The organism is Legionella sp. PATHC039, from assembly GCF_026191275.1.
Taxonomy (GTDB): domain Bacteria; phylum Pseudomonadota; class Gammaproteobacteria; order Legionellales; family Legionellaceae; genus Legionella; species Legionella pneumophila.
On record NZ_JAPHOP010000001.1, the window covers coordinates 633,081 to 748,423 of the forward strand.

Consider the following 115,343-nt stretch of genomic DNA (forward strand, 5'->3'; position numbering starts at 1 on the left):
GGTCGCTCACTTTATTTTGGACAATAGCTTCTCTCACAACCTTGTTGAATTCTGATACTCTGTCCAGTCTAAGAGCTGCGGCAAAGGCTTGATCAATGTTATGGGGCAACACTTCTGGATTAATTAATTTTTGGAGTCGTTGTTGCGCATCAAAATAGAATTTTTTAAGAATGTGCATCCCCAAGCCTTTGTCATTTGCCAATTCTATCAGCACTTTGATTTTCGCTTCAGTTTGGGCAAGGCATTCTATTTTGTTATGGAAGCTTACCTGTTCATTATTCATAAGGACACGGTATTCTGCAATAGTATTTAAAATTTTGGTTCTATTACCTATACGATAAGCCATTTTTATAATACAGAGGTCTTTATCATCTAAATAATCAGTATTAAGAGATAATTCAGGGGAATGCTCAGGATGCAACATATTTTCTCTAAGGCCATCCAGATGGGCTTTGCTAATCGTTATCACTTTAGGAGAGCTAATAGTCAGAGAATCTCCGCCGCCATGGCGTTTGATAAAATCGACCATTTCTTCTGGAATATTGAATTTAAAACTAATTTGTATTTTTCCATTTTTTAAATCATTAATCGTTTGTACTGTATTCGCTTGTCGTGTCGTCCATGGGTTTTTATAAGGTCTTCCATCATCAGAGTAGAGAACCGGGTTGTGTAGTAATTTCTCTAGAATTAAACATTGCCGGATGACATCGGAGCCAACGGTCCCAGTCGTTTGAGGTAGCACTTCGGTTATTTTATTGATACGAATTAGAATTTGGCTTTTTATTTGCTCAGCGTCTTTTTCCAAAATTTCAACATCATTTAACTCTTCTGTTAATCGTGCGCGTTCGTCTTTTGCTAGTTCTTCTTGCAATTGTTTTTTAATGACTTGAGTACGATTATGATGCAGCCATGAAATATGATCACAGTATTGGGTAATAATGCGTTTTAACTCTTTAAGTCGCACGAGGCTTGCGTATTTGGTAACTAGGGAAGAATCCTCGATTAAGGTTCTGTTTCTCCCTTGCCCATGACGGGTATGTTTCATAATGAACTGATCGGGTTGAAGACTGATTCGTGAATCAAGGATAAATTTGTCTGTGTCCGTAATGACCTGATCAAAAATATACAGGCTAGTGTAGTTTCTTAATGCTTTGTTTTTACAATATCCACCTATAGCATCTGTATCACAACATAAATAAAGTAATGCCAGAGCATGACCAAAATCCTTGATATAAAGATCGGCCTGGATTCCTTCACCTAATGGTTTAATTGTGGAGTAATGGGTATAACTTTGCCCGCTTAACCCCATGCCTACTTTATAAATTTTACCTGAAGAAAATTCATTTAATAGATTGATGTTGTCAAAAGGAATAAACAAGGCGGGATGACCATTATAGCTTACTGTTGTTAAAGAAGTAGTGTCTAAACCCATTAATCTTGAGATGTTAAGGGCTATGGCTTCACGTTGTACTTCTTTTATGTCGCCATGCTTGGGTAATTTGAGTATACCTTCTATACCAAGTTTATAATATTGCTCTCTTGACTCACTATAACTATCCAAATCAAGCTCTTTTTGAGCGCAAAGATGTCTCAATTGCTCTTTCACTTTGGCAAGTGTTATTAAAGGTATTTTCTCAGTAACTCCTTCAATAGTCTCTGCTAGCGTACAATAACTCAAGTTAGAACCATTGTCCTGGGGAATATTGAGCCTCTCGAGTTGATTAATTTTGTTTAAATCTGTTAGTACGTTGAGTTTTTTTTGTAAAAGAGTTATTTGAGGATTATTATTCAGTTTTTCTTTAATCGAAGAGATTTGGTTGGTTACCTGGATAATATTTGCTGGATTAAAAGAACTGACTTCTGGAAAAGTTTGCGCTATCTTATATAATTTGGCTCTGCTTTCTGTAATCAGCTGATCAAATTCTTCATCTGCTTCTTCGGATAAGGTGACTGAACGAGTATAATGGTTGTCTCTTGGCAGTGCTTCAATCGTTCTCGTATTTAGCCAATATTGCAAACCAAATTGAGCTTTGCGTTCACTGGTATCGATTAAAGCAGGGGGAGAGCCTGGTGAGTAGGTTGCGGAATAGTTAAGTATATCCACATATTGTTTCCATTGCTTTTCATCAGATTCCAATGTTGTGAAGTCAAACAATCCATTGTTATGTAGAGAAATATAATCCAATAGCTTATCCAGCCTGGCATAGGCTGTTAGATCTTGATCATTGAGATTGACGTCCTCTGGCGTGACACTTTTTTCTTTTAAATAACGTTTTAAAATCCTTATCTTTTGGCTAACGTCCATTGCCTATTTCCTTATAGTATCAATCAGACTTATTTCCATGTTTATAAAAATGCTTTTCCTATTCAATGTTTTCCTTCAAATTTTTAGTTATTTTTACTTAACTTCCCAGTCAAAAATAAGTCATTATTTTGACTCTGATTTTTGTATATTCTTTTCTATAAATATAGACATAGTTTTATGCTGTTGTTAAAAACATATGCAATTATTTAACAAAAAGAGAAAATAAAGTTTCAAAACCCACCACCACATTTGTTAAGTTAGCCACCCTGTAAAATCAGGGTGGCTGCAGAAAATTCAAGAAGCAAGCCTCTGTTTGCTATTGTAGATTAGGTTTTGGCGGCTTCCAAGCTATTTCAGATAACCTGGGTCTTTGTTCTTTGATTTTCTGCCTATTGCTGCCATCTCCTCTGAAAAGGGTAGATCTGACGCTATCTATCCTGCAGACATTTTTTCTCTTCGCGGGAGGCGTTTCGTCAACAGCAGGAGAGGCATTTTCTTCCTCCTTGGATTTGGGTTTTTTAGCCTCATCAAAGAAGTGTACAGAACGCTTTGTTTTTGGCTTGGGGGCATCATCGGTTATCTTCTTTTTAGGATGCTCATCAAGCTCTGGAGTTGATACATTTCCTTCAGGACTATTGGCCTTAGTTGGATTATTTTGTTTTGCTCCATCCTGATCTTTTTTCTGCGGTTTCGCTTCGGTGGGATTTGGTTCGTTTGCAATTATAATTGTATCTACGTTACCCGCATTTAAATGGATTTCACTTTCGCTATCAGAGGGTTCGCTAGTACTATTTCTTTCTGATGAATTGCTGTTATTATGCGAGAGTATTTCTTGAAGATTGGCAAAGATAAAACACTCCAGATGTTCACCCTCTTTTTCACCAATGCTTTCAAAATCTTTGGAAGGTAAAAATTCAAGCTGCGGGAAGTGCATCTGAAATTCTTCTCCTTTTAAATCAACAGGAATTTGGACTGAAGGAGTTTCCGTTTCTCTTTTTTCTCTTTCCTTTTCGATATAACCTAGAAGAAATTCAGCTGTTTCGCTGTCTTTGGAGGTAAACATATTTTTGATTTCTTCAGAGGGTAAAAATAAGAGTTGCGAAAAATAAATCTGAAATTCTTTACCTTTTGTATGCTCTGGTATTTGCAAGGATGATATTTCCGTTACGTTATCGACTCTGAAGTATCCAAAGGTTAACCAATGCAGTGCCTTTCTATACCAGGGAGCTTGTTCCCAATCCTGGTTTAATAATTCTTCGTCAATCAATAAAGGCAGTTGACGTGTAAAATAGTTTTTTGACGATTCATCAAAACATTGAGTCGCTAATTGTTTTAAAAGCTCTGTTAATTGGGGTATTTCAGGCTGTCTTTCAAAGAGTTTCATAAAAATGGAGCTGGCTTTCTTTAAAAGCTCTTTTCTACTGGATGGAGGATTTAATAGCTGCCTGATTTCATCAACATCTTTTTCAATCGCTAATTCAATTAAACCAGACAGTTTCTGAAAATAAGGTTTTGACACGTCGTTAAAACATCGAATTGCCAATTTTTCGGCTAGACGGGTCAATCGGGTTTCTTTAGGATCATATTTCGATAGTTTAGTGAAAACAGGATTAGCTTGTTTCAGAAGCGCTTCACCTTTTAAATCGCTGTTCAATAATTTATTAAGAGCCTCAATATCTTCTGCAATCCCTAATTGGGAAGAGGGGAAAACTTCTTCCACTTTCTGGTAAAAGGCATCAGGCGGTAAATTTTTGAAGTTAAGCAAATTCTGGAATTGTTTAATAGTCATTCGTTTATCAGGATCACGGCGAGTCAATTCCTGAACCAGAAGAGAAAGATTAATGATTTGTCTGGATGGTGTTTTGAAATGAGATACGGCACTGTGATCGGGATTTCTAAAATTATCTGGCAACTCGTCCAATTGCGTTAAAATCAGGAATTGTTTTAAAGCCATTCCCAGTTGATAGGCCATGAATTGAGGCATGTTCATGCGTTTCCAAAGGGCGTTGCCATTATAGCCTACAGGGTCGCCTTCTTTGTTAAATAGTAGGCATTTTAAAAATTCATCTGGGGCAAATAAAGGACTGCTTAGAGTTTCACTGGCTAAAGGATTGTCACTCGTTGTGAACGTTTTTCTATCACTGACCAGTACTCTGTTATTGTGAACCAGAAAATTATTTAACTTAATGTCAGGGTGATAGTTATGAGTTTCTATTAACTTTAGACAAAAGTCAGTTAACTGGACAAAGTAATATCCAATTCGCGGAGCGATATTTTTGGGGCTACCATCTTTTAACTGTTTGGCGATTTCTTCCAGATTATTTTGATTGGCGAATTGGCTGAGGATAACTGGTTTGTAAATAGTAGAACCATCTTCCGCTTTAAATCGCATCATAAAAACAGAGTAATCTTCAATAAAGTACTTGGATAAACCATAGGAATGAAGCTCTTGTTCTTTTCCTAACTCATGTCTGTCTTCTACACGAAATACAAAAGGGGCATCCCATCCACTCATTGTGAATTTGAAGTTAAAATTATTCACATGATTGCCAAGTTCTTTGGTTTCATAAGCAGGTAAAACCGGCAAATTGTCTATGGATTCACCCTTAATTGCTTTTATTTTTGGGGCTACAAGCCTAAGGATTTCTGTTTGTCTTTCTACAATTTCTTTTGTTTTTTTATCATGTAGAGCTAATTCATTCAGGAGAAAATTAATTTCAATATAGCGAGCAGCGCATTTTTCAAACTCATGTTCCTTTAACAGTTTATCGCGTTCTTGCATGAGCTGGTATATGTTAGTCTCAGAACCGTTGATTTCAGGTTTATTTTTTATTTCTTCAGAAACAGCTTTGGCAAATTGCATTCCTTTTAGAAAAAAGGATGCGTTTGGATTGATTGAAAATTTAGCTAACTCCTTTAACCAACCCCCTTCTTCCGCATCGTTTATCCAATCAAACAACTCATCATCCAGCTGAGTTTTGTTCAGTAAGTAATTGATTTTTTGCAAATAAAATAACTTTTGAATCTTGTCATCTTCAGATGCATTATTGTAAGCGATCACTAAGGGCGTTATATCTTTAAACGATTTAGGCGGTAAATTCAAAGGCATGAAGTACTCCGAGGTATCTAAATTACATGGGCTGCGTATTAAACTATTGAACAAAGTAGATTTAAATTGAGCAAATTTAGCATCTTTTTATCGAGACTTCAAGCACATTTTATGATCAGCAAGAATGTATCTGATATCGTTGGTTTTGGATTTATGATTTCAGGTTAGTTCTATGTAACGTATGGGCTTCAAAGGATATAAAAATATCATGCTCCTCTATCATCAGGAGGGTATTTTATGCTTTAATATGAGTCATTTCTTAAAGATACATTTTTAAGGTTTGCTATGACTTTTGTAGTAACGGAAAGTTGTATACGATGCAAGTATACTGATTGTGTAGAAGTGTGCCCTGTGGATTGTTTTTATGAGGGGCCTAATTTTCTGGTGATTCACCCCGATGAATGCATTGATTGTGCCCTTTGTGAACCAGAATGTCCAGTTAATGCTATTGTTTCAGAAGATGATTTAACAGACGAACAACAACAATTCAAACAGTTAAATGCCGAGTTATCCAAAACCTGGCCTAATATTACTGCTAAAAAAGATGCTCCGTCTGATGCCAAGGATTGGGAAGAAGTCAAGGATAAACTTCAATATTTGCAAAAAGAGTGGAAGAAATAACCACCTTCGCTGAAGATTGTCGGCGAATTCTCATTGAGAAGGGAAGATTATCCACCGCAATTCCTGGCTTTGTGTCAAGGGCGCCACAAGCCGATTTGGCAGTGGCCATAGCCAATACCATTGTTGAGCAATCGATTTTGGTGGCAGAAGCAGGAACGGGAACAGGTAAGACCTTTGCTTATTTGTTACCATGCTTGTTAAGTGGTAAAAAAGCACTTATCTCCACAGCAACCAAAACGCTTCAGGATCAGCTTTTTCAAAAAGATTTGCCAACCTTGATTAGAGCTTTGGGCTTATCAGTACGGATCCAGAATTTAAAAGGTCGTTCCAATTATATTTGTCAATATCGAGTTGAGACGCATGCTGAGGAAGGGCAGTTTCAAAGCCCTCAATGCGCACATGAAATACTCCATGTCAGAGATAAATTGTCGCAAATGAAAGAGGGTGTTCGGTCCGAATTGCCTGAACTTAATGAAGATTCCCCAGTATGGCATTATGTCACATCCACTACCGACAACTGCCTTGGTGCAGAATGTCCCAATCATGAAACCTGTTTTTTGGTGAAAGCGCGTAAGCGAGCTATGGAGGCAGATATTGTCGTTATCAATCACCATCTTTTTTTTGCTGATTCTCAGTTAAAAAAAGAAGGCTTTAGTGAACTATTACCTGGTGTTGATGTCGTAGTGTTTGACGAGGCCCATCAGCTTGCAGACATCGCCTCGAATTTCAATGGGGAGCGCTTTGGAACACGTCAATTCAAAGACTTGGTCGATGACATGCTTAATGAATGGCCAATCCTGGATTTAGCCAATCAACCTCTAAAGTCTATAAGTCATAAAGCAGACAAACTGGTGGATCAACTGCTCAATGCTTTGCCGACTCGTGAGGAACGAATCAGTTGGGATTTGGTTAAACGAAATAAGGAGTTTATGGATGCGTGGAATACCTGGTTATCTTTAAAGGATGAGTTGATACAATGCATGGAATCAAAGGATACTGCTGATATTCCCGGGTTAAAAAGATGCAAAGAGCGCCTTTTGGATTTGGAAACTGTCTTGCTTTCCTTTACTGAGGAAAATAATCATAAAATTCGTTGGTTGGAGCGTTTTAAACACACTCTTGTTTTTCATGCCACCCCGTATGATGTTGCTGAATCATTTAGTCAATTATTAAGAGACCAATCATGTGCCTATATTTTTACATCAGCTACACTGACTATGGCATCGGCTTTTGATAGTTTTTGTAAACCTCTGGGATTGGATAAAGTACAAACTTTGTTATTATCCAGCCCATTTGATTATCAGCAACAGGCTCTGCTTTATTTACCTCGAGGAATACCCGATCCTAAAGATGCTCATTATTATGAAGCTTTGCTGGAAAAGGCTTTACCAGTTATAGAAGCTTGCGGCGGCCGTTGCTTTTTCCTTTTTACCAGTCATAAAGCAGTAAAATTGGTTGCTCAAATGCTGAGCAATACTTTAAAATATCCGCTTTTGATTCAAGGTGATGAAGCAAAACCTATTCTCCTGTCTCGATTCCGGCAATTGGGCAATGCTGTGCTTTTAGGTACTTCTACTTTTTGGGAAGGTGTTGATGTCAAAGGAGAGGCACTCTCTTGTGTTATTATAGATAAATTACCCTTTGCTAACCCCGTTGATCCTGTAATTCGTGGCAGAATGTCTTATTTAAAGAAAAAAGGGCTTTCCGGTTTTGATGAATTATCCTTGCCAAACGCCGTGATTGCATTAAAACAGGGAGTAGGGCGATTGATTCGTGACATCACCGATAAAGGTGTATTAATGATAGGAGATCCACGTTTGACTGGTAGAGAGTATGGTCGAACCATTTTGGCAAGTTTACCTGGACTTCCGAAAACCCGGGATGAAGAAAAAGTACTGCATTTTATTAAAGAGTTGGCTTTAAATGATGAAACTGTTAGCAATTGATACCTCAACTGAACTGGCCAGTGTTGCCATCCTTCTAGGTGACGAAATCATAAGCAGAGAGCAGGATAGTCAAAGAATCCATGCTCAATTGATTTTACCTATGATTGATGAATTGATAGCCCAAGCCGGATTGGGTCTTAATCAATTGGATGGAATAATTTTTGGATGTGGTCCTGGAAGTTTTACAGGATTGAGAATCGCGTGTAGCATTGCAAAAGGGTTGGCTTATGCCAATGATTTGCCCCTTGTTCCTGTGAGCAGTTTAGCCGCAATTGCCTGGACAGCTCGGGAAATAAAAGAGGATTTTAATCAGCCTGTATTGTCTGTTTTGGATGCCCGTATGCATGAAATGTATTGGAGTTGCTTTTTGGAGCAGCAATTCTTAGCTCAGGACAGAATTAATGCAGTAAAAGATATTCAGCTGCCAGCCAATCAATCCTATATTTTGGCCGGAGTTGGGATTGATTTGTACTGGATGGATTTTCCAGAAGAGATCAAATCACAAACTAGTGAAGTATTAACTGTTTTTCCGACAGCGTCTGCTATGATACGTTTGGCACAGAAAGCAAATATCAAGGCAGTTTCTGTGGCGCAGGCACAACCAGTGTATGTGCGCAATCAGGTTACTCAAGGAGATTCGCGTGGATAAAAAATTATTGGAAATATTGGTTTGTCCTTTATGTAAAGGAAAATTGCTGTTTAAAAAACAGGAACTGATCTGCAAATTTGATAGGCTGGCATTTCCTGTTCGTGATGATATTCCTGTCATGCTGGAACAAGAAGCGCGTTTGATTCCTCTGGAAGAGAAAGATAAATTATGAGTCGTAATTTTCATGTGATTATACCAGCCAGATATCACTCCAGTCGTTTTCCAGGTAAATTACTTCAAGAAATTAACGGCATTGCCGTGATTGAACGAGTTTACAGGCAAGCACTTCTGGCAGAACCAAAGTCGGTGATTATTGCCACTGATCATGATGAGATAGCTGATCGTGCAATCCAATTTGGAGCGGAGGTTGTAATCACTTCACATACGCACCAAACTGGAACCGATCGAATTGCAGAGGTTGTCGCCAAGGGTAGCTTTGCTCCTGATGACGTCATTGTCAATGTGCAAGGTGATGAGCCATTTATCCGACCCAAATTGATTCAACAAGTTGCTTCCTCTTTAACAAAGACAAAGGCGCCTGTGTCTACTTTATGCTGGCCTATTAGTAGTCTTGAAATATTAAATAACCCTAATGTGGTTAAAGTGGTATGCACTCGAGATAACCACGCTCTTTATTTTTCAAGAAGCGCGATACCTTTTCACAGAGATGATAAAAACGCTTATTCGAATACCTTCAGGCATATCGGTTTATATGCTTATCGCGCTGCCTTTTTACTAGAATTCGTTAGCTGGCCGCCCTGTACCTTGGAACAAATAGAGTGTTTGGAGCAATTGCGCATCCTATGGTCTGGTTTCTCTATCCGGGTTGATGAGGCCTGTGAAGAACCTTTACAGGATATTAATACAAAAGAAGATTTGATTTTGGCTCAGCAATATTTTCTTGATACTTTTAATGTATAACTCGTTGTAATTTATCGTTTTTTCTATGAGGGAATGATTTTATTCACTTCATATGGTCGCCACTCAATTTTCATCATAATGGAGTGACGATCTTGACTATTTTTCAGCGCATCGAAATGACATCTTTTTGTAATATTTTTGAAAAATTAATGATTATACTGTTCAAATATTGTAGTTTTGTGGTTAAATAATGAGCTTTTAACCAACTTAACAATAACTTTATGGTTATTTTAATGAGGAAAAGCGCATGAAAATATTTAAGTTTAGCAGTTGGCTTCTGCTGTTCGTATTCACCCTGGATGCGAATGCCTATTATACCAGTCAAGGCAGTATCTATGACAAAAGTGGGAATAGGGTGACCATCAATGGAGTATCCTGGTCAGGATTTCAGGACACCAATGTTTTTCAGGGATTGCAGAGCAATCCTTTCTATAATATCACCATGCCTCAATCCAAACCTCGGAATGGATTAATGGATTTATTGGTTCACCCCTGGTCTATGGCAGACTCTGGCGTAAACAGCAGCACAGCGGTAGAGTTCAAGACCGTACGTTTGCCTATACAGCCAGGTGTTCTTTATGATGACAGTGGGGAAGTCGATCTAAACAAATGGCTTTCTGACAAAACACAACCTGAGACCGGTAATGGTCTTTTTTGCAAAACCTGGCAATCCAATGGCCAATCGTGTGAAAAAGCGGTGAGTCCGAAGCGGGCTTTCTGGACGGTACTTGCTGAAATGAAAAAACATAATATCAATGTGATGATTGATTTTCACCACCGTTATGGTTATGGCGATGGAATGAGGGATGGCACTGTTTATAGCATGACTGAATATGAGAAGGATTTAGTTCTGCTAGCTCAGGAAATTAAACAGCGCGGGTTAGATAATGTCATAGGCATTGATATTTTTAATGAACCTTATCAATTGAGCTGGTTTAAAGCCAGAAATGGTCAGGTTTCATGGATTAAAGTGATAGGCACCGCTGCCAAGGCAGTGCATCAGGTCAATCCTGATTTGTTGCTTTTTGTTGAGGGACCTGGAGGCGGAAATGATGATATGGACAATCCTACAATTTGTGTGCCAAAAGCCAATATTAAAGAGGATTCTGGCTATGCACACTGGCGTGACCCAGGGCAGTGTGGTAATGATCAAGAGGTTGTAGCATTCAAAGGGAACTGGGGGGAAGATTTTAAACCCCTTCTGGATAAGAATTTGGCTAAACAAAACATAGCGCAATTTGATGTACAAAAATTTAGTAATGAATTGCAACTGGCTGTTCCGGGTATTGACACAGAAACACTCGGTTGGCTGTTGGGTGATGATAATATGGGAAATAATGGCCATCTGGTTTTCTCACCTCATGTTTACCCAAAAGAAGTGGCTGGTTGGGAAACAGCCCCTGGTGATGCAAGTAATCTGCGTTTCGATTGGAGTTGGGGTTTCCTGTACAAAGCTGGGTATCCTATTGTTTTAGGGGAAGCCTCCTGGAAATCTTTTGAAGGAAAAAACTTTTTTACCCAGGCATTGATGCCTTATCTTACCCAAAGCGGCATCGGGTCCAATAATTTATATTTCTGGGCGATAGGGTATTTAGGTGATACGGTTAGTGCTATCAATCCGAATACTGGCGAATTAAATCTCGATGTACAACAAACATTGAAGCCTTATTTTAATTAATACATCTCGTTTTAGGAGTGGCTCGTATTTATGGCCACTCCTGATAATATATACGGTTCCTAATTATTGTTAGGTTACAATCATCCTATCGGTCTATCGGTTACTTAAACAGGTGCATTAAGCGCTTTGGATTTGGTAATGTGGCGTTTACGCAAATAGATCAAGGCCGCAGGTAGCAGCATTAAGAGGATGCCTAATGAAAAGACCATACGGTAATGGGCTGTTCCTCCGATATTAATGCTTTCCGTTGGAGGAATAAAACCTACCCATAAAGTGACAGTACAGCCTATTAATCCTAACAGGCATGTCAGGTAATAACCGGGTTTGCCTCCTGGAATAGCAAAAGGTCTTTCCATGTCTGAGAATTTACTCTTCAAATGCCAGGCTGCAATAAACATCATCACATACATCATCATATACAACTCTGTACTAAGAGCAGTAAATAACCAATAAATAGCATTCACTGTAGGGAATAAGAGAAAGCCGCTACATAATACTGTCACCAGAATGGCTTGCAGTATCAAAATTTTTGCTGGCATGCCATGTTTATTCACATGACATAGCGAAGCAGGCAGAAAATCATGTTTGGCTGCCATCAGCAGGCCCTTGGCTGGAGAAATAATCCAGTTGATCATGCTGCCTAAGGTACCCAGCAATAACAAGAGTATTAATACAGGCATTAGCCAATTCAAATCATAAACTTGCAAGAAATTACTAAATGCTCTCATAACCCCATCTACCAAACTGATTTTGTCTTTAGGCAGAATGAACGCAATGGCCAGTGAGCCTAAAATCATGGTGAACAGGATGAGAATGACTGAAAAAAACATCGCTTTGGGAAAACTCTTCTGCGGGTTCTTGACATTACGCACGTGAACTGCAGCAAGCTCCATCCCTAGAAAAGAAGTCATAATCGCTGTTAGAGAAACCCAGGATTGTGTGTTTTTCCACTGCGGTAGCAAATTGGAGAGGCTCAGATCAATGGCAATAGGGTGGCCATGAATTAACCAAATAAAAGCTAGAAGGATGATAAATCCCATAGGCACTATCATTCCAACTATTGCGCAGAAGCCAGCAAAGGTGGCAGAAGCACGCAGTCCTGATAGGCCTATCAAAGTTAATGACCAGAAAATAATCAGAATAACGCTGATAAGATAGTATTTGTTTTGTGCAAGTTCTGGATTAATTAAATAAGAGATTGTGCCTGCTATAAAAGACAAAATAGTCGGATACCATACCAGAGTATTTATCCATTGCAGCCAAATGGCGAAAAAGGCGATGTTTTCACCAAAGGCATGCTTGACCCAACTGTAAATGCCACCTTCCTCGTCTGACCAGGTTGAGGAAAGTTCAGCAGCGACTAACGCAACCGGGATCAAAAAGATAATCGCTGAAAAAATAAAGAAAAAAATCAAAGTAGAACCAAAGAGCGCTGTACCTGGCAAATTTCTAATGCTGTCAATTGCTCCAGTAATGAGCAGCACTAAAGCAAGAACGGATATTTTTTCAGAGGACCATGATTTCATTGATTTTTCTATTTGATAAAAAGATAGACATTATAAAATAAATCAAGCTTGGAGGTGAACTTTTTTCATTAAAATTATTTGTTTTTATAGCCATCTCTGCAAGCAGGGGATTTGAGTACCGATTGCTTTTGAGTGGTCCATTCATCAGCAGTATATAAATGCATGCTTAATGCATGCAGCCCCAGAGTAAACTCTTCTTTAAGAAGCTGATTAACTAATTTATGACGATTAATGCGAGTCAGATCATTAAAATGATTTGAAACGGCGATTATTTTAAAATGTGTTTCAGCGCCTTGAGGAACGTGATGGTTCATGGACTCGTCTTCAACACTTAAAAAGAGGGGGGAAAATGCGGAGATTAGTTTTTCTTCCATGCGGAGTTTACGCGTCATGATTTGCTCGACTCTGTTTTTGCAAAATAAGGAGTATATACATTTGAAGCATAGTTGTCACATTAATTAAACACAATTGTCATAATGTGACAAAAATTGTCATTTTATTATTATATAATAATAAATAGTTTATTTTATGAAATATTATATCTATTCATTTCACTGAATTTTTAGCACAAAAAATGGTGTTTTTTACATGAAATGATTATTTAACATGTAAAATAATATAGGTTTAGAATATTGGCTGGTAGTTGGCATTATGCTTGCATTATACTAATGGATAGTTAACTATGGAGATGGTCATGAGACAAAAGGGTTTTACTTTAATTGAATTGATGATAGTCGTAGCGATTATCGGTATTTTGGCAGCAATCGCTATACCAGCCTATCAAGATTACACAATACGAGCTCGTGTTACTGAAGGTCTGACCTTGGCAGATTCTGCAAAACTTGCCGTGTCTGAAACGGCTATTACCAACAACGCGTTACCAGCTACTCAGGCTGCAACGGGCTATGTGTCTCCTGCTGCTACGCCCAATGTAGCATCAATTGCTATTGGTGCAAACGGTGTGATTACCATCACGTATACTGCTGCAGCAGGTGGAGGTACCATAGTTATGACCCCAACCTTACAAGCTAACGGTGATGTAACCTGGACTTGTACGGGTGGTACTTTGCTGTCTAAATATCGACCTGCCAGCTGCAGACCATAATAGGATAAAGCAACTATAAAAACCGCCTTTCAATGGCGGTTTTTTATTTGGCTAAGTTCTATAAGCTATTTGCCTGACAGGAATATTTTGAGAAGAAAGCTTGTCAAGCTATTTAGTCAGCAGAAGATTTTTAAATCATAAAGTTGGCATTGAATTTGCGTGATATCAGTTAGATGCAATGCCAGGTGACGTTATGAGAGCGAAAGGATTTACTTTAATCGAGCTGATGATCGTTGCCGCTATCCTTGGGATTCTGGTTGCCATCGCAATTCCAGCCTATCAGGACTATACCATCAGAGCACGGGTGGTCGAAGGATTGGAAATGGCTTCGGCCGCTAAATTAGCTGTTGTTGAAACAAGTTTAATTGATAACACTTTGCCAGCAAATCAGGCAGATACGGGTTATACCAGTCCTGCCCCAACAATTAATGTAGCCTCTATAGCCATTGGTAATCAAGGCATTATTACCATTACCTACACTGCAAACGCAGGTAATGGTACCATTACAATGGTTCCCACAATAGATGCCACTAACAGAGTACTCACTTGGGATTGCACTGGTGGTACCCTGATTAGTAAATATCGTCCAGCCTACTGCCGCCCTTAGTCTTGATTGATTTTTTTAGCCACTAACTGGTTTTTTAGTCGGACATAATCTGGCAATCCATTTTTGTAATTTGGATAAGCTTCACCTTGAATCAAAGGGGACAAGTAACGTTTGCATGCGTCCGTAATTCCCATGCCATCTTCAGCTATATACTCTGGTGGCATAGCTTTTTCCTGGTTAGCTACCTCAGCCAGAGGGACTTGACCTATAGACCATTGATAGGGTTCGTCTTGTTCACGAATGACAATAGGCATAATCGCATTATATCCTTTAACGGCATATTCCACAGCAGCTTTGCCTAGAGCGTAAGCTTGATCCAAATCAACTTGCGAGGCTATGTGCCGGGCTGCCCGTTGAAGATAATCTGCAACTGCCCAATGGTATTTAAAACCCAGTTCAGATTTAATTAATTGAGCGATGACAGGTGCAACACCACCTAATTGAGCATGTCCGAATGCATCACGTAATCCTGCTTCACTGAGAAATTTTCCTTCCTTATTGCGGATACCTTCTGAAACAACAATCACACAATAACCATATGAATTGACACAGTCTTTCACTTTTTTTAGAAAACGAGTTGGCTCAAAAGGAACCTCAGGTAACAGAATAATGTGTGGCGGTTCGCCTGGATTTTGCTCGGCCAGCCCACTAGCTGCAGCTATCCAGCCTGCATGCCTTCCCATCACTTCAAGAATAAACACTTTCGTGGATGAAGCCGCCATGGACGCGACATCAAAACCAGCTTCCTTCGTTGAAATGGCAATGTATTTCGCGACTGATCCAAACCCCGGGCAATTGTCTGTAAAAGGCAGATCGTTATCTACTGTTTTAGGGATACCTATGCAGGTAATAGGATAGCCCATGGTTTTACCTAACTGGGATACTTTAAGGGCAGTATCTTGTGAGTCCCCGCCGCCATTGTAAAAGAAATAGCCTATGTTGTGAGCCTTGAATACAGCGATTAAGCGTTGATACTCTTCCCCGTTGTTTTTTAATTTGTAGCGGCAGGAGCCAAAAGCTCCGGAAGGAGTTTGCATCAATTTGGCAATGTCTTCTTCACTTTCCAATGAAGTATCGATTAATTCCTCGTTTAAGGCACCGATAATGCCATTTTTTGCAGCATAAACTTTATCAATTTGCTCTGGAAATAGTTTGGCGGTTTGGATGACACCACAAGCTGATGCATTAATTACAGCGGTCACACCACCAGACTGGGCGTAAATTGCATTTTTAACTGACATTTTGTCTCCATAACTAGAATGATTTTATTAAGTTGATACAGATTTTTACTTTGGTTTTCATACAAGAGAGTTTTTATGGCCTTATTTCATTAAATATTATTGTGAATACTGATTTTCATATTCACTAATCACTGCATCAATACTTTGTATTAAATCGGTAAAGGCTTCGGTTAAATTATCAGCATTAGCTGTTCGTCTTGCAAGCTTCTCTAATTGAGCTACTCTCTTTTGTAAAATAGGTACACCACAAAAACAACAGGCGCCATGTAATTTATGAGCCAAATCAGCCAGGCCCTTGACGTTTTTTTGATGCATTAACTCAATAAACTCTTCACGATTCTTATATAATTCTTCTATGAATTTGGCGAGGAACTCTTCAGCAAGCGCTTGATTACCTGAAACTTTCTGAACGCATAATTGCCAATCGATGGCAGCATGTTTTGTTCTATCAACGATGCGAAGAATTTGGATTAACAATTGCTTTTCATCTATAGGTTTTTGAAAACAAAAATCAACTCCAGATTTTTTCATATCGATGGAGCTCAGATCACTGCTACTGGCGGTAATGAGAACGATAGGGGAGTGTTTATTCATTAGGGATTTTTGACGTATCATTTTGGCTGCTTCCAAACCATTAAGTTTTGGCATATGCAGATCAAGTAAAATCATGTCAAATTTTTTATCCTCACAAGCAGTAACGGCCATTTCGCCATCGTCAACCGTTGTTATATTGGCATTATTGTTTAATAGGGATGTTAATAGCATTTTATTGACAGGGTTGTCTTCTGCAATCAGTATCTCTGGATGAAGAAAACGAAGCTGTTCGCGTAAAGTATCCAGTTCCTGGTTCGTATTTTTCTCGGTTTGGTTTTCATTGGCTATCGATTCAATCAGATCCTGAAGTTTTTGTATACTAATAGGTTTGTAAAGAAAACCCCTGGCACCAAGTGCTGCAAAACCATTAATAGGCCATTTGGAAATTAACACGAAAGGGATTTGCTTATGTTTGGCAATGAGTTCAGCAGCGTGTCGCTCACATCCCTGATTGACGTTAATAAAGGCAATTTTGCAATCTTTATGTTTTGCCAATATTCGGGAAAGTTTATTAAATGAGTCAACGCGAATAGCTTCTATACCCCAAAATCCCAAGCCATTACCTATTGCTTCCAAATGGAGGGGATTGTCATCAAAGCAAATGATTTTTAAATGGGCGAAACGATGAGTTTGATTTTTTTCAATCTCATAAGCAACAAGTTTTTCAACTTTAATGCGTGCGCTAAAAGTAGAGCCTTTGTTGATTTCACTGGTTAGACTAATACGTCCTTGCATTTCTTCACATAGTTTTTTACATATAACCAAGCCTAATCCTGAGCCACCGTAACGGCGTGTGATGCTGGTGTCTGCCTGATTGAAGGCAGTAAACAGTTTCGTTTGATCCTCTGGTGAAATACCTATTCCCGTATCCGTAATGTCAAATAGCAAGGTATAATCTTTATCTGTTTCTTGCTCGATTTTAGTGCGTATAAGAACGTATCCATGATCTGTAAATTTTACCGCATTGGTCACCAGATTACTGATGATTTGTTTGATTCTTAAAGGGTCACCCAATACCATTTTGGGCACATTAATGTCTGTAATCGGGATTAAATCGATTCCTTTTTTGTGCGCATTGGGGCTTGCCAAGGATAAAACCTCATCAACGCAACCTCTTATGTCTAGCGGGATGCAATCAAGATTTAATTTGCCCGCATCAATTTTAGAAAAATCCAGAATATCATTGATGATACTTAACAAATCCTGCGCTGATGATTTGATCGTTTTAACGTAGTCCAGTTGTAAAGGGTCCAGCTTGCTTTCCAATAAAACGTTTGTAAAACCAATCACGCCATTCATTGGGGTGCGAATTTCATGACTCATGTTGGCAATAAATTCTGATTTTTGTCGACTTTTTTCTTCAGTTTTTTTCTTTTCCAGTGATAGCTCAATGTTTTTTTCTTCCAGAAGTTCTAGACTTTGTTGCAGATCTGCTGTGGCGATTTCAATGTGGTGATTCAAATCACGAACTGTATTTAAATATTGTCGTTGTAAATGAGCGCAACCTTTTTCAATTATTCCTAATTCTCCTGGACTTGAAACACGAATTTCAGTTTCAAATTCATTACTTAAAATTTGTTTCATACTTCGACGCAATCGAGCAATAGGTATGTAAATTCGTTTAGACAAGAAGTAATGAATTGTTAAACCCATCAGTAAACCGAATAGGGTAATAAAAATGGTAACGATGAGCATTTGATAGCGTTTTATAAGTAGTGATTGTGTGTCAATGTCAATGGATAACCAGCCTAATATATCGTCAGCCTGGAATATTTTAGGCGTAGAAAGCTCTTTGAACTCTGTGCTGGAGTACAAATTGAACTTTGGGATAGTAATCGGTGCTATAAAATTAATGGTGAATGGATTAATTTGCTTACTTTCAATGTAGTCACCTGTATAGTCAGGTGGATTGAATGGTTTATGAATAGAATGCTTGCCACCACGATAAGCAATTAATCGACCATCAGCATTATAAAATGCCAAAGCTTTTACCTCCGGGTTAATGGTTGAGGCATTGATTAAACCCTGCAATGTACGGTAATCATTGCGAAGCATGGCATACTGGGCTGCTGGAAGTAATTGCCTAATATAGGCTTCACCCAGTCTGGACATATGCTGCTTTAGATCTTTACCAAATAGGCCATTATAAAAAAAAGCAAAAAGCAAGGCGACTAAAAAGGCAGGAATAAGGGTAGTGATTCTTAGCTGATATTTAATACCAATACTTTTCAACATAGCTCCTTTTAGTCTTAATTCAGCAGTTGAATCTTTGCGTTCATGGTAAACTCGGCTATTATAACTTGATTATTTTATTCCTTACAATGGAAGATATTATGACTGTTAGAACCCGATTTGCCCCAAGCCCTACAGGTTTTTTACACGTTGGTGGGGTACGGACTGCATTATTTTCATGGCTATATGCAAAACATCACAACGGGCAATTTATACTGCGTATAGAAGATACGGATAGAGAGCGTTCAACTCAAGAATCTGTACAGGCTATTTTAGACGGAATGGCCTGGTTAGGGCTTAACTTCGATGAAGGTCCCTATTATCAGACTGAGCGATATGCTCGTTATCAACAAGTAGCGCAGCAACTTTTGAAAGAAGGAAAAGCTTATCGCTGTCAATGCAGTAAGGAGAGACTGGAAGCTTTAAGAGAGGCTCAATTAGCCGCCAAGGAAAAGCCACGCTATGACGGGCATTGCAGAAACCAAACTCTTCCTGATAGTGGAGTTCCTTATGTTATTCGCTTTAGAAATCCTGATGCGGGTATAGTGTCTTTCCACGATGAGGTTTATGGTGACATTCATGTCGATAATAGCGAACTGGATGATTTGATTTTGGTTCGCTCTGATGGGCACCCCACCTATAATTTTGCTGTAGTTATTGATGATTGGGATATGAAAATAACCCATGTTATTCGGGGGGATGATCATATCAACAATACTCCGAGACAAATTAATTTATTCAAGGCATTGGATGCGCCGGTACCTGTTTTTGCCCATTTGCCCATGATTTTGGGTGAAGATGGCAAGCGGCTGTCAAAGCGACATGGTGCAGTAAGTGTCTTGCAGTTCAAGGAGCTGGGTGTATTGCCTCATGCTTTATTGAATTATTTAGTTCGTTTAGGATGGTCTCATGGCGATCAGGAAATTTTTAGTGTACAAGAAATGATAACCAGCTTTGACTTGAAAAATGTCAGTCGAGGCGTCTCAAGTTTCAATTATGATAAGTTGTATTGGTTGAATCAGCATTATCAAAAAAGTGACTCTCCAGAGTCAGTTGCCAATGCGTTGCAATGGCATTTTGAGCAGGCCGGAATTGATTTGAATCAAGGTCCCAATTTGAAGGATTTGGTCGCAGTCCAGGCAGAGAGATGTAAGTCATTAGCAGAAATGTGTCAAATTAGTCAGTATTTTTATACAGATACCATTGAATATAATGAAGATGCTGTTAAAAAACACTTGCGACCAGTTGTTCTGGAGCCTTTAATGGTATTGCATGAGCGCCTAAAAGCGCTTGACGAATGGAAAAATGATAAAATTCAAGAATGCATTAATGATGTCAGCCTGCAATTTGATTTGAATTTAGGCAAAATCGCTCAACCGTTGCGTGTCGCCGTAACCGGATCCGGAACATCTCCTTCCATTGACATGACATTAGCTTTGTTAGGTAAAAACAAATCAATCAAACGTCTTGAAGACGCTTTGGAGAAAATACGAGCCAGAGCCAGTGCTGTTTAGAATCTAAATATTTATTAATTTTAAGCTGAATGCAAAAAGATCTGTATTTGGAGAAGTATTCCTATTTCAAGTGGGCAATGAAAACTACAATTTCGCTGGATTTCATTGCTCCTGGCCGAAGAGAATGTGAATAGGCGTGTCCGTATATTCAACAGAACATCTCCTGTTTTTTTATTTTATGGATCTATTTGAGTCTATCAGGTTAAAATGGCCAATTTTCTACTTAACTTGATGTATTTTTCGCCATGAAAATAAATAACTTAGTTGGTTTTCTGCTTGCCTTCTGCCTGGCTTCTTTATCTTATAATATCAGCGCAGCTGAATCTCCTGTTGTATCTCATCATAAAATTCAAAAGGAAATGAGCAAGTACTTCAAGGTTTATCATAACAAAGAAAAATTTACTGCCACTGCTGTCTCAGTGTTTATTCCTCAAGAGAAAAATAAGGATGTATTGGATGTTGCCACTTTTGTCAAAGGAACTATGGGATATCCTCCACTGTCTCAGGAAATTACCCCATTGAATTTGTTTGATATTGGAAGCATTACCAAATCATTCACTTCATTGATTTTGCTTCAATTGCAGACTGAGGGCAAATTGTCACTGGATGATCCTTTGGGTAAATGGCTGCCTCAATACAAAGAGTGGAAAGATGTAAAATTAAGAGAATTATTGAATATGACCAGTGGCATCCCCAATTATTCCGAAGATCCTGAATTTGCAAAAAAGATGGAGGATAATTTTGCGGCAATCTGGGGTGATGAGGAGTTGTTAGGTTATGCTCATCCAGAAAATCCAATAGAAACCGACAGAGCAAACAGGTATGAGTATTCCAATTCTAATTATATTCTTGCTGGAATGGTTATTGAAAAAGTGACTCAAGATACTTTCGAAAATCAGTTAAAGCAAAGGATTATTAATACAAACAATGGATTAAACAATTCATTTTATCCTGCAGGACCACATGGTCCAGAAGTCGAAAAATCAATCCGGGATAGACGAGTCCATGGTTATTTTTACGATGAGGACAACAAAAAGCTAATTGATACTATAAGCAATGATTTATCCTGGGCTGGCGCAGCAGGTGCTGTCATCGCAAATACTGAAGACGTCGGCCGTTGGGTGCAGCTGCTATACCATGGGTTACTGATTGAACCTGCTTTTAGAGACGAGGCTTTATCCGAATTGGAGTCAGTGGTTTCAATAAAAACAGGGTTACCTATCCCTTCAGTAACAGAAGATGAGCCCTACGGTTTTGGATTGGGAGTTGGTTTTTATTATGATAAAAATTCCAGGCAGCGCTTTTGGACTTACCAGGGCAGTACTTTAGGTTACAGGGTGATGTATTTGTGGAATCCTTGTAATAATGTAACGGTTGTTGTGGCTTTGAATGGGAAAGGTGGCTCAGGCAATGAGAAATCAAAAATGGGTAACCACATCCATGAGCTTTGTTTGAATATACATAAAGTTATCGTTAAAAACCATCCACACTTACAATGTGCAAGCTAATTTATTATTTATCATTATTGGTTGTTAAGGACTGAATCACATGGCAATCTGTATTAATAAAGAAACAGATCACTTTTTTATTTCGATAGGTAAAATCAATCAGCACTCATTTATTATGCTAGGTGTGTATGATGACTTCCAGGTATCTCATCTACTGTGCAGAGTAGGGAAAATCTTTGATCTGCCTAATCAAACCAAGGGTATTAAAAGGTGTCTTAGCATTTATAGTGCTTTAGGTGGGGCAATTTTTGCGAGTAGCAAAGCAAAGATAGAGGATGAAGGAATTACAAGAAAACGAAAAGGATCTGTACCTATTTCTTATCAAGCCTATGATATTAGTTATGAGCAGTATTGTGAATTTGTTCATTATCTTGAGTCTATTCAAACTGAGAGCAATCAATTTGAATGTTTTAAACCGCTTGTTCAAAATGGAAATGCAGTCTATTTTTCGCAAACCAGTTCTCGTGTTTTCGCAACTGGTTCCCATTGGAAGGAGCTTAATGAGGAAATTCATGAAATCAATACATGCAATACTTGTCGACATTCAGCAATAAAATTAATTGAGGCGGCTACAAAAACATCTGTCCCCTCATCGATATCCTCTTGTTTCTTTATAAACCTGCCGTATAAAACTCAATTGGACTATGGCAAACCGAGTCAAAATATTCCCTTTTATGTTTTACCCCCACCTCCACCTTCTATCCATCCAGGATTTAATAAAGAAAAATGCTTAATAGCCAAAAAACTCTATCATAGAATAGAGCAGTTGCCTGTGCTCGAGCCTAATTCACCAATGACAAAACGAAAATTTAATAGCTTAAAAAATTTATATTTGCAAATCATTGGTTCACAGAAAAACCAATCTATTGATGAGTTGCTGTTTGGTATACAGCAATGGAAGGAAAAAAATCGATTTGATTTGCAAACATTAAGAAGAACTTATTTTTGGGATTCTTTTATTGTCAGGGAATCAGCTACTATGAAATTAATCAATGAAATTGAGAAAGATCTCAAATGCGCCAAGTGCCCATATTAAATATTGTTATGATAATATCAGGGTTAGAGCATATCGAATCTTTGCTTCTTGATAGAGCCTGATTAAAAGTGGTCTGATTACATAAACTGCATGCAAGATTATCCTTTTTTCACTGTATGGTTTTTTACATTTCAAGTTTTTTGCTGCATTTTATGCTAACTTAGCTATTATTATTTAAACATCATCAAAGGAGTGAACATGAAATTATATTATTGCAGAGGGGCTTGTTCATTAGTAGTTCGTATTATACTCAATGAGTTAGGGTTAAACTTCCAGGATGAAGAGGTCGATTTAAAAGTCAAAAAAACAGCAGGTGGCGATGATTTCTTTAAAATTAATCCTAAAGGAGCGGTCCCAACCCTGGTTCTTGATAACGGCGATGTCCTGACTGAAAATCAGGTTATTCTACAGTATCTGGCAGATACTACTCCAGGACAAAAATTGTTGGCTGCTGTTGGAGAGAGTAAAAGATACCATACTCTGGAATGGTTAAATTATATTTCTACAGAGCTTCATAAGTCGCTTGGTATGTTTTTTAATCCTACTGTTTCAGAGGAAATAAAATCCAAAATTTTGACACCTTTGGTCATGACCCGTTTTGCTTATACCAATACTCGTTTGGCAAAAGGATCTTATTTGATGGGAAATGAATTTAGTTTACCTGATGCCTATCTGTTTGTTATGGTAAGCTGGGCAAAATATTTCAAACTGGATTTGTCTCAGTTTGAGCATTTGACAAAATTTATCGATCTTATGCTGGCTCGCCCTTTAGTTGCCAAGTCACTACAGCAAGAAAAATTATAGCGCGGGCTGCGTTATTAATTCATTGCAACCCAATTTGCTTCTTCTATATAGTACTTTTTAAAAGGGGGAGTAAGATTCATTATATCCAATGCCTTGAAGTATGGGGGTTTAACTTTCTTGTTAGACAGCCCATCTTTTTGGGCAAAATAAACCCTTTAGGTTTAAGTTATTAGCAATAATCTTTGTTATTGTGCTAAAATTCCAACTTTTGATTGATAGTAATATACAGTTACTTGGTTTTTAAATGAATCGCTTAGCAGTCTGCGAGCCAGTGATTGTAACTGTCTTGTATAAACAAGCTACTTAGAGGTTTTTTATGGTTAGGGAGTGTACAAGTTTTAAAGGTGGTTTGAATTTAAATTTTATTGAGAATGCTGAGTTCGAATCTAGAAAAAACATACCTCCTGAAGAGCAAAGGGCCGTTCTTATTCGTAATACTTTGCGATTGTTAATGATGGGTTGGAATACCTCATGGACAGAACTCTTTTCCTGGGAAACTGTTAAGGCTATTTACCTTCAAAGAGATCCTCTGTTGCTGAAGGAATTTCGATTAGCCTTTCAGAAGGGTTTCGATGCGCTATTTACCCAATTAAGTGGCAGGCAATTTAATTCGCAACAAAATGAACAAATACAACTTTACCTTAGTAACTGTCTTGGTTATTTGCCTTTATTTGATTTAAATCCTTACGAGTCGATTAAAGTTCCCCAGAGAATTAATGATCAATGGGTTATGGTTGACTATTACATCAAGCCCATAGAACTTACAAATCATCGTGGAAAAAATGATCTGATTTTGCGAGATGATGATAGGGTTTTTGCTTATGGACTTGAGCCAATAGATAATCCAAATGCCCAGCCTCATTTAATTTTTATGGGAACCACTTATCCTGCAGGTCAAGGCTTTATTTCCCAATTAAATACTGATTTGAAAGGATTTGAAACGGTTGGCTATTCTTTATATAAAAATGGAAGAGATAGAATTAAAGACTGGATTTTAAAACAAAACAGTAAAATTCATGTGTGTGGTATAAGCCTTGGAGGTTCTTTAAGTCTGCTTTTGGCTATTGATATGGGAAAATACCTTTCCAGAGTGGATGCCTTAAACCCTGCAGGACTTCATGATACTGATAATAAAGTGAAGTACGATAAATGGGATAAAATCAAAAAGAAACCTTTGATTGTTGTCCAACAGCAAGGTAATGATCCGGTATCTTTTTTTGGAGTTTGGAAAAAAGAGTGGAACATTTTACATGTCAAGCCTCCAAAAGATAAACAAGGCCCCAATCTTTTTTGTGATCATTTTCTGAATTATGCCGGATTTGCTGAAACAGAATTTACTTATGTTTCCGCTGAGCAACAAAATGCCAAAAGGAAAGCAAGGAATTTCTGGCTTTACTCTTTAGGGAGAGGGATTCTTTATTATTTTGGCCTGGCTCCCTATACCTACTTAATCAGACCAGTAATACACTATATTGCAGAGCAATGGCCGTTAATCGTATTCGGTATTATTCCTTTACTGACTATTGGTACTCTTATAGGGTTAAGTACCGCAGGAATTATTCCCGCTATTGCTTCAATAGGTACTCTTGCTGCTTTTGCAATATCCAGTGGAATTTTTTATTTGTCTTTTGGCTTAAGTAGTAATGAAGAAGACAAAAACACTTGGGCAGGGATGTTTGATTTCATTTTAAAAGGTAACGAAAAGGTACCGGATGAGAATGAGATAAAACCGGCCAAACTTCATCATCCATCTACACCCAGAAATCCTGAAATGGACATCTATAAGAACGAAACTGCGATCGATTTAACTTATAAGCAAATTAATACCTATTATCAGGTAACTCGTTGTCTTCTGAAACAAAAAGAGTTTCTTCCTCTTAAGGATAAACCCGAGAAATGTTTTGGAGGGCTATCTAAAAAAGAAGCCTTACTAGCAAGCATGAATCCTGCCTCGCATGACGAAGTCATTTCTCTTCAGATACCCAAGGCAAAGGCTGTGCATATCAAGCATTCTTTAACTTTGGCAGCTAAAATAGGTATGGAAAATGAAATAGAATTAAAATCTGCTTTGAAAAAAGAGTATAATCAGTATCAGATAGGTAAGCATCAAAGGTTTTGCTAGGTAACGATTCGTGCATCACGTAGAAGATCTAATTAGTATTTTTAATTATTGCTTTGAGAATGACTACAATACCCGTCTGGTTAGAGGGGGAGATGAGCCTATTTATCTTCCTGCAGATGACCAGAGGCCTTATCATGAGCTATTTTTCGCACATGGATTTTTTAGCAGTGCTTTGCATGAATGTGCTCATTGGCTTATTGCTGGAGAAGAAAGAAGAAAACTGGTCGATTTTGGCTATTGGTATGCTCCTGATGGACGCAATGAGGAACAACAAACTCTGTTTCAGAGGGTGGAAGTGAAGCCACAGGCTTTAGAGTGGATTCTTTCTATGGCCGCGGGACATAAATTTAGGATAAGTATTGATAATTTAAATGGGGCTGAAGTAGACACGGAGGCCTTTAAACAGTCAATCTATAAGCAGGTTTTTCATTATTGTACCCAGGGGTTACCACAGCGTGCACTACATTTTCGTAATGCTTTATGTGCTTTTTACCGTCAACCTTCTCCCCTGAGAATTGATGATTTTTCAATCGATGAATTGTAATGCTTCAAGCGCGGTGAAGCACGACTCCAATTGTCCAATCGAGATTTTGTTCTGGCGGAATATAATGGATGGTTTGATTGGGGTTAATGCCATAACCATCAACCATTAATGCGTAGTAATAAGAGGACAAAAGACAATATTGGTAGAGGTACTCATCGTCAGGATACTGGCCATTAAGTATATCCCATTGCTGATGGCAAATTTGGTTGTCCCCTTGTTGCAGCAAACTTTGATTAGTAAGTTCGCTGTTTTCAAAATGAAATAATTGGCTGCTGGCAAGATTGGAAATACCACCAATACTGTACCATTCATTCACGGGATTTAAAGCAAGCAAAGGTTGTATTTGTTGATTTACCTTATGGACACTATTCATTAATGAGGTTACTTCTTCCTTGCATGATGGAGCATTGCCCTGTCCTGACTCCCCATCCGGCAAAGGATAGTCGTTTGCAAAGCAAGAGGGGGAGTTAAGGAATTGATGTGACATTTCTGTTTGGCCTAACCCCAGGAAACTGTGAACATACAGATTGATATTCTGCCCATAGATATTGAGTTCTACCTGGTTATGTTTGCTAATCTCCGCATTTTTAGGCATTGGAAAGACAATTTGAACGGAAGCGCCGCCCATATCCATGACGCCAACTGATTTATTTTGGACTGATTTTAATGTATCAAGTTTATAATTTACAGCAAGCCAGTCAAACAATGCTTCGTCGTTCCCAGTGATGGTTTTTGCCTCGACCAACTGCCATTGCGATTGTTGTCTAAACCAGTACTCCAATTCATCATAGTATTTTTTTTGTTGTGATTGGGGGAGTAGTCGCATACCAGCTGTTGCGTAAAAGTAAACAGGTATATTATGAATTGGTGCATCAGCCAATAGCATTGTCAGGTAGGCCTCAATTGTTACAGAATTAGGCTGTATGTTTGCGAATCCAGGTTTGATTTTTTTATTCCAAATTTCCTCAATATGAATTGGAGTATTGGTGTCATCCATATCATAGGAGTAGATATGTAGCCTGGAACCAGTACTTCCGGCATCAATGACAGCTATACAAGAGTGTTTTTCACAGGGATTAGTGTCAGCAATAGCGTTTGGCGTCAAAATTACTAGGCAAGAAAGAAAAATCAAAACTCGAAACATTAGTTGATATAGAGCCAAAATTGAAGTTTTCGAATGGTACATTGTGTATATTTTGTTGTCAATAGACTGTGTTTAAATAAACTGTACAAAACATTGTGGGATATCAGTTTGTCGAGTGATGAATAGTCGCTATTTTATGGATTAGAAATTAACAATTTGATTTAAATTTAAATTATTGATTTTCAAAATAGAATAAAAGTAGTAAAATAATACTTTTTATTTGTTATATCATACCTCTTATTTCGAGTAACTCAATCATGAACTCCCAAGAACAACGTGGATCCTTTTATGCTATTTTATCCGGATTTCTTTATGGATTTATTGGTTATTTTGGGATTAGTGCTATCCATGGTGATTTATCAGCAAGCAATATGTTGTTTTGGCGATTTTTTATTTCCAGTATTTTTATTTTGATTGTTTTGATTCCTCAATTAAAAAATATCAATGATACCTATAAATCCATGTTTACCGCTTTTTTAAGTGGTGTCCTCTATTATGGTTTATCGACATTACTGTACTTTTATGCTTCCCTCTATATAGGCTCTGGATTATCGATGGTGATATTTTTTACTTATCCAGTGATTATTATGGTGTTCAATTATTTTTTCTATAGCCAAACAATACCAAAGATATACTATTTGGCCATATCTGTTATCCTGATAGGAATGGCGTTGTTAATTGATGTAAATGAAATCGCATTTGATTTATGGGGTATATTTCTGGGCTTAGCTTCAGCTTTTTTTTATGCATGTTATATTGTTTCAAGTAAAAACAATGAAATTTCTCCAAATGTCTCAACCCTGATGGTATGTTTGGGCTGTATGACAACCAGTTTGATTGTAGCTTGCCTCGACCAGACCTTTAAAGTCCCAACATCATTCCCTGTTTGGCTGAATTTATTTGGCATAGGCCTTGTTGCAACGGTTATACCGATTTTGTTAATGCTGCACAGCTTGAAGTTCATCAGTTCGGAAAAGGCATCTATCTTATCCGTTTTAGAACCTGTTTTTGTGGTGATCTTTGGCGTTGTGCTGCTCGGTGAGGAACTCAAGCCTTGGCATGCGTTGGGTGTCGTCTTGGTTTTGGCAGGCGCTTTGATTACCTTGTTTAGTCATAGAATTAATTTAAATCAATGGCTAAGCGCAATATACAAGTCCTGATAATAAAGATGCGGCATTTCTTTTGTGGTTTATTGATGAGTGGCAAGCCAATCTTCAATTCTTTGGTGAACACTCAGATTCAATAGAGCTGGTGCGTGTCCTGCATTTTCTACTTCATAAACTTCAGTTAAAGCATGAGTTTTTTTCATTTGTGTGATTATCTCCGAAGTCAATATATCAGAATTCACACCATGAATAACTAAAACTGGACACTTAATCTGTTTCCAAATTGACCACAGATTAATGTCATAAAAAATTCCTTCCAGTGCTTTATGGGGATGACGAAAAAAATCTGAAATGATTTGTAAAATTGATTTTGATTTTTTTATTGCCGGATCCATTTTGGTGACATAAAGATTAGGGCCTCGTTGTTCTACACTGTTTTTAGTGAAAATGTCCCACTGCTTCTCATTTGTAATTCCAAAATCAGCATAGCTGGCTTTGAAATGTTGCTTGGCTTCCTCCAGGCTTTTAAAATCAGGGTCTTTACCTGCATATTTAGCGATTCTTCTCAACCCATGAATAGGTATTTGAGGCCCTATATCATTGAGAACAAGTTTATTAATTGGGGAGTTGGCCATTGCTGCTAAAATCATGCCAATGATGCCGCCCATTGATGTCCCAATCCAATCTATTTGATGAGCATTTGTTCTTGCCATAAGTACTGTCATATCTTTTACATACTGGGTAAAATTATAATGGCGGGGATTTTTAAACCAGGAACTATCACCACGACCTGCAATATCCGGGCAGAATACATGACGTCCCTTGGAGCTAAGATAATTGGCTAATTCATCGAAATCCCTGGAATTGCGAGTATACCCATGCACACAAATAACTGTAGGTAACTCAGGTTCAAAGATACCCCATTCAGTATAAGCAATATGGTGAAACCCTTCTTCCGAGAGGGCAAGCAAGCTGTTTTTTTTCATATTTCAGACTATTGGCTTTTATAATTGTAAATCAATACCAAATACCAGAATAATTTTGTACACCACAACATCCAGTATTATAGCTGCAACATGAATTGCTGGCACCGCAGCATCCACTTCCACAGCCACTCAATAATACAGCAGCAGAAATAACAACTACGGCCAATATTATTTTTTTCATTGCCTATCCTTGTTTGGTCCATGTATATTAAATATACTATATGAATTTAAAATTATCCAATTGATTGTATTGATTGTGTTTTTTGGTATTTTTGGTTGCTAAATGTCTGGTTTAAGAGAGAAGTCTGTACTGCTTTAACTGGGATAAACTGTTAATTACAGATTTGAGTTTCTACGAGTTGACTTCAATTATTTTGAGCGGAATATTGTTGGATAGGCACTACTGTCTTTTCAAAATTAATATCTACAGTCCTGCAATAGCCAATTAACCTAAAACGCTGATGCATTGCCTATTATTATTTACCAAAGTCACCTTACTGTCTTGATTTAAGGTCATAGAACCACAAGAGATATCTTTTCCAAAAATGGAATCTTTCTTATATCCAAATTGATACTCCTTATTTTTAGGTCCATGTCCAGAATAGGAGCTGCCCAAACCTCCATATTGGTTTCCATTGACTGAGTAACCTATAGCAATGGCATTTTTTTCCTTGGTATTCACTGTAATCTTAATAGTGTCAGAGGCAAAAATGTTGAAACAAATTAGAGATAACAATACAGTACTTAAACATATTCTGGAAAAGCGCGCCATTTTTTATCCTATATATCCATATAATAATGATCTAATAAACTAATTAGAAAACTTTATTTTGTCTACCTATTGAGGGTGAATTTTATTCAAGTTATTTATAAATCAAATCATTGATCATGAGAAATTTGTAACCATTGTAATTTCCACAATTCATAGAGGAAGAGTTGATTAGTCTTATGGCTTAAATAAGGTTTTAACTCTTTTAGAGACAGAAATCGATTATTAGCAACAAGACTGAGTAAGTTTGTTGAAACCCCACGGCTGTTCCATTCTTTCCCATTGACATAAAAATGGCACTGGGATTCTTGGTCAGACATGATATAAGCAAAACGACATGAGGCATCCCTAACTATTTCCTGATAATTAGCTAATTCTTTAATAAATTCGTCCAAACCGAGTAATTCATCTTCTTCTAAAGGAGGGGGTAAATATTGTTCTGCTGATTGATCAAGGCTTGTAGCAAAACAACCGAACCAGGATTGCATAAGGTGATCATTTTCCAGGACTTGCCTTAGCAATTGTCTTGCATTGTCCCATGCATTGGGCGTTATTTCTGATGTATTTTTAAGAGTGGACCAATCCGGATCCTGATAGAGGGATTTGAACAAACCATGTTCAGACAAATGATCACCCAGACTATCCCATAACTCTTGTCCTTGGTAACTTCTATAACCAAAAGAGTAAGTCATGCATTCTTTAGATTGAGCGATGCCATAATGTCCTATATGGGGGGGTAAATAGAGCATGTCGCCTTCTTCCAGGATAAATTGCTCTTCTACCTCAAATTCTTTCATGATTCGTAGTTCAAGACCTTTTATAAAATTGTTGGTGTGGCATTTTTTTGAGGTTAATGACCATAGTCTCCGACCTTTAGCCTGATACAAGAAAACATCATAATTATCGTAATGTGGGCCCACACTTCCATGTAGAGTGGCATAGCTAATCATCACGTCATCAACTCGCCATTGAGGGATAAAATTGAAATGCTCAAGTAACTCATAGACATCAGGAACAATACGGTCTACTCCTTGTACTAATAGAGTCCAGTGAGTTTTAGGCAAGCCTATCAAATCAGATTCCTTAAACGGGCCTCTTTTTAAATTCCACTGCGGGGAATGATTGGGCGTTTCATAGACCAGACGACTTTCTATTTCTTCCTCAAGGGCAAGTCCTGCCAACTCATCTGGTGTGAGTGGATTAGTAAAATCAGGTAAAGCCTGACGAATTATCAATGGTTTTTTTTGCCAATAGTCTTTTAAAAAAGTTTGGACAGTCATTTTTTGAAAGTGAACCATTATTAAAAATCATAGTTTGATAAATGTTATCTATTTAATCACTTTGAGACTCAAGAATGCAACCGATAAATCCCGTCAAATTTAGATTTTTACCTGTTTTAATATTCGTCGCAGCTTTTTAAACAACAAAAGCGTTTGTTTTTTATTTTCTTTAGTTTTGGTAATGCGATGTCGCAAACGCAGTTTTTCATAGTGAGAAAGAAAGGTAGTGATGGTTTCTTCCAGATTGGGAATTTTATTGATTAGTATTTTACACTGTTTATTCAGCGTGGTGGGTGGTTGAGTTGCAATATCGAAGCGACAAAACTCTTTTTGTAAAAGATGGTATTCACGCAATAAGGGGTCTAATGTCCTTTTTTGCCGCCATTGATAACAGGCGCCCAAGAGAATGATAAATAAAACCAGAGACAATATGGCAATTTGCAATAGCGTGGAGGCATTCCAATGCTTTAATCCGATTTGTTCTAATAACTCATACTGAGTATCCTGATTGTAAAATAACAGCCAACGCTCGATAAAAAAACGGGTTGACTCCATATATAATTTGATTTTCTTAATCCAGTTTAAGTTTGATGGATCAATTATTAATTGTTGATTGGTGCGCGCCGCTCGCATGGCAAGAACAGAAGGATCGATACGCGAGGTGGAAATAAATGCAGTGGGATCCAGTTGCTTCCAGCCGAAATCTTTTTGCCAATACTCTACCCAGGCATGTGCATCATATTGTTTTATAGTTAAATATTTTGCCAGTGGATTCCATTCACCTCCTTGATAGCCAACAATAACCCGGGCAGGAATACCAACAGCGCGTAATACAACAGTGACTGCGCTTGCATAATGCTCACAAAATCCTTTTCTGGAATCAAACCAGAAATAATCCATTTGGTCATTTTCATTATCCAGTTTTGGAGGAGTTAGGGTATACCAGAAGGATTCCCTTTTTATGTAATTCTGGATGAATTGAATAAAGGCTTGGGGGGCATAATTTACTTCGGCAAATTGTTTTTTTGCCCAGAACGTAATTCTGGGATTTGAATATTTAGGTAATTGAGTATTAAGTTTCCAATCTTTCTGCGTCAATGAGGAGTGAGGGGAAGAGCTAATTCGCAAAGCATAAGCAAAACGTTGGGCAATTATATCTTTATTATGACTAACCAAACCAAAATTCGGAGAAAATAAGAGTTGAGGGTAAGCCGCATTGGGGTAACCAAGATAAAACAACCACTTTTTTTGGTGGGGCTCCATAATGACCTCATAATCCCCGTCATCATAAGTAGTTAATTCCTTTAATGGAGAGAAGGTTGATGAGTCATGCCAGGCAGGATTCCAGCTTATCCCATTGTATCTACTTAAAGTTAATCCTCGCCAATAGCCATTTAGAATGGCTTTTCTTTTAAATATAATTCGTAAAGCAGTCCTGTCATCATTTAGAAGATTTGCGACCGACCCTGGTTTCATCCATTCGCTAAATCCAGTGTGACTTATCCCAAGGGAAGGTACTTGCCAAAGGGGATTGGCTATGCGGGGGAAAAAGTAGAAAAGAAAGACAGTTAATGGTGTTGCAATCAGTAATAATTTCATACTACGGCCGCTAATTTGTCTTAGTGAGGCTTGAGGAGCAGTTAATTTTAACATCAGAGTGAAATTAGTCAGAATTGCTATTAATAAATAAGGTATGATCCATAGTTCTTGCACCACAATTAATGAGGCAAAGATAAGATAAAAATTGCACAGTATTAGTATTCTTATATCTCTATCATTATGAATTTCAATAGTTTTTAATCCAATAAATGCCAGTAAAAAACCGATAAAAAAACCACTGGAGATAATGCTGCCATATTGAATTTTTAATAGAAAAAGACAGATGATAACCACAATAAAGCGTATCTTGCTGTCAATAAGTGGATAGGCAAAGTAATCGGATATTAACTTGTAACATAGCGTTGTCAAGATGAAGACAGTAAGCCACAAAGGGCATGTTAAAAAATGAGGAAAGTAGCATATCAACATGACCAAAAGAGAGTATCGGGTTGTTATCAGAAAAATATTTTGTTTGGGAAAAAAGTCCATCAATACACCGCCAATTGACGTAAGCAATATCGAAGATATTCTTCCCCATGGGAAAATTTATCTGGATCGTTTCCCAACTCGAGTTTGTAAAACTGGCCTTGTGATTCGGCAGTAACCAACCAATAGCTTAAGTGTTTTAATTTTTCTTCGAGTGCTTCAATAGGTAAATCATTTAATCTAAAAAGCCAATACATTTCTTCAGCGCGGTCCAGCGTTTTCAAGTACCAACCTTGTCCTTTTGCTGCAATTTTCCATGCAATAAGATTAGGTTGAATCCAGGGATTGTCTACCTGCTTTAAGTCATAGTATTCATTATCTCCATGAGAGTCTGTTTTCCTTTTATTCTGATGATAGAAGGGTATGGGCCAAAAGCCAGGATTGGCGGGTTGAGGATAGACATAATAATTGCTATCAAAATTGGCATATCCCCATACCTGAAACAAGCCAAAAGGAAAAAAACTGGAAATGGTGATTTTGGGCAGGGTATAACATCCTCTTCGAGTTGTTGCCAGAGGTAAAATAAATCGCAAACCTTGCGGAGGAATTTTTTCTAATCGAGTGACTGATTGATTATTAAGGCGAAAATCTAGTCCAAAACGCATTCTATTATTTGATTGAATCAATAAGCTAACTTGGGCTGGCGTTCCTTCATAGGTATCCTCAACCGATACCAATTTAATAGATAATCCTTTAAGATTGGCATGAGCTTCCCAAGCACTTATAAAACCTACAATTGCTAAAATGAAACTCATTAAAAAAACAGTGCTAACTTGGTAGTTGATTGCTCCAGAAAACAGGGACAGTACAACCACACTATAGGCCCATCCAAATCCAGAGGGCATAATATAAATATTTTGTGAACCAAGAATTTGGGGATTGGTTTTAGAGATTCGTTTGGCAATCCATTCTTCCCAATAAGCCATAACTTTTATTTTGATTTGCCTTATCACACGGGAACCTCAATTTCACTCATTAATAATTCGGCGGCAGAGAGTTGAGTTTGCGATTTTTTTATGATTAAGCGGTGATTCACAACAGCTGGGATGACTGCCTGAATATCATCAGGTCGAACAAAATCTCTATCATCAGTTCTGGCAAAGGCTTGAGCGGCGTGCACTAATCCCATTCCTGCTCTTGGGCTTAATCCATGATTAAACCATCCCTGGTTTCTACTGGCGTCCAGTAGAGATTGAACATAATCAAGAACCAATTCAGAGACTAGAACTTTTTGACTCTCTCTTTGTAAAATTTGTAATTGCTGTGGATTAATAATAGGGCTTAGCTCCTTTAATTGAGCATTCAAGTTTGATGATTTTAAAAGCATACGTTCCGCATCTGGCGGTGGGTAGCCAATGACCAGGCGCATCAGAAATCGATCCAATTGCGATTCAGGCAAAGGATAAGTTCCAGTATGGCAAGACGGATTTTGAGTAGCAATAACAAAAAATGGTTGGGGGAGAGCTTCTGTGCCTATATCAGTAGTGACTTGCCTCTCTTCCATTGCCTCTAATAAGGCGCTTTGAGTCTTAGGTGTGGCTCTGTTTATTTCGTCAGCGAGAATGAATTGAGAGAATATAGGACCCTTATGAAATTGAAAGACATTGCGTTGATGATCATAAATAGATACTCCCAAAAGATCACTGGGCAAAAGGTCACTGGTAAATTGTATTCGCCTATATTGCATACCAGTCAGTTGAGCCAACGCATGGCTAAATGTTGTTTTCCCCATACCTGGGTTGTCTTCAAGAAGCAGGTGCCCATTGGCTAATAAACAGGTAATACCCAATCTGATGACTTCTTCTTTTCCTAAAAGAACATCACTTAATGCCTGTTGTAATTGTTTTATCATAATGAAAGCCATTTCAAGATGATTATATGCAAGTATAGACCTTTATGATTTGATTATGGATTATTATTTTGCAGAATACGTTCTAATTCTCCTTTTGCCTGACGTGAGAAATTGATGAGACTGGCTTCTTCCTCAAAAAAATCAAAAGATTTAATTAATGTTTCTTCATCATGTTTTTGGAAAGCATTGGCTTTTTTCTCAATTTCTTCAGGTTTATAACCAAGAAATTTCAAAATTTCCTTGGTCATGGTTAACGAAGAATCAAATAATTCTCTTTTGAAATAATGAACTCCTGCTTTATGTAACTCATAGGCATGTCGTCTATTTCTTGCTCGGGCAAAAATTTTCAATTGAGGAAATTCTTCTTTAGCTAATTTCACAATTTCCAAATTGGTGTCGGGATTCCCGACTGTGACTATGAGCAACTGAGCATGGGCTGCTCCAGCGCTTTTTAGCAGGTCCAGACGATTCGCATCACCAAAATATCCGGTGTAGCCAAATTTTCTTAATAATTCGACTTGCTCCGGATTTTTTTCCAAAACGGTTACCTTGATGTTTTCACCACTAAGAAATCGACCAATTATCTGACCAAATCGACCGTAACCAGCGATAATAATATTATTTTTTTCATGAATAGAGTCGTATTCACGTTCTGGTAATTTGCTTATTAATTTCGGCATCATAAAACGATGGTACAAAAGCATTAAAAAGGGTGTAGCTAACATGGACAGAGCGACTACTAGAGTGAAAAAACCGCTTATTTCCGGGCTGATTACTTTTAATGTGCTGGAGTATTGAAAAAGAACGAAGGCAAATTCCCCACCTTGCGATAAACCAAGGGCGAATCCGAGCGCCTGTATTTTAGTGAGTTGAAATATCTTGCCGAGTGTAAAGAGAATCAATGCTTTAATGGTAATCAAACCGAGTACAATAGGGATGATTACAGCCATTTGACTGAAGAGTAGATTGAAGTTGATACCCATTCCGACTGAGATGAAAAATAATCCAAGAAGCAGTCCTTTGAAAGGTTGAATATCAGCTTCTACAGTCCGTTTATATTGAGAGTTAGCTAAAACCATACCTGCGATAAAGGCTCCCAAAGCCGGAGACACCCCAATTGTTTCCATTAACAAGGTAATTCCAACGACCAGGGATAAGGAGAATGCTGTAAATACTTCACGGATATTGGTTTTTGCAATGACTAGGAACAAGTATCTGGACAAGTAGTGTCCCGCCAAAACAATGCTACCGATAATGCCGGCAACGACAATAGCGTGAAGCCACTTGGGTAATTGAGCAATAGAGGCAGCCGTATGAGGGTTAATAGCCACATTAATTCCATGATGATTACCCAATAAAGGCAAAATCACCAAGATTGGTATGACCGCAATATCCTGGAATAAGAGAACAGCAAAAGAAGTTTCACCCTCCGCGGTTTTCAAAAGATTTTTCTCCTGGAGCATTTGCAAGACTAAAGCGGTTGAAGATAGGGCAAGTGCCATACTGACCGCTACACTGGCTCGCAAATTGTATCCCATCATAACAGCTGCTGAAGACAGAGCGACTGTTGTTAACAACACTTGCAAGCCACCTAAGCCAACTATTAATTTTCTCAGCTTCCAAAGCATGATTGGTTCTAATTCCAAACCAATCAAGAATAACATCATGACTACTCCAAATTCTGCAAAATGCATAATTTGTTCGGCATTGCCTATTAGCTTAAGTCCAAAAGGTCCGATGAGCATCCCCACGGTAAGATAACCAATGACAGAACCAAGTCTAAATCGGCTTGCCAGTGGAACCATGATGCTTGCAGCAGCAAGGAAAATGAAAACATTGAGGAGTAAGTGACCGTTCATCTGCTACCTTGAGTTTAATTCATTTATCATGACAGTTTTTAAATTTTTTACCGCTTCCACAGGGGCATGGGCTATTGCGGCCTATCTTTTGCTTATCTTGTTTATTTTGTAACTGTTTAGCTTCCCCATCCACATAAAACCAAACGGAATTATCCTTTTGAAACTCACTTAATTCATGAATATTTTTCAACTGATTTCCAACAAGAAAGGTTGCTATAAATTCAACAAATCCTTTATCCGGCCTCTCCATGTAGCTTTTAATGATTTTCAAACCCAGCCAGGAGACATTTTGAGCCCACTGCTTTGCTTCTGATTCGTTGAAAGCAAGTAGTGGTTTGCCTTTCATGGTCTGTTTAATATAATCGATCTTTGCAAGAGAATATGCAGTGTATCTCGAACGCATTAATTGTTCTGGTGTTTCAGGAGCTTTCTTGCTTTCCAGATAAATCCCGCAACATTGCTCATATTTATTTTGTGAACCACAGGGGCAAAGAGTCATTTAGTTACCTGTAAAAACTGGTTTATGGGTAAATTTACAATCCATTATATTAACTAATCCTGGATTATATTCTATATGGCATTCCATTATTTCTAAACAGTTTTATTGCATTGGATTTTTTTTATAAAAACAGAGACAAAGTGTGATTCATTATTAATCCACACAGCGATTTTAAAATGGGTAATAAAAAAATGACCAAGTGCTATCGGAGTAAATTAGGTTATAAGTGATTGGTTGTGTTTCATTTAACAATGAACCTGAATCTTATTGAAAAGGATTGCCTCGGCTCTCATATTCTTGCAGTTTATAGTTTCCCGGTATTCTATCCACCAGAGTTTGGCTTGCCTTATCTAAGGTATCGTAGATAACTCCCTGGATAATTTCCTTTACAGGCACTGATTTGCATTTTTCCAATTCTGAAATCTGTATAGTCAATTTTTCGATTTCTCTTTCGCCAAATAGAGAATGAATTGGAGTATTTTTTCTTATCTTAAACAGGCGTTGAATTTCGTGCTCAATTTTATCTAATTCCTCTTTATAAGCATCATACATTGCTTTTTCCATGCAATTGATGATTGATTCTATTGGTTCTGAATAATGAGTGACCAGGGCAACAAAAATTTTTGATAAGGACTCAATTTCTTCATAATAGGGTGTGTGATTCCCTCGTTTCAGAAGATTCATTGCATTGATGCTGTACCCAGGTAATAAAGCGAAACACTCTTCTCTGGAAATAAGTGGTATTTTTCGAGTAAATTTCTTAGGCATAGTGAACATCCTTTTCATCAGGTCTACATTGTAAGTATAGCACCCAGATGATTTGTTTTGATCAATATGCCCATACATTTGCCATATTCTGGCTAATTACAAACAATCATACTTTATATTTAATATAATAGTTCTTGGTTAACTGGCACATACCTATAGAGCCGGAAACAGCAAGCATGATAGGGATAAGAAAGATAAAATTAATCCGGGTGAATTCGAAAATTAAGATAATGGCAGTTAAAGGCATTTTTTGTGCCGCAGCAAGAAAAGCCGTGGCACCAATAAGCGCGAAGGCATGGATGGGAGCGGGTGGTAAATACAAATTCCAAATTCCACCAAGAATAGCTCCTAATAAGGCGCCGTTAGCCAGTGAGGGTGTTAGCAAGCCCCCTTGAGCTCCTACACGCAAGCTTGACCATACGAATACATTCCTCAACATAAATAATATAATACTTAAACCTATTCCTACTGATTGATCAAACTCCATTTCTGCCGGACTTTTGCCGTTACCTAGTAAAGAAGGAAAATAAATTGCGAATAAGCCAATGATTAAAAAATTAATTAAACAAGCCAATATCATTTGCCAGTTATGCATTGCTTTGCTGCGTTGTATTGTAGCAATTTGAATAAACCAAAAAGCAAAAAAGCCTAACACCGGGCTGGCAAGAATTGACCAAATAATTAAAGGCGCACTTAATGAAAATTCAGGGAGTTGATAAATCGATTCATTTCCCAAACCCCACCAAGACACCAGAACTGCTATAGCAGAAGAAGATAATGCTGGAAGCAAGACAGTCCAGTTGGAAGTGCATAACAACACTTCCAAAACAAAAACAGCACCGCCTAAAGGCACATTATAAACTGCAGCAAGCCCCGCGCCTGCTCCACATGCCAACATGATCTTGCTTTCCTCAGGAGTTAATCCTGCTTTGCTAGATAGCCAGTAAGCAAAGACAGAGCTTACCTCACGAGGAGCCACCTCTCGTCCCAGAGGTGAACCCAATGCAATTGTTATGATTTGTAAAAAAGCATGAATGAATGTACTGAGAGCTGGCATGGGTTTACCCGATTTTATTGCCGACGCAATACTGACTAATGGTTTACCAAAGCGATAAAGTGCCCACCATCCCATGCCTGCAATTAAGCCACAAAGGAATAGTATGCTTATTCTCCGCTCAGATGAAGAGGCTCTAACTCCCTCCAGAAAAGTTTCATTACTGATGATGTGAAGGGGGCTGTAACCATAGGCAATATGTTGAAGATAATGCAATAACATAGCCAGGCACATGCCTAGAAAACCTGAACCGATTCCCACCAGAACAGTAACCAGAGCAAGACTTACTTTGGAACTTTTAAATAGTTGGTTCTCGGTTGTAGTTAACTCCATTCCCTGGATTCCTTTAAGGTAACTTCTCATCAATTTGCTTATAGGGGTAAGAATTTTATTATTTGTGTATGTAGATTTTTTTGCAAGTGAAACAGATTAATAAATGTAGCCGTAATAACAAAATTTAAAAAAATATCCATTGTCTGTTTGCGATCTTGACAGCACATTGCCTAAAAAGTTAACATTAAACATTCTTTTAATTTCCAGTTTTTTATGAATATAAGACGACAATTAATAAGCAGAAAGTCTTGTTCCCAAAGCTGTAACAGACAGCCTGTTAGATTGTTGCCTATTATTTTAAACTCTCTCATCTCAATTGTCGTCGTGGTGGTGGTCAGCTTTACCCTTTCTTCTGCTCTGAGACGGCTTCTCTCCTGACTTATCTGCCCCGCCTCAGGGCGATAACAGCAGCAGATAAGACCTGGCGGTTTTTGAAATTTTATCTCTAACCTGAAGCAAATAAGTTAGGAGTTATTGTGAACATATTGTCATTCAAGCATCCATTGCTGGCTAAAACTTATCTTTGGATTATATGGACCATCGCGGCATGTTTTTTCTTTTATAAATATTTGATTCAGGTTTCTCCCAGTGTTATGACAGCTGACTTGATGAAGGCATTTCAGGTTAATGCGGCTGGTCTTGGGAATTTGTCAGCTTTTTATTTTTATTCCTATTTATTTATGCAGATTCCTGTGGGCCTTATGTTAGACAGGTACAGTCCAAGACTGCTGACAACTCTTGCTATTTTTGTCTGCAGTATCAGTACTTATATTTTTTCTCAAACCAATACTCTATGGTTAGCTTGCTTAAGTCGAGCATTGATGGGGGCGGGAGCTGCTTTTGCTGCTGTGTCTTGTTTTAAGTTAGCCGCTGTCTGGTTTTCTCCAAAACGATTTGCTTTAGTATCAGGTATGTTTATGACAGCAGCTATGCTGGGTGCTGTGGGAGGACAGATGCCTTTGGCATTCTTGGTCCAACATGAAGGTTGGCGCAAAGCGCTTGAATTAGTTAGTGTGATGGGAATTATCCTGGGGGTTGTGTATTTTCTCGTTTTAAGAGATAAGCCTGCACAAACGCAGCCCACGAAAAATAGCAAGGAACCTGTTGTTCAATTGTTAAGACGTATTATCGTTAATAAGCAGGCCTGGGCTTTGTCTTTATATAGCGGATTAGCATTTGCTCCTGTTTCGGTTTTTGGTGGATTGTGGGGAGTTCCTTTTTTGGAAAAGGCCTATCTCTTATCTCGTACTGATGCAGCCCTTGCGATTTCATTTATTTTTGTCGGTTTTGCGGCAGGCGCACCATTTTGGGGATGGTTTTCTGATTTTATCAGAAGGAGAAAGCCTGTTTTGTTTACAGGAACGTGTTCTGCTCTATTGTGTTTATTGGTAGTTATTTATAGCTCAAACCAAAATTTGCTTACTTTAATTATTCTTTTATTTCTCTTTGGTTTTGGAGCGAGTGGATTTTTTACCAGCTTTGCAATGATCAGGGAATTATTTCCTTTGGTACTTGTGGCCACAGTACTTGGTATTATGAATACGTTTAATTCGGTGTTTGAGGCTTTGTTTGAGCCACTGGTTGGTGCTTTGCTGGATTGGACATGGGAGGGGACCATGGTGGATGGTATTCATCAATTTACTATACACGGGTACTATTTTTCTCTTTTATTGTTGCCTCTGTCTTTAATTTTAGCCTTATTGACCTTGTTATTGATTGATGAAACATATTGCCGAACAAAGGAGGAGGTAGAGTAAACCTCCTCGTTATTGATTGCAGGTTATTTTTTGAGGGAGGAAACCATATGGGCCTTTTGCGTTTTGATTAAAAATCACAGTACATCCTTTTGTTTTTTGAGACAATTGTTGTGTCAGTTCAATTCCTGTTTGATTGTAATGACACACAATGTAAATGGTATCATGAGAAGAAAACTTCCATTCGGCTTTTTTCTTATTGATGCGGTTTGGTTTTAAGCTGGCTTGACCTTTGGGGTGGCCGGAATAAAAGGAAACATTACCCAGATAATTGTTTTTAATCCCGCTCAGGGTTTCCCATCCATCCGGAGATGTCTGTATACGTTCAAGCGTATTGATTTCTTTAGGGCATTGAGGGATATAGGTTTTTGCTTGTAAAAAAGCAGAAAATCCCATTAATGCCAAGCCAATTATCCTGTTCCAATTGCACAAGGAAGACCCCTTATTGAGTAAACAGGTATCATATCATTAAATGATGAAAATGATTATCTGGTTGCCTTCAAATTAATCCTTGCAAGTATTGTGAACTCTGGATCATTTTTTAATAACTCAAATATTCTGTATAAATTTAAAGGCAATAAAACCGAATGCAAAATAAATATAGGATGTAAATGATAACCCAAACCGTAAGTAATGAACGCAACATTACTACAAACGGCTATGAGTCTTAATGTCAGAATTTTTTTGACATAAAATGTTGCAAAGACTAAAGAAGAAGCTACATATCCAACCAAATCAATCATTGATTCCATTTTAACCTCCACTTCCAAATCCCTTTCATTCAACATAACACTGACCAGAGGAGATTAGCAAGTTTTTTAATCAATTCTTATGGTTTTCTTAAGCGTTGAAATGTATAATCTATGATCTTTGAGTTAAATATATTACCAAACAGGAATTTTTTGTTTATATTTGGAGACAATATGCCTCTTACTTCGTTAAAAAAATTTTTAAAAGATATTAGAAAGGAAAATATAAAACAGCATCAGGTAAAACTTGTTTTAAAGACATCTCAGGATATTCAATTATTTTTAAATGCTTTGCGAGATTCGAGAAACCACGGAATCTCGTCCTTATCTGAACTTGATCTAAGTGATACTCGCTTTACTAATCAAGAGTTGAGTGATTTAGTCACTGCTCTTAATAATATACCTGGAATTAAATCTTTACGCTTGGATTCTTGTGGTCTTAAGGATAGTAACACAGTGGGGCTTTCCAAATTAGCTCACATCAAAAAATTATCATTGAAAAGTAATTACTTAAAGAACCGCCCTATGTTTAATTCTATGCTTGAAGCATTGTATTTGGATTATAATACAGAACTTAGCGCAAGTTATGTGTTATTTAGTTTAAGTCGTAATGCTGCTGCTTTAAAAAAACTATCCTTGCGTAATTGTGGTGTTACTGATGGTAATTTAGAGTATTTGACTCGGCCTGAGTCCAGGTTAAAAAGTCTGACACACTTTAATTTGCGAAGAAATAATATCACTTACCAAGGAGTGGATAGCATTGCTCATCTTCAATCGTTGACTACTATTGATTTAAGTCAAAATACTGGAATTGGTGATGAAGGTGTATCCAGGCTTGTGCTTTTAAAGCAGCTAAGAACCCTGTATTTGGATAATTGTGGAATAGGGGCAGAGGGAATTAAGGCAATTGCCAAAATGAATTTGCAGACTGTTGATTTGAGTTTCAATCCCGGGTTAAAAAAAGAATGGGGATTGGATGACATTCGACCTAATCATACCATTCGAACATTATTGTTAACATTTTGCAGCTTAAATGATAATCATGCCAAGCTTATTGTTTCGAAGTTTCCAGCGGCTACCGATTTAAATGTTGCGAATAACAATATGACCAGGGTAGGGGTAAAGGCTTTATTGAGTAACCCGATTATAGAAAATTTGGATGTCAGTACCCAATCGCTTTATGCAAAATCAACAGGAGCTTCTGGCACTGGTATGATCTCTCCCCGAATAATGATGAAGAAAAAGGAAATAAAACAACAGGAAAAAGAAAAAGCGCAGGATTTGCTAGATACTATTTGTAATACAATCACATTAAAGAGTATTAATCTGGAACATACAGGCATAACCTCCAGGATGTTATTAAGTTTAATTCCAGATGAAACAGATCACAAACGGTATCTTAAGAAAATTAATGGTGTATCCTGTAAAGAACTTAAGCCAAAATTAGAACAACAAATTGCCTTGAGAAAAGCTGAAAAACAAAGTTCTCCTCCTGTAATCATTGCAGTGGAAGATTCCAAACCAAGTAATTTAATGATTAAATCTGGCAGTAGTTCCAAGACTGAGTCGCAAACCAGGGAAGATGGATTGATAGCCAGTCCTGATGAAAAAATAAAAGCTCTGGAGCTAGAGAATCAAAAATTAAAAGATGAATTGGCAACAGCTCGTAAAAGAATTTTTGAATTGGAAAATCAGTCTTTATCTGGATCCAAAACAAGAAAAAAAATCTCAATACCACCATTGACAATCCCGGTGATGTTTCAGGATTTTGCAAAACCAGGAAAAAATGAAACAGATGACAACACCAGCAACGCAATAACGGCAATCCCCAAATAGCACAATTATTGTAAATGTATTCAGCATGACTAACATCCACTTGGATGTTAGTCATGTATTGCTTTACTTTTTCTTGCCAAAAATGTGAGTTAAGTGATCAATAATGGTTTCAACGGCATTTCGGCATGCCGGTGTTTCAGAGAGATCATTGAGCATCAGGAAATCATGGATTGTGCCCAGATGACGAACAGCAGTCACTGTCACACCCGCTGCGTTGAGTTTATGGGCATAGGCTTCGCCCTCATCACGCAAAACATCACACTCTCCAGTGATGACCAATGCTGGTGGTAGGCCTTTAAGTTGTTCAAGAGAGGCTTGCAGCGGACTTGCTGTAATTTCCTTTCTTTTTTCTTTATTGGGCAAATACTTATCCCAAAACCACTCCATCGCCTTTTTGGTTAGCCAGGGACCTTCAGCAAATTCTTTATAGGAAGCGTTATCAAAATTGGCATCAGTTACTGGATAAATAAGTACTTGATAATCAATTTTGGGGCCACCACGTTCTTTAGCAAGAAGAGTCATGACGCTGGTCATATTACCACCAACACTGTCGCCTGCAACGACAAATCGTGAAGTATCCAGATTAAATTGCTTGCCATGTTCTACTATATATTTCATGGCAGCGTAAGATTCTTCTATTTGTGTCGGGTACTGAGCTTCCGGAGCTAAAGTGTATTTAACAAACACGACTGCGGCATGAGTACCCACTGCTATTTCTCGTACGAGACGACCATGAGTTTGATAGTCGCCAAAAACCCAGCCAGCACCATGAAAAAACATAATGACAGGTAAGGCTTCTTTTGCACCTTTAGGGCGAACAATGCGAATGTCAACCTTACCGCCAGGCCCTACTGGCAAAGTTTTATCCTCAACATCGACATCAGGTTTCTCATTAGGCAAGGCTTGTAGTTGATCAAATATTGCCCTACCTTCTGCAACCGGTATGTCATAAATCGGTTTTCCACCCGCATTTTGTATTTTTTCAACAAATGACCAAGTTTTTGGTTCTATTCTTTTGCTTAAATCCATTTTGATTTTCCTTAATTTATAAATAGGGAAGACTTCTTATGTATAGTATATTGAATTGAAAAATCAAGGAAATTTGAGTTTGTTTGTAGATAACAATAACTGGTGGATGGTGTGTGATTGGGTATACAATGAATTAAATTTTGTTTTGAATCGCTCAAATTAATTTGCAAAAATATTAAATCAATTCAATGATATAAATTAGGTAATAAATTAATTTATGAGTGAATCATGCTCCAATTTTTTGAGAAAGGTTTGCAATATTCAGGAGAAAATATTTCCGCCGATTCTTATTTAATGAGAAAAATAATTGAAGCAGCAATTCCCTCTGCTGATAAGGGAACTGTTTCTGCTGAAAAAATGCTTGGCATGGTGAATCCAAATCAGATAGAAATAGTATCGGGTAGTGAGAACGCATATCGTTTAATAGTTCATAAAATTAAAGAGGCTAAAAAGCAAATACTTATTCAGGCTTTTGTATGGGAACCAGGAACTCAGGTTGTCAAAGATATCCGAAATGCGCTTTGTGACATCAAACATGAAGTCGATGTATTTCTTCTGGTCGATCAGTGGGATCGTTGGGCACAAGTTTTTTATCATGGCGAAATACTTCCTAAAAAACCAAAACATGATCCAGCCTGTTTGGGTTTAGATAATTTACCTCAGAATATTAACTTGCATATAGGTACTCATGTTCATAATTCCATCGCGTCCGATCATAATAAAGCCATCTGGATTGATGGGGATGTCATTTTGACAGGGGCCAATTTTCAGCAGGAAAATTATGGTCCTAATGGGTTTCATGATGCCGCCATGTTTATTCGTGGCGGATTTTATTAATAATAGAAATGGTCATGTCTATCTATTGATGGGAAAGGGATTCAATGATTTTAGCGAGAGATTCTATGGCGGTACAAATCAGAGTTCGATAGATTATTTTAGTTCACTACTTGATGAGGACAGGCAAAATAACTTGCAAGTTCGTCGGTTTCATCGTGTGAATGACAATGAAATTTCTATCAAAAAAGAGGTTATTCATATGAAATTTATGTCAATTGATGGGCAGGTGGTTATTTATGGTTCATCGAATCTTGATTTGTTAAGCTTACATAATAGCCATGAAACAAATATTGTAATTGATAATGCTGATTTTGCACAAAGAGCAATAGAACAATTATATCTACCCGTCTTTGAAACGAGTATACCAGTATTGATATCGCCTAAAAGAACCTGTTTTGTTTGTTCTAGATTTTAAGTTGTTTTGATCAAGCCAATATTAATTATAATCCTGATACATGAGTTCGACATAAAAAATAATTCCATTTTTATACAAACTCATGCAAATTACCATCAATGTCTTTATGTTTTAGATGAATAAGCATTGTCAATGCTCAAGTCCACACAGAAGAAGTTATATAAATTCAAACAACCTATTGGTTAGCTTTTTGTAATGCTTGCTGCTGTACTTGTTTAATCTGCTCCTGTAGGGTTGCTTGTATTTGTTTAATCTGATCTTGCGTTTGAGAATTGACTGTTTGAATTTGTTCTTGTAATTGAGATTGAACTTGTTTAATTTGATTTTGTAATTGGGAATTTAAAGCATCCAGTTGTTGCTGTTGTTTTGTTTGTATTTCCTGTAATTGAGATTGAATCTGGGCGTTTAATTGCTGAATCTGTTCAGCTGGTGTGCCGGTCAATTGAGCAGGGGTTTCATCAGCATAGGCTGGGGAAAACAAGATTGCCAACATCAAAGATGGAAGTGCATACAATATCACTTTTTTCATTTTTTATCTCCATTATTGAAAAAGTCCAAATTATCTAATTTATTTTGCTTTAATAATAATGCTAATTTAACTATAGCAGAATCAGAGTGAAAACAGGTTATACAATGTCTAATGCAATGAAGTAACTGACATTTTTACGATAGGTGGAAAAGAATCATGACCAAGGAATTATGTATGCGTTGTTATATTTCAGGAAGAGTTCAAGGGGTATGGTTTAGGGCTTTTGCTAAAAAATTGGCTGAACAATTGATGATAAGTGGATGGGCTCGGAATTTAGAAGATGGTCGTGTTGAGGTTTTTGCATGTGGAAAAGAAGATAAGCTAGAAGAATTTTATACCTGGTTGCAAAAAGGACCTCTTAATGCAAGAGTTGATGAATGTACACGAGAGAATTTACCTTGGGAAGATTATATAAGTTTTGATGTGTTATAAAAAATTAACGCGCTCTATTATGGGGTAAATTTTGTAGTTTGTTCAAAAAGTTGAGCATTCCAATTGCTGAAAATCAACATTTCAGTGAAAATGAGAGACAAAATTGTGAAAAATATCGTGAATCGATATTTTGGTTGCTCTTGGGACATCATTTGCGATTATTCAATAATGTATGATTTTTGACGCATTTGGATTAATGTTTGTGTTCTAATTTTCTATGATTTGTCTGTTAAGTATCTGGCTATACTCTTATCTCTCAACACCATGCTGAAAAAATAAATTAGTTTAATCGAACTACTTTCAAGTTTTATGTCAATTTATACCAGCCCTGCTTCCAATGGATACAAGCTATACTTAATAAAGAAGGTGCAGTTTATGAAATTAAAAAGACAGTGTATTAATGGGGTAGCATGTGTTTTTTTATCTTTATTAGCGGCGTTAACCTACCCACTCTTTGCAGAAGATAACCGGCAGTTTGTTACAGGTCAATCCCAGTTATCAGCTGCACAAGATCCGGCAGACAGTAGTTGGCTTCCTGATATTATTGGCTTGCCCAATGAAGAGCAAGTTGAAAATCTTACCAGACATGTTGCTGAGGTAATGACAGAAGAGGAAGATAAGAATTGTACTGCAATAGACTATAATCTCAGGATGCTTGTTTTTCAAAATTTTGTAATTTATCAGCATATGGCGAATGCACAGCACTACTATTTTAAAGAAAAAATGGCACTGAAATACGCTCATGCTCTTGCCATGATTCTAAAAGAAAGTAGCGGTGATCCAACTAATGTAACAGACATGAATGGCCGATCAATGTCTACAAGCAAACCTGGCACTAATTTGCAGCGCTGGAGCAATTTATTAAAACTAACAATGCAAAATGGAATTAAATTTAATTATCAAACCAATTTTGGACTGACTCAACTGTCTGCAGACAGGTTATTTCTTGCTTTTAAATTGGCTAATGGAGCGAGTCATAGCAAAGATTTTCTGGAAGGGAAGAATGGAGATGAAACTCCTAACAGAGTAGACATGGATTCGGCTATTGCCATTCGCAGATTGATTTGGTTTTATCAGGATATTGCTCAAGGGCGATTAAAGCAAAAAGATGAATGTATTAATGAGGAGGATATCTATAAACCTGAATTTAATGAAAGATACCAAGCTGGCTTAAGAATGGCTCTTTTATATTGTGGTACAAAATTTTTGTTTTGGATTGATAATGAACCTGTTCGGGTAAATTAAAATTCGACCTTTGAAAAGGCAATGGCTTCTATTGCCTATTGCAAACTGGGCAATTCAAAAACAGGGTATGGTACCGATGAAATGGATGAGCAGTGTTTTGCTGAATGGGTAACCTTATGTCCAGCTTTGAATGTGAATATAGCACTGCTTACTCCGCTTAGTTATTTTCAAACCAGAAAAACAAACCAATTTGTACTAATACATTTAATCGTTTGCTGAATAAAGAACCAAAAAATTGATGGCCTTTGTCTTATCACTTTGAATATTTAAAATCCTATCGTTACTTGCTGGTTACCTATTAATCAAATTAACAGTTTTGATGATTAGAGAACCTAAGTGGAGGGAAATTTGTTCTCAATCCTGTAAAAAAGATAATGCGCATTGATATGCTACATTTTCCACTACTAATCACAGTTTTGGCTTTGAATGCAATTTCCCTCTGAATCACATTGCTGGACTGTCTGGCAGTTATACCCCGTATTGCTTATTATATATGTTGGCGTAGCATACACTGGAGCAACCCAGCCATAACCTGGGTGATAATTACCCGCGCCTATAACATCATGATTGTAATAATCTGGATGATACCATCCCACATAACCTGCATTTGTATGAATTCCACCAACGAAATGAGCTGCAGCACAAATCATAGAAGCAAATAATGCAATGACACAGATAACTGTGCGAGAAATGGATAAATTCCATTTGGGTATGCTCATAGCTCTCTCCTTTTCAAAGAATCATTTCACTGATGACAGTGAATATTCTAAAAGTATAGTTCTTTTATTATTCTCTGTGGGTTTGTGTTTATAAAGTAAAAAAATTAACTGATTTAATATAAATTGATTATGGGCAATAGATCTAAAGTAGCTCATTAATAGAGCAATTATGCTGTCTTCGAATTGCTTTAGTTTGAACCTATTTATGCTCAGTATATAATTGGTGATCTGTTTTAAAATAAATTTCATTGAACTGATTAGTTTTTGGATAACCGCACGTGATAAGCAATCGATGTGCCATAGCACATCGATTTAAAAATATCTAACCTGTGAGAGTTTGAGTTGGGATTGTATTTTCTTCTGACGAAACGGGCGTTGGAGACTCTTTTTCCTCAGTAGCCATAATACCTAATTTACCAAGTACTTTTGCATTACTATACGGCGTAGGCTTGCGGGAAAGTTGGAGTTGTTCCAAACGTTTAACTACTTCTTCTTGACGTTCCAATAGTTCCTGATAACGTTTGTTACTAAAGTTTAATTCTTCTTTAACAAGACATAGCTCATGTTCGGCTTCACATATACGTTGAGCAACATCATTGAAACTTTGTTCTTTATTAGAGAGAAAATCATTCAATTTATTTTGAAACGATTCCCTATGATTATGATCTGTAATAGCAGTTTGAGACAGTTTTTCTACAGTATTTTTTAATACTTGAGTAACAGTTTCGGCTTTTTCAATTTCTACTGACATTTCTTTCTTAACTTGATCCAGCTCAGAAATTTTTTCAGATAATTCAATTTCATTTTTTGCAATTTCTTCCCTGATTCTGCATAATTCTTCCTGATTTATCTTTAGTAATTCGGTTTGAACTTGTACTTTTTCATCCAGAGTTTCTGATGTTTTTTCCAATTCCTCTCTAACTTTACGCAAAGTTTGTTCGGTTTTTTGTAATTGCTCAGCTTGTTTTATTAATCGCATAATATGATCACTCAGTTGAGTAACGTTGAGGTTTAATCTATCATTTTCTTTATGAAAATACTCAATTTGTTCAGCAATTTGCTTGCGGAGAGGCTCAAAAGACTCGATAACTTTTCCCAGGTTATCTGCCAAACCTATCATTTCTTCTTTTAAACGATCAGTAATATGCTCTTCTTTTTGAACATGATTTTCAAGAAGCAGGGCACTACCAACATAAGTCACCAGAGTCAGGACACTAGCTACAATAAGAGAGGCCACTTGAATTGCAATTCCAAGTGTCAAGGTGGGAACAACCAATACTATTCCAAGAGTAATTTTCAACCATAACTGCATTTCTCCCCAGTAGGCAGCCACACGACCAAAAAAACTGCGATTTTTTGCCAAGGAATCTATAACCGCAGCAATATGTTTTTTGATTTGATCAAAATTTTCTTGGGTGGTTTCCAATACTTTCAGCTTTTTTACCAATATTTCCGTGTTTTCTTCAGGGAGGGGCTGGTCTTTGGGGGTATCCTCTTTAATTTCATCAACGCATAGATTAGCTTTTGGAGTATCTGTCATGATTCATATTCCTTTATTTCCATTTTGACTACATTCAACCCGAAAGAGCTTGCAATCTACTTCTTTCTGGTTCAATCCCATGAGTTCCCTGAATAGGTCAAACTTTCCTGATTCTATCGAATAATTTTAAGCCAGTCATTATTTTTTTAGAGCGAGACTCTGTACATAACAGGTTTTTGTCATGTGCAGAGTGAGTGAAATCAGAGAAAGAGGCTATTTAATTTTCAGATTTTTAAATCAATCAGGGTGTTGGAGGTTTTTCCTGACGGGCTGATCCATCAACCGATTGGTTAATGCAATGGCCAGGGCTGAAACAATTAAAGTTAAATGAATCACAACCTGCCACATAATAGAATAATTGCTAAGTTTTGCAGGGTCTATAAAAGTTCTTAACAGATGAATCGAGGAGATACCTATCAGTGAAAGAGCCAATTTGATTTTCATGGCTCCTGCATCAAAATGGTCAAGCCATTCAGGTTGATCAGGGTGAGAATCCAATTGCAAATGGGATACAAAGGTTTCATAGCCGCCCATAACTACCATAATCAGAAGATTCGCAATCATGACGACGTCAATAAGATCCAATACTCCAAGCATGATATGGGTATCATCCAGGCCTTTAAGATGAAAAATGAGTTCAAATAATTCAATGATGAAGCGATAAACATATCCGGCCAGTATTAAGATCAAACCAAGATACAAGGGAAGTTGAAGCCATCTTCCCATAAAAATAAGATTACTGATGCCTAATTTGATTCGATTCATTTTGTCGATTCACTACAAAATATAACTTATTGAATGACCTTATGATAAGCTTTCCTGAAGGTTTTGTTAATACTTATTATACTCATACTATGCATAATATGATCATATTTAAATCATTCTTAAATGTTATACTCTTCAGAGAATTAACAAAAGAGAATTAACAAAAGAGAATTAACAAAGCCTATTTGCTACCGCATGATGGTTATTTAAACTAAGTTTCTGATTAATAAAAAATAATTTTCTATAGTTAAGGATAATAGATGAAATATTTACATACCATGGTTAGAGTTTCGAATTTAGAACAATCACTCGATTTTTATTGTAATAAATTGGGTTTGATAGAAGTAAAACGAACTGAAAATGCCAAAGGCCGTTTTACCTTGGTATTTTTAGCTGCTCCTGCTGATATAGAGCAAGTTCAAACTTCTTATGGACCAATGCTAGAGTTGACTTATAACTGGGATCCGGAGGATTACACTGAGGGAAGAAATTTTGGCCATTTGGCATATCATGTGGATGATATCTATAAAATCTGCCAACATTTACAGGAATGTGGTGTCGTAATTAATAGGCCACCCAGAGATGGCCACATGGCTTTTATTCGTTCTCCTGATAATATTTCTATCGAATTATTGCAAAAGGGTGAGCCTTTGCCAAAGCAGGAACCTTGGTTATCTGCACCCAATATTGGACATTGGTAACCGGACAATTGCATTCTGGTAGTGAATAGTGGAAATAATTTAATCATACTAAAATAGTATTTCGGGCCAAATGGCAATGTTGAATCAATCGATGCAAATTTTAAAATCACTATCAGAGGGTATGGGAACAGCAGGGGGGGTGGCATGGACTACCTTTGGACTGCTATTTGGTTCTTTTGGACTAACTGTTGGCAATTCGGCACTGACTATTTCATTGGGCGTCATTTCTGCCAGTTTATTCCTATTAGTCGCAATACCTGTTACTTATTGGTCTTATTGTAATTCGCATAAAGAAAATGATGAATTACGACATGCTATTGAAGAACAGGAAAATCAAATCTTTCATTATTTGACGGAATATTTATTGGCAATCAGGCAAGAATGTTTGCTTAAAAATCCTCAAAAATATCGTAATCATTATGATAAGTCTGTGCTGGCCGAAGATCTTGAAAATCGATTATTAAAAACCAGATCAAAACGGCCTGTTTCGTTTACGACAGCACAATTTCTAGACTGTCTATTAGATGACAATCATAAAAATTCTATTTTGGGTATGTTAACAGATGCCTGCACGATGGATAAGTTGGTATTGAAAAAGAAACTATTGGCTATTTATCGTGATAGCGTTTTTCTTCAGCTTGAAGAACTTTCCCTATTTGCCAAATTAAAAACTGGATTTATTGCGTTTTGTGCCGGATTTGGGTCGCTAGCTGGTTGTTCCAGTGGTTCATTGGGTTTGTTTGCAGCCCTAGGTATTTTCCCCGGTTTTGCAGCAGTTCCTTTGGTTGGGTTAGCAATTATGGGTATCGCTTGTGTTTTTGGTTTCTTTCTGTCTGGAATGAGTATTGATATCGCGATCCAAAGGAGTAAAGAAAAACAGTTATTTGTCCAAAGTGAAGCAATCCATCATGATTTAAAAAACTTGGCCACGTTGAAAACTGAATCTGTTAAGGCCGAATTAAAAGCACAAACCAAATATCAAATTAGAGCTAAAGAGAGATTGACAGGGAAATTAGCAAGGCCGAAGCTGCTGAAGCGATCTTCTTCATTTGATAGTTATTTTTATAGAAACCATCCCTTATGGAATATTTCTCATAACCCTCCAGAGGCTTCGAAATGCAGCTTCGAAACCACGGGTTCTCCTTTTTCACTTTGAATAACCTGTCTCTTTCATTATATTGCTGTGTTGTAAACTTTTTCTGGTACTCAGCCTTAAAACAAAAAACCAGGTTATGTAAAGATTTATTACAACCTTTGTTTTCGTGCTGGTCAAATATTTTTTGGATTAGACTCTTACGGTCATAAATTTTTGCTGCAATGATGCTTTTACTCATGTCCATTTCTATTGATATAATTAACGCTGCGATTTGGATTTATTTATGATTTTGATGTAAAAAAAGGTTGTCTTATAAAAGACTTGCATTAAAATAGAAAAACCACTTGACAGTATTAATGCGTCTAATTAAACTGCACACCTTATTTTGGGGTTATAGCTCAGCTGGGAGAGCGCTTGCATGGCATGCAAGAGGTCGGCGGTTCGATCCCGCCTAGCTCCACCATCAACATCGTTGTATGTTGATGGTAAAAAAAGTACTAGGTCCCCATCGTCTAGAGGCCTAGGACATCGCCCTTTCACGGCGGTAACGGGGGTTCGAATCCCCCTGGGGACGCCATTATTTGGCATTTAAGCAGTGTAGTAGTGTGTTAATGTAATCTTAATAAGATCCAGGTCCCCATCGTCTAGAGGCCTAGGACATCGCCCTTTCACGGCGGTAACGGGGGTTCGAATCCCCCTGGGGACGCCATTATTTTGAATGGCGACTATTTTTAGGTCTTTCTTGCTATCTAAAGCCTTTCAAAAATTGTTCTTGTATTGAATCCGAATAATCTCTCATGCATTCGATAAGCATACTCGTCAGTCATGTTTGCTAAATAATCACAAACGACTCTATAAGCAGCGACCTCATCTGGAGCTTGCGAAAATAACACTCGATTTTTATTATCAAGCAAGCTGGCTGGATTGGAGCTGATGGCATCAAATAGGCGGAGTACTACCGTTTGACCTCCATACTCAAAGGTACGAGCTTCTTGGGAGTCAATAACATTATTATAGATACATTGCATTAAATAGCAGAGGAGGGCATGGGCTTCTGGGATAAGTGCAATATTATGTTTTAATAAACTGTTTTCAAATTCTTCATTGGTTACAATGATTTGAGTTGAGGTAATAAAATAATTGACCATTTCTCCGATAGCTTGTTTTCTTAAACAAATTTCTGGAGAAAATAGAGAATTAAGCAAACGCTCCTGATGTGGCGAGAGGGTTGTTTCACTGATTAATTGCCTGAACTCAGGAATATCAAGATGTGAACGGTTAATTAATCTTAAGTGAATTGCATCTTCCAGGTCATGGACTCCATAGGCAATATCGTCCGCTGTGTCCATAATAGAGCAATCAAAATTATGATAGGCTGCTTTACCTGTTTGGGTACCATTAGGCTTTACGGAGAGAGACTGAAATAATTCTCTGTCATTATCTGATAAAGGCGATAATAACCAATCGACTTCTGGCTGCTCGCAATCAAAATAAGCTTTAGGAGGCAGCCAGTCATTGATTTTGATTGTTTTATGAATCGATTCATGAATAGGGGGTTGTTTGGGAGCTACCACCTTAGCTCGTTTTACCGGGTATTTTAAAATACCTAGCAGCGCACGACGAGTTAGATCCAGGCCAAAACCACCGTAACTATTTTCAACTTTTGTCAGTAAGCGAAGAGTTTGTCCATTGCCTTCAAATCCTCCATAATGTCGCATCATATAATTCAATGCGACTTCTCCTCCATGTCCGAAGGGCGGATGGCCAATGTCATGAAGCAAACAAATCACGCTGATGAGATCATCATTTGGCAAAAGGCTGGACAATAACAGCTGGTGTTCCTGATTGGTCATCAAGTTGCGAACGATACTTCTACCTATAGAATCTACTTCCAGGGAATGGGTTAGACGGGTTCTATGAAAATCGCCCTCATCTGTTCCGAGAATTTGTGTTTTTCTTTGTAGTCTTCTAAATGCTGGACAGTGAATTACTCTTGTCCTATCTCGCTCATAGGGATCTCTATGATCTTGAGAGCCTCTTTGATTGGTTTGACCAGAACGTCTATGAGTCCACATATCTTTTGCCCTTATTCCACAAACTAATTACTTTATTCTATACCATGTTGGGAAACAATAGATTCTTTGCATAGTCTCTGGAAAATGACGATTGTTTATAATGGTTTTATTTTTTGATGCACGCAGAATAACGGAAATTTTTTTCGGACGATGGCTTGAATAGAAGTCCAATAACGCTGAATCAACTCATAAAATATTTTCCTAAAGTTTTCCTTATTTTTGTAGATAACAACAAATAAGAGTAAAAGTAAGAGTTAAAATCAGGGGGGTGTTATGATGGGTATTAGCATCAGGTACATCATTCTAGGTATCGGCGTAATGAATATTTCTTCTTGCATGGTTTATGAGGATACATACACTACCCGCTATCAAATTTATACCTATGATTATGGTCAGTTATATCCTCAAGCAGATTATCATGCTCGTGATTACAATTATGGTAATCAATCTGGTCAAAGTGTTGTGGTTCCTGATTCATATCATGTTGGAGAGTATCATTCTCCTGTATCCTTTAAGGACAGAGATAGAAATTGGGTAAACAGTCAAAATCCCCAAGGCTATACGATTCAGATTGCTGATGACGAAAAGGCTTCTTATGTGGCCCAAAAACTCTACAAAGCACCTAAAAATGATAGAATGGCTCAAGTGAAATATTATCAAAATGGCAAAACCCATTATAAGGGTTTATATGGTACTTATGATAGTCAAGAAGCAGCTCAAAAAGCATTGGAATCATTACCTCCTGAAATTAAACAGGGTGCTGGAATTAAAGATTGGGGGAGTGTTCAAGGAAATTTGAATGAATAGGTTATCTTGAGAAACTATATGTATTTTAAAAAATACTTTGATATTCTGTACCTTATTATTCTAAGGTCAGTGCTTATAGTCTTGAATAATACATAATAGCAATTCTAACTTGTAGAGAGTATGATCATCAGTCGGGTTACTCCCGTTGTTGAGGTTTTCTCCACATCAAATTGTTTTATATTGATAGAATAGACTTCGTTGATTTTTGCAAGCCATTGTATAAAGTTTTGAAAAGGGACTGCGTCAAAGGTTAATTGAACATCCCCCGAGCCTGTTTGTTGTAATTGATAGGGGAATTTGAGTGTTTTATTATTTTTAAGTTGGGAAGCAAGAATAGTTAACAATTGGCTGTTATCTACAGATTCCTTTCTTTTGGCAGAGCGTTTTTGCATTCTTACTTGCTTCATCCATTCCAATGTTTCAGTTTTTTCAATTAATTGAGTGGATTTTTGATTTACCTGGTTGCTCAGAGGGGCGTAAAGTAATAAATAGTAGCCATAAATAAAAAGTGATACTCCAGCCACTATAACCATCCACTTTTCTCGATCATTCAGCGTGTTTAAATAGGTTTTCACGTTAACTCCAGAGTTGCAACCACTTGTTGATCTTTCGTTGAGGCTTGAGTTTGTTTCACTTTGAGTTGTGATTGTTTTAGTTTATTTTCAATTTTTTGTAAGCTTTCAAAATCAGAACTTACCAATGTGATTGATATTGTTTTGTTTTGATACCTTAATTGCTCTACTGTGATACCACTATCTTTTATGGCTCTAGATAATTGATTTAATATAAACCAAAATCGAGTTTGATTTTCTGCAGTACTCCCCCCAAGAAGCTGACTTATTCGAAACTTAGGACTGATGACCTGTTTGGCATCAGGAAAAAACTCACGATAAATAACCGCAGTTTGCCGGTCAATTTCATCTATTTGTCTATTGAGCCAATGTAAAGAAAGCCAATTAACAAAAAGAATAGAAATTAACCAGAAGCCGCATAATCCGCCAACCAATAGGTATCCTTTTTTAACCCAATCGGTTGTTTTTCCATGTTGTATTTCACCTTGACAAAGATTGAGTGGTTTTGATTTTATCAATCTTTTACTAATCCAGGTGTATGAGTGTTCTTCATTTTGGCTTGCTGGAGAGGCGACAGGTATTTTGCTGTCTTGAAACAGATGAGCGGGAGTGTGTGGATGATTTTTCAGGTAAGTTTGAGCCAAATCACCTGAGAGGACACCTTTAAAATCTTCGTTATTGATCAATAGCTCGGATTCACTAATGATCAATTCTTGAGATGCTAGCGCAAACCAGTCAAGAGTTACTGCATCAAACTCTATCCCATGCTCATCAAAAACTTGAATTAACTTTCTCATTCGTTGTTTATCAATCACAACAACGAGATATTGGTTATTCTGATAATAAAATTTATCAAAGGCAAAATGAAGTTCTTCGACTGGTTGAGTTACTTTATCCTCAAGTGCATAGGGAATTGCAATTCTGGCTTTTCTTTCAGGTAGCCATGGAAGTGCAAGACCAAGAAGTATTGCTCTGGTACAGGTTTCTACAATAATTGTACTGGATTCTTTTTGTAAATCTTTTATTTGCGAGAAATTACGAAACTCAGGGGGAGCAATGAGCTCACCCAAGTCAGATATTTTCAGGCATACACAACCATTATCATCGAGATGTTTGCTAAAAATAAAACACTTATCCATGAGTCAAACTCTGTATTGTTATGGCTGTCAATTTTTCAGTATATACCAGTAATTATTATTATTTCCAGCTGGCATTAAGCATAAGCCCTGCGCCTTTTAGTGGCACTAGTATACCAATGTTGCTTCAATTGCTGGGATAATAAATAAACCGCCAGAGCATATTGAGGGCTAGAATTATAGCGGGTAATTACAAAAAAATTGGGATAGGCAATCCAGTATTCTTTACCCTTTCTTGTAACTAACTCAATGACTCCTGCACGAGGAGGATGATTTTGTGACGCTGTAATTGGTTTTACTCCATAGCTTATAAGTTGTGAGTATCGGTAATTTGCTGTTTTAGGGTTTATACGAAGTTGTTTGTATCGCCATCCGGAGATTTTGGCCGGTTGAGCGATGCCTTGATTTAAGTTCCAACCATGCTTATGCAAATAATTGGCGATGCTGGCAATAGAGTCACCATTGTCATTGACTAAGTCTCTTCGACCATTGTTATTAAAGTCCACTGCATAATATCGATAACTGCTTGGCATAAATTGAGGTTTTCCTATGGCACCTGCGTAAGACCCTTTGTATTGAGTTGGGGATACGTGCTGTTCTCGGCACAGGAGGAAAAACTCCTTTAATTCTTTAGTAAAGAATGCAGAACGTTTGGGGTAGTTGAAAGCCAGTGTAGCCAGAGTATCCAAGACTCTGTATTCACCCTGACGCTCACCATACATTGTCTCTACTCCTAAAATAGCTATAATGATCTCCGGAGACACCCCATACCTTCTCTGAATTTTTTCCAATGTTTTTTGATTTTCAGCCCAAAATTGCAATCCGCTTTTTAATCTTTTCTGAGTAAGAAATAGTTCTCGGTAGACATCCCAGTTTTTCTTTTCATAGGGCTTCTCCATAGATTCGATGACTTGAGGTTGAAGTTTAACTTGGTTCATTACTGTAGTTAACTGGTTACGATTAAAGTGATAATTCGTTACCATCATGTTAATAAACGATTGTACGTCTTTACGTTTTGTAAATGTTGTGTCGGAATAGGTAGTGAAAGATAAAAGGAAGAGTGAAATGAAACCTAGCCAGATGATTTGTCGCATCATGTACCCTGTATCGTTGCAAAGCACGAATTTTAGTAAAAATAAAGGCTCATAGCAAATTTTTGACCTTTGTTTATCTTAAATACAGTGCATGAAATTGGTAAATGAATAGTCAATTTTCTTACTCTTAAGAATATAAAAACGACTGAATTTGCTTTGCCTACTTTCTGCATGCGAACATTTAAGATAGACTTATGCTATTTGCAAGAAGGTTAGAACAGTTGAAAGATTTAAACCGAATTCGAAATTTTTCAATAATTGCCCATATTGATCATGGCAAATCTACGTTGGCTGATCGATTTATCCAAATTTGCGGCGGATTGACTGAGCGTGAAATGAGCTCGCAAGTTCTTGATTCTATGGATATTGAACGTGAGCGAGGTATTACCATCAAAGCGCAATGTGTTTCTTTAAATTATACAGCTAAAGATGGAAAGACCTATTTATTGAATTTTATCGATACGCCAGGGCATGTTGATTTTAGTTACGAGGTATCTCGTTCTCTTGCCGCTTGTGAAGGTGCTATTCTGGTTGTTGATGCAGCACAGGGAGTTGAAGCGCAAACTTTAGCGGTTTGTTATACAGCAATTGATCAGTCTCTTACCGTATTGCCAGTACTGAATAAAATTGATTTGCCGCAGGCAGAACCTGAGCGAGTTATTTCCGAGATCGAAGATATTATTGGTCTCGATGCTCAAGATGCGATTAGAGTGAGTGCTAAAAGTGGCTTGGGTGTTAATGATGTTTTAGAGGCATTAGTTGCGAATATTCCCCCTCCGAAAGGCGATGTTCATGCCCCATTACAAGCACTTATTATTGACTCCTGGTTTGATAGTTATTTAGGAGTTGTGTCACTGGTTCGTATTGTTAATGGCGCCATACGAAAAGGGGATAAAATGCGAGTGATGTCCACAGGCAGGGCTTATGAAGTGGATCAAGTTGGTATTTTTACCCCCAAACGGACTAAACTGGATGCTTTATATGCTGGTGAAGTGGGTTATGTTGTTGCTGGTATAAAGGAAATTCAGGGCGCTCCAGTTGGTGATACTTTAACTCTGGATAGAAATCCAGCTGATAAAGTTCTTCCAGGGTTTCAACGCGTTAAGCCCCAAGTTTATGCTGGTTTGTTTCCAGTCAGCTCGGATGATTTTGAGGCATTTAGAGAGGCTTTGGCTAAATTGAGTTTAAATGATGCTTCTTTATTTTATGAGCCGGAATCTTCAGAGGCTTTGGGATTTGGTTTTCGTTGCGGATTTTTAGGCATGCTGCATATGGAAATCATTCAGGAGAGATTGGAAAGAGAATATAACCTTGATTTGATTTCTACGGCACCCACTGTTGTTTATCAGATTGTAACTCAGAAAGGGGAAACTTTATTAATTGACAATCCTTCGCATTTGCCCCCAACCCCGCAAATAAAAGAGATGTATGAGCCAATTGTCAGAGCAAATATTCTAGTGCCACAAGATTATTTGGGGCCTATCATTACCTTATGTGTTGAAAGACGTGGTGTTCAAGTCAGTATGACCTATAGTGGTCGTCATGTTTCTGTTGTTTATGATATTCCCATGAGCGAAGTAGTCTCTGATTTCTTTGATAGATTAAAATCAGTTAGTAGAGGTTATGCCTCTTTGGATTATAACTTCCAAAGATTCCAGATTGCTGATTTGGTCAAGATGGATATATTAATAAATAGCGAACGTGTTGATGCTCTTGCTCTGATTGTTCATAGAGATTCCGCTCATAGCCGCGGAAAATTAATTGCGGAGAAGATGCAACAGCTTATTCCAAGACAGATGTTTGATGTGGCTATTCAGGCTGCTATAGGGAGCCATATTATCGCTAGGCAAACAGTGAAAGCATTGCGCAAAAACGTTACAGCAAAGTGTTATGGTGGTGATGTGACGCGTAAGCGGAAATTGCTGGAAAAACAAAAAGCTGGCAAGAAAAGAATGAAACAGGTGGGGCATGTAGAAATACCTCAAGAAGCATTTATGGCCGTGTTTCAAACAGATAAAAAAAAGTAGAGCCGCTCATTTAATAATAAGGATGTGTTGACCTTTTCGTCAGCATCTGGACATAAGTCAAATCATGATTAAATTGTCTTTTGCTTAAAATTGAGGATATTGAATTTATGAATTTTGCTTTAATATTGGTCATATTATCCGCTGTAACAGGATTGATTGCTTTATTGGATTGGTTGATTTGGTCTAAAAAACGTTTGCCTGAACAAAAGCCAGGTCGAATCATTGAGTATTCACGTTCTTTTTTTCCTGTATTTTTTATTGTTCTGCTATTGCGCTCTTTTTTAGTTGAACCTTTTCGTATTCCATCAGGCTCACTCGAGCCTACTTTGTTGGTTGGTGATTTTGTAGCAGTTAATAAATTTTCTTATGGACTGAGACTTCCAGTATGGGAGAAAAAAATAGTGCCAATTGCTAATCCCAAAACGGGAGAAATTGCAGTATTTCGCTGGCCACCTGAACCATCTTATGACTATATTAAAAGAGTTATTGGAGTGCCTGGGGATAAAATTTCATATCATGATAAAAAACTAACTATTAACGGCAAAGAGGTGAAACAGACCTTTGTTGAGTATACTACCGATGAAAGCTCTGGCAAGGCTGTGACAAAGTATAAAGAAGATTTAAACGGTGTGGTGCACGACATATTTGTCAGACCTGATGCGCCATCCGTAGATTTTGATATAGTTGTTCCTGAGGGGAATTACTTTATGATGGGAGATAATAGGGATGATAGCGCCGATAGTCGTTTCTGGGGATTTGTACCTGATAGCTATTTAAGAGGAAAAGCATTTCTGGTCTGGATGAGTTGGAATGGCAAAACAGATAATGTACGCTGGTCAAGGATAGGCAGATTAATTCATTGAGGGAATAGGGCATGAGAAAACAACAGGGAATGACATTGATTGCTATGCTGTTTACGGCTGTTGTGGTGATAATGGCTGGTATACTTGTTATGCGGGCAGCGCCAGTTTATATTCAACATTATTCGATTTTGCATTCAATCAAAGCATTAAATTCAACACCTGTTTCTTCTTTGTCGGGGGATCCCTTGACCGATGTTACAACTTTAAGGGAAAGTGTGACTAAACGATTAGATATCAATGGGGTAGAGGACTTAAAACCAGGAGAGCTGGTTATTACTCCTTCAGGCCCCAATAAATTTAAAATTAAGTTAAAATATCAAGTCATCAAACCTCTAATTTATAATATGAGCTTATTATTTAATTTTGAAGATAATTTTGAGGTAATAACAGGTAGTGAAAATTAATTTAGAAAGATTGTGCAGACGTTTAAACTATCATTTTAATAACATAGCCTATTTGAAGCAGGCTTTGACGCATTGCAGTGCTGGTAGCGATAATTATGAACGCTTTGAGTTTCTTGGAGACTCGATATTAAGTTTTGTTATTGCCAATGAGCTATTCAATCGTTTTCCACTTCACAGCGAAGGGCAATTAAGTCGATTGCGCTCTTTTCTTGTTAAAGGTGAAATGTTAGCAGAAATAGCCAGAGAAATAGGTTTGGGTGATTATCTATTTCTTGGGCAAGGTGAGTTAAGGAGCGGTGGATTTCGCCGCACATCTATATTAGCAGATGCCCTTGAGGCTATATTGGCAGCTATTTATTTGGATGGAGGAATGACTGCTGCAAAACAGATTATATTAATGCTTTATAGTTCACGATTGGATGATCAGGATTTAAATCATTGTTTAAAGGATGCAAAAACACAATTACAGGAGTTTTTGCAAGCATCAAAATTCGCTTTACCTGAATATGTCCTAACCAAGATTGAGGGGGATGAGCACGCTCAAATCTTCCATGTAACATGCACAATTGAGGGAGTAAGTCAGGTAGCTTATGGCACAGGGCCTAATAGAAGAAAAGCTGAGCAGTTGGCAGCAAAAGCCATGTTGGAACAGTTACAAGGTTGAATGGTATTGATCAGCAGAACCTATTACTTACTCCAGGTTTTCCAGGGCATTACATATTTCTAACCACTCTTCTTCTGTCTTCGTTAAAGCGGAATGAGCGATATCTCGTTCTATCAATAGATTATCCAATTTACTTTTCTGCTTTGTGTCTTCATACAGAGAAACGTCCGCTAACTGCTTATCAAGAAGGCGCAATTGATTATGATAGTGCTCAATGAGTTGCTCCAGCTTTTTTAATTTGTTTTGATAGCTTTTTCTTTCTTTATATTCATTTGGGGAAGTAGCTAATTTGGATTCCTTTTCTGAATTTCTGGTTTGTAGCCAGAGATAGTAATCATCAAGATCCCCTTCAAATGGTTGTACTTTTCCTTGATAGATAAGATAAAAATTGTCCACACTTGATTTTAACAAATGGCGGTCATGCGAAATCAAAATTAAGGCGCCCTCATAAGTTTGCAGCGCTAATTCAATTGCTGAGCGCATTCCAAGATCCAAATGGTTTGTTGGCTCATCCAGCAAAAGAAGGTTGGGTTTTAGCCAAACCAGTCTTGCTAATGCCAGGCGGGCTTTTTCACCACCTGAAAAGTGCTGAATGGATTGTACCGCCATATCCCCTCTGAAATTAAATCCACCTAAAAAATCCCGTATGGTTTGTTCTCTTACCTCTGGCGAGAGAGTTTGCAGTGTTTCTACCGGGCTTAATTTACAGTCTAATTGCTCAAGTTGATGCTGAGCATAGTAGCCTATTTGTAAATGCGGGGAACGATGGATATCTCCACTTAATACGGACAAATCTGCCGTAAGCGTTTTAATCAAGGTTGATTTTCCTTCACCGTTAGGTCCTAGTAGCGCAATTCTATCGCCGGGATTAAGAGAGAGTTTGATTTTTTTCAAAATCGGGGGATGATTGATATATCCTGCATCAACTTGATTGCATTGAATTAAAGGATTTCCTGCCCGAGGACAAGGGAAAAAATCAAAAGAAAAAGGGGAGTCAGCTTGGGCTGCTGCGATTATTTCCATCTTTTCTATAGCTTTCATTCGACTTTGCGCTTGTTTGGCCTTGGTTGCTTTCGCTTTAAAACGAGTTACAAAAGTCATCATATGCTTGATTTTGGTTTGTTGCTTTTCATGCATTGCTTGTTGTAGAGCCAATTGTTGTGCATGAATTTTTTCAAAGCTGCTGTAGTTTCCTGAATAAAGTGTCAGATTACGATTTTCTATATTTAATATATGAGTAACAAAGGCATCAAGAAATTCTCTATCGTGTGAAATAAGGATAATAGTACTTGAGCTTTGTTTTAAATAGCGTTCCAGCCAGAAGATGGCTTCCATGTCTAAATGGTTTGTGGGTTCATCAAGCAGGAGTAAATCGGCGGGTTTCATTAAGCACCGAGCAAGATTTAAGCGCATTCTCCAGCCACCAGAAAAGCTATTAACGGGCTCTTGCTGTTGATTTTCACTAAATCCTAAGCCAGACATAATAACCGCTGCTTGCGCGGGCTTACTGTAACCACCAGTATGGGAGAGTTCCTCGTGACATTGCAAAACTTCTGCATCATCGCCGGTTTTTTCAGCTTCTGAAAGGCGTTTTAGCAATTTAATATATTTTTGATCTCCGGCAAGAACAAACTCCAAGGCTTTTTCATTGCTATCAGGTATGTGTTGAGACAAATGACTGATGCTGAGTTGTGGATTAATTAGATATTCTCCAGTATCAGGAGATAATTGACCTAAAAGAAAATCAAATAATGTTGATTTTCCACATCCATTATGACCGATAAGGCCAATTTTTTGTTTTTCATAAAGACTGACATTGACCTTATCGAGTAAAATTTTATCTCCTCTGGATAAAGTAATTTGACGCAATGTAAGCATGTTAGACCGTAAGCTTGAACTAATCAGACATTTTATCATAAATTAGCTTAAGCTTCCTATTGATCATGTAAGCGAGTTGGATATTTGCATAAGTTCAAAACCGGATTTTCTTTAAAAATAAATTATTCGCTGGGCTGAATTATTTTCTTTCGTGCCGATTGATAACGTGCTTGCTTTTCTATATCAATATACCTGTCCGTTGTAGCGCTTGAACTGTGCCCGGCATCATCTCTCACATGCTCTCTTGGCCTGATTTTTACATCTTCTGATATACCAGTATGCCGCAGCCAATGCACCGTGGCAGCGGATAGATTATCCGCTTCCTCTGATAAACCATTAAGTCGCAGTTGTTCTTCTGCCAAGTCAAAACAGTGCTGAACAATTCTCCTTATAGGAGCAGTGTTACTCATTGGACCATGACCACGCAGCTTAGGTAGTAAAGGCGAATTATCAGCTGGTGATGGAAGTGGGGTAAGTCCAAGAAATAATCGCCAGCGGGTAAGGCTTTCCAGCATAGCGTCGCTTACCGCAATTTGTCGTTCCTTATTTCCTTTGCCTACGGTGGTAAACCACCAGTGGGCATTACTGTCCTTGGCAAAATCATTCATACTGGGTACCCATCTCTCACTGGCAGCAAGTTCTGATATACGAAGATACATGCCAAATAACAGACTTAAAATAAAACGAGTGCGTTCATGTTTTTCAGGGGAATCTTCAGCCAAACTTTCAGCTGCACTCAGGACTGCCTCCCATTGAACCAGACTTAATCGTCTAACAGGCGCGTTATGCTGTCTTTTGCGAATAAATTTGCTTTTTTGCCTAATAAGGGCAACTGGATTGGATATCAGATATTCTTCAGCAATTAGAAAGTTGAATAGAGTACTTAAGATGGCGAATATTTCTTGCACGGCTCCCTGAGATAACTTGAATTGATCTATTGATGCAAGATGCCCATTTTTCCTGGAAACCTTACTTAGTGTCACTACAAAAGGTCGCCACTCTTCATTAGGTATCCGTTTACCATTTTTTTCTATAAATCGTGGAACTTTTTTTAGACTAATCCATGTTTTAGGCGGGTTTTGACAGAAATGGATGTATTGTTCAATATCGTCACGCCTTAAAGAATCAATAGTTGAGTTTTTGACAAGCCATGACCACTGTAACAAACGTTCTGTTTCTCTTCTGTAACTGTTGAATGTGCCTTCGCTTCCTATATAGCTTTTTAAAAAACTTAAGCAATAAATGAAATCATTCTGAAATCGCGCATCAGGTAATATCACATTTTCATGATTTTTATGGATGTGATTGAGATTATCAAACAAGGGTAATAGTTTTGTTTTCATGATCATAATTTATCTGCTGATATGTCATTATGCTAACCTAATTGCTGATTTAAGTCATGGGGTTGATAGTGCATTAGCATATGGGCCATGCGTTATTGTAAATAATAGTGTTGATGCAGCTATGTAAGTGCATGTAAAGGGCAATAAATTGACTAAAAGTACGGAAGAAATTCAGATTAGAATTCAGACTATATAATAAATAAAAATTATATGCTAAAGGATATTGACCTTCGTGATAGCACCTAGTATTATCTGCGCTCTGTCCTTGGGACGGGTATCGGGGTGTAGCGCAGTCTGGTAGCGCGCCTGCTTTGGGAGCAGGATGTCGGGGGTTCAAATCCCTCCTCCCCGACCATTTAAGCGCCCGTAGCTCATCTGGATAGAGCATCGGCCTTCTAAGCCGAGGGTAGCAGGTTCGAATCCTGCCGGGCGCGCCAGCCGCCTTGCTTTTGCAGTATTATTGCTGGAACAGGGCTTACAAAACCCTCCATAGTTGCATAATTTTTAATAAAAACCTATTTTGTGCAAGTAGCTATATTGAAAATTTATGAACGTATAATTTGGGAAGTTTCGTAAGCACTGTTAAGAGTAATTTTGGTGAGCGTAGCTCAGTTGGTAGAGCCCCGGGTTGTGATCCCGGTTGTCGTGGGTTCGAGTCCCATCGTTCACCCCATTTGTAACAGATATAATTTTAAGTCTACCGCTAAAGATTCCAGCTGAGTCTTTACAAGACTGAATTACTGATTGATAATCCAACCTGATTGCGAAAGTGGCGGAATTGGTAGACGCACTGGATTTAGGTTCCAGCGGGGCGACCCGTGAGAGTTCGAGTCTCTCCTTTCGCACCATTTCATGATAACTTCCGAGAGGTGAATTAATGCAAGTTTCTGTTGAGACCCTAGAAGGTTTGGAGCGTAAGGTTACAGTTTCTGTACCTACAGAAAAAGTTGAGGAAGAGGTGAGCTCGCGTCTCAGAAATCTTGCTCGCAAAGTGAAAATAGATGGTTTTCGTCCAGGCAAAGTCCCTTTTAATGTTGTAAAAAGCCGTTTCTCTGATAGTGTGCGTGAAGAAGTTGCCCGGGAAATGGTCCAATCTACCTTATATGAAGCCTTACAAAAAAATGAATTGGTTCCAGCAGGTTATCCTCAAGTTGAGCCTTTGGAAATCGAACCAGGTAAGGATTTTAAATACACTGCTGTATTTGAAGTTATGCCCGTTTTTGAAATTGTCGAACTCAATCAAGCTCCAGTGGAATTAATTCGATCTGAAGTCACTGATAAAGATGTTGACAACATGATTGAAAAATTACGAGAACAAAATAAAGAGTGGCATGAAGTAACTCATGCGGTCAAAAAAGGTGATAAAGTTGTTATTGATTTTCAGGGATTTTTGGATGATAAACCATTCCAGGGCGGCAGTGCTGAAGGATATGAGCTAGTAATTGGTTCTGGTTCGATGATTCCCGGATTTGAAGATGGGATTATTGGTGGGAAAATTGATAAACCGTTCGATATAAAAGTGAGTTTCCCGGAAGATTATGGCCATAAAGATTTGGCTGGTAAGGAAGCAACGTTCAAAATCACTATCAATAAGATTATGGAAGGCAAGTTGCCTGCTTTGGATGAGGCATTTGCGGAGAAATTTAATATAAAAGAAGGTGGTATAGAGTCTCTTAAAAAGGATATTAGAGAAAATATGGCGCGTGAATTGGAACGTCGCGTCAACATGATGAACAGAGAGAAATTATTTGATTCATTAATGTCTGTGAATCATGTTGAGTTGCCAATAGCTTTGATAGATAAAGAAATTGAGCATTTAAAGCATGATATGTATCATAGATTGTTTGGCCACGAACATAAAGACGATGAAAAAATTCCTGATTTCCCAAGGGAGCTATTTGAAGAACAAGCCAAGCGACGTGTACACCTGGGCTTACTTTTTGCTGAGTATGTAAAAAAACACGAAATTGTTGCAGACAACGATAAAGTTAATGCTATGATTGATAAATTTGCCAGTGCTTACGAAAGTCCTGATGAGCTTCGCGCGTGGTATCAAAGCAGCAAAGAACATATGGCTGAAGTTGAAGCATTAGTTATGGAAGATATGGTTGCTGATAAAATAGCAGAAGATGCCAAACTTAAATATAAAAATATGGATTATGATTCAGTGATGAATCCCAAAAAGGGCACTGAGAAAAAAGGAGAGTAACCATGCCAGGCTATTCAGATAATATTATCCGTAATGCAAGCGGATTAATACCAATGGTAATTGAGCAAACCTCGCGAGGTGAGCGTTCCTATGATATTTACTCAAGATTATTAAAAGAAAGAATTATTTTTCTCTTGGGTGAAGTAGAAGATCATATGGCTAACTTGGTTGTGGCTCAGTTATTATTTCTGGAGTCTGAAAATCCAGAGAAAGATATATCTCTGTATATTAATTCTCCCGGTGGAGTTGTTACTGCAGGTCTTGCTATTTACGACACCATGCAATTTATTAAGCCAGATGTAAGCACATTATGCATAGGCCAGGCAGCAAGTGCAGCTGCCTTGCTACTTTGTGCCGGTGCTGAAGGCAAACGATTCTGCTTACCTAACTCAAGAGTTATGATACATCAGCCATTGGGTGGCTATAGAGGCCAAGCAACAGACATAGAAATTCATGCTCGAGAGACCTTGGCAGTTAGGGAGCGTTTGAATAATATTATGGCTAAACACACTAAAAAAACACCTGATCAAATCATGCGCGATACAGAAAGAGATAACTTTATGAGCGCTACTCAGGCTATGGAGTATGGTCTAATTGATAAAGTTCTCTATGACAGACAAGTTGCTGGACATTCTACAGACTTATAACTTTGCTAGATACTCTTAGCTTATCTTAGTATAATATAAGTTGGTTTGATAGTAATGTGGTGGCGCAATATTATCTGATTGTCTAAAATTTTACATGTAATTACTATTAATTAGTAATAGCTGTAAGAAGGGGTTTGGTTATGAGTAAATCCGGTAACGGAAATGGAGATAAGGTCTTATATTGCTCTTTTTGTGGCAAGAGTCAACATGAGGTAAAAAAATTAATTGCTGGACCTTCTGTGTTTGTTTGTGATGAATGTGTAGAGCTATGCAATGATATTATTCGAGAAGAAACACATGAAACCCATGAAGAAACTGAGGCACGTCTACCGACACCAAAAGAAATTTCTAACTTTCTTGATGAATATGTAATAGGGCAACAACATGCCAAAAAGGTTTTATCAGTAGCAGTATACAATCACTATAAGAGATTACAACATAAAAGCGAGGATGGTGTTGAACTCGGCAAAAGTAATATACTACTTATAGGACCTACTGGCAGTGGTAAGACTCTTTTAGCTCAAACCCTGGCGCGGATTCTTAATGTTCCTTTTGCCATGGCAGATGCCACAACCCTTACTGAAGCTGGATATGTTGGTGAAGACGTTGAAAATATCATCCAGAAGTTATTACAGAAGTGTGACTATGACGTAGATAAGGCACAGCAAGGCATTGTCTATATCGACGAAATCGATAAGATTTCCCGCAAATCAGACAATCCATCTATCACCAGAGATGTTTCAGGAGAAGGTGTTCAACAAGCTTTACTGAAATTAATTGAAGGTACTGTTGCATCTGTTCCACCGCAAGGTGGGCGAAAGCATCCACAGCAGGAATTTTTGCAAGTAGATACATCAAATATTTTATTTATCTGTGGTGGAGCTTTTGCAGGTTTGGACAAAGTAATACGTGAGCGCAGCGATAAATCAAGCATAGGTTTTTCTGCTCAATTAAAAAGCAAAAAAAACAGTAATGACGAAGTTTCAAAAGTTTTAGGGCAATTGGAATCAGATGATTTAATTAAATATGGGTTGATTCCCGAGTTTGTTGGACGCTTGCCTGTTATAACCACTTTGCAGGAACTTGATGAAGCGGCATTGATTGATATATTAACGAGACCGAAGAATGCTTTAACAAAGCAATTTCAATCACTTTTCAAAATGGAAGGCTCTGAACTTGAGTTTAGAGACGAAGCTTTGATTGCTATCGCTAAAAAGGCGCTCGAAAGAAAAATGGGCGCAAGAGGTTTACGATCAATACTTGAAAATATTCTTTTAGACACCATGTATGACTTACCTTCCTTGGAAGGCGTGAATATGGTTGTTATTGATGAGAGTGTTGTAAATGGACTATCTAAACCGATTCTTATTTATGAACAGGATGAGAAGAAAAGTGCGTCTGGCAGTAAAGATTAAGTAAGATGCTGATTTCTGCAATAATTTAAATTGTTGCAGAAGTCATTTCATCTTTTATTCACAAAATAGATTTAAAACTGACTTTGTAGTTTAAAATAACAAATTTAGTCATCTAAATAGCAATAGATTAACTCTCACATTACGAATTGTTCACCAGCACCAATATCTGTATACTCGTAAGTAATAGTATAAGAAACTATAACCAAGAAATTTTCCTTTGAATAAGGGTCATTATGTCTAGTGAAAATGAAATAATATCAAATGGGACTGTGAAATCTTCTGCTTTGCCTGTATTACCATTGAGGGACGTTGTCGTCTATCCGCATATGGTGATACCTCTCTTTGTTGGGCGTGGCAAGTCAATTAAGGCTCTTGAAGCAGCGATGATTGATAATAAACAAATTTTTTTAGTCGCGCAGCGTAAATCGGCGCATGATGATCCCGGCCCAGAAGATATCTATGAAGTGGGAACTGTATCCAGTGTTTTGCAATTGTTAAAGTTACCTGACGGAACTGTAAAAGTTCTTGTTGAAGGTGAGCAGCGTGCACGTGTCAAGGAGTATACTCAGGATAAAGGTTACCTCGAAGCGACACTTGAATACATTGAGGAAGTTGGCTCAACAATTCAAGAGCAAGAAATTGGAATTCTAATGCGGTCCTTGATGTCGCAATTTGAACAATATATAAAGCTTAATAAGAAAATTCCACCAGAGGTCTTGTCACCATTGGCAGGAATAGAAGAGCCAGGTCGCTTGGCCGATACCATTGCCGCACATTTAACGCTTAAAGTAGATGATAAGCAAGAGTTGCTTGAAACTATGGATGTAGGAACTCGACTTGAGAAATTAATGGCGGCGATAGAAAATGAAATTGATCTGTTACATGTGGAAAAACGTGTAAGAGGTCGAGTCAAACGTCAAATGGAAAAAAGCCAGAGAGAATACTACCTAAACGAACAAATCAAAGCTATTCAGAAAGAATTAGGGGAAATGGGTGAGGAAGGCAATGAGATTGAACAATTGGAAAATTCAATCAAAAAGGCCGGAATGCCGAAAGAAGCTAAAGAGAAATCATTAGCAGAGTTACATAAATTAAAAATGATGTCTCCGATGTCTGCTGAAGCAACTGTTATTCGTAATTATCTTGATTGGATGCTGATGGTCCCATGGAAGAAGCGAACCAAAATTCAGTTTGATTTACTAAAAGCAGAAAAGCTGCTCGATAAGGAGCATCATGGGCTGGAGCAGGTTAAAGAGCGTATCATCGAATATCTTGCTGTACAACAACGAGTAAAAAGATTGAAAGGACCGATATTGTGTCTAGTAGGTCCTCCGGGAGTAGGTAAAACTTCTCTTGGACAATCTATCGCCAATGCTACTGGAAGAACTTTCATACGAATCGCTCTGGGTGGGGTAAGAGATGAAGCAGAAATTCGTGGTCATCGAAGAACATATATAGGTTCCATGCCAGGTAAAATTATCCAAAAATTATGCAAGGCAGGAGTTAAAAATCCTCTTATCATGCTGGATGAAGTAGATAAGATGGCAATGGATTTTCGCGGTGATCCAGCATCGGCTTTACTGGAAGTATTGGATCCTGAACAGAACCATACATTTAGTGATCATTACTTGGAAGTTGACTATGACTTGAGTGATGTTATGTTTATTGCAACTGCCAATTCGCTAGAAATTCCAGCCCCGTTATTGGATAGAATGGAAGTTATTCGCTTGCCTGGATATACTGAGGACGAAAAAGTCAGTATTGCTGAAAAATATTTGGTCCCCAAACAAATACTGTTAAATGGTTTAACCAATGAAGAAATCCATATTAGCGAAGGGGCTATTCGAGATATTATCCGTTATTATACGCGAGAGGCTGGAGTACGTAATCTTGAAAGGGATATAGCGAGTATATGCAGAAAAGTTGTTAAAGAAATACTCTCAAGCAAAAAGGGAAAAAAAGGAAAAACAATCAGTATAACTGTTAGCAACATTACTAAGTATTTGGGCGTTAAAAAATATCGTTATGGATTAGCTGAACAATACGATCAGATCGGTCAAGTCACTGGCTTAGCCTGGACAAGTGTTGGAGGAGAACTTCTGACTATTGAAGCATCCATTATGCCAGGTAAGGGTAAAGTTACTCATACCGGTCAACTTGGTGAGGTAATGCAAGAATCTATCCATGCAGCTATGACGGTAGTAAGAAGCCGTGCTAAAGCTTTTGGTTTGCCAGATGATTTTTATGAGAAACATGATTTTCATGTTCATGTACCAGAAGGTGCAACACCCAAAGATGGCCCAAGTGCTGGTATAGGAATGTGCACGGTGCTAGTCTCCATAGTAACACAAATCCCAGTTAAGGCAGATGTCGCCATGACAGGTGAAATTACTCTGCGTGGGCAAGTTTTACCAATTGGAGGATTAAAAGAAAAATTGCTGGCTGCACATCGTGGTGGAATCAAGCATGTTATTATCCCCGAGGAGAATGTAAAAGACCTTGAGGAAATCCCTGATAATGTGCTACGCAAGCTGACAATTCACCCCGTTAACACCATTGAACAGGTTTTGGAACTGGCTTTGCAACGCAATCCATGGGTGGAAGAGCCAACAAATATACAACCTGGCACTATATTGAATAAAAGATCAAAAAAAATTAAAAATAATGATTTACACGCACATTAATACAGAGTATATTTCTCTTCGTGGCCCGCTACTGGCGGGCTCTGCAAGGATGTACGAACTTGACTGGAGCAGTTGAATCTGTTTAAATCAGCTCCGGAATATGGATGATTAACTGTAAAGGGGAAAAGATGAATAAGAGTGAATTAGTTGATGCTATAGCAAGCGGTTCAGGTTTGACCAAAGCTGACGCAAGCAGAGTTCTTGAAACTTTTATGGCTACTGTAACTGATGTCTTAAAGAAAGGCGATCAAGTTGTAATACCTGGTTTTGGTTCTTTTTCAACAGGTAATCGTTCAGCACGTACTGGCAGAAACCCACAGACTGGAAAAACAATCCAAATTAAAGCGTCACGGGTTGCCAAATTTAAAGCAGGTAAAAACCTGAAAGAAGCGGTACAACAAGCTTAAGTTTTCAGGGTGCTTAGCTCAGCTGGGAGAGCATCGCCCTTACAAGGCGAGGGTCGTAGGTTCGATCCCTACAGCACCCACCAAGAAATGGAGTGGTAGTTCAGTTGGTCAGAATACCGGCCTGTCACGCCGGGGGTCGCGGGTTCGAGCCCCGTCCACTCCGCCAGATAAACGCGCTGAAAGGCGCGTTTTTTTTATCAGCTTATGGTAAAATCGTTTTCATCAAGCATTGTTAATATAAAAATGGATCTCGGGACATGTTGCAGAAGTTAAATGAACACATTCAGGGTGTAGTAGCGTGGTTAGTTATTATATTAATTGCTATTACCTTTACACTTTTTGGTGTTGATTATTATTTTCAATCTCGACAAATATCCGATGCAAAGGTAATAGTTAATGATAAACCAATTACCATGCAAGCGTTTGAAACGAACTACAGACGTACTCGTGCTCAGCAAGATTTACCACAGATGACTGCCGCTGATGAAAAAAATCTGCAAAATCAAGTATTAAATCAAATGATAACGAATGAGGTGAGTATTCAAGCTGCCAGGAAATATGGATTTGAGGTTAGTCCAGATCAAGCCAATGCGGCCATAGTGCAAATTCCTCAATTCCAGGAGGATGGGCATTTTTCTGCACAACGATATCAACAAGCTTTGAGTGGAGCTTTATTTACTCCAGAGACTTTCCAGAATGAAGTAAGGCAAGGCATGTTGCTTAATCAACAACGTTTTGCGTTTATGGGAACATCATTTGCTTTATCAGATGAAATAAAGCGTTTTGTCAGATTGTACATGCAGACCAGGGATTATGATTATTTGACGGTACCTTCTGATCGCTTTGAACAACAGGCGAAGATTTCAGAAGATGATATCAAGAGTTATTATAACCAACATCATAAAAAATTTATGACTTCAGAGCAAGTTACATTGGATTATGTGCTTTTGTCTATGCATGATATCAAGTCGCAAATAAAGATATCACCCGACGAAATTAAAAGCTATTATGAAGAAAACAAAAGTAACTACCTAACTCCTGCTCAATGGCGAGTTGCACATATTTTATTTGCAGTTCCAGAAAATGCCACCAAAGAAGAACAAGATTCAATTAAGCAAAAAGCCGATGAGGTTTATAGCGATTTAAAAAAGCATCCACAGCAATTTGATAAATATGTTGCTTCCAAATCTGATGACAAGTTATCTATAGCCAATAAGGGTATTCTTCCCTGGATTACTGGCGGGCAAAATGAATATGACAGAGTACTTTCCAATTTAACTAAACCAGGGCAAATTTCTATGCCAGTACAAACAAAATATGGTTATGAAATTTTTAAGCTGATTGCTTACAAGCCAGTTACAACTAAATCTTTGCAAGAAGTTGAAAACATTATAAAGGATCAACTAACCACTGATATGGCCCAGGCAAAATATGCTCAAGTTTTAGAGCAATTAACAGATTTAAGTTATCAAACACCTGATTCACTTGATCCGGTTTTGGATTCATTACAGCTGAAAATTCAACATACAGAGCCTTTTTCTCGTGATGGTGGCAAGCAAGCTATTACCAAAAATAAGCAGGTTATCCATGCGGCATTCAGCACTGATGTTTTAGAACTAGGGAACAATAGCGAGCCTATACAGATTGATAATGACTCTGTAATAGTTTTACGAGTGAAAAAACATATACCTTCAAGAGAACAAACCTTGGATGAAGTGCGAGATCAGATTAAAAAAATACTTGCAAAACAATATGGGGATGCTAAAGCAAAAAAAATTGGTAGTAGTTTGCTTAACCCCGTTGAAGATAAGCAACAGCAGGAATTAATCGCTAACAATCAATTCGAATGGCATTCTGTAGAGAATGCTTCCAGGGATAGTGATAAAGCAAATTCTTTAATTAATGATTTAGCATTTAATTTATTACGTCCAGAAAGCCGAGACGGAGTAATTTTAGACAACGGCGACTATGTTGTTGTTAAATTAAAACGAATTAATGATGGAAAATTAAGCTCTCTGGATCAAGAGCAAAGAGATAGCTTGATACAGCAAATAGAAGCTAGCTATGGAATGATGGATTATGATTTATATGTTAATAACTTGTTTCATCATGCGAAAATAGAAAGGAAATAGAACAAAAATATTTTTTCTGTTCTAACAATCAGGACTTACGAAATTTTATAATATTCTAGTTTAAAATTTTTTTAATTTGTAACTTTCGTATATTTAAACCATGTCATTAAGAACATTTTTTTCCATGACTTTGGTTTTTTCGCAAACATTTTAGGTATAACATCCCCTGCATCAAAAAATAACTTCAACTTTAAAATCAATGGCTTGCATTGAGGCTATTTTCCAGGCATTCTAATTAAAAGATAGCTTCAGACTATTGTCTTTTCTCTAGATTTTTTGGAACTTAATTCACTTTCTTGAGACTAAATTTTTAAGATTATTTTGAATCTAGCATGACTTACATTTGTCCAGGATTTCCTACTTTAGTGTAATGAGTTATTTCAATTTGATAATATTAGACTTTTTTGTGTAACTTGTAGACCTTACTTTAACATAAGGTGCGAAGAGACTTGAAATAGCTTCAGCTTACATGGAGTCAATGAGTACCGGATAAACCTTCAGTGATGAAGCAATAAAGTAAAAGATCAAGTCATACAATCTATTTCTATGAAAATTGCTTTCGAAGAATTAAGCCGAAGGCAGTCTAGATAAACTGATCATGCTTAGGAGAGCCTTTAATCTTGATGCTAATCGTCAAGATGTTATGAGTACGTATCTAACAAATAATCAAATTTCAATATTTTATTTGCTGTGGATATGAGTAAATACTGAATTTTATGTATAATATAAGTACTATAAGATTTTTAATTGGGCTAAAATGACTAAGAGAATATCTAAAAGTGTTTTTGGTGGTCAATATGTTTACTATTACGATTTTCCAACTGAAGTTGAGTTAGATTTCAGCCCACTTGCTCCAGAAGACAGGCTACCTATTCTTATCGCAGAGGATGACAGTTATACCATTGAAACTAATCGTTTCTTAGATTACGTAAAAAAAATCAAAGTTGAATGCGACGATAAAATGGCATGGGTGATCGGTGCAGTTCGTGATGAATTTGGAACATTAGAAGATGTTATTTCTACAAGGCAATTATGCGAGTATTGTAATACCAGTGATTATTGGAAAAAGGGTGGTGAATGGCCTCAAGAGGTAAATGATGAGCAATTAAGTTCTTTTAACATGCAGGTTTTTAGAAATTGGCTTTTCCAGAAAACGGTTCGTTATTTTTATTCACATAATCCAGATGCTCTTCCCGGTATCACTGAATATAAACGACAACTACAGATTAATCTTAAGCAATTCAAGCAAGAAATATTCGCATTAAATGCACTTCAATTAATCGAATCAGAACCTGAGACATACATCGCTACTCTTTGGGAGAGCGTTACCTCGAATAAGATCCCCGATCGATTCAATGTCATTAATATTTCCTCTATCAAAGAAATAATTAAGGAATACGAGTTAATTCCAGATGGTATGCCACTTTGTATTCATCCTGATGATTTTGAATATTGGCAACAAATCCATCGAAAAGCAATTGATGAATTAACCATCATAATAAATGGTTCTATTATGGATGGGTTAAAGAAAAAAAGTGCGGAGCTTTGTTCTGATATCTCCTTTGAACAGTTATACGCAACTTACTGGCCTAATACCAAACGTTTTGATGATAATACCTTACCGCTACGCTCTGTCGCTGAAATAAATGAATTTATGGAAAAAATATCACTTCTAGGACAGCAAAGAAGCATAATGATTGAGCAAAAAAGAAAAGAATGGAAAGGCTCACCAACAGGTTTTGATGTTGCATTAGAGCGAGCTCAGTCTGCATTGGGTTCACAAAAGGTAAATAGTCAAGAATTTATTCAACTTCTTGCGGAGGAATTAAAAAAAGTTGCAGAAGAAGATGACGCTCTGGAATCACTTTCATTGGTGAATACAAACCCTACTCAAGTAGTAGCACAGATACTTAATCAAGAAGGTGTTGACAATGTAGTCCAATTAGCGCCAGTAATAGTTAGAGATATTCAACATGTTATTGAGCATATGGGAGACAAGCTAACATTAGCTGATCACTCGAAGAATGCTGAGACGTTGGATCAGTTTGTAGTGAATGTTCGTTCAGCATGTAATCGTGAAGCTCTTATAGATCTTTATGAGCGTTTGGAGAAGAGCACTAGTAAAGAAATGGCTGAAAAAATAATCAGTAACTGGGATATAATTGGAACTGATATTCGCGATAGTGTTCGAATGATGACGGAATCTGATAAAAATCGGATTATTGCCTATGCCGAAGGGAAAATGACAAAAGAAAGATATCAGCAGGAAATGGCCAAATTAAATGTAAAACTTAATCAAGGTGAGATAACAGCCCAAGAAGAAGTAGTAATTAAAATGTTTCCTAAGCTCAAGCAAGCGTTGATGAGGTTGCCTAAAGAGTATTTTGAAGACTTCTCTCTTGTTTTAAAGCGTGCCTTTGTTCATCAGCAAATTACTCACCCTGAAAAATTCTTACAAAACCCTCATGAAGTGGCTGTCTTCTCAGCTTTTGGTTTGGACCCTAGTAAAGTTAAGGCAAATAAAGAGCTTGTCCAGCAAAAAATTAAACATGTGATTCAAAATGCTGTTCTTAATGGTCAAGCAGAAAATGAGATTCCTACATTGAAAGAGCTGCAGCATCAGATTGAACTTATGGCTTTGAAGGAAAAGATTATTGCTGCAGGTGGTGAATCCTCTTTAGCCCCCGTGATTTATACACTAACCAAAGCAAGACAGGAAATAATTAAATTAGCCACTAATTTATTAGAACAAGAATATGAAAAATGTAAAAAGAAACTCATTGAATCCAATGAAAATATTCCTCAACATATTGATAGATCTTTAAGAAACTCAAAAAATAAAGTATTGAGCTCGCTTTATCGTTTCATCGATAAAAAAATTAAAGAAAACAAAGATAGGCTCCTCTTATCAGCTAATGAATTTGATAAAGTAAAAGACATGATTTCTCCACTCGATGAGAAAGCTTCCAGTAAAATGAAAAAAATCATGTTAGATAGTGTTCAAAAAGATATTGAGTTTTTTAAGCTGTGGGGTAATCCAATTCAATATGAAAATATTCAGGGATTTATTGGTGGAGAGGGCGAGGTATTAGGAAATGGAGTTTGCCAAGCGAATACCTATCGAATAATTACTCGAGAAATGACTAGCTTAGCTAGAAATCAACCACTCTCCAATTCACAATGGGGAACGGAAGTCAAAATTTCACTCCAGGATCGCTTCAACCAGGCTTTATACCAAGTAGATACAATGGAAAAAAATAATAACAATGGTTTGCCACAAGCCGTATTAAAACGACTTCATCTTAAAAAAATTCAGCCCCTGCATAACATTTGGCGCTTTGCGGATGAATCTGCATTTGCTTCTAATGATATCTATCAGGCGCTTGAGAAAGCGGTTGGTTTGCAACATAAATCTAAATTAAAAAATTACGGAATTATAAAACTATCTATTGGGCATCACCCAATTAAAAAAGATAAAACCCAAGATACAGCTCACGAACCATGGGGACACGCTATCTATTTCCGTTATGATCCAGAAAGAAAAATTGCCTATTTTTATGATCCTAATCATGGGCGTAGTATTAATTTTTATAATTGGAAAAAATTAGAGGCTGATAGTGATTTTAAAAAGATGAGGAAGCATGAGCAGGATGAGGCAGTTCTAAATTACATGCTTTTGTGTTTTTCTCAAATGATCGCTAATGATTTTGATGATATCAACGATATCAGTTGTTATGAAATGGAAATGAATTTTAATGCTCTTGATAAACTGGTTTCTGCTGGTAATAAAATCATCGGAGGGTTAAATAATTTCTTCAAAAAACCAAAAGAAAAAGAGGCAGATATTAAGATAGAGCCTATGAGAGAGGAGATTAAGAGGCCTCTAAAATGAAAAAGATAGGCTACTAAGAATAGTCTATGTTCTTAGATTTACTGTATATAAATTGAATTAGTTACGGCGTAAGGAAGAGATAGTTTCTTCTTAGGGAAACCAATCTCAGTCAACTACAGTGTTTACTAATAGAAAAATTTTTTGGAAAATCTTATTTGGCAGAATGCCGCCTTGGTGAAGGCGGCGTACTTTTTTTATCTTGGAGAAATTTTTATATTATTCTCTTGGGCATCTTGGATAGACATTGGTTCAGTAAATCCATTACCCTCTTTTTTCATTTTAGCTAGAGTTATTTCATTTTCTAAAGTAACTTGTCCAAGATGAGGTGTTTCCATAGTCATATCGTATTCATTCTTTTTTGTTTGTTGTTCTATATAACGTTGGGCATCCTCTTTTTTGCTAAAAAATGTAGTTTTTGAGTTGAATGACTTCTTAATATCATTATCAGATACTTTTACTACTTTGCCGTAAAAGACATCTGCACCATTAAAAATAAGAGATTTAGCCGGCTTTCGATGCACTACATCATCGCCAACAGCAAACAAATTACTTCCCTTGGGAAGGGCTAAAACACCCAATTCCTTTGCATTGGGATTATTGCCGAGGAATTGATTGACCAGGCTATGCAATTCTGTCGAGCTGAGTCGCAAATTCAAGAGTGACTTTAAATCAAGAAATGGCAATAATTCTTTTTGAAAAATGTCTGGGCTAATGTTTGATGTTAACTCACCGTTATTAGATTTACTTACTGGAATTACTTGTTTACTTTTTTTACTGTCTACGGTTTTACCGTTTTCTACTTTGCTAATTGACTTAAGAAGATTTAACATACCTCACCCTTTTGATTTAATAAAGATAATTATGGAAAATTATTATACAAAAAAAATATAAATAATGCAATATGTAAAATAATAAATTAAAAAATTGCTACAATATACCTATGATAAATAATTATATGTACGAGAGTTTATGCCGTGACTACAGAAGAGAAATCCTCAATAGAGCTGTCAAAATAATTATTGCGTGTTATGAAAGAAAAGCAATGTTTACAGGACAACCAGGGTCGGAGCTTGTTACTTTAATCAGTAAATAAGATGAAAAGAATCTGGCTTATTGGCTCTATTTTAACTCATTTATAAAGTATCTAAATTAAAAAAAACCTGAAGCTTAATATGAGCTCCCTAGAGCATATGATAACTGATTATTAAGAAAAATATAGAATATTTCATTCCTGTAGAATAAATCATGTTAGTTAACTCATAAGTAAATTCTACATCAAAAAGATTTTGTTTAATACAATTTGATCATTAATAGATGATATGCTATCTTTTCAATTATATTCATATTGGCCATAAATCTTGGTTGGTTCATTAACTTAGGAGTTCGAAATGCAAACCAATTTCGAATTAAATGGAGAAAAAGCTCAATTATTATCAATGGTCTTGGCAAAGCTCGTTTTATCCAGTTATAACGGGAAATTAAATTTTAAATTTCCCCATTCAAAGAATTTAGAGACTGAGGAGGAGAATCTAGCTTACTGGCTTAATTATAAGTCCTTCTTAAAATACAAAATACAACAACTTGCGAGCAAGTACCAAATTACTGATGCAGATAATTTTCCGGAAAACCTAAAAACTGAAGTTAGACAACTTTTAGATAAATATTTTGAATTAAAAGAGATGAAAAAAGAACTTCCAAAGTTAATTCTCGACGACTATGAAGTCACTAACTACTTAGAGTTAAGAAGTAAAAAAGAAAAAACAATGTCTTTTACAGTCACACCTGAATTGACCAGAGCCTTACTGAAAGGCCTCAATCGGATAAGAAAAGCAATAGGCAACCGTATTGTTCTGGAGGAAATTACCACAAAAGAGTATGCACCCCAGGGCACCGTTTATAAATTAGCGCGAAGGATAAAAGACCTAAAGCCTGGCGAAAGAAAACAATTTGTATACTATCATACAAATAAACAGCATGCAGTGGCATTCGATGTTGAAAATCGAGGGGGAACTCTAAAAATATTTTGTTTTGACTCTTCGAAAGATGAGACTCAGCTGGAAGCAATTGATTTACTCATTGATAAATTGCAAAAGGATAAGGTCAAGTTTGAGATTAAAGCCTGCCAAGCAGGTATTCAGAAGGATGAAACAAATTGTTCGATTTTTAGTATTCTTGCTTTAAAAGAATTTGCTAAATACGACCATGTATTCGACTATTTACCAGAAAAATGTGAGGAAGATGAACATCTTAAAAAGCAAAGTAAGGCAACTGTGAGTACAGGGTTATCTAAAGACCGAGAGGTCACGCTTCATAATATGTATAAAGTTGGATGGATAAAGATTAAGGATATGCCTACGCGAATCATCTCGATGGATCAATCATACACGGAAATGGAGAGCATTCTAAGAGTATCAAACCAGTTTGATCTTGATGCGAAAAAATTTTCTCAGGCTCACAAAGATTACATGGATATATCAGAAGACTCTGAAAATAATAAAAAACTTGTTAATGTTAAAAGAAAATTATTGGATCAACGTTCTAAATCAGTATTATCCGAAGCTGAAACAAAGCTATTTGAGAAGCATTTGGAAAGTATACCTGCACTTTCTTTTATGAAAGAAAAACAAGATTTAAATATCAAGGAAATATTGCAAAATGAAAAGACTATCGAGGAAAAATTAGAGCTTATCAGAACAGTATTTTTAGCAATCGTTGATATTTATAAAATTGCTCCTTATAACAATTTGACTAACCATTCTATGCCAGATCATGTTGCAAGGGCGCTTCTAAATTTAAGAAATGAATTTTTGATTCTGGTTTGTAGGTCAGATGAAGAGGTTAAACAGAAATACCTGTTTACTCGCCCAAAAAAACCACCTTTAAATTTTAAGGCTGACTCCATTTTAGACAAACCAGGATTTGAGCGGGGTAATATTCACAAAGCGTTTGATATTCTGCTGAGTAATCTTAACGATAAAATGGAAAGAAGAAAATTCTTTAAAAGGTTTGCTTCTGACGAATTAGAAATGCCATCCTTGGTTTTGGGTGATTCAATTGAGGAGTCAAAAGTTCGTGAGCAGATAGAGAGATTAGAAAATGAATTCGGATATGACAAAAATGCAAAAGACGATGCGTTTGATCAGGCTGAATTTATGTTAAAAAAAATATCAGGATATAGCTCTAGGAATTGTTTTGAGCTAATAAATTATAAAACTCCTATGACCCCAATATTTATTGCTAAAGAGGCAGAAGTACAAGTTCGCTCGAATTCAAATAATTCAAATATGATACAGAAACTGGAAAAAGAGAAAAATCTTCCCGCCTATGTATATACCGAAGAGGGAAATTTATATTATCTTGATCGATGGAATAGTCAGGATTTTCTATCAAAGATACCAATCAACGGATCGCAACAAAAAACAATTATAGAGTTATTAGGGAATGACGTTTCGGCTAATAATAAACTAGGAAAACCAAAATATATTCAAAATACTCAAGCCATAAAGTTATTGAATCATGACTCATATACCGTAGCGGGTTCAAGAAAAGAAGCGCTCAAAACGCTAGCGTTTATGCTCAATTTTGAGCTGGAATATCTGGGTATTATGTATGAAAAAGATAAAGATAAGGCTATTACTCATTTTGACAATTATTATTATAGCCTTTTTAAAATTATCCCACGTAAAACTTTGGAAGAAAGCGTATTGAGTCAATTGAGTGACACAAAACAACAACTTTTTTTTACACTTATTAAACATCGCGAAGATGTAATGAATAGGCTGAGTGAATCATATTCAAGTTCTGGCCCTAGAGAGCCTAGCCCAAGTAAACCTTCTTTAATAAGCACGTTTCTTTCTTTTTTTTCTATATCAAGTAATGATCTCAATGAAAGCCATACCACAAACAATGGTCTCAAGGAGGGAGATGACAACAGCATTGTAGACTACTATAAAAATGCCAAAACCGACTCAGAATGTGGGCGCAAATCATTTATGAATTTTTCAATGTCCACGTTCGATAATAATTGGGTAGCTTATACAAAATCGAATCTTGGTGGGGTTGATATAAACAAACCTGATTGGAAAATAAATTTATCTATTCACCAGGATGACATAGTCAAAGCATTGCCTATTATTGCAAAAATTGCTTTAGATAATGATCTGGGCTCATTTAAAGTAATGACTAAAAAGTACGCAGAGCAATGCCAAAATAAGAAGACCATGAAAGGCCGAGAATTTGTCATTTTTAACAGTGCGAACCCAGATTTCGATGCGCAAAAATTTATTCAAATTTTATCTAAAATAGAAGAATCTCTTAAAAAAGCACAAGTAAGGAACTCGACTGATAACCCACCGCGCTCAAATAGAAAATTGGGCTATTATTCGAGCTACACCCACGATGCATGGACAAACGAAGGGGGTAGAATGAATCAGAATATAGCTAATTTCATATAAATTGAATATAATCAATTATTTATGACTTATTCCTTAGATTTTAGGCGCCATATATTAAAGATAAAAGCAGAAGAACAGTTAAGTTATGATGAAACCTCATTACGATTTAAAATAAGCAAATCCAGTTTAGTTCGCTGGAATAAGGGACTAGAGCCAAAAAGGACACGTAATAAGCCTGCAACAAAGATCGATATGGATGCCTTAAAAGCGGATGTAAGCATCTACCCTGATAGTTATTATCATGAACGAGCCAAGCGACTTGGAGCCAGTAAGACAGGAATATATTGGGCATTGAAACGTCTAGGTGTCACCTATAAAAAAAACATTGTCCCATCCAAAAGCAGACGCCGAAAAGCGATTATTGTTCCAGAATAAGATTCAAAGATACCAGTTAACTTCCCGTCCACTGGTTTATCTGGATGAAAGTGGATTTGCGCATGATATGCCCAGAACACATGGATACTCTTTCAAAGGAGAGCGTTGTCATGGTACTCAAGATTGGGGAGCTCGTGGACGCACTAATGCTATAGGTGCATTACTTGATAATTCGCTACTCAGTGTGAGTCTTTTTGATGGGACAATAAATAGTGATGTATTTGAAGGATGGGTTGAGCAAGATTTATTACCTAAGCTTCCTCCGCACAGTGTTATCATTATGGATAATGCAGCTTTTCATAAAAAAGCATCAACAAAGCAACTAATCGACAATGCAGGACATACTCTGGAGTTTCTTCCTCCCTATTCTCCAGATCTCAATCCCATAGAGCATAAGTGGGCCCAGGCTAAAGCAATTAGAAGACAGCACCAGTGTTCTATAAATGAACTTTTTCAGAAATATTGTACATGAGCATTTTATATGGAATTAGCTATATATCTTTTGAAGAAGCATTAGAGGAAACTGGTCTTATAGACTATGATCCTTTTGTGGGCTATTGTTACGATAACGACACTAAATCAATTACCAGTATGGGATCAAATCAGCAGATTGCACCGGGAGTATAATTTTAATCGTCGACTCACGTTGTAAAAGGGGTTTCATTTTTTGATAAATTGCAGCTCTATCTTAGACAAGCTGAATTTTATAAATATATTCTATATCGCAAAAAACATGATCATATGACACATTTTTAATGTGTTTTATTTAACCTTAGAGGATGCTGTGGCATGTTCGGATACTATTTGAGATTCATTGACTACTCGCAACAACGAATAGGCATGTAAGCGTTGCCCAATGTTTTACCAGATGGACTTTTATTTTAAATGCAGAATAGAGTCAACAAATAATCATTCGAAGCAGCCCTAGATCATCAATGTCATTTTATGGAAAAAATTTTGGCATATGCTCGTATTGTGGTTCTGATTTCTTGTCCAGAACCATCTCACTTAGTGTTTCTTGCAGATTATAAGAAGTTAGTGCTTTTTAGGTATTTTATCAGATTCAATAAAAAATTCATCTTTGCTAATACCAATTGACCTGTTGCAATACAGCAATAAAGTAGATTAGCTTCTTAAAGCTGATTAATATTTATCTATCCCAATTCACTCATTGCGGAAACTGCATGATATCCTGCATCAACATGTAGCACTTCACCAGTAATCCCGGATGCCAGATCAGAGCATAAGAAGGCAGCAGTATTGCCTACTTCATCAGCAGTAACATTTCTTTGTAATGGAGTAATGTTTGCATAAGCAGCATGAATTTTACGAAAATCTTTAATTCCAGCAGCGGCAAGAGTTTTAATTGGTCCAGCTGATATGGCATTAATTCTTAATCCTCTGGATCCTAAGCTGGCTGCCAGATAGCGCACAGAGGCTTCCAAGCTTGCCTTCGCAACACCCATAACGTTATAGTTTGGTACGGCTTTTTCTGCTCCATAATAACTTAAGGTTAAAATTGAACCCTGAGTATCAAGCATCATAGGCAATGCGGCTTGAGACAAACCTATGAGGCTATAGGCACTAATATCATGAGCTATTCTAAATCCTTCTCTATTTGCGCATTCCACAAAATCACCACTGATCTGATCAGCAGGAGCATAAGCTACAGAGTGGACCAGGATATCTAATTTATCCCAGTGATTGCGTAAATTATCAAACACGGCTTTTATTTCTTCATCACTTGCAACATCACAAGGAAAAACTAGAGTTGAATTAAATTCCGATGCCATTGTTTCAACACGCGACTGTAATTTTTCGTTTTGGTAAGTAAAAGCCAACTCAGCGCCTTGATTATGGAATGCTTTAGCAATGCCATATGCAATCGATCTGTTGCTTGCTAATCCAACAATAAGTGCTTTTTTTCCAGTTAAAAATCCCACAATAGTATCTCCTCCCATTATTCTTGATTTAGCAGGGCGAAGTGAGTGTTACTTCGATCCTGGACTAAAACCACAATATCAATTAGGTTGCTCTTAAACAGACTAATAAAACATCAACTGCCTCGAGTATGTGAAGCTAATAATTCCCGCATTTTGGCTTGAATCATCTCTATAGCGATTCTGTTTTCACCACCGCGAGGTACTATTATATCAGCGTATCGGCTTGAAGGCTCAATAAATTGCATGTACATAGGGCGAACTGTAGTCTCATATTGATGAATAACCGATTCAAATGATCGATGCCTTTCTACTACATCTCTTTTTAAGCGCCGTGTTAAACAGACGTCAAGAGGAGTCGACATGAATATGCGTATATCCATAATTTCGCGTAGAGCTTTATCACTGAAAAGCAGTATTCCTTCGAGTACAATAATGGCATGTTGACCCACTGCTCTGGTTTCAGGTAAACGCAGATGTTTGGAATGAGAATAAATAGGAATTTGTACTGTATTTCCAACTCGTAGCTGACGAAGATGCTCATAAAGTAGAGCATGATCAAAGGAGTCAGGATGATCGTAATTTATTTTTTCTCTCTCTGCAAAGGGTAGATGCCCATTATCTTTATAGTAGGCATCTTCAGAGATAACGACAACCTGCTCGGATCCTAATTCATTGACTATAGTATTTGCTAATAAACTTTTTCCAGATGCTGATGGGCCGGAAATCCCAATAATAATTGCTTGCTTTGTCATAATGTTTTCATTAAAAATTTTGTACGAATAGTAAAGTTTTTTCGGTTGGAATTCAATCATTCTCTCCAGTCTTATGAAAAGCATTGACTACTTCAACCAAAGGCTGTCCCACTGCTGCGGCAGGGGGTTTAATCAATAATAAGGAAGATAATGTTGGTGCAATATCCGTTGTGTGTACTTGCCTGAATATACGTTTTGGTTTGAAGTCAGGGTGTACAAACAGTAGCGGCACATAAGTATCATATTGCCAGGGACTGCCATGAGCAACTCGATCTTCACTTTTTGCACCGTGGCTTTGATATGGCGGTTGAACAATGTAAACATCGCCTGCACGGTAAGCGTAAGACATGCGGTCAACTTTTGCGCTTAACCAATCTTTTTCAATATCACGAATAGGTAAGGGGTAGGCTTTGAATATCCCTGGAAGATGACTGATTTCTTCTGCCAGGTAAAAACTGACCTCTGCAATATCCAAATTTTTCTCTTTTATAATTTGGTGATCAAGGTATATAAAAGGAGGATTAATTGACATCAAAGCTTGCGCAGGCAGGTTGAAACGTTTCAATAATAAATTCTCGATGTGTTTTCCTGTTGCTTCTATATTAACAGGTTTAATTTCAGGTATTTTATGTGCTTTAAGGTAAGAAGGACCATCGCTGACACCATGATCTGCGGTGAGTATAATTAAGGTATTATTAAGACCAACCTCTTTATCAATGGTTTTAAAAAGTTGGCTTAGGGTGTCATCAAGGGTGATCAAATTATCTTCTGCTTCCAGACTATTAGGCCCAAATTGGTGACCAATAGCATCTACAGCAGAAAAACTGATTGCAAGATAATCTGTTTGGCCTGTTGTTTTTCCCAATTTTTCATTAACCAGTAGTTGTTTGGCAAAATCAGCTGTTAATTCATCTGCCTTTGGTGTTCTGGAAAGCGATTTGAAATATTCTTCAGATGGAGGATTGGTTACATGATGGGGAAATGTTTGACCAAAGCTGCCATAGTTATGACGAAATGGAAGAGTATTTGCATTCTGATAGAATGATTTAGGATGAGAAAGATTCCAGTCGTAGGCTTTGGGTTGATAGTGTTTATTCCAGTTTTCTACCCATAATGGATAACTGGAATAGTAGTAATTGCTTGTAATAAATCCACCATTCGTTTTGTCAAACCAAAACGCTTTTCCTGCGTGACCAGCTAAAGTGATAGCTGCCCTGTCTTTTAATGATACACCAAAGGCTTTCCCTTTATTTGCTAAAATAATTTCATCGCTTAATGTGGATGGTTTTAGGTTTCGCGGTGAGCGTCCTGAAATTTCGATATGGGTGTGTACAGTGGGTAAAATTTTGACTTGTAAATCCTCCATACAGTACTTTAGTTTTCTTGTTTTTCTATCATACCAATCATTATCAACTATGCCGTGTAAAGAGGGGTAGCTTCCTGTTGCAATAGTGCTATGACCTGCACAGGTCGTTGTATTGGCATGTGGATGATGTGCGTTATGATAATCCAAACCATGAGCAAGTAAATAATTGAAACCAGAAGGTCCAAACTGTTTATGATGACGGTAAATCAGATCTCCGCGTAATTGGTCAACAACTATTTGTAAAATTAATTTAGGTTGACCTGAATCGGCATGGGCAATTAAGGAGTTGATCAAAAGAAGAATACTGCAGCTTATTTTTTTCATTTTTATGACCATCATATATTGCAAATTGACGCGTAAATTAAATCAAATGTTTTATAAAAACAATAAATAGCTTATTTAAATTTCTTCTAATTTTTATTGTGTCTGACTGATTGAGCAAAAAATATCTTGATTTAATTGATCTGAGCTGACTCTTAAAGCGACGATATCAAGGCTTAAAAATACTCTCCAGAAGTCTATTTATTTGATGAACTAACAAGGAAATTGCAAATTTTTCATTAAAATCAATAGATTGAAAATTAATTAGATAGTAAAAAGAAAAAACATGACGAAAAGAGGGAATTGGTTTAAACTGGCCTACAGTGAAAGCATTTCACTAGTCCTGTTCATGGAGTATAAGGAGAAAATAAGATGTCATTTGAATTGGTCGCATATGAAAAATTAAAAGGAAGCATCAGGGAAAGTATCATTACTTTAATCAAGTCCCATAATGAGAAAGCCAAAATTATTGAGGACAAATTAGAGGACTCAGTAAAAGAAGTTTCAAGAGAAAGGCAACCACAAGTACATGTCTTGCTAAAAACTATCGAACTGCTGGATAACTCATCCAAAGAGCCAGAAGATAAGGCACGCGTATTAAATGCATTGGCCTATTACATTCGTGATCAGATTGCTGCAACTTATAAATACACCTCTCCCGACAACAGTGATTTTTATAAATCTCTTACCATATCGCTTGATTTGAATAAGGATAATAATCCTAATCGGGAAGATTTGGTTGATATGTACAGTGCTTTGGAAAAATTCCTTCGTTGCCATGTTTATAAAAATTCTGACCCAAGAAAAGGGTATTTGGATAAACAACCTTTCGCAATCAAGCATTATTCCGTTGTTGATGATATTCTTGAATTATCTGATAGAGTGCATAAATTAAGACGTGAGATTATTATCGCCGCCCGAGATTTGCATTTACTGCAACAAAAACCAAAGAGCTCTCAAGGCGGTCTTTTTAGTGTTCCATCAGTAAAAGAAAAAGTCACCGATACTAATGAGGTTGTAAATCATCGTCTTTAAGCAACTCATTATCTTTTCTCTCACCTCTTCACTCAGGAAGGGGTGTAAGACTCCTGTTTTACCGGGTAACCACTCATTGCCCAAGCCATAATTCCACCATCCACAGAATAGACTTCGCAATATCCCAAATCCATTAAGCATTGAGCCGCATACAGTGATCTGACGCCACTTCGGCAATGTAAATAGATAGTTTGTTCTTTATTGGGTATTTGGTTTTGTATTTCAATAGAGATGCGATCTTTAGGAATATGAAGTGCTCCTGGAATATGCATCATTTCCCATTCTTCCAGTTCACGTACATCAATCAAACTCAAATTGGCTTGATTGTCCATTTGGTGTTTTAGTTCATGAACGTCTATTGTTTTGATCTTATGCTTTGTCATAACGAATTTCTCTCATAGTGGGTCTGGTTAATGTGGAGTGATGAAGCAGCCAGTATATAGTTGCCGTGATGACTCCTCCAATTAAAGTCGCAAATGCCCAGGTAGGGGCCGATACTAAAACAGGTTTTTGACCTAGCCTATAGAGATTACCTGCGTCTCGAGCCACTGCTCCGGCAAAGATAAAATGTAGAAGACCATTAATTAACATAATTAAATAGAAAAAGGTTTGGATTTGTGTGCTAAATTGTTTTGCTAATTCACTGAGCATAAATCAGATTCCTTGAGTCTGTTTCGATTGTCTCCATGATAACAGAAAAATGGCGGAAACCACCAAAGCTATTGCCATGCCCTGTATAGATGAAGGCTTCTCATCAAAAGCCAAGTACCCCCAAAACAACCCGGTTATTGCAACGACTCCACCAGTTAAACTATAAAAAACAGGTCCTGCCATACGAATGAGAATAAAGAAAAGTAAATATCCTAAACTGGATAAAATTATTTCTAGGATAACGATTTGTTGCACGAGAGTTAATGGAGCTGAAAGAGAATAAAATGCGTGCTGCTTGAGGACAACAGGGGTAAGAAGAAGAGACGCCGCCAGTAACATTCCATTAGCAGCTTGCAGGGCGTTAATTTCTTTTGGCTGTTTGGCTCCTATATAAATCGAGCAAAAAGCAAAGCCAAGAGGGCTAAGCATAGCTAATATAGTCCAGCTTGAGTAAAGTCCTGCGGAGTTTATTCCTATAATTGCAAGTATGCCGGACATACCAAGTAACAAGGCAAAAAATCGCCACCCATCCGGGTTTTCCTGGCCCGCCATGAGAGCTAAAGGGTAAACCAGTAAAGGAACAGTATTAACTAGCACTGCCAATAAACCTGCTGGGATATGGCTGGCAATAAAATACATGTTGGTATTAGGAATAGCGATACCTATCAATCCACATATAAAAAAATAAGGCCAATAAACAGGGTGTAGCAAGCGAGTTTGTTTTGTAAAGAAGCTCACTAAAGTTAATAGTAGGGCTGGCCCTAATGATTGCCAAAAAGCGTAGCCGAGTGGGTTAACTCCATTAGTCATTGCAAATTTGGCAAGAGTATAGCCTGATCCCCAGATGAATCCTAAAACAATTAGAAGAAGGATTGATTGTATGGTTTTTAAATGGAGCATAAAAGGTAGGATAAATAGTATAATTTTGGATAATTATGCCATTGAAAGTAGAAAATAACGATATTCTTGTGAGGCCTTTAAATTTTGCTCAATAAAACAGTTTTTTTAATCCCTGCAAATGCTGAATTATTATTCTATATGATTGCAGTACATTTTGCCAAAAATCCTGGTCAAGAGTATGAAGAATCGATGATGGAATAAATAATTCTATATTCACAATATGTTGTTGTGAAACACGACTATTATATAAATGCCTCTCTTTTCTATATATCTTGTCATCATGAAAACTGTAGTAATAATGTATTAAGAATGATAAATACTTTTATTTTATGAATAACCTAGGTAACATCGATCCATTTTAAAAAATAGGGAGTATGAATGAATAAGCATGAAATCCCCGTTCCACATCTGACTACTGCTCATTCAGGTCCTTTGTATCATGTGGAAAAAATAATATTAAATAAACTTGCTGAAATAGAATCCTGGTTCAGAAAAAAGTGGCAGGAGACACCGGCACCTCTAACGTCATCTGTTGATTTGCGACATGCTGGCTTTAAATTGGCTCCCGTCGATACCAATTTATTTCCAGCTGGTTTTAATAATTTGAACCCGGAGTTCCTTCCTCTGTGTATACAAGCTGCTCAATCTGCCCTTATAGAGTACATCCCTGATTGTACTAAAATTTTGCTTCTTCCAGAAAGCCATACTCGGAATAAGTATTATTTACAGAGTTTGAATGTATTAAAAACAATTTTTGTAAAAGCTGGTTTTATAGTTCGAATAGGCAGTTTAGATCCAGACATTAAAGAACCTACAGAAATAATACTCGAACAAGGTGAAACTTTATTAATTGAACCATTACAAAGACAAGGTGATAAGGTGGGACTGGATAACTTCAGCCCTTGCCTTTTGTTATTGAATAACGATTTGTCTTCAGGCGTTCCTGAAATATTACAGGATGTGCAACAGCGAATTAGACCTACAGCCAAATTAGGATGGGCTTCTCGATTAAAATCGAGTCATTTTCAATTTTTTGAAGAAGTAGCTATTGAGTTTGCTGAATTAGTCGGTATTGATCCGTGGTTAATTAATCCCTATTTTAGCGCTATAGAGGGGGTCGATTTTATGGCTCAGGAAGGGATTGAAACCTTAGCTCAAGAAGTCGATAAGATATTATCGTTAATAAACGATAAATACACTACTTACGGAATAGAAAATAAACCGTTCGCAGTAGTAAAGGCAGATAATGGTACTTATGGCATGAGCGTTATGATGGTTCATAATGGAGATGAAATTCGACAATTGAATAGAAAGCAGCGTACCAGGATGTCTACCAGTAAAGGAAGCAGGAAGGTAGACAGAGTCATTATTCAGGAAGGTGTTTATACTTTTGAAACGATGCCTGATGGTTCTGTTGCTGAACCTGTAGTTTATATGATTGGTCAATTTGTTGTTGGTGGATTTTATCGCGTTCATAAAGGCAGAGGAATTGATGAGAACCTCAATGCTCCAGGCATGCATTTTGAGCCGTTAGCTTTCGCACAGGCTTGTAATATGCCCTGTGATGATTTAGAGGTAGTTGACTGCCCAAATCGTTTTTATGTTTATGGGGTTATAGCTCGTTTGGCTGCACTGGCTGCAGCTCGAGAAATTGCTGCAATTGGAGGCGAATGATGAAACTTGCGGTGCTTATGGATCCATTGGATCAAATAAAACCCTATAAAGACTCTACAGTAGCTATGATTAAAAGCGCACAAGGATTGGGATGGTCTTGCGCCTACTTTACCCAGAATGACTTATATTGTTGTGATGGGAGCGCTTATGCACGAGTCCATGAAATTCACATTGGAGATATAGAGAGTCTGAGTTGGGTTAAAACCATAGATTTGGGTAATAAGCCATTGAGAGATTTTGATGTTATTTTGATGCGTAAGGATCCTCCGTTTGATATGGAGTATATTTATGCAACTTACGCTTTGGATTTAGCGGAACAAGAAGGGGTGTTGGTTGCAAATAAACCGCAAAGTTTACGTGACGCGAATGAGAAATTTTTTACCCTAAATTTTCCTCATTGCTGTCCCCCTACTTTTGTATCCAGAGATGCTCGGCAATTAAAAGAGTTCTGGCAAATTCATCAGCAAGTTATTTTTAAACCTCTTGAAGGAATGGGAGGTAATTCCGTTTTTTATGTTGACAAAGAGGGTAAAAATTTATCGGTCATTTTGGAGGTATTAACCAAAGGGCAGACAAAATGTATTATGGCTCAACGTTATATCCCGGATATTACAGTAAGCGGAGACAAACGTATTTTATTGATCAATGGCGAACCCGTTCCTTTTGCTTTGGCTCGCATTCCTGCAAAAGGAGATTTGCGGGGAAATTTGGCCGCAGGAGCCAGGGGAGAAGTGGTCGCTATTACTGAAAGAGACAAATGGATATGTGAACAGATAGCTCCAGCTTTGAGAGAAAAAGGTCTGTATTTTGTGGGTATCGACGTGATAGGTGATTATCTAACAGAGATTAATGTGACTAGTCCCACTTGTATTCGGGAAATTAGCACTGAAACTGGTTTGGATATCGCAGGTGAATATATGCGTTGCCTTGAAAAGTTACATACTTCTTTATCAAAATAAAGAACAGTCATTATTTTGATTTTGAAGTTCAGAGCTTAAAGAGGGTTGGTTTTGCATTTGGCTCAACACCAACCCTTATCATGACCTGGCAAGTCTCAATTAATCATTTTATTCATCAACATAGTCAGAACCTAGTTGGTTATTTGAAGCGGTTGATTCTTGCATTGCAGTTTTGTTAGCTTTCTTATCCTCAACGAAGGACGTGCCTGTATCTTGCTCAGTCCCTGCAATAAGATAATTTCTATGTTGCAGGTAAGCGTCTCTGATGAATGTGTATTTGTCTAATGCTTCATTCAGTAAAGGCTCAGAGTCGAAAAATTGTGTTCGTAAATCAATATAGCGTAATCCAATTAAACCATAAACCAGACCAGCATCATCAATATATACATAAGGACTCCAGAGTGCAAACTGGAACAGCCAGCCGGCTCCATCACGAAGAGTACTGGGGCCTAAAAAGGGTATTACAAGGTAAGGCGATTTTTTATCGCCCCATTTGGCGAGTGTTAGGCCCAGATCATTGTAATGCGGTGGCAAGCCAAATTTTTCTGCTACATCAAACAGACCAGCAACCCCAATAGTGGAGTTAATGAAGAGTCGCCAACTGTCTTTGATTACCCATTTTCCTTCAGCTTGCAGTATATCGCTGGCTATTGTAGGGAACAAATCCAGATTATTGAATGCATTATTCACACCTTTTCTTACCAATTTTGGTACGACAGCCTGATATAATTTTGCTGGTGGTCTTAATACGGTAGCATCAAATGCCATATTAAAATTGTGCACTTTACGATTAAAGGGTTCGAATGGATCGATCGGGTTTGATCCTTTACTTGCACAGCTCGCTAAAATAACGGATCCCATGATGCTAGCAAACATTAAGATTAGTCGCATAATTATTCTATTTATTAAATACTTAAAATGATGTTACACCAGTTTTTGGTTCTTGCAAACAAATGCTTTGATGTAAAGAATAGGTCTTTTAAATTGCTGCTTTTTAACTGAAACAAACATGCTTTTTTTTGACCGGAATGAATTCCAATAATGAATCTTGATTATACTTCGCTCTACAATTCAGGTTATACAAAAATTTAATACAGTAAAAACCAATTAAAATTGTAACAGAAAAGTCACAGGCCCATCATTACATAAATAAACTTGCATGTTCGCTCCAAAACAACCACTTTGAGTATTTTGGTGGCATTTCTGAGCAAGAGTTAATAAGTTATCAAAAAGCTGACGCCCGAGTTCTGGAGAAGCTGCATTTGAAAAACTTGGACGTAATCCTTTTTGGGTATCTGCCATGAGAGTAAATTGTGGTACTAATAGCAAACCGCCATTTACATCCTTTAAACTCAGGTTCATTTTGCCGATCGGGTCTTCAAAAATGCGATAATTAATACATTTATCCAGCATTCGTTTAATATTTTCTAGCGAATCCCTAGGTTCAAAACCACAAAGTATCAGCAAGCCATAATTTATTTTGCCAACTGTTTGACCATTAATATCAACCCTGGCTTCCTTTACTCTTTGTAATACAGTTAACATGCATCAAGACCCTGCTTTGAGATGTCCTTACTGGCATAAATAAGTGCATCAATAATTCCCGATTCTCTATCAGAGTGACCAGCATCTCTGACAATTCTTAGATTGGAAGCGGGGATCGCTTGATGAAGTTCCCATGCGCTGGATAAAGGGCTTACCAAGTCAAAACGGCCATGAACAATATAGGTAGGAATGTGCCTTATTTTATGGGCATTAGCTATAACCTGATTTTCTTCAATAAAATAATGATTAATAATGTAATAGGATTCCAGAGTTGCTAATGCTAATGCGAAATGTGGGTCGCTATACTGATCAATAACATATAAGTGTGGCTGTAAACTACTGCATCTGGCTTGCCAAAGAGCCCAGTTTTTCGCAGCAGCCATTCGCGCTAGCTCATTAGGGCCTTGTAGACATTCCGCATAATATTTGGGGATATCATCAAGTTTGTTTTCGGGGACTGTGTTGGTAAACTCTTCCCAGTAATCAGGATAAACAAGACTGGCTCCATGCTTATAAAACCAATCGATGTCTTTTTGTCGACCTAAAAAAATTTGGTGGAGTAGTAATGCTTTCACCTGTTGAGGAAATTTTTGCGCATACAATAATGCTAACAGAGAACCCCATCCACCCCCAAATAACACAAATTCCCTTAAGCCCAGGAAATCTCTAATGGAGTCGATATCTTCCATGAGAAGCTGGGTATTATTTTCACTTATTTCCAAATGTCGAATTGAACGACCACAACCTCGCTGATCAAAAAGAATAATGCGATATCGTTGAGGATCAAAAAAACGTCTTAGATGTGGGTCAGCTTCTCCACCTGGGCCATGGTGCAATACAATAACAGGTATGCCTTCAGGATTTCCGGTTTCTTCCAAATAAAGTGTATGCAGTTTACTAACCTTCAATTCGTGTTGCGTGTAAGGTTTAATTGCTGGGTAGAGGGTATGCATTTTAGTCCTTTATGATAACGTCATTGTATTATAATACTATCTAGTAGCTACTTTAAACGAACAGTATTTTGCGCTCTGATTGATCAGAAAGCAATACTTGTATGGGTTTTATCGATATATATCCAGGAGAATTTTTAGATTTTTTACCGCATCGATTATATCTTTGCTTTAGCAATTAAATTGAAGATAATACTTGCACTTTTTCTGTTGGAAATATTCTATGACCATAGCAGCACTTCTCAAGGGATTAAACGAAAAGCAACGTGACGCTGTAACCTCTCCATTAGGTAATATGCTGGTTTTAGCAGGTGCAGGCAGTGGTAAAACAAAAGTCTTGGTGAGCCGAATTGCCTGGTTAATTGAAGAACAGCATCTCTCTCCCCACGCTATATTAGCAGTAACATTTACGAATAAAGCGGCTGGTGAAATGAGATCGAGACTTAGCAGTATGTTGTCTACACCAACGTTGGGTTTATGGGTTGGTACTTTTCATGGATTATGCCATCGTTTATTGCGTCGCCACTACAAGGAGGCTAACCTTCCAGAACAGTTTCATATTCTGGACTCGGAAGACCAGGGACGAGTTATCAAGCGAGTCATTCTTTCACTTAATCTTGATCCTGAGCAATGGCAAGTCAAGCAAGCGCAAGCATTTATTAATAGTAAAAAGGATGAAGGCTTGCGCCCACAGCATATTAATGCACTGAATTATGGTCCTACCAAGACTTTGGTTTCAATTTATAAAGCGTATGAAGACGTTTGCCAAACCTCAGGGGTAATCGATTTCGCTGAACTATTATTACGAACTCATGAATTGCTACGAGATAATGAAGAGATTCTTGCTCATTACCGTGAACGCTTCCAAGCTATTTTAGTTGATGAATTTCAGGATACCAATACGATTCAATATGCATGGATCCGTTTGCTTGCTGGTGATCATACAGCGGTATTGGCTGTAGGAGATGATGATCAGTCAATTTATGGTTGGCGTGGAGCCAAAGTGGAAAATATTCAACAATTTGTTCATGATTTTAAGAATACCCAAATCATAAGACTTGAACAAAATTACAGGTCAACTGCAATGATATTAAATGCAGCAAATGCATTGATTCACAACAACAGTACTCGTATGGGTAAAGAATTGTGGACTGCTGGTAGTGAAGGAGAAAAAATTCTTGTATACAGTGCATTCAATGAATTGGATGAGGCACGTTTTGTTACTGAACGAATTGGCATGGAATTGAATCAGGGCGCCAGTGCGGATGAGATTGCAGTGTTGTATCGTTCGAATGCCCAATCCCGTGTTTTGGAAGAAGCTTTGTTACGTGCAGGTATAGCCTACAGGATATATGGAGGAGTCCGTTTCTTTGACAGGGCAGAAATTAAAGATACTTTGGCTTACTTACGATTGTTAGTTAATCCAAATGACGATACTGCGTTTGAAAGAGTGGTTAATTTTCCTAGTCGAGGAATAGGAGAAAAAACATTGGATGAGGTTCGCCAGTACGCCAGAGCAGAACAGTGTTCGTTGTGGGACGCTTCCAAGGGCATACTTCAATCTACAGGATTAGGGCAACGGGGGAGTTTAGCATTAGCTAAGTTTATTGATTTGATCGAAAAACTACAAGTTGTGGTTGCTAATAAGGAGTTGGATGAGCAGATCTCTGATGTAATACAGCATAGTGGTTTATACGCCCACTTTAGCAAAATCAAAGGTGATAAATCAGAATCACGTGTAGATAACCTGCAAGAATTAATTAATGCTGCTAAACAATTTCGATATGAATACGATGAAGAGGAGGAGTTACCGTTGGTCAATTCCTTCCTTGCTCATGCTTCATTAGAATCGGGGGAATTGCAGGCTGATGAACATGAACGCTCCGTTCACTTGATGACCTTACATGCAGCCAAAGGGCTTGAGTTTCCGATTGTGTTTTTGGTTGGTATGGAAGAAGGAATATTTCCAGGCAGACAATCGATTGAAGAGCCTGGTCGCTTGGAGGAAGAGCGTCGATTATGTTATGTCGGTATGACTCGTGCCATGCGTAAATTGGTTTTATCCTATGCTGAGGTCAGAAGACAATATGGTCGTGAAGAGTATCACAGATCATCAAGATTTTTGCGTGAAATTCCTCAACAATTTCTTGATGAAGTACGAGTTAAATCACGTTCTCAGTGGCCTGGAACTACAAAAAGCAAATTGCCAGTGGCTGACGAGGTGTCGGGCATTACAATTGGGCAAAATGTGCAGCATGCCAAATTTGGACAGGGTGTCGTTCTTGCTATTGAGGGCAGCGGGGCCCATACAAGAGTTCAAGTAAAATTCAGTGAACATGGTGTAAAATGGTTGGTTTTGGCCTATGCTAACTTGACTGAATGCCTGTAGTTATTGCATTTAATTTTTATAAAATATCTGAGGTACTCTGACTTGCAGTTTGCTGTTGTAATATTGAATTTTTTTTTCATGAATGCTAGGGTGCGTTAGGCAACAGAAATTTGTTATACTTTGCTGTTTTACGCAGATCAATTAACGATAAAGTTATCTGCGAGATGTAATTTGCGTCATTGATTAATTATAAGTAAGGGGAATTACGTGAAATTTACAAGTTTATTAGCAGCTGGAGCATTAGCTTCTACATTAGTATCACCTGCAATAATGGCGGCTGATACGGCTAGCGCTTCTTTATCAGATGCCCAAAAAAAGGAAATTGAAAAAGTCATTCATGATTATCTGATTAATAACCCGGAAGTTTTATTGGAGGCTTCGCAAGCATTACAACAAAAACAGCAGCAAAATATGCAACAGCAAGCTCAAGCTGCAATTCAGGAAAATGCTGAACAAGTTTTTCAAGGCAAATTAACTACTGTAGGTAATCCTAAAGGGAATGTAACACTGGTTGAGTTTTTTGATTATCAATGCATTCATTGCAAAAAAATGGCATCTACCATTGAAAATCTGGTTAAAAAAGACAGCGGATTACGAGTTATATACAAAGAATTTCCAATCTTTGGCAAGACTTCTGATCTGGCTTCCAGAGTTGCTCTGGCGGCTGGCATGCAAGGCAAATATCAGGCTATGCATAATGCTTTGATTACGATAGACAAACGTTTGGATGAAAAAACAGTGATGGATGCCGCCAAATCCATAGGTCTGGATATGCAAAAACTGAAAAAGGATATGGATAGTCAGGAAGTGACCGATATCCTGGATGCAAATCGCCAACTGGCTGAAAAATTACATTTGATGGGTACACCAGCCTTTATAATTGGCTCAACACCAGATGGTCAATATAAAAAGGGCAGTGAAATATCATTTATACCAGGCGCCACAAGCGAGCAATCACTACGTGAGTTAATTAAAAAGGCGGCTGGCAATTAAGTATTTATCTAAATACTTGGATTAAATTCATATGTCCCAGTTGTCCTCAACTGGGATAGTATTTTAGTGTTGTGGCGTTGAGTTCAATCAACCCTGGCACCCAACAATCCAATAATGTATTGGACTGAATAATTAATTCTCTAAATGAAAGATAGGTTTTATGGGATATATCCTGGATAAAAGGATTAATAACCAACCTATATTTAAAGATCATATTTGTTTTTTGAGATTTTCATGACTAAACCTACTACTTTTCAGGAAATTATACTGACCTTGCAAAAATATTGGTCAGATCTTGGATGTGTTATTTTGCAACCCTTGGATCTGGAAGTTGGCGCGGGTACCTTTCATCCAGCTACTTTTTTAAGAGCGATTGGACCTGAGCCATGGTCAGCAGCTTATGTTCAGCCATCTAGAAGGCCGACGGATGGTCGTTATGGAGAAAATCCAAACCGGGTTCAGCATTATTATCAATTTCAGGTGGTATTAAAACCATCCCCATTGGATATACAAGACAGATACTTAGATTCTTTACGCGCACTTGGAGTAGATCCCTTATTGGATGATATCCGTTTTGTCGAAGACAATTGGGAGTCACCAACTCTAGGCGCATGGGGCTTAGGTTGGGAGGTTTGGCAAAATGGAATGGAGGTGTCTCAGTTTACTTATTTTCAACAAGTGGGTGGACTTGTATGTAAACCAATCACTGGTGAATTAACCTATGGTTTGGAACGTATCGCAATGTTTGTTTTAGGGGTAGATAACTTATTTGATTTGCCTTGGTGTAAAACAGCTAATGGTATAGTTACATATGGGGATGTATTCCATCAAAATGAAGTAGAGATGTCAGCTTATAATTTTGAACATGCCAATGTTGAAGAATTATTTAAGCAATTTGATTATTATGAAGGAGAGGCACAAAAATTGATAGCTTTGCAATTACCTCTTCCTGCTTACGAAATGGTAATAAAAGCTTCTCACACTTTTAACTTACTGGATGCACGTAAAGCAATTTCTGTGACAGAGCGGCAAAGGTATATATTACGTGTAAGACATCTATCAAGAGCAGTAGCTCAAGCTTACTATCAAGCGCGCGAGGCGTTAGGTTTCCCTATGCAAAAGGTGTGTAATGGTCAATGATTTTATTTTTGAATTAGGATGTGAAGAGCTGCCTTCTGGTGCTGTTTGGCCTTTGGCAAATGAGTTTTCTACTCGATTGTTAGCCGCATTAGATAAGGCGCACTTAAGTTATGGTGAAGTCAAGAGATTCGCTACACCAAGACGCCTGGCTATTGTGATTCATGACTTACAAACTGAACAGGAAAGCCAAAAAGTCATGCGACGCGGTCCTGCAGCAATAGCAGCATACGATAGTGCAGGTAACCCGACTCCTGCTTTGTTAGGATTTGCAAAATCATGTGGTGTTACGCTAGATGCGCTCACCAAGATTCAAACTGACAAAGGTGAATGGATTGTTTTTGAAACTCAGAGTGAGGGTACTAAAACAAAAGATCTCTTGCCTGGATTGGTTAGTCAATCTTTAGAGTCTTTACCTATCGCAAAACCCATGAGATGGGGAGAAGGAGACGACGAATTTGCCCGACCTGTCCATTGGGCCGTGATGCTTTATGGAAGTGAGACACTTAATCATAAAATTTTAGGCGTTACAAGTGGATGTCATAGCAGGGGACATCGTTTTCATCATCCGCAGGAAATAAGAATAAATTCAGCTGCAAGCTATGAAGATCAGATGAAAGATGCTTTTGTAATTGCCAATTTTGCTACTAGGCGACAAGCTATTATCCATCAGGTACAAGAATTGGCGGCACCTTTAGGTGCTTCAGTGGTTATGCCTGAAGAATTGGTTGATGAAGTCACCTCAATAGTCGAATGGCCTAAAGCGCTCATTGCAAATTTTGAACAGGAGTTTTTAGAGGTTCCTGCTGAAGCCCTTATTGCTTCCATGCAATCTCATCAGAAGTGTTTTGCACTAAAAAATAAGCATGGTGAGCTGCTACCTTATTTTATTACGGTATCAAATATCGCCAGTTCTAATCCAAAACAAGTGGTTTTAGGAAATGAGAAGGTAATGAGAGCAAGATTAAGTGATGCTGCCTTTTTCTTTAAACAAGATAAAAAACAGCCGCTAAGCTCGCATATACCCTCTACAGAGCAGGTTATTTTTCAAGTAAAGCTGGGAAGCATGTATGATAAGGTACAACGAATAAAGGCAATGATGGATCATTTAAGCCAGTCTCTCAATTTATCCTCTCACCTGGCTGAGCGAGCTACATTATTAAGCAAGTGTGATTTGATGTCAGGTATGGTAGGCGAATTTCCTGAATTGCAAGGGATTATGGGATATTATTATGCTCTTAATGATGGCGAAGAAGCTGTTGTTGCTACCGCTTTAAATGAGCAATACATGCCTAGATTTTCTGGTGATGATTTACCATCGACTGATTTGGGTAAGGCACTTTCCCTGGCGGATCGTATAGATACTCTGGGGGGGATTTTTGCGATTGGCCAAAAGCCAACTGGAGTAAAAGATCCTTTTAAATTAAGACGCCACGCTTTGGCTGTAGTCCGTTTACTCATCTCAATATCAGCACCGCTTAATTTATCAACTTTGATTAAAGAAACCTTGGCTAATTATGGTGATCGACTCCCTCAAGACAAGAATTTAGTGGCTGAATTAAAACCATTTATTCTTGAGAGACTTCAATCTTATTATCAAAATCAAGGTATCAGCGCTGATTTGGTTCATGCTGTCCGTGCTCGTCAGGATGATTGGTTATATGATTTAGACAAGCGTCTATTCGCTTTAAAGTCATTTATTTCTATGCCAGAGGCGACATCATTATCAGCTGCCTGTAAGCGTGTTGGCAATATCTTGGCTCAGGCAGCAAATGCGGATAAAAAAGTAGATATTAAGGAAGAGCTTATAGAGGAAGGCGCTGAAAAAGCATTATTTGATCATCTTAATAAAATTACTAAAACAGTAGAAACTTTATACATTGCCGGAGATTACCAAGCATTACTTAAGCTTCTGGCTAGTCTTAAAGAGCCAGTAGACGCTTTTTTTGATCATGTGATGGTTATGGTTGAAGAGGAATCATTGAAACAGAACAGGCTTGCGCTCCTGCAGCGATTACAAGAGTTATTGCAGGGTGTAGCTGACATTTCAATGTTGTAGCACTTATGAATAGAATTATATTGCTTGATAGAGATGGAGTAATTAACACTGACTCAGTCAATTATATCAAGAATGTTGATGAACTTATTATTATACCCGATAGCATTACTGCGATAGCTCGTTTAAGTGCTGCCAGATATAAAATCGGTGTTGCAACCAATCAATCTGGAGTTTCAAGAGGGCTATACTCTGAGGATGATTTATCTGCCATTCATTGTAAGTTGAGGGAGGTGCTTGCAGAAGCAGGGGGGCAAATTAACGCCTTAGAGTATTGTATCCATTTACCTGAAGACAACTGTTTTTGCCGAAAACCCCAGCCAGGAATGCTAAAGGCTCTGGCAGAAAAGTTAAATTGTTCGCTGGATAGCGTGCCTTTTGTCGGGGATAGAGTTTCAGATATACAAGCAGCATTGGCAGTTGGTGCCCAGCCTATTATTGTACTTTCTAATATGACTGATATGTCCGAGTTGGCACAATATCCTGAAGTACCAATTTATAATTCCCTGTTACAGTATGTCAATCAATTATTATTGCAAGAATGAATAGAATAAAAGCAGTTGGTTATGAAAATAATGAACTCAAAGAAAAAGCACAATTGTTAGCTTATCAATTGAATTTACAGTTAGATCAAAATGCTGATACCTGCCTTTTTGTTACTCCTGAAAAATTAACTTTAAAAATACGAAATTTTTCTCTTATGTTTGCTGATTTCAGCGTTATGACCTGGAGTAAAAGAAGAGGAGAGGGTAAAAGACAGGGTTTGATCAGGGCTTGCAAGCCAACAAAAGGCATTAAAATTTTGGACGCTACAGCAGGTTGGGGAAAAGATGCTGCTATTTTAGCAACTTTTGGTGCCGATGTGCTTATGTTGGAACGTCATCCGGTCATGGTTGCACTGCTTACCGATGCACTATCTCGTAGAAACGAAGCAGACATTCAAAAAATGTGTATGTCTTTGATTGCAAGTGACGCTATTTCATTCCTGCATAGTTTGCAAGAAAAGGATTATCCCGATATTATTTACATTGATCCCATGCACCCAGAACGAAACAAATCGGCTTTGGTTAAGAAAGAGATGCAAGTTTTGCAGCAATTAATTGGAACGGATCATGATGCAATGGAGTTAATCAAGTTGTCTTTATCTCATGTTAAGTCAAGAGTTGTAGTCAAGTGGCCGCAAAAGGTAAAACCATTACTCCCGCCAGATGCCTCAATTGATGGTAAGACCGTAAGGTTTGACATTTATATGCCTCAATTTTCTTCTAACTAACCAAACTCTTCCAGTTCTTCTCTTAACCGCTTTTCCTCCAATAGATCTTCTATTTTTCTACGTCTTTCCAATTTTGTTGAAGGGCTTGCCTCAGGTATAACAGGTTCAGCATCACTAAAATCATCCATTTCATTGTCAAATTCATCAAAGCGACGAGTACTCATAGCTTTCTCCTTAGCTAACCCGTTGAATTCCATATCTATTCTCAATGATACCAAAATACCTGGAATAGTTATACTGGCACTTTATTTTTAAATGCCTCCTCAAATAGCCTTATTGACACAGTTTATCCAAGGTAACCGGTCCGTTTTATGGATACTTCTAATAAGTGTCGGTACAGAGAATCTGTCATTTAAAATTCAAGTGTCTAGAATGGATAAAGTATCAGAAATTGATGGTTTGAGGTAGTGAAATTTTTTGAGCAAATTTCGGGGAGGATAATGAATTTGTTAAATTTGGATTAGACAATCCAAATTCAACTTATAAGTCAATTATTGGGGGTCATGCCATGTCGTTGTTCATCAACAGGTTGTGTTTGAGCTCGTTCTTCTTGCTGCTGTTTGGCGCGTAATGTGGCGATTTCCTGTTTGACGGCGACGGTGTTTACTGGAGCAGTTGATGTTTTGGGCGCTTTGATGTCCTCGTAATCTTTCGAGATTTTTGAGGCTCTTGACATAATATCCTGATATGTTTTCGGATGTTCTTTAAACAATTCGTCCGCCTTCATAGGTTTGCCGTTAACATTAATGGTGATCTTGTCAACAGGAAAGCCTGCTTCAATACAGGCGGCAAAAGCTTGCCTGCCCCTTTCCATCGCTACCTTTTCACTATTTGGAAAATTACAATTCATTTCAATAGAGTCATAACCTGAGGCTTTTATAGCCTGAGCAATGAGCATCATGTCTGTTTTGACATTTTGCCTTGGATCCTGATAGTAGAATGGGTTTATCATCGGCATCTGGATTGCAAAACTGCCATCCGGTTGTTGATGAATCTCTCTCCCTGTAATACTTTTAATGACAGGAATATCTTTGAGTTTGATTCCATTGAGATCAACTTTGTTTTCTGATATACCTACTTGAACTGTTGTAGATTCAGGAGGAAGCCCTTTTCTTTGGCGTTCTTTGGCATATAACTTTTCAAGCGTTTGACGCATTTCCTTATTGTTTTCATACAGATTGGCAAGAAACAGATACTCTGATGATTCACTCGCAGAGGCTTTATGCAGTTGGTTTAACGAGTCGCTTGTGGATTTATCGAATTCACCCAGTTGTTTTTTATGGGTTTCTTCCAATTCCTTAATCAAGTCTTCTGAAACTTTCTTAACTTCGTCATTATCCTTAAGACCTAGAGCTTTTTTAAAATCGGATACATAATTACCAGCTTGTCCTTCTTTCTGGGGATCCAATTTTTCTTTCAACATTTGTATTTCATGCGCTTGCTGTTCTATTATCGCTTTACGAGCATCATCAGTCAGTTCCTTCATGGTGCCAACAAGATCCTGGGCTCGGAATTTGCTTGGAATTAATTTGGTGAGCTCTTTAAATGTAGAAGTTGATTCTGTAAAATTTTTTTGTGCTGTTTTAAATTTTTCAGTTGGTGCCAAGACTGTTTTACTTAAGACATCCCGGATGTTTTCACCTTCGGCAGTATTGGCTTCCTTCAGTTTATCATGAAACAGCAATCCCCCGGGTAAGTTGGTTTTTGGAAAAGCCCGGAAATCATCTACTCTGGAGCTGACAAGCTTATCGAATGCGTCAGAACTAAAGTTTGAGTTTTCTGGCAAACCGATGTGATCTCTGTATTCTCTCTCTAGCCTTTTAAATTCTTCAGAAGTGTAGTTTTTTGCGCGGCTCTCTGATTTTAAATGTTTACCAATTAAAGGGATAGAATTATAAAAAGCCATATCAAATACCTCAATAAGGTTATCTAGATAAAGTATAACAGTTTTTTATTAAGTAAAAATTAAGCTAAATTATTAATAATTACCAGGCTGGTATTGCATCTTCTCCAAACAGTTTTTTTGCTTTCTCTTTTACTTCTTCTGAATTCAATGCCTTCACAAACAATTCCAGCTGTGTCCTTTTTTCAGTGTCACGGCGTATCACAATGATATTGGCATAAGGTGAATCCTTGCCTTCAGTAAACAAAGCATCTTTTGATGGGCTTAATCCCGCAGGCAAGGCAAACGTCGTGTTAATTACTGCGGCGTCAACATCAGGGAGTACTCTGGGTAATTGAGCGGCGTCTATCTCTTTGAATTTGAATTGTTTGGGGTTGCTTTCGATATCTTGAATACCGCTATTCGTTGTATTTTTAAGAGTAATCAAATGAGCTTTCTCCAATAATAAGAAGGCGCGCATCTCATTACTAGGGTCATTAGGGACTGCAATTATTCCATTTTCAGGTAATTCACTGAGTGTTTTATATTTCTTCGAATAAATACCCATTGGGTAAACGAAGGTTCTGCCGATTGCCTGCAAATCATAACCATGGGACAGTATAGCGGCTTTTAAATAAGGTAAATGTTGGTAAACATTAGCATCTAGACTGCCATCTTGTAGTGCTTCATTGGGCAAATTATAATCATTGAATTCAACAATTTTTATGTTGAGCCCATATTCTTTTTCAGCGACTTGTTTTGCTGTTTCAATGAGTTCTGTTTCAGGGCCTGCAATTGTACCTATGACCAGAGTATTGGGGGCTGGTTTACTGCTGCAAGCTACCAGGCTAATGATTAAAAACAAACAACTTAAAATTCTCATCGAACCTCCCAATTAATAATGTCTGCTACGTTTAGCTAAGTAGTCTCCAACCATTTGTATTAGTTGGACCAAAATGATTAATACAATTACAGTGGCTATCATAATGCCAGCGTTAAAGCGTTGATAACCATAATTAATTGCTAACGTACCTAATCCTCCGGCACCTACAGCTCCTGCCATGGCTGAATAATTAATCAGAGTTATCGCTGTCACTGTAATGGAATGGATTAATCCTGATTGTGCCTCAGGTAATATGATATGTAAAATAATTTGGCGTGTGTTAGCTCCCATAGAATACCCGGTTTCAATAAGACCAAGGGGTAGCGATTGGAGAATATTATCAACCAGCCTTGCAAAAAAAGGGGTCGCACCTACTGTTAATGGGACGATTGCGGCATTGATCCCTATGCTGGTACCAACAATTAGCCTAGTGAATGGAATAATTGCAACAAGTAAAATGATAAAAGGGATGGAACGGAAAATATTAATCAGAGCAGATAAAATTTTATTCAATTTAATGTTTGGTTTTATTCGAGATGATGAGTACAGTAATATACCTAAGGGCAAGCCAAGGAGTACTGCAAATAGAGTACTAAAAAACACCATATAAAGTGTTTCTCCTGTTGCGCTAAGTAAATCATAAACCATCTGGTAGGACATAGCCTAAAACCTCCACAGTAATACCAGCTTGTTCGCAACGATTGATAAACGCTTCAAGCAATAAAGGATTCGCTGTTAACTCAACAACCAAAACACCACAAGTCACTCCATCGAAACGATCAATATTTGCCAGTAGAATATTGATGTCCATGTTTAATTCTCTGCTGGTTTGGCTAATAAAAGGTACCGTTGCTTCCTCGCCCTGAAAAAATAATCTCACGAGAGGTTTTTCAGTAGCATAGTCTGCCAGCCTGCGAGTAAGGCAGGTTGGGAGTTCAGGGCTAATTTGTGCATAAAGCATTTTGCGAGCGAAACTCTCTGGCTTATTGAAAATATTAGATAAAGCAGTAGTTTCAACAATCTTGCCATCGACCATGACAGACAGTCTTTGGCATATACGTTTTACGACATCCATTTCGTGAGTAATCAAGACAATGGTAATTCCATACAATTCATTGATTTTTTTTAGTAGTGATAATATGGCGTCTGTAGTTGCAGGATCGAGGGCTGAAGTGGCTTCATCACATAATAGAACTTTGGGAGAACAACTTAGTGCTCGCGCAATTGCTACTCTTTGTTTTTGCCCACCACTAAGTTGTGAGGGGAAAGCATCTTTCTTATCTGTTAACTCGACAACAGGAAGCAGCTCTTCAATTTTCTGTTTGATCGACTCTTCGTCTATACCTTGAATTCTCATCGGAAGGGCTATGTTATCAAAAACAGTTTTTGAATTTAGCAAATTAAAGTGTTGGAAGATCATGGCAATTTTATGACGTGCCAAGGCTAAATCTTTTCTGGAAAGGCTCATCAGAGTCTGTCCATCAATAATGACTTCACCTTCGTCAGGTTTTTCCAATATATTGATGCAACGCAGTAATGTTGATTTTCCTGCCCCGCTTTTCCCTATAACTCCAAAAATTTCACCTTCCTGAATAAATAAATTAATATCGTTTAAGGCGAGTTTACCAGAGAAAGATTTTTTTAGCCCACATAATTCAATCATTACTATAACCTGGGAATATCGCTTGCGGGGCATAAAGTTGGGATTAGAAAGCAACCGCTTTAGCCGTATTTTCAAAAGATATCTGAAGCATTGAAAAACAATAATTCTTAATAAAAAGCAATAATTGCATTTTACCTCGATTTTAGAGTTTTCATGTTCTTAAACATGAGGAATAAATCTTTTGAGCGTCCGCAAGCTGTGTTTCAAATCGACGCTATGCACAAGTATACACAAACTGGCTTCATAAACAAAGAAAAATCTTAACTCTGTTGAGGTACCTCGATTTTTTTTTAATGATTATGGGTTGGCTTTTGGTTTATATAAAAAGAGGTAATTCGCATTAACCAGATACGCGTTGTCATTCGGTCTGAAAATAATTATTTTGGTTGAGGATTGACAAGATAAATTCTTATTGGCAACCTTAAGCCGGTTTTAATACAAGGAACATTATTCATGAAAAAGATTTTTTTAGCAGTTTTTACCTTGTGCTCATTCACAGCGCAGGCAGCAGTAGAATTAAAAACTTTTCAAAATATAGTAGATGCCATAGCTGAAGGAAAGCGAATCACTTTTGTAATTAACTTAAAAAAATGTACCTCGGAAATGCCATTGAATTCTGCAATAGTTTCAGTTACTCCGAATGCAGTTATGGTAGTCGGTGATAACCGTGTTACAGCCTCAGATAGGCATTTTACTCTTGATGATCCGGTAGCTCGCGGTACACCTATGTTTGATTACAGTAAATTTAATTTAGATTCTGAGGGTGATGCTTCAATTAAAACCACTGTGCTGAATGCAAGTAGTTATGAGCGATTAGGAAGTTATCAAATGAATTGTAAATTAGGGGATGGTTTTAAAGTATTCGGGTAAATGAGTTTTCCTCAAATTATGAGGATTATTAAATTTTTTTCATTCAAATAATATTTAAATAATAAGTATTGACATGAAAGGGCAACTCTTGCAGTTGCCCTTTCTATTGGTTGATACGAGATGAATTTTAATGTGAATTCGTGCTGGAAATAGCTATTTTCACGCAATTTTAGCCTTTCAATTCGTCCCTGTCTTTAAAATATTCTAATGCTTGTGGGTTTGCCAAAGACTGTAAGTTACTTACTGATTGACCATGAACAACTTGCCTGACAGCGAGCTCCACAACTTTCCCGCTAAGGGTTTTAGGAATGTCTGGGACTTGTAGTATTTTAGCTGGCACATGCCGTGGTGAGGCATTTTTTCTAATGGTTGTTTTAATGAGATTGATTAATTCATCGTCCAATTTTTTTCCCTCACGCAACTTAACGAATAAAACCACTCGTACATCATCCTGCCAATCTTGCCCAATGACTATGCTATCAACAACATCATCTACTTTTTCAACTTGCCTGTAAATTTCAGCTGTTCCTATACGCACTCCTCCCGGATTTAATATAGCGTCGGAACGTCCATGGATAATTAATCCATTGTGGGCAGTTATTTCAGCGAAATCGCCATGTGCCCACACCCCTGGGAAGCGCTCAAAATAAGCATGTTTATATGCTTGTCTATCCTTATCATTCCAAAAACAGACTGGCATGGAAGGGAAAGGTTTGGTGCAAACCAACTCACCACGTTTTTGTTTGATTGAATGGCCTTGCTCATCATACACTGCAACTTCCATACCTAATCCAATGCATTGCAATTCACCCCTATAAACCGGGAGAATAGGATTTCCCAATGCAAAACAAGAAATAATATCTGTTCCTCCTGAAATAGAACTTAATTGCAGATCTTTTTTAATATGTTCATAGACGAAATCATAGTTTTTAGGTAGAAGAGGGGAGCCGGTAGACAAGATGCAGCGCAACTCGGATAATTGAAATTCACTTTTTGGTTTTACCCCGGCTTTTTCAATAGCGGATATGAACTTGGCGCTAGTTCCAAATACAGTGACTTTTTCTTCATCTATCAGTCGAAACATTCTATTATCTGTGGGGTAGGTTGGAGAACCTTCATATAGAGTGATGGTAGCTCCTAATGCCAACGCAGAAACAGTCCAGTTCCACATCATCCAGCCACACGTTGTATAAAAACATAAATTGTCTGTGGATTTAATATCTGAATGAAGACCTAATTCTTTCAGATGCTGAATTAAAGTACCTCCCGCGCCATGAACGATACATTTAGGCTTACCCGTTGTTCCCGAAGAAAACAAAATATAAACTGGATGATCAAAAGGCAGAGAAATGAAATCACATTCTTTTTCCGGTTTTATAAAATCACTCCAATACGACGCGTTAGGCAGTTGTTCGAGATTAATTTCCTCATTAATATTCGGGCAAATTACTACCTGTCTTAGAGAAGTAATTGCAGCAGTAAGTTGTACGACCTTTTCAGAGCTGCTGTGTTTCTTACCTTGATATTGATGACCATCACAAATAAAGAGTACTTTAGGTTCAATTTGTCCTATCCTGTCAAGTGCAGCCTGGGTACCAAAGTCAGGTGAGCAGGATGACCAGATTGCCCCTAAAGAAGTTGTTGCCAGCATGGCAATGATTGTGTAAGAAGTATTAGGCATCACTGCCGCCACTCGGTCGCCAGTGGCGACACCAACTGCTTTAAGACCTGCAGCGCATTGGGCTACTTTTTCATATAATTCAGCGTAGCTAATGACACTTTTGCAGTCATTTTCATCAAGGCTTATTAGGGCAGGGTGATTATCTCTACGGGTTAATAATTTTTCAGCGAAATTGAAGCGAGCTCCTGAAAACCAGCGGGCTTCAATCATCTCAGAATAATAATTCAGAATTTGGTGTGGTGTTGTATCAAAGTTCAATTTAAAGAAAAGGCAAAGAGTTTCCCAGAATGATTCAGGATGCTTTACTGACCAGGTATGTAAGTCTTGATAATTTTCAAAAACCTGACAATGCCTTTTAGCGGCAAAATCCATAAATTGCCACATTCTTGTTTGTTCAGGGTTTTTAGGTGTCCATACTTTGTCGTTCATGAAAATTTCTCTCACAGTTCTGTTTTGAATGTTGGGTTTTACACTGGAAAATTTCATCAGTAATTTGTTTATAAGTATAGGCTAGCACAAAACTGGGCACTTCTCTTTAAGTTTCCGATTTTTAGTACTTATCAAAGTCAATAATGATGGAACTTCCTAATTACATGGATTGGCTAGCATGGCATTAGCTACTTTGGATTGGTTTTTTCGTCCTAATGCTTTGCAAATCATATCTCCGGCAGCAACAATTTTGAATATATCTATCCCTGTATCAATACCCAATCCATGCATCAAATAAAGTACATCTTCTGTTGCAACATTGCCACTGGCACCTCGAGCATATGGACAACCTCCAAGACCCGCAAGAGAGCTGTCAAAGCGGTTAACTCCATATTCAAGGGAGGCATAAATGTTTGCTACGGCTTGTCCATAAGTATCGTGGAAATGCATGGCTAATTGTGTGATTGGAAGTATGGGTAGTATGGCATCAAGAAGCAACTGAGTTTGCCTCGGAGTTCCCACGCCAATAGTATCTCCCAACGAAATTTCGTGTACGCCCAGATCAAGAAGCATTTTAGTGACACTAACAACCTGACTCGGTTGTATATATCCCTCATAGGGGCAGCCCAATACGCAGGAGATATAGCCTCTCACTCTAATTTGATTAGTTTTTGCTAATGCTAAAACAGGTTTAAAGCGTTCTATACTTTCTTTAATAGAACAATTAATATTGCGTTGATTGAATAATTCACTTGCTGCAGTGAATACTGCAATATTTTGTACTCCCATTTCCAAAGCTTTAAGCATTCCACGTTCGTTTGGAACCAGGGCAGAGTAGTTGATGGAGGGAGTCTTATTAATAGATTGAAATACTTCTTCATTGTCAGCTAGCTGTGGAATTGCTTTTGCAGAAACAAAACTGGTAACTTCTATCTCTTTCAGCCCTGTCTGACTGAGTAAATTGATTAATTCAATTTTTTTATCACTGGGGAGAAAAGATGGCTCATTTTGTAAGCCATCTCTAGGACCTACTTCGATTATTGTCACATGCTGAGGATAGTCCATAAATATTCTCTTAAGTATCCGATTCGCTAAGTGCTAACAGTTCTGCTCCCTCACTCACTTGGGAACCTACAGAATAAAAAATATCTGATAATATACCATCGATTGGAGCGTGAATGGTGTGTTCCATTTTCATTGCCTCAAGTACAATTAAGCTTTCACCGGCTTTTACCTGTTCACCAATATTTTTTAAAATAGCAACGACAGTGGCAGGCATTGGCGCGGTTAATTGGCCTTTATGGGCAGAAGTTTGAGCATCCAGTTTACTCCAGTAGAAGCGTTCGATTGAAAGTTGGCCTTTGTCAGTATAGAAGATCAAACGGTAATCTTTGTTTTCTACTCTAGCTTTCACTGATTTTTGATCAATTTCAATAATAAGCTGGTCAATGTCATATCTGGCATGGATGACCATTTCCTTGTTTTCAATTTTTACTTTAAATTTTTTATTATCTATAGGTGTAATCTGAGCTTCAATTATCGTGGAGCTCAATTGATAACGCCATACCCAATGGCTAGAAAGATGCATTTGCCAGCCAAATGCATCTTGCAATAAGGGATCCATAGTTCGATTAACCATGCCTAAATAATCACAACTTATGGCCAGGAGTATACCTAACTCATTATCTGGTTTAGGCAGATTTATGTTTTCTTTCTCTAAAAAATCAGTACTTAATTTTGCCTCTTTAAATTTTACATGTCGGCAAATGGCTCTTAGAAACGGTATATTTGTTTTTACCCCGCCAATGTCATAGTGAGACAGGCCACGCTCCAACCTCTGTAATGCTTCTTCACGATTGTGTCCCCAGGCAATTAGCTTGGCTATCATGGGATCATAATACCTTGTTATTTCTGAAGACAAAGTAACACCTGTATCAATGCGTATGCCATCGCCAGAGGGTTCTTTTAAGAATTGAAGTTGACCAATAGAGGGTATAAAACCCTGATAGGGATCTTCGGCGTAAATACGGCACTCGATTGCATGGCCTTGAGCTTGAATTTGATTTTGAAGCAAAGGTAATGTGTCATTCGCTGCAACTCTTATCTGCCAAGCGACAAGATCGAGTCCTGTAATCATTTCTGTGACAGGATGTTCTACTTGAAGTCTTGTATTCATTTCCATAAAGTAGAATTTATCTTCACCGTCTACCAAAAACTCTACTGTTCCAGCTCCTCTGTAGTTGATGGAGCGGGCTACTTCGCAGGCTGCTTCTGCCAGCCTTTGCCGAAGCATGGGCAATAAATTGGGAGCAGGGGCCTCTTCGATAATTTTTTGATGTCTGCGCTGAATTGAACAATCTCTCTCAAACAAATGTACAACATTTCCATGATTATCCGCCATGATCTGTACTTCAACATGACGAGGATTAAGAACTAATCGTTCAATTATCATAGTATCATCCGCAAAGGAGGCCATAGATTCTCTTTTGGCTCCTGCTAATGCATCATGAAACTCTTTTTCATCATGTACTGCTCGCATTCCTTTTCCACCACCACCATTAGCGGCCTTAATCAGTACTGGAAATCCAATTTTTTTAGCTTCGCTCAACAGTTTTTCTTCAGACTGTTCAACACCATGATAGCCAGGTGTAAGTGGTACTTTTGTTTTTTCAAGAAGTTGTTTAGCTAATTGTTTGGATGCCATCGCTTCCATCGCTTTAATGGAGGGACCGATGAAAACAATACCTGCTTGTTCACAGGCTTTGGCAAAATCAGGATTTTCAGATAAAAATCCATAGCCAGGATGGATGGCTTGTGCTCCACTTTCTTTAGCTGCCCCAATAATATGGTCAATATTCAGATAACTCTCTTTAGCTGGCGCTTCTCCAATATAATAAGCGCTATCAGCTAATCGCACATGAAGGCTGTTTCTATCTGCTGCTGAATAAACGGCAATAGCCTGAATACCCATAGAATGTGCTGTTTTAATGATTCGACAGGCTATTTCGCCTCGATTAGCAATTAATATTTTATTAAACATGTCCAGAACCTTTATTCCAGTTGGGTATTTCTTTATTGAGAAATGCTTTAAGCCCTTCTTGCCCCTCATCAGATACTCTTTTATGAGCAATCAGAGAAGCAGTGTAGCGAACCAGTTCTTCATCTATTTTTTTATTAGCGACGTATTGTGCCAGTTGTTTTGAGTTTTTAACCGCTTCTGGAGCATTATTACTGATTTGCGAGGCGTATTTGAGAGTAAACTCCAACAACGTATCATCAGGGACGCAGTGCTGAACTAAATTAAGAGAATATGCACGTGTGGCATCAAAAACTTCAGCGCTCATGAATAACATTTTTGCCGCTCGTTCACCTATTGCTCTAACTACATAGGGACTAATTACTGCTGGAATAAGACCTAATTTCACTTCAGAAAAACAAAAACGTGCTGAAGTAGATGCAATGGCGATAT

Annotated in this window: 98 protein-coding genes, 9 tRNA genes and 1 pseudogene (2 of these 108 cut by a window edge); 58 read left to right on the forward strand and 50 right to left on the reverse strand. The window is 37.6% G+C overall.

Features of this window, described 5'->3' with window-relative positions; all coding sequences use genetic code 11:
- Window positions 1-2,305 carry the 5' portion of a hypothetical protein gene (locus OQI99_RS02910; protein WP_265731313.1) on the reverse strand. 329 nt of this gene lie to the left of the window's left edge, so 2,305 of the gene's 2,634 nt are visible here — the first part of the coding sequence; it begins with the start codon at window positions 2,303-2,305; the stop codon falls past the left edge of the window.
- A 316-nt stretch (window positions 2,306-2,621) separates the two neighbouring features.
- Complete coding sequence (locus OQI99_RS02915; RefSeq protein ID WP_061512460.1) at window positions 2,622-5,414, reverse strand: hypothetical protein; 2,793 nt, start codon at window positions 5,412-5,414, stop codon at window positions 2,622-2,624.
- 285 nt (window positions 5,415-5,699) lie between these two features.
- Between OQI99_RS02915 and fdxA the strand changes: the two genes are divergently transcribed.
- The 6 genes from fdxA to OQI99_RS02945 all read left to right on the forward strand — a co-directional run bounded on the left by fdxA (window position 5,700) and on the right by OQI99_RS02945 (window position 11,229).
- A complete protein-coding gene (fdxA, locus tag OQI99_RS02920) occupies window positions 5,700-6,035 on the forward strand; it encodes a ferredoxin FdxA (RefSeq protein ID WP_061512461.1) in 336 nt (111 codons plus the stop codon).
- Entirely contained in the window at window positions 6,023-7,981 is a 1,959-nt protein-coding gene (locus OQI99_RS02925) for an ATP-dependent DNA helicase (RefSeq protein ID WP_061512462.1), read from the forward strand. Before fdxA ends, OQI99_RS02925 begins: the two co-directional genes overlap by 13 nt.
- Window positions 7,959-8,630 carry a tRNA (adenosine(37)-N6)-threonylcarbamoyltransferase complex dimerization subunit type 1 TsaB gene (gene tsaB, locus OQI99_RS02930; protein WP_061512463.1) on the forward strand — a complete coding sequence of 224 codons (672 nt, stop codon included), beginning with the start codon at window positions 7,959-7,961 and terminating at the stop codon, window positions 8,628-8,630. Before OQI99_RS02925 ends, tsaB begins: the two co-directional genes overlap by 23 nt.
- Window positions 8,623-8,802: a Trm112 family protein gene (locus OQI99_RS02935; RefSeq protein ID WP_010947637.1), complete on the forward strand. Its 180-nt coding sequence runs from the start codon at window positions 8,623-8,625 to the stop codon at window positions 8,800-8,802. The genes tsaB and OQI99_RS02935 overlap by 8 nt, the downstream gene beginning before the upstream one ends.
- A complete protein-coding gene (kdsB, locus tag OQI99_RS02940) occupies window positions 8,799-9,551 on the forward strand; it encodes a 3-deoxy-manno-octulosonate cytidylyltransferase (protein ID WP_061512464.1) in 753 nt (250 codons plus the stop codon). The genes OQI99_RS02935 and kdsB overlap by 4 nt, the downstream gene beginning before the upstream one ends.
- Before the next feature lie 247 nt (window positions 9,552-9,798).
- On the forward strand, window positions 9,799-11,229 hold the full coding sequence (locus tag OQI99_RS02945; RefSeq protein WP_061512465.1) for a cellulase family glycosylhydrolase: 1,431 nt from the start codon (window positions 9,799-9,801) through the stop codon (window positions 11,227-11,229).
- Between the two features lie 104 nt (window positions 11,230-11,333).
- Here the strand turns inward: OQI99_RS02945 and OQI99_RS02950 are convergent, their stop codons facing one another.
- Both OQI99_RS02950 and OQI99_RS02955 read right to left on the reverse strand, forming a co-directional pair.
- Window positions 11,334-12,755 carry an APC family permease gene (locus tag OQI99_RS02950; RefSeq protein WP_061512466.1) on the reverse strand — a complete coding sequence of 474 codons (1,422 nt, stop codon included), beginning with the start codon at window positions 12,753-12,755 and terminating at the stop codon, window positions 11,334-11,336.
- 74 nt (window positions 12,756-12,829) lie between these two features.
- The gene (locus OQI99_RS02955) at window positions 12,830-13,147 is read right to left on the reverse strand and encodes a BolA family protein (RefSeq protein WP_061512467.1); all 318 of its coding nucleotides are present in this window, start codon (window positions 13,145-13,147) and stop codon (window positions 12,830-12,832) included.
- 302 nt (window positions 13,148-13,449) lie between these two features.
- On the opposite strand from OQI99_RS02955, the gene OQI99_RS02960 reads away from it, so the two are divergent.
- Together OQI99_RS02960 and OQI99_RS02965 are read left to right on the forward strand one after the other, a co-directional pair.
- Entirely contained in the window at window positions 13,450-13,860 is a 411-nt protein-coding gene (locus OQI99_RS02960) for a pilin (RefSeq protein ID WP_061512468.1), read from the forward strand.
- Window positions 13,861-14,053: 193 nt separating this feature from the next.
- A complete protein-coding gene (locus OQI99_RS02965; protein WP_061512469.1) occupies window positions 14,054-14,467 on the forward strand; it encodes a pilin in 414 nt (137 codons plus the stop codon).
- Here the strand turns inward: OQI99_RS02965 and OQI99_RS02970 are convergent.
- Complete coding sequence (locus OQI99_RS02970; RefSeq protein WP_061512470.1) at window positions 14,464-15,708, reverse strand: 6-phosphofructokinase; 1,245 nt, start codon at window positions 15,706-15,708, stop codon at window positions 14,464-14,466. The two genes, OQI99_RS02965 and OQI99_RS02970, sit on opposite strands and share 4 nt — an antisense overlap.
- A 96-nt stretch (window positions 15,709-15,804) precedes the next feature.
- The gene (gene letS / locus OQI99_RS02975; protein WP_080447111.1) at window positions 15,805-18,537 is read right to left on the reverse strand and encodes a two-component system sensor histidine kinase LetS; all 2,733 of its coding nucleotides are present in this window, start codon (window positions 18,535-18,537) and stop codon (window positions 15,805-15,807) included.
- Window positions 18,538-18,635: 98 nt separating this feature from the next.
- Here letS and gltX point away from each other — a divergent pair, with 98 nt between their 5' ends.
- From gltX to OQI99_RS03005, 6 genes are all read left to right on the forward strand, one after another.
- Window positions 18,636-20,048: a glutamate--tRNA ligase gene (gltX, locus tag OQI99_RS02980; protein ID WP_061512471.1), complete on the forward strand. Its 1,413-nt coding sequence runs from the start codon at window positions 18,636-18,638 to the stop codon at window positions 20,046-20,048.
- A 245-nt stretch (window positions 20,049-20,293) separates the two neighbouring features.
- Complete coding sequence (locus tag OQI99_RS02985) at window positions 20,294-21,556, forward strand: serine hydrolase domain-containing protein (RefSeq protein WP_061512472.1); 1,263 nt, start codon at window positions 20,294-20,296, stop codon at window positions 21,554-21,556.
- 40 nt (window positions 21,557-21,596) lie between these two features.
- Complete coding sequence (locus OQI99_RS02990) at window positions 21,597-22,592, forward strand: hypothetical protein (RefSeq protein WP_061512473.1); 996 nt, start codon at window positions 21,597-21,599, stop codon at window positions 22,590-22,592.
- A 198-nt stretch (window positions 22,593-22,790) separates the two neighbouring features.
- Entirely contained in the window at window positions 22,791-23,396 is a 606-nt protein-coding gene (gstA, locus tag OQI99_RS02995; RefSeq protein ID WP_061512474.1) for a glutathione transferase GstA, read from the forward strand.
- Window positions 23,397-23,712: 316 nt separating this feature from the next.
- Window positions 23,713-25,518 (forward strand): lpg1907 family Dot/Icm T4SS effector, encoded by a 1,806-nt coding sequence (locus tag OQI99_RS03000; RefSeq protein WP_061512475.1) that lies wholly within the window; start codon window positions 23,713-23,715, stop codon window positions 25,516-25,518.
- Between the two features lie 10 nt (window positions 25,519-25,528).
- A complete protein-coding gene (locus OQI99_RS03005; RefSeq protein WP_061512476.1) occupies window positions 25,529-26,062 on the forward strand; it encodes an elongation factor P hydroxylase in 534 nt (177 codons plus the stop codon).
- Between the two features lie 4 nt (window positions 26,063-26,066).
- Here the strand turns inward: OQI99_RS03005 and OQI99_RS03010 are convergent, their stop codons facing one another.
- Window positions 26,067-27,206 (reverse strand): multidrug DMT transporter permease, encoded by a 1,140-nt coding sequence (locus OQI99_RS03010; RefSeq protein ID WP_061512477.1) that lies wholly within the window; start codon window positions 27,204-27,206, stop codon window positions 26,067-26,069.
- Window positions 27,207-27,463: 257 nt separating this feature from the next.
- On the opposite strand from OQI99_RS03010, the gene OQI99_RS03015 reads away from it, so the two are divergent.
- Window positions 27,464-28,366: a DMT family transporter gene (locus OQI99_RS03015; protein ID WP_061512478.1), complete on the forward strand. Its 903-nt coding sequence runs from the start codon at window positions 27,464-27,466 to the stop codon at window positions 28,364-28,366.
- A gap of 29 nt (window positions 28,367-28,395) precedes the next feature.
- Here the strand turns inward: OQI99_RS03015 and OQI99_RS03020 are convergent, their stop codons facing one another.
- The 11 genes from OQI99_RS03020 to OQI99_RS03070 all read right to left on the reverse strand — a co-directional run bounded on the left by OQI99_RS03020 (window position 28,396) and on the right by OQI99_RS03070 (window position 39,797).
- Window positions 28,396-29,298: an alpha/beta fold hydrolase gene (locus OQI99_RS03020; protein ID WP_061512479.1), complete on the reverse strand. Its 903-nt coding sequence runs from the start codon at window positions 29,296-29,298 to the stop codon at window positions 28,396-28,398.
- Window positions 29,299-29,329: 31 nt separating this feature from the next.
- Complete coding sequence (locus OQI99_RS03025; RefSeq protein ID WP_015444387.1) at window positions 29,330-29,479, reverse strand: hypothetical protein; 150 nt, start codon at window positions 29,477-29,479, stop codon at window positions 29,330-29,332.
- Between the two features lie 264 nt (window positions 29,480-29,743).
- Window positions 29,744-30,070: a hypothetical protein gene (locus OQI99_RS03030; protein ID WP_061512480.1), complete on the reverse strand. Its 327-nt coding sequence runs from the start codon at window positions 30,068-30,070 to the stop codon at window positions 29,744-29,746.
- Window positions 30,071-30,177: 107 nt separating this feature from the next.
- Window positions 30,178-31,365, reverse strand: coding sequence for a JmjC domain-containing protein (locus OQI99_RS03035; RefSeq protein WP_061512481.1), 1,188 nt, complete (start codon window positions 31,363-31,365; stop codon window positions 30,178-30,180).
- A gap of 81 nt (window positions 31,366-31,446) precedes the next feature.
- Window positions 31,447-33,435 carry a transglutaminaseTgpA domain-containing protein gene (locus OQI99_RS03040; RefSeq protein WP_061512482.1) on the reverse strand — a complete coding sequence of 663 codons (1,989 nt, stop codon included), beginning with the start codon at window positions 33,433-33,435 and terminating at the stop codon, window positions 31,447-31,449.
- Complete coding sequence (locus OQI99_RS03045; RefSeq protein ID WP_061512483.1) at window positions 33,435-34,385, reverse strand: hypothetical protein; 951 nt, start codon at window positions 34,383-34,385, stop codon at window positions 33,435-33,437. Before OQI99_RS03045 ends, OQI99_RS03040 begins: the two co-directional genes overlap by 1 nt.
- Window positions 34,382-35,284 carry an AAA family ATPase gene (locus tag OQI99_RS03050; RefSeq protein ID WP_061512484.1) on the reverse strand — a complete coding sequence of 301 codons (903 nt, stop codon included), beginning with the start codon at window positions 35,282-35,284 and terminating at the stop codon, window positions 34,382-34,384. Before OQI99_RS03050 ends, OQI99_RS03045 begins: the two co-directional genes overlap by 4 nt.
- Window positions 35,285-35,337: 53 nt before the next feature.
- Window positions 35,338-37,143, reverse strand: a complete 1,806-nt coding sequence (locus OQI99_RS03055; RefSeq protein ID WP_061512485.1) for a monovalent cation:proton antiporter-2 (CPA2) family protein — start codon at window positions 37,141-37,143, stop codon at window positions 35,338-35,340.
- A 19-nt stretch (window positions 37,144-37,162) separates the two neighbouring features.
- Window positions 37,163-37,642 (reverse strand): YchJ family protein, encoded by a 480-nt coding sequence (locus tag OQI99_RS03060; protein WP_061512486.1) that lies wholly within the window; start codon window positions 37,640-37,642, stop codon window positions 37,163-37,165.
- A 264-nt stretch (window positions 37,643-37,906) separates the two neighbouring features.
- Window positions 37,907-38,410 (reverse strand): hypothetical protein, encoded by a 504-nt coding sequence (locus OQI99_RS03065; protein WP_014844204.1) that lies wholly within the window; start codon window positions 38,408-38,410, stop codon window positions 37,907-37,909.
- A gap of 106 nt (window positions 38,411-38,516) precedes the next feature.
- Window positions 38,517-39,797, reverse strand: coding sequence for a chloride channel protein (locus tag OQI99_RS03070; RefSeq protein ID WP_061512487.1), 1,281 nt, complete (start codon window positions 39,795-39,797; stop codon window positions 38,517-38,519).
- A gap of 476 nt (window positions 39,798-40,273) precedes the next feature.
- On the opposite strand from OQI99_RS03070, the gene OQI99_RS03075 reads away from it, so the two are divergent.
- Entirely contained in the window at window positions 40,274-41,554 is a 1,281-nt protein-coding gene (locus tag OQI99_RS03075) for an MFS transporter (protein WP_061512488.1), read from the forward strand.
- A gap of 9 nt (window positions 41,555-41,563) precedes the next feature.
- Here the strand turns inward: OQI99_RS03075 and OQI99_RS03080 are convergent, their stop codons facing one another.
- Both OQI99_RS03080 and OQI99_RS03085 read right to left on the reverse strand, forming a co-directional pair.
- Window positions 41,564-41,983, reverse strand: coding sequence for an STY0301 family protein (locus OQI99_RS03080; RefSeq protein WP_061512489.1), 420 nt, complete (start codon window positions 41,981-41,983; stop codon window positions 41,564-41,566).
- Between the two features lie 53 nt (window positions 41,984-42,036).
- The gene (locus OQI99_RS03085; protein WP_011214138.1) at window positions 42,037-42,339 is read right to left on the reverse strand and encodes a hypothetical protein; all 303 of its coding nucleotides are present in this window, start codon (window positions 42,337-42,339) and stop codon (window positions 42,037-42,039) included.
- Between the two features lie 75 nt (window positions 42,340-42,414).
- Between OQI99_RS03085 and legLC8 the strand changes: the two genes are divergently transcribed.
- Window positions 42,415-44,136 (forward strand): Dot/Icm T4SS effector LegLC8, encoded by a 1,722-nt coding sequence (gene legLC8, locus OQI99_RS03090; RefSeq protein ID WP_080447118.1) that lies wholly within the window; start codon window positions 42,415-42,417, stop codon window positions 44,134-44,136.
- A gap of 63 nt (window positions 44,137-44,199) precedes the next feature.
- Here the strand turns inward: legLC8 and OQI99_RS03095 are convergent, their stop codons facing one another.
- Window positions 44,200-45,165 (reverse strand): alpha/beta hydrolase, encoded by a 966-nt coding sequence (locus OQI99_RS03095; RefSeq protein ID WP_061512491.1) that lies wholly within the window; start codon window positions 45,163-45,165, stop codon window positions 44,200-44,202.
- A 228-nt stretch (window positions 45,166-45,393) separates the two neighbouring features.
- On the opposite strand from OQI99_RS03095, the pseudogene OQI99_RS03100 reads away from it, so the two are divergent.
- Window positions 45,394-46,417: pseudogene (locus OQI99_RS03100) on the forward strand (phospholipase D-like domain-containing protein).
- Window positions 46,418-46,592: 175 nt separating this feature from the next.
- On the opposite strand, the gene OQI99_RS03105 reads toward OQI99_RS03100, so the two are convergent.
- On the reverse strand, window positions 46,593-46,946 hold the full coding sequence (locus OQI99_RS03105) for a hypothetical protein (protein WP_011214134.1): 354 nt from the start codon (window positions 46,944-46,946) through the stop codon (window positions 46,593-46,595).
- A gap of 156 nt (window positions 46,947-47,102) precedes the next feature.
- Here OQI99_RS03105 and OQI99_RS03110 point away from each other — a divergent pair, with 156 nt between their 5' ends.
- The 3 genes from OQI99_RS03110 to OQI99_RS03120 all read left to right on the forward strand — a co-directional run bounded on the left by OQI99_RS03110 (window position 47,103) and on the right by OQI99_RS03120 (window position 48,842).
- Entirely contained in the window at window positions 47,103-47,378 is a 276-nt protein-coding gene (locus OQI99_RS03110) for an acylphosphatase (protein ID WP_061512492.1), read from the forward strand.
- Window positions 47,379-47,753: 375 nt separating this feature from the next.
- Window positions 47,754-48,623, forward strand: a complete 870-nt coding sequence (locus OQI99_RS03115; RefSeq protein WP_241495142.1) for a hypothetical protein — start codon at window positions 47,754-47,756, stop codon at window positions 48,621-48,623.
- Window positions 48,624-48,644: 21 nt separating this feature from the next.
- Complete coding sequence (locus OQI99_RS03120; RefSeq protein ID WP_241495143.1) at window positions 48,645-48,842, forward strand: hypothetical protein; 198 nt, start codon at window positions 48,645-48,647, stop codon at window positions 48,840-48,842.
- Between the two features lie 185 nt (window positions 48,843-49,027).
- Here the strand turns inward: OQI99_RS03120 and OQI99_RS03125 are convergent, their stop codons facing one another.
- The 3 genes from OQI99_RS03125 to OQI99_RS03135 all read right to left on the reverse strand — a co-directional run bounded on the left by OQI99_RS03125 (window position 49,028) and on the right by OQI99_RS03135 (window position 51,647).
- Entirely contained in the window at window positions 49,028-49,342 is a 315-nt protein-coding gene (locus tag OQI99_RS03125; RefSeq protein ID WP_061512493.1) for a hypothetical protein, read from the reverse strand.
- 322 nt (window positions 49,343-49,664) lie between these two features.
- A complete protein-coding gene (gene legC2 / locus OQI99_RS03130; protein WP_061512494.1) occupies window positions 49,665-50,882 on the reverse strand; it encodes a Dot/Icm T4SS effector LegC2/YlfB in 1,218 nt (405 codons plus the stop codon).
- Between the two features lie 237 nt (window positions 50,883-51,119).
- Window positions 51,120-51,647, reverse strand: a complete 528-nt coding sequence (locus OQI99_RS03135) for a TIGR00645 family protein (protein WP_061512495.1) — start codon at window positions 51,645-51,647, stop codon at window positions 51,120-51,122.
- Window positions 51,648-51,907: 260 nt separating this feature from the next.
- Here OQI99_RS03135 and OQI99_RS03140 point away from each other — a divergent pair, with 260 nt between their 5' ends.
- The 5 genes from OQI99_RS03140 (at window position 51,908) to OQI99_RS03160 (ending at window position 54,153) form a co-directional block, all read left to right on the forward strand.
- Complete coding sequence (locus OQI99_RS03140) at window positions 51,908-52,348, forward strand: VOC family protein (RefSeq protein WP_010947599.1); 441 nt, start codon at window positions 51,908-51,910, stop codon at window positions 52,346-52,348.
- Window positions 52,349-52,439: 91 nt separating this feature from the next.
- On the forward strand, window positions 52,440-53,504 hold the full coding sequence (locus tag OQI99_RS03145) for a hypothetical protein (protein ID WP_061512496.1): 1,065 nt from the start codon (window positions 52,440-52,442) through the stop codon (window positions 53,502-53,504).
- 327 nt (window positions 53,505-53,831) lie between these two features.
- Window positions 53,832-53,907, forward strand: a tRNA-Ala gene (locus OQI99_RS03150).
- A 38-nt stretch (window positions 53,908-53,945) separates the two neighbouring features.
- Window positions 53,946-54,021 (forward strand) — tRNA-Glu (locus OQI99_RS03155).
- A 56-nt stretch (window positions 54,022-54,077) separates the two neighbouring features.
- Window positions 54,078-54,153, forward strand: a tRNA-Glu gene (locus OQI99_RS03160).
- A 40-nt stretch (window positions 54,154-54,193) separates the two neighbouring features.
- Here the strand turns inward: OQI99_RS03160 and OQI99_RS03165 are convergent.
- Entirely contained in the window at window positions 54,194-55,519 is a 1,326-nt protein-coding gene (locus OQI99_RS03165) for an anti-phage deoxyguanosine triphosphatase (protein ID WP_061512497.1), read from the reverse strand.
- A 273-nt stretch (window positions 55,520-55,792) separates the two neighbouring features.
- Between OQI99_RS03165 and OQI99_RS03170 the strand changes: the two genes are divergently transcribed.
- On the forward strand, window positions 55,793-56,326 hold the full coding sequence (locus tag OQI99_RS03170; RefSeq protein ID WP_080447120.1) for an SPOR domain-containing protein: 534 nt from the start codon (window positions 55,793-55,795) through the stop codon (window positions 56,324-56,326).
- A 104-nt stretch (window positions 56,327-56,430) separates the two neighbouring features.
- Here OQI99_RS03170 and lspM read toward each other — a convergent pair whose 3' ends face one another.
- The 3 genes from lspM to mltB all read right to left on the reverse strand — a co-directional run bounded on the left by lspM (window position 56,431) and on the right by mltB (window position 59,128).
- Window positions 56,431-56,901 carry a GspM family type II secretion system protein LspM gene (lspM, locus tag OQI99_RS03175; protein WP_061512498.1) on the reverse strand — a complete coding sequence of 157 codons (471 nt, stop codon included), beginning with the start codon at window positions 56,899-56,901 and terminating at the stop codon, window positions 56,431-56,433.
- Complete coding sequence (lspL, locus tag OQI99_RS03180) at window positions 56,898-58,037, reverse strand: GspL family type II secretion system protein LspL (RefSeq protein WP_061512499.1); 1,140 nt, start codon at window positions 58,035-58,037, stop codon at window positions 56,898-56,900. Before lspL ends, lspM begins: the two co-directional genes overlap by 4 nt.
- 74 nt (window positions 58,038-58,111) lie before the next feature.
- A complete protein-coding gene (gene mltB / locus OQI99_RS03185) occupies window positions 58,112-59,128 on the reverse strand; it encodes a lytic murein transglycosylase B (RefSeq protein ID WP_061512500.1) in 1,017 nt (338 codons plus the stop codon).
- A 194-nt stretch (window positions 59,129-59,322) separates the two neighbouring features.
- Here mltB and lepA point away from each other — a divergent pair, with 194 nt between their 5' ends.
- From lepA to rnc, 4 genes are all read left to right on the forward strand, one after another.
- Entirely contained in the window at window positions 59,323-61,155 is a 1,833-nt protein-coding gene (gene lepA / locus OQI99_RS03190) for a translation elongation factor 4 (protein WP_061512501.1), read from the forward strand.
- Between the two features lie 107 nt (window positions 61,156-61,262).
- Window positions 61,263-62,018 (forward strand): signal peptidase I, encoded by a 756-nt coding sequence (lepB, locus tag OQI99_RS03195; RefSeq protein ID WP_061512502.1) that lies wholly within the window; start codon window positions 61,263-61,265, stop codon window positions 62,016-62,018.
- 11 nt (window positions 62,019-62,029) lie between these two features.
- On the forward strand, window positions 62,030-62,422 hold the full coding sequence (locus OQI99_RS03200; RefSeq protein ID WP_061512503.1) for a DUF4845 domain-containing protein: 393 nt from the start codon (window positions 62,030-62,032) through the stop codon (window positions 62,420-62,422).
- Window positions 62,412-63,086 carry a ribonuclease III gene (rnc, locus tag OQI99_RS03205; protein ID WP_061512504.1) on the forward strand — a complete coding sequence of 225 codons (675 nt, stop codon included), beginning with the start codon at window positions 62,412-62,414 and terminating at the stop codon, window positions 63,084-63,086. The genes OQI99_RS03200 and rnc overlap by 11 nt, the downstream gene beginning before the upstream one ends.
- 27 nt (window positions 63,087-63,113) lie before the next feature.
- On the opposite strand, the gene OQI99_RS03210 is transcribed toward rnc, so the two are convergent.
- On the reverse strand, window positions 63,114-64,964 hold the full coding sequence (locus OQI99_RS03210) for an ABC-F family ATP-binding cassette domain-containing protein (protein WP_061512505.1): 1,851 nt from the start codon (window positions 64,962-64,964) through the stop codon (window positions 63,114-63,116).
- Between the two features lie 122 nt (window positions 64,965-65,086).
- Entirely contained in the window at window positions 65,087-66,313 is a 1,227-nt protein-coding gene (locus OQI99_RS03215) for a tyrosine-type recombinase/integrase (protein WP_080447123.1), read from the reverse strand.
- A gap of 272 nt (window positions 66,314-66,585) precedes the next feature.
- On the opposite strand from OQI99_RS03215, the gene OQI99_RS03220 reads away from it, so the two are divergent.
- From OQI99_RS03220 to OQI99_RS03280, 13 genes are all read left to right on the forward strand, one after another.
- Window positions 66,586-66,662 (forward strand) — tRNA-Pro (locus tag OQI99_RS03220).
- Window positions 66,663-66,667: 5 nt separating this feature from the next.
- Window positions 66,668-66,744 (forward strand) — tRNA-Arg (locus OQI99_RS03225).
- 160 nt (window positions 66,745-66,904) lie between these two features.
- Window positions 66,905-66,980: transfer RNA gene (locus tag OQI99_RS03230), tRNA-His, on the forward strand.
- Between the two features lie 90 nt (window positions 66,981-67,070).
- Window positions 67,071-67,155, forward strand: a tRNA-Leu gene (locus OQI99_RS03235).
- A gap of 29 nt (window positions 67,156-67,184) precedes the next feature.
- The gene (gene tig, locus OQI99_RS03240) at window positions 67,185-68,516 is read left to right on the forward strand and encodes a trigger factor (RefSeq protein ID WP_061512506.1); all 1,332 of its coding nucleotides are present in this window, start codon (window positions 67,185-67,187) and stop codon (window positions 68,514-68,516) included.
- Window positions 68,517-68,518: 2 nt separating this feature from the next.
- The gene (gene clpP / locus OQI99_RS03245) at window positions 68,519-69,163 is read left to right on the forward strand and encodes an ATP-dependent Clp endopeptidase proteolytic subunit ClpP (RefSeq protein WP_010947585.1); all 645 of its coding nucleotides are present in this window, start codon (window positions 68,519-68,521) and stop codon (window positions 69,161-69,163) included.
- Window positions 69,164-69,303: 140 nt separating this feature from the next.
- Window positions 69,304-70,578, forward strand: a complete 1,275-nt coding sequence (gene clpX / locus OQI99_RS03250) for an ATP-dependent Clp protease ATP-binding subunit ClpX (RefSeq protein ID WP_061512507.1) — start codon at window positions 69,304-69,306, stop codon at window positions 70,576-70,578.
- 233 nt (window positions 70,579-70,811) lie between these two features.
- Window positions 70,812-73,262 carry an endopeptidase La gene (lon, locus tag OQI99_RS03255; protein ID WP_061512508.1) on the forward strand — a complete coding sequence of 817 codons (2,451 nt, stop codon included), beginning with the start codon at window positions 70,812-70,814 and terminating at the stop codon, window positions 73,260-73,262.
- Window positions 73,263-73,390: 128 nt separating this feature from the next.
- Window positions 73,391-73,669, forward strand: coding sequence for an HU family DNA-binding protein (locus OQI99_RS03260; protein ID WP_011214112.1), 279 nt, complete (start codon window positions 73,391-73,393; stop codon window positions 73,667-73,669).
- 7 nt (window positions 73,670-73,676) lie between these two features.
- Window positions 73,677-73,752: transfer RNA gene (locus OQI99_RS03265), tRNA-Val, on the forward strand.
- A gap of 6 nt (window positions 73,753-73,758) precedes the next feature.
- Window positions 73,759-73,835, forward strand: a tRNA-Asp gene (locus OQI99_RS03270).
- Between the two features lie 91 nt (window positions 73,836-73,926).
- The gene (locus OQI99_RS03275) at window positions 73,927-75,801 is read left to right on the forward strand and encodes a SurA N-terminal domain-containing protein (RefSeq protein WP_061512509.1); all 1,875 of its coding nucleotides are present in this window, start codon (window positions 73,927-73,929) and stop codon (window positions 75,799-75,801) included.
- Between the two features lie 757 nt (window positions 75,802-76,558).
- Window positions 76,559-79,693: a hypothetical protein gene (locus tag OQI99_RS03280; protein WP_061512510.1), complete on the forward strand. Its 3,135-nt coding sequence runs from the start codon at window positions 76,559-76,561 to the stop codon at window positions 79,691-79,693.
- A 194-nt stretch (window positions 79,694-79,887) separates the two neighbouring features.
- Here OQI99_RS03280 and OQI99_RS03285 read toward each other — a convergent pair whose 3' ends face one another.
- Window positions 79,888-80,523: a hypothetical protein gene (locus tag OQI99_RS03285; protein ID WP_061512511.1), complete on the reverse strand. Its 636-nt coding sequence runs from the start codon at window positions 80,521-80,523 to the stop codon at window positions 79,888-79,890.
- A 558-nt stretch (window positions 80,524-81,081) separates the two neighbouring features.
- Between OQI99_RS03285 and OQI99_RS03290 the strand changes: the two genes are divergently transcribed.
- Genes OQI99_RS03290 through OQI99_RS03305 form a run of 4 tightly spaced genes read left to right on the forward strand, consistent with a single transcriptional unit; the run spans window position 81,082 to window position 85,149 of the window.
- Window positions 81,082-84,147 (forward strand): hypothetical protein, encoded by a 3,066-nt coding sequence (locus OQI99_RS03290; protein ID WP_061512512.1) that lies wholly within the window; start codon window positions 81,082-81,084, stop codon window positions 84,145-84,147.
- Between the two features lie 21 nt (window positions 84,148-84,168).
- Window positions 84,169-84,522 (forward strand): IS630 transposase-related protein, encoded by a 354-nt coding sequence (locus OQI99_RS03295; protein WP_061512513.1) that lies wholly within the window; start codon window positions 84,169-84,171, stop codon window positions 84,520-84,522.
- On the forward strand, window positions 84,473-84,994 hold the full coding sequence (locus OQI99_RS03300; protein WP_265731315.1) for an IS630 family transposase: 522 nt from the start codon (window positions 84,473-84,475) through the stop codon (window positions 84,992-84,994). Before OQI99_RS03295 ends, OQI99_RS03300 begins: the two co-directional genes overlap by 50 nt.
- Window positions 84,991-85,149, forward strand: a complete 159-nt coding sequence (locus OQI99_RS03305) for a hypothetical protein (RefSeq protein ID WP_265731316.1) — start codon at window positions 84,991-84,993, stop codon at window positions 85,147-85,149. Before OQI99_RS03300 ends, OQI99_RS03305 begins: the two co-directional genes overlap by 4 nt.
- Before the next feature lie 527 nt (window positions 85,150-85,676).
- Here the strand turns inward: OQI99_RS03305 and OQI99_RS03310 are convergent.
- The 3 genes from OQI99_RS03310 to OQI99_RS03320 form a co-directional block, all read right to left on the reverse strand.
- Window positions 85,677-86,483, reverse strand: a complete 807-nt coding sequence (locus OQI99_RS03310) for an enoyl-ACP reductase FabI (protein ID WP_010947580.1) — start codon at window positions 86,481-86,483, stop codon at window positions 85,677-85,679.
- A 95-nt stretch (window positions 86,484-86,578) separates the two neighbouring features.
- Window positions 86,579-87,217 carry a uridine kinase gene (gene udk / locus OQI99_RS03315; RefSeq protein WP_014841922.1) on the reverse strand — a complete coding sequence of 213 codons (639 nt, stop codon included), beginning with the start codon at window positions 87,215-87,217 and terminating at the stop codon, window positions 86,579-86,581.
- Window positions 87,218-87,269: 52 nt separating this feature from the next.
- On the reverse strand, window positions 87,270-88,907 hold the full coding sequence (locus tag OQI99_RS03320; protein ID WP_061512514.1) for an alkaline phosphatase family protein: 1,638 nt from the start codon (window positions 88,905-88,907) through the stop codon (window positions 87,270-87,272).
- 369 nt (window positions 88,908-89,276) lie between these two features.
- Here OQI99_RS03320 and lem14 point away from each other — a divergent pair, with 369 nt between their 5' ends.
- On the forward strand, window positions 89,277-89,939 hold the full coding sequence (gene lem14, locus OQI99_RS03325) for a Dot/Icm T4SS effector Lem14 (RefSeq protein WP_061512515.1): 663 nt from the start codon (window positions 89,277-89,279) through the stop codon (window positions 89,937-89,939).
- 32 nt (window positions 89,940-89,971) lie between these two features.
- On the opposite strand, the gene OQI99_RS03330 is transcribed toward lem14, so the two are convergent.
- Genes OQI99_RS03330 through OQI99_RS03340 form a run of 3 tightly spaced genes read right to left on the reverse strand, consistent with a single transcriptional unit; the run spans window position 89,972 to window position 91,490 of the window.
- Window positions 89,972-90,322, reverse strand: a complete 351-nt coding sequence (locus OQI99_RS03330; RefSeq protein WP_061512516.1) for a rhodanese-like domain-containing protein — start codon at window positions 90,320-90,322, stop codon at window positions 89,972-89,974.
- On the reverse strand, window positions 90,309-90,590 hold the full coding sequence (locus tag OQI99_RS03335) for a hypothetical protein (RefSeq protein ID WP_010947575.1): 282 nt from the start codon (window positions 90,588-90,590) through the stop codon (window positions 90,309-90,311). Before OQI99_RS03335 ends, OQI99_RS03330 begins: the two co-directional genes overlap by 14 nt.
- Before the next feature lie 3 nt (window positions 90,591-90,593).
- A complete protein-coding gene (locus OQI99_RS03340; RefSeq protein WP_061512517.1) occupies window positions 90,594-91,490 on the reverse strand; it encodes a DMT family transporter in 897 nt (298 codons plus the stop codon).
- Window positions 91,491-91,868: 378 nt separating this feature from the next.
- Between OQI99_RS03340 and gshA the strand changes: the two genes are divergently transcribed.
- The gene (gshA, locus tag OQI99_RS03345; RefSeq protein WP_010947573.1) at window positions 91,869-93,164 is read left to right on the forward strand and encodes a glutamate--cysteine ligase; all 1,296 of its coding nucleotides are present in this window, start codon (window positions 91,869-91,871) and stop codon (window positions 93,162-93,164) included.
- Window positions 93,164-94,123, forward strand: coding sequence for a glutathione synthase (gshB, locus tag OQI99_RS03350; RefSeq protein WP_061512518.1), 960 nt, complete (start codon window positions 93,164-93,166; stop codon window positions 94,121-94,123). Before gshA ends, gshB begins: the two co-directional genes overlap by 1 nt.
- A gap of 108 nt (window positions 94,124-94,231) precedes the next feature.
- On the opposite strand, the gene OQI99_RS03355 is transcribed toward gshB, so the two are convergent.
- From OQI99_RS03355 to pip, 3 genes are all read right to left on the reverse strand, one after another.
- Window positions 94,232-95,014 carry a VacJ family lipoprotein gene (locus OQI99_RS03355; RefSeq protein ID WP_010947571.1) on the reverse strand — a complete coding sequence of 261 codons (783 nt, stop codon included), beginning with the start codon at window positions 95,012-95,014 and terminating at the stop codon, window positions 94,232-94,234.
- A 216-nt stretch (window positions 95,015-95,230) separates the two neighbouring features.
- Window positions 95,231-95,668 (reverse strand): D-aminoacyl-tRNA deacylase, encoded by a 438-nt coding sequence (dtd, locus tag OQI99_RS03360; RefSeq protein WP_061512519.1) that lies wholly within the window; start codon window positions 95,666-95,668, stop codon window positions 95,231-95,233.
- Window positions 95,662-96,621 carry a prolyl aminopeptidase gene (gene pip / locus OQI99_RS03365; protein WP_061512520.1) on the reverse strand — a complete coding sequence of 320 codons (960 nt, stop codon included), beginning with the start codon at window positions 96,619-96,621 and terminating at the stop codon, window positions 95,662-95,664. Before pip ends, dtd begins: the two co-directional genes overlap by 7 nt.
- Window positions 96,622-96,841: 220 nt before the next feature.
- Between pip and uvrD the strand changes: the two genes are divergently transcribed.
- The 6 genes from uvrD to OQI99_RS03395 all read left to right on the forward strand — a co-directional run bounded on the left by uvrD (window position 96,842) and on the right by OQI99_RS03395 (window position 104,466).
- On the forward strand, window positions 96,842-99,007 hold the full coding sequence (uvrD, locus tag OQI99_RS03370) for a DNA helicase II (protein WP_061512521.1): 2,166 nt from the start codon (window positions 96,842-96,844) through the stop codon (window positions 99,005-99,007).
- A gap of 207 nt (window positions 99,008-99,214) precedes the next feature.
- Entirely contained in the window at window positions 99,215-100,000 is a 786-nt protein-coding gene (locus tag OQI99_RS03375; protein WP_061512522.1) for a DsbA family protein, read from the forward strand.
- A gap of 234 nt (window positions 100,001-100,234) precedes the next feature.
- Window positions 100,235-101,140, forward strand: a complete 906-nt coding sequence (glyQ, locus tag OQI99_RS03380) for a glycine--tRNA ligase subunit alpha (RefSeq protein WP_011214095.1) — start codon at window positions 100,235-100,237, stop codon at window positions 101,138-101,140.
- Complete coding sequence (glyS, locus tag OQI99_RS03385; RefSeq protein WP_061512523.1) at window positions 101,130-103,196, forward strand: glycine--tRNA ligase subunit beta; 2,067 nt, start codon at window positions 101,130-101,132, stop codon at window positions 103,194-103,196. Before glyQ ends, glyS begins: the two co-directional genes overlap by 11 nt.
- A gap of 5 nt (window positions 103,197-103,201) precedes the next feature.
- Window positions 103,202-103,738 (forward strand): D-glycero-beta-D-manno-heptose 1,7-bisphosphate 7-phosphatase, encoded by a 537-nt coding sequence (gene gmhB / locus OQI99_RS03390; protein WP_061512524.1) that lies wholly within the window; start codon window positions 103,202-103,204, stop codon window positions 103,736-103,738.
- Window positions 103,735-104,466, forward strand: a complete 732-nt coding sequence (locus OQI99_RS03395; RefSeq protein ID WP_061512525.1) for a class I SAM-dependent methyltransferase — start codon at window positions 103,735-103,737, stop codon at window positions 104,464-104,466. Before gmhB ends, OQI99_RS03395 begins: the two co-directional genes overlap by 4 nt.
- Here the strand turns inward: OQI99_RS03395 and OQI99_RS03400 are convergent.
- From OQI99_RS03400 to OQI99_RS03420, 5 genes are all read right to left on the reverse strand, one after another.
- The gene (locus tag OQI99_RS03400) at window positions 104,463-104,630 is read right to left on the reverse strand and encodes a PA3496 family putative envelope integrity protein (RefSeq protein ID WP_195911903.1); all 168 of its coding nucleotides are present in this window, start codon (window positions 104,628-104,630) and stop codon (window positions 104,463-104,465) included. The genes OQI99_RS03395 and OQI99_RS03400 overlap by 4 nt on opposite strands.
- A 323-nt stretch (window positions 104,631-104,953) precedes the next feature.
- Window positions 104,954-106,372, reverse strand: coding sequence for a Dot/Icm T4SS effector Ceg25 (ceg25, locus tag OQI99_RS03405; protein ID WP_061512526.1), 1,419 nt, complete (start codon window positions 106,370-106,372; stop codon window positions 104,954-104,956).
- 79 nt (window positions 106,373-106,451) lie between these two features.
- Window positions 106,452-107,231: a MetQ/NlpA family ABC transporter substrate-binding protein gene (locus OQI99_RS03410; RefSeq protein WP_061512527.1), complete on the reverse strand. Its 780-nt coding sequence runs from the start codon at window positions 107,229-107,231 to the stop codon at window positions 106,452-106,454.
- Window positions 107,232-107,243: 12 nt separating this feature from the next.
- On the reverse strand, window positions 107,244-107,891 hold the full coding sequence (locus OQI99_RS03415; RefSeq protein ID WP_061512528.1) for a methionine ABC transporter permease: 648 nt from the start codon (window positions 107,889-107,891) through the stop codon (window positions 107,244-107,246).
- Window positions 107,869-108,894 carry a methionine ABC transporter ATP-binding protein gene (locus tag OQI99_RS03420; protein WP_061512529.1) on the reverse strand — a complete coding sequence of 342 codons (1,026 nt, stop codon included), beginning with the start codon at window positions 108,892-108,894 and terminating at the stop codon, window positions 107,869-107,871. The genes OQI99_RS03415 and OQI99_RS03420 overlap by 23 nt, the downstream gene beginning before the upstream one ends.
- Before the next feature lie 453 nt (window positions 108,895-109,347).
- Here OQI99_RS03420 and OQI99_RS03425 point away from each other — a divergent pair, with 453 nt between their 5' ends.
- Window positions 109,348-109,764, forward strand: a complete 417-nt coding sequence (locus OQI99_RS03425) for a VirK family protein (protein ID WP_061512530.1) — start codon at window positions 109,348-109,350, stop codon at window positions 109,762-109,764.
- Between the two features lie 169 nt (window positions 109,765-109,933).
- On the opposite strand, the gene OQI99_RS03430 is transcribed toward OQI99_RS03425, so the two are convergent.
- The 4 genes from OQI99_RS03430 to OQI99_RS03445 form a co-directional block, all read right to left on the reverse strand.
- On the reverse strand, window positions 109,934-111,874 hold the full coding sequence (locus OQI99_RS03430; RefSeq protein ID WP_061512667.1) for an acetoacetate--CoA ligase: 1,941 nt from the start codon (window positions 111,872-111,874) through the stop codon (window positions 109,934-109,936).
- A gap of 156 nt (window positions 111,875-112,030) precedes the next feature.
- Window positions 112,031-112,939: a hydroxymethylglutaryl-CoA lyase gene (locus OQI99_RS03435; protein WP_061512531.1), complete on the reverse strand. Its 909-nt coding sequence runs from the start codon at window positions 112,937-112,939 to the stop codon at window positions 112,031-112,033.
- A 10-nt stretch (window positions 112,940-112,949) separates the two neighbouring features.
- Window positions 112,950-114,914, reverse strand: a complete 1,965-nt coding sequence (locus OQI99_RS03440) for an acetyl/propionyl/methylcrotonyl-CoA carboxylase subunit alpha (protein ID WP_061512532.1) — start codon at window positions 114,912-114,914, stop codon at window positions 112,950-112,952.
- Window positions 114,907-115,343: the 3' portion of an enoyl-CoA hydratase-related protein gene (locus tag OQI99_RS03445; RefSeq protein ID WP_031285504.1), read on the reverse strand. 358 nt of this gene lie beyond the right edge of the window; 437 of the gene's 795 nt are visible here — the last part of the coding sequence; its start codon lies off the right edge, out of view; it ends in the stop codon at window positions 114,907-114,909. The genes OQI99_RS03440 and OQI99_RS03445 overlap by 8 nt, the downstream gene beginning before the upstream one ends.

Excerpts from the sequence above, each read along its gene's own strand:
- gmhB (WP_061512524.1), top strand. The coding sequence starts at position 103,202 with ATGAATAGAATTATATTGCTTGATAGAGATGGAGTAATTAACACTGAC.
- OQI99_RS03170 (WP_080447120.1), top strand. The coding sequence starts at position 55,793 with ATGATGGGTATTAGCATCAGGTACATCATTCTAGGTATCGGCGTAATG.
- OQI99_RS03440 (WP_061512532.1), bottom strand. The coding sequence starts at position 114,914 with ATGTTTAATAAAATATTAATTGCTAATCGAGGCGAAATAGCCTGTCGA.
- OQI99_RS03425 (WP_061512530.1), top strand. The coding sequence starts at position 109,348 with ATGAAAAAGATTTTTTTAGCAGTTTTTACCTTGTGCTCATTCACAGCG.
- OQI99_RS03330 (WP_061512516.1), bottom strand. The coding sequence starts at position 90,322 with ATGACAAAGCATAAGATCAAAACAATAGACGTTCATGAACTAAAACAC.
- OQI99_RS03355 (WP_010947571.1), bottom strand. The coding sequence starts at position 95,014 with ATGCGACTAATCTTAATGTTTGCTAGCATCATGGGATCCGTTATTTTA.
- tig (WP_061512506.1), top strand. The coding sequence starts at position 67,185 with ATGCAAGTTTCTGTTGAGACCCTAGAAGGTTTGGAGCGTAAGGTTACA.
- OQI99_RS03020 (WP_061512479.1), bottom strand. The coding sequence starts at position 29,298 with ATGAAAAAAAACAGCTTGCTTGCCCTCTCGGAAGAAGGGTTTCACCAT.
- OQI99_RS02970 (WP_061512470.1), bottom strand. The coding sequence starts at position 15,708 with ATGTCAGTTAAAAATGCAATTTACGCCCAGTCTGGTGGTGTGACCGCT.
- OQI99_RS03070 (WP_061512487.1), bottom strand. The coding sequence starts at position 39,797 with ATGGAGTTAACTACAACCGAGAACCAACTATTTAAAAGTTCCAAAGTA.
- legLC8 (WP_080447118.1), top strand. The coding sequence starts at position 42,415 with ATGATCTTTGAGTTAAATATATTACCAAACAGGAATTTTTTGTTTATA.
- OQI99_RS03295 (WP_061512513.1), top strand. The coding sequence starts at position 84,169 with ATGACTTATTCCTTAGATTTTAGGCGCCATATATTAAAGATAAAAGCA.
- udk (WP_014841922.1), bottom strand. The coding sequence starts at position 87,217 with ATGACAAAGCAAGCAATTATTATTGGGATTTCCGGCCCATCAGCATCT.
- OQI99_RS02960 (WP_061512468.1), top strand. The coding sequence starts at position 13,450 with ATGAGACAAAAGGGTTTTACTTTAATTGAATTGATGATAGTCGTAGCG.
- ceg25 (WP_061512526.1), bottom strand. The coding sequence starts at position 106,372 with ATGGCTTTTTATAATTCTATCCCTTTAATTGGTAAACATTTAAAATCA.
- clpX (WP_061512507.1), top strand. The coding sequence starts at position 69,304 with ATGAGTAAATCCGGTAACGGAAATGGAGATAAGGTCTTATATTGCTCT.
- OQI99_RS03420 (WP_061512529.1), bottom strand. The coding sequence starts at position 108,894 with ATGATTGAATTATGTGGGCTAAAAAAATCTTTCTCTGGTAAACTCGCC.
- lepA (WP_061512501.1), top strand. The coding sequence starts at position 59,323 with ATGCTATTTGCAAGAAGGTTAGAACAGTTGAAAGATTTAAACCGAATT.
- OQI99_RS03050 (WP_061512484.1), bottom strand. The coding sequence starts at position 35,284 with ATGATAAAACAATTACAACAGGCATTAAGTGATGTTCTTTTAGGAAAA.
- OQI99_RS03415 (WP_061512528.1), bottom strand. The coding sequence starts at position 107,891 with ATGTCCTACCAGATGGTTTATGATTTACTTAGCGCAACAGGAGAAACA.
- OQI99_RS03030 (WP_061512480.1), bottom strand. The coding sequence starts at position 30,070 with ATGGCGCGCTTTTCCAGAATATGTTTAAGTACTGTATTGTTATCTCTA.
- OQI99_RS03035 (WP_061512481.1), bottom strand. The coding sequence starts at position 31,365 with ATGGTTCACTTTCAAAAAATGACTGTCCAAACTTTTTTAAAAGACTAT.
- OQI99_RS03260 (WP_011214112.1), top strand. The coding sequence starts at position 73,391 with ATGAATAAGAGTGAATTAGTTGATGCTATAGCAAGCGGTTCAGGTTTG.
- OQI99_RS03010 (WP_061512477.1), bottom strand. The coding sequence starts at position 27,206 with ATGTTTCGAGTTTTGATTTTTCTTTCTTGCCTAGTAATTTTGACGCCA.
- gshB (WP_061512518.1), top strand. The coding sequence starts at position 93,164 with ATGAAACTTGCGGTGCTTATGGATCCATTGGATCAAATAAAACCCTAT.
- gshA (WP_010947573.1), top strand. The coding sequence starts at position 91,869 with ATGAATAAGCATGAAATCCCCGTTCCACATCTGACTACTGCTCATTCA.
- legC2 (WP_061512494.1), bottom strand. The coding sequence starts at position 50,882 with ATGACAGATACTCCAAAAGCTAATCTATGCGTTGATGAAATTAAAGAG.
- OQI99_RS03120 (WP_241495143.1), top strand. The coding sequence starts at position 48,645 with ATGGCTTCTATTGCCTATTGCAAACTGGGCAATTCAAAAACAGGGTAT.
- OQI99_RS03335 (WP_010947575.1), bottom strand. The coding sequence starts at position 90,590 with ATGCTCAGTGAATTAGCAAAACAATTTAGCACACAAATCCAAACCTTT.
- OQI99_RS03215 (WP_080447123.1), bottom strand. The coding sequence starts at position 66,313 with ATGATCATGAAAACAAAACTATTACCCTTGTTTGATAATCTCAATCAC.
- OQI99_RS03065 (WP_014844204.1), bottom strand. The coding sequence starts at position 38,410 with ATGCCTAAGAAATTTACTCGAAAAATACCACTTATTTCCAGAGAAGAG.
- uvrD (WP_061512521.1), top strand. The coding sequence starts at position 96,842 with ATGACCATAGCAGCACTTCTCAAGGGATTAAACGAAAAGCAACGTGAC.
- pip (WP_061512520.1), bottom strand. The coding sequence starts at position 96,621 with ATGCATACCCTCTACCCAGCAATTAAACCTTACACGCAACACGAATTG.
- OQI99_RS03435 (WP_061512531.1), bottom strand. The coding sequence starts at position 112,939 with ATGGACTATCCTCAGCATGTGACAATAATCGAAGTAGGTCCTAGAGAT.
- OQI99_RS03165 (WP_061512497.1), bottom strand. The coding sequence starts at position 55,519 with ATGTGGACTCATAGACGTTCTGGTCAAACCAATCAAAGAGGCTCTCAA.
- OQI99_RS03145 (WP_061512496.1), top strand. The coding sequence starts at position 52,440 with ATGCAAATTTTAAAATCACTATCAGAGGGTATGGGAACAGCAGGGGGG.
- OQI99_RS03105 (WP_011214134.1), bottom strand. The coding sequence starts at position 46,946 with ATGAAAAAAGTGATATTGTATGCACTTCCATCTTTGATGTTGGCAATC.
- OQI99_RS02950 (WP_061512466.1), bottom strand. The coding sequence starts at position 12,755 with ATGAAATCATGGTCCTCTGAAAAAATATCCGTTCTTGCTTTAGTGCTG.
- glyS (WP_061512523.1), top strand. The coding sequence starts at position 101,130 with ATGGTCAATGATTTTATTTTTGAATTAGGATGTGAAGAGCTGCCTTCT.
- OQI99_RS03310 (WP_010947580.1), bottom strand. The coding sequence starts at position 86,483 with ATGGGAGGAGATACTATTGTGGGATTTTTAACTGGAAAAAAAGCACTT.
- OQI99_RS03095 (WP_061512491.1), bottom strand. The coding sequence starts at position 45,165 with ATGGATTTAAGCAAAAGAATAGAACCAAAAACTTGGTCATTTGTTGAA.
- OQI99_RS03320 (WP_061512514.1), bottom strand. The coding sequence starts at position 88,907 with ATGAAAAAAATAAGCTGCAGTATTCTTCTTTTGATCAACTCCTTAATT.
- tsaB (WP_061512463.1), top strand. The coding sequence starts at position 7,959 with ATGATGAAACTGTTAGCAATTGATACCTCAACTGAACTGGCCAGTGTT.
- OQI99_RS03140 (WP_010947599.1), top strand. The coding sequence starts at position 51,908 with ATGAAATATTTACATACCATGGTTAGAGTTTCGAATTTAGAACAATCA.
- fdxA (WP_061512461.1), top strand. The coding sequence starts at position 5,700 with ATGACTTTTGTAGTAACGGAAAGTTGTATACGATGCAAGTATACTGAT.
- glyQ (WP_011214095.1), top strand. The coding sequence starts at position 100,235 with ATGACTAAACCTACTACTTTTCAGGAAATTATACTGACCTTGCAAAAA.
- OQI99_RS03110 (WP_061512492.1), top strand. The coding sequence starts at position 47,103 with ATGACCAAGGAATTATGTATGCGTTGTTATATTTCAGGAAGAGTTCAA.
- OQI99_RS03200 (WP_061512503.1), top strand. The coding sequence starts at position 62,030 with ATGAGAAAACAACAGGGAATGACATTGATTGCTATGCTGTTTACGGCT.
- OQI99_RS03340 (WP_061512517.1), bottom strand. The coding sequence starts at position 91,490 with ATGCTCCATTTAAAAACCATACAATCAATCCTTCTTCTAATTGTTTTA.
- OQI99_RS02915 (WP_061512460.1), bottom strand. The coding sequence starts at position 5,414 with ATGCCTTTGAATTTACCGCCTAAATCGTTTAAAGATATAACGCCCTTA.
- OQI99_RS03400 (WP_195911903.1), bottom strand. The coding sequence starts at position 104,630 with ATGAGTACTCGTCGCTTTGATGAATTTGACAATGAAATGGATGATTTT.
- OQI99_RS02965 (WP_061512469.1), top strand. The coding sequence starts at position 14,054 with ATGAGAGCGAAAGGATTTACTTTAATCGAGCTGATGATCGTTGCCGCT.
- OQI99_RS03285 (WP_061512511.1), bottom strand. The coding sequence starts at position 80,523 with ATGTTAAATCTTCTTAAGTCAATTAGCAAAGTAGAAAACGGTAAAACC.
- OQI99_RS03055 (WP_061512485.1), bottom strand. The coding sequence starts at position 37,143 with ATGAACGGTCACTTACTCCTCAATGTTTTCATTTTCCTTGCTGCTGCA.
- lon (WP_061512508.1), top strand. The coding sequence starts at position 70,812 with ATGTCTAGTGAAAATGAAATAATATCAAATGGGACTGTGAAATCTTCT.
- OQI99_RS02985 (WP_061512472.1), top strand. The coding sequence starts at position 20,294 with ATGAAAATAAATAACTTAGTTGGTTTTCTGCTTGCCTTCTGCCTGGCT.
- lem14 (WP_061512515.1), top strand. The coding sequence starts at position 89,277 with ATGTCATTTGAATTGGTCGCATATGAAAAATTAAAAGGAAGCATCAGG.
- lspL (WP_061512499.1), bottom strand. The coding sequence starts at position 58,037 with ATGGATAAGTGTTTTATTTTTAGCAAACATCTCGATGATAATGGTTGT.
- OQI99_RS03000 (WP_061512475.1), top strand. The coding sequence starts at position 23,713 with ATGGTTAGGGAGTGTACAAGTTTTAAAGGTGGTTTGAATTTAAATTTT.
- OQI99_RS02945 (WP_061512465.1), top strand. The coding sequence starts at position 9,799 with ATGAAAATATTTAAGTTTAGCAGTTGGCTTCTGCTGTTCGTATTCACC.
- OQI99_RS03430 (WP_061512667.1), bottom strand. The coding sequence starts at position 111,874 with ATGAACGACAAAGTATGGACACCTAAAAACCCTGAACAAACAAGAATG.
- OQI99_RS03040 (WP_061512482.1), bottom strand. The coding sequence starts at position 33,435 with ATGGACTTTTTTCCCAAACAAAATATTTTTCTGATAACAACCCGATAC.
- OQI99_RS03060 (WP_061512486.1), bottom strand. The coding sequence starts at position 37,642 with ATGACTCTTTGCCCCTGTGGTTCACAAAATAAATATGAGCAATGTTGC.
- OQI99_RS03125 (WP_061512493.1), bottom strand. The coding sequence starts at position 49,342 with ATGAGCATACCCAAATGGAATTTATCCATTTCTCGCACAGTTATCTGT.
- kdsB (WP_061512464.1), top strand. The coding sequence starts at position 8,799 with ATGAGTCGTAATTTTCATGTGATTATACCAGCCAGATATCACTCCAGT.
- OQI99_RS03025 (WP_015444387.1), bottom strand. The coding sequence starts at position 29,479 with ATGAAAAAAATAATATTGGCCGTAGTTGTTATTTCTGCTGCTGTATTA.
- OQI99_RS03275 (WP_061512509.1), top strand. The coding sequence starts at position 73,927 with ATGTTGCAGAAGTTAAATGAACACATTCAGGGTGTAGTAGCGTGGTTA.
- OQI99_RS03085 (WP_011214138.1), bottom strand. The coding sequence starts at position 42,339 with ATGTTGAATGAAAGGGATTTGGAAGTGGAGGTTAAAATGGAATCAATG.
- OQI99_RS03280 (WP_061512510.1), top strand. The coding sequence starts at position 76,559 with ATGACTAAGAGAATATCTAAAAGTGTTTTTGGTGGTCAATATGTTTAC.
- gltX (WP_061512471.1), top strand. The coding sequence starts at position 18,636 with ATGACTGTTAGAACCCGATTTGCCCCAAGCCCTACAGGTTTTTTACAC.
- dtd (WP_061512519.1), bottom strand. The coding sequence starts at position 95,668 with ATGTTAACTGTATTACAAAGAGTAAAGGAAGCCAGGGTTGATATTAAT.
- OQI99_RS03210 (WP_061512505.1), bottom strand. The coding sequence starts at position 64,964 with ATGCTTACATTGCGTCAAATTACTTTATCCAGAGGAGATAAAATTTTA.
- OQI99_RS03290 (WP_061512512.1), top strand. The coding sequence starts at position 81,082 with ATGCAAACCAATTTCGAATTAAATGGAGAAAAAGCTCAATTATTATCA.
- OQI99_RS03115 (WP_241495142.1), top strand. The coding sequence starts at position 47,754 with ATGAAATTAAAAAGACAGTGTATTAATGGGGTAGCATGTGTTTTTTTA.
- OQI99_RS02955 (WP_061512467.1), bottom strand. The coding sequence starts at position 13,147 with ATGACGCGTAAACTCCGCATGGAAGAAAAACTAATCTCCGCATTTTCC.
- OQI99_RS02990 (WP_061512473.1), top strand. The coding sequence starts at position 21,597 with ATGGCAATCTGTATTAATAAAGAAACAGATCACTTTTTTATTTCGATA.
- OQI99_RS03410 (WP_061512527.1), bottom strand. The coding sequence starts at position 107,231 with ATGAGAATTTTAAGTTGTTTGTTTTTAATCATTAGCCTGGTAGCTTGC.
- lepB (WP_061512502.1), top strand. The coding sequence starts at position 61,263 with ATGAATTTTGCTTTAATATTGGTCATATTATCCGCTGTAACAGGATTG.
- letS (WP_080447111.1), bottom strand. The coding sequence starts at position 18,537 with ATGTTGAAAAGTATTGGTATTAAATATCAGCTAAGAATCACTACCCTT.
- clpP (WP_010947585.1), top strand. The coding sequence starts at position 68,519 with ATGCCAGGCTATTCAGATAATATTATCCGTAATGCAAGCGGATTAATA.
- OQI99_RS03395 (WP_061512525.1), top strand. The coding sequence starts at position 103,735 with ATGAATAGAATAAAAGCAGTTGGTTATGAAAATAATGAACTCAAAGAA.
- mltB (WP_061512500.1), bottom strand. The coding sequence starts at position 59,128 with ATGCGACAAATCATCTGGCTAGGTTTCATTTCACTCTTCCTTTTATCT.
- gstA (WP_061512474.1), top strand. The coding sequence starts at position 22,791 with ATGAAATTATATTATTGCAGAGGGGCTTGTTCATTAGTAGTTCGTATT.
- OQI99_RS03015 (WP_061512478.1), top strand. The coding sequence starts at position 27,464 with ATGAACTCCCAAGAACAACGTGGATCCTTTTATGCTATTTTATCCGGA.
- OQI99_RS03305 (WP_265731316.1), top strand. The coding sequence starts at position 84,991 with ATGAGCATTTTATATGGAATTAGCTATATATCTTTTGAAGAAGCATTA.
- OQI99_RS03135 (WP_061512495.1), bottom strand. The coding sequence starts at position 51,647 with ATGAATCGAATCAAATTAGGCATCAGTAATCTTATTTTTATGGGAAGA.